108 protein-coding genes, 1 tRNA gene and 2 pseudogenes (1 of these 111 only partly in view) are annotated in these 112,917 nt (G+C 72.5%); 45 read left to right on the forward strand and 66 right to left on the reverse strand.

Features of this window, described 5'->3' with window-relative positions; all coding sequences use genetic code 11:
• Window positions 1–51: 51 nt before the first annotated feature.
• From GA0070215_RS17160 to GA0070215_RS17170, 3 genes are read left to right on the forward strand one after another with little or no spacing between them, the layout of a single operon-like run.
• Window positions 52–864: an SGNH/GDSL hydrolase family protein gene (locus GA0070215_RS17160; protein ID WP_091047341.1), complete on the forward strand. Its 813-nt coding sequence runs from the start codon at window positions 52–54 to the stop codon at window positions 862–864.
• A gap of 57 nt (window positions 865–921) precedes the next feature.
• Complete coding sequence (locus GA0070215_RS17165; RefSeq protein WP_091047345.1) at window positions 922–2,184, forward strand: acetyl-CoA C-acetyltransferase; 1,263 nt, start codon at window positions 922–924, stop codon at window positions 2,182–2,184.
• A 40-nt stretch (window positions 2,185–2,224) separates the two neighbouring features.
• Complete coding sequence (locus tag GA0070215_RS17170) at window positions 2,225–3,709, forward strand: CYTH and CHAD domain-containing protein (RefSeq protein ID WP_091047348.1); 1,485 nt, start codon at window positions 2,225–2,227, stop codon at window positions 3,707–3,709.
• 96 nt (window positions 3,710–3,805) lie between these two features.
• On the opposite strand, the gene GA0070215_RS17175 is transcribed toward GA0070215_RS17170, so the two are convergent.
• From GA0070215_RS17175 to GA0070215_RS17190, 4 genes are all read right to left on the reverse strand, one after another.
• Window positions 3,806–4,126, reverse strand: coding sequence for a hypothetical protein (locus GA0070215_RS17175; RefSeq protein WP_018786193.1), 321 nt, complete (start codon window positions 4,124–4,126; stop codon window positions 3,806–3,808).
• A 60-nt stretch (window positions 4,127–4,186) separates the two neighbouring features.
• Window positions 4,187–4,945, reverse strand: a complete 759-nt coding sequence (locus GA0070215_RS17180) for a Bax inhibitor-1/YccA family protein (RefSeq protein ID WP_091047641.1) — start codon at window positions 4,943–4,945, stop codon at window positions 4,187–4,189.
• A gap of 125 nt (window positions 4,946–5,070) precedes the next feature.
• The gene (locus GA0070215_RS17185; RefSeq protein WP_091047352.1) at window positions 5,071–5,919 is read right to left on the reverse strand and encodes a Bax inhibitor-1/YccA family protein; all 849 of its coding nucleotides are present in this window, start codon (window positions 5,917–5,919) and stop codon (window positions 5,071–5,073) included.
• 111 nt (window positions 5,920–6,030) lie between these two features.
• Window positions 6,031–6,111: transfer RNA gene (locus tag GA0070215_RS17190), tRNA-Leu, on the reverse strand.
• 90 nt (window positions 6,112–6,201) lie between these two features.
• Between GA0070215_RS17190 and GA0070215_RS17195 the strand changes: the two genes are divergently transcribed.
• Complete coding sequence (locus tag GA0070215_RS17195) at window positions 6,202–8,031, forward strand: DUF6311 domain-containing protein (RefSeq protein WP_091047355.1); 1,830 nt, start codon at window positions 6,202–6,204, stop codon at window positions 8,029–8,031.
• 76 nt (window positions 8,032–8,107) lie between these two features.
• On the opposite strand, the gene GA0070215_RS17200 is transcribed toward GA0070215_RS17195, so the two are convergent.
• From GA0070215_RS17200 to GA0070215_RS17235, 8 genes are all read right to left on the reverse strand, one after another.
• Window positions 8,108–9,439: an NAD(P)/FAD-dependent oxidoreductase gene (locus tag GA0070215_RS17200; protein WP_018786189.1), complete on the reverse strand. Its 1,332-nt coding sequence runs from the start codon at window positions 9,437–9,439 to the stop codon at window positions 8,108–8,110.
• Window positions 9,440–9,542: 103 nt separating this feature from the next.
• Window positions 9,543–10,106, reverse strand: coding sequence for a hypothetical protein (locus GA0070215_RS17205; RefSeq protein WP_018786188.1), 564 nt, complete (start codon window positions 10,104–10,106; stop codon window positions 9,543–9,545).
• A gap of 114 nt (window positions 10,107–10,220) precedes the next feature.
• The gene (locus tag GA0070215_RS17210; protein WP_091047360.1) at window positions 10,221–11,582 is read right to left on the reverse strand and encodes a DUF58 domain-containing protein; all 1,362 of its coding nucleotides are present in this window, start codon (window positions 11,580–11,582) and stop codon (window positions 10,221–10,223) included.
• Window positions 11,582–12,580, reverse strand: coding sequence for an AAA family ATPase (locus GA0070215_RS17215; RefSeq protein ID WP_018786186.1), 999 nt, complete (start codon window positions 12,578–12,580; stop codon window positions 11,582–11,584). The genes GA0070215_RS17210 and GA0070215_RS17215 overlap by 1 nt, the downstream gene beginning before the upstream one ends.
• Window positions 12,580–13,164: a hypothetical protein gene (locus GA0070215_RS17220; RefSeq protein WP_018786185.1), complete on the reverse strand. Its 585-nt coding sequence runs from the start codon at window positions 13,162–13,164 to the stop codon at window positions 12,580–12,582. Before GA0070215_RS17220 ends, GA0070215_RS17215 begins: the two co-directional genes overlap by 1 nt.
• On the reverse strand, window positions 13,161–13,892 hold the full coding sequence (locus GA0070215_RS17225) for a DUF4129 domain-containing protein (RefSeq protein WP_018786184.1): 732 nt from the start codon (window positions 13,890–13,892) through the stop codon (window positions 13,161–13,163). The genes GA0070215_RS17220 and GA0070215_RS17225 overlap by 4 nt, the downstream gene beginning before the upstream one ends.
• A gap of 20 nt (window positions 13,893–13,912) precedes the next feature.
• Window positions 13,913–14,626, reverse strand: coding sequence for a uracil-DNA glycosylase (locus GA0070215_RS17230; RefSeq protein WP_091047363.1), 714 nt, complete (start codon window positions 14,624–14,626; stop codon window positions 13,913–13,915).
• 19 nt (window positions 14,627–14,645) lie between these two features.
• The gene (locus GA0070215_RS17235) at window positions 14,646–15,350 is read right to left on the reverse strand and encodes a dienelactone hydrolase family protein (RefSeq protein WP_018786182.1); all 705 of its coding nucleotides are present in this window, start codon (window positions 15,348–15,350) and stop codon (window positions 14,646–14,648) included.
• A gap of 177 nt (window positions 15,351–15,527) precedes the next feature.
• Between GA0070215_RS17235 and GA0070215_RS29715 the strand changes: the two are divergent.
• Together GA0070215_RS29715 and GA0070215_RS29150 are read left to right on the forward strand one after the other, a co-directional pair.
• Window positions 15,528–15,828, forward strand: a pseudogene (locus GA0070215_RS29715) (type II toxin-antitoxin system RelE/ParE family toxin).
• A complete protein-coding gene (locus tag GA0070215_RS29150; RefSeq protein ID WP_244167034.1) occupies window positions 15,825–16,142 on the forward strand; it encodes a helix-turn-helix domain-containing protein in 318 nt (105 codons plus the stop codon). The pseudogene GA0070215_RS29715 and the gene GA0070215_RS29150 overlap by 4 nt, the downstream one beginning before the upstream one ends.
• 81 nt (window positions 16,143–16,223) lie before the next feature.
• On the opposite strand, the gene GA0070215_RS17245 is transcribed toward GA0070215_RS29150, so the two are convergent.
• From GA0070215_RS17245 to eno, 10 genes are all read right to left on the reverse strand, one after another.
• The gene (locus GA0070215_RS17245) at window positions 16,224–17,189 is read right to left on the reverse strand and encodes an HAAS signaling domain-containing protein (RefSeq protein WP_091047371.1); all 966 of its coding nucleotides are present in this window, start codon (window positions 17,187–17,189) and stop codon (window positions 16,224–16,226) included.
• On the reverse strand, window positions 17,186–17,518 hold the full coding sequence (locus GA0070215_RS17250) for a PadR family transcriptional regulator (protein WP_030271259.1): 333 nt from the start codon (window positions 17,516–17,518) through the stop codon (window positions 17,186–17,188). Before GA0070215_RS17250 ends, GA0070215_RS17245 begins: the two co-directional genes overlap by 4 nt.
• Window positions 17,519–17,566: 48 nt before the next feature.
• Window positions 17,567–17,782, reverse strand: coding sequence for a hypothetical protein (locus tag GA0070215_RS17255; RefSeq protein WP_091047375.1), 216 nt, complete (start codon window positions 17,780–17,782; stop codon window positions 17,567–17,569).
• A 311-nt stretch (window positions 17,783–18,093) separates the two neighbouring features.
• Window positions 18,094–18,471: a type II toxin-antitoxin system death-on-curing family toxin gene (locus GA0070215_RS17265; RefSeq protein WP_091047378.1), complete on the reverse strand. Its 378-nt coding sequence runs from the start codon at window positions 18,469–18,471 to the stop codon at window positions 18,094–18,096.
• Window positions 18,468–18,671, reverse strand: a complete 204-nt coding sequence (locus GA0070215_RS17270; protein WP_013731632.1) for a ribbon-helix-helix domain-containing protein — start codon at window positions 18,669–18,671, stop codon at window positions 18,468–18,470. The genes GA0070215_RS17265 and GA0070215_RS17270 overlap by 4 nt, the downstream gene beginning before the upstream one ends.
• 35 nt (window positions 18,672–18,706) lie before the next feature.
• Window positions 18,707–19,648, reverse strand: a complete 942-nt coding sequence (locus GA0070215_RS17275) for a Ppx/GppA phosphatase family protein (RefSeq protein WP_091047645.1) — start codon at window positions 19,646–19,648, stop codon at window positions 18,707–18,709.
• A gap of 42 nt (window positions 19,649–19,690) precedes the next feature.
• Window positions 19,691–20,200, reverse strand: a complete 510-nt coding sequence (locus tag GA0070215_RS17280; RefSeq protein WP_018786175.1) for an amino-acid N-acetyltransferase — start codon at window positions 20,198–20,200, stop codon at window positions 19,691–19,693.
• 1 nt (window position 20,201) lies between these two features.
• The gene (locus tag GA0070215_RS17285) at window positions 20,202–20,759 is read right to left on the reverse strand and encodes a DUF501 domain-containing protein (RefSeq protein WP_018786174.1); all 558 of its coding nucleotides are present in this window, start codon (window positions 20,757–20,759) and stop codon (window positions 20,202–20,204) included.
• A gap of 23 nt (window positions 20,760–20,782) precedes the next feature.
• Window positions 20,783–21,418, reverse strand: a complete 636-nt coding sequence (locus GA0070215_RS17290; protein WP_036345723.1) for an FtsB family cell division protein — start codon at window positions 21,416–21,418, stop codon at window positions 20,783–20,785.
• 28 nt (window positions 21,419–21,446) lie between these two features.
• Complete coding sequence (gene eno / locus GA0070215_RS17295) at window positions 21,447–22,730, reverse strand: phosphopyruvate hydratase (RefSeq protein ID WP_091047381.1); 1,284 nt, start codon at window positions 22,728–22,730, stop codon at window positions 21,447–21,449.
• Window positions 22,731–22,943: 213 nt separating this feature from the next.
• Between eno and GA0070215_RS17300 the strand changes: the two genes are divergently transcribed.
• Window positions 22,944–23,636 carry a hypothetical protein gene (locus GA0070215_RS17300; protein WP_091047385.1) on the forward strand — a complete coding sequence of 231 codons (693 nt, stop codon included), beginning with the start codon at window positions 22,944–22,946 and terminating at the stop codon, window positions 23,634–23,636.
• Window positions 23,633–23,869 carry a hypothetical protein gene (locus GA0070215_RS28475; RefSeq protein WP_091047389.1) on the forward strand — a complete coding sequence of 79 codons (237 nt, stop codon included), beginning with the start codon at window positions 23,633–23,635 and terminating at the stop codon, window positions 23,867–23,869. The genes GA0070215_RS17300 and GA0070215_RS28475 overlap by 4 nt, the downstream gene beginning before the upstream one ends.
• A 33-nt stretch (window positions 23,870–23,902) precedes the next feature.
• On the opposite strand, the gene GA0070215_RS17310 is transcribed toward GA0070215_RS28475, so the two are convergent.
• From GA0070215_RS17310 to mfd, 4 genes are all read right to left on the reverse strand, one after another.
• The gene (locus GA0070215_RS17310) at window positions 23,903–25,522 is read right to left on the reverse strand and encodes a DUF885 domain-containing protein (protein WP_091047393.1); all 1,620 of its coding nucleotides are present in this window, start codon (window positions 25,520–25,522) and stop codon (window positions 23,903–23,905) included.
• A 442-nt stretch (window positions 25,523–25,964) separates the two neighbouring features.
• Entirely contained in the window at window positions 25,965–26,954 is a 990-nt protein-coding gene (locus GA0070215_RS17315; protein ID WP_091047396.1) for a nucleoside triphosphate pyrophosphohydrolase, read from the reverse strand.
• Window positions 26,951–27,721 carry a SurA N-terminal domain-containing protein gene (locus tag GA0070215_RS17320; protein WP_018786168.1) on the reverse strand — a complete coding sequence of 257 codons (771 nt, stop codon included), beginning with the start codon at window positions 27,719–27,721 and terminating at the stop codon, window positions 26,951–26,953. Before GA0070215_RS17320 ends, GA0070215_RS17315 begins: the two co-directional genes overlap by 4 nt.
• Before the next feature lie 164 nt (window positions 27,722–27,885).
• Window positions 27,886–31,551, reverse strand: coding sequence for a transcription-repair coupling factor (mfd, locus tag GA0070215_RS17325; protein ID WP_091047399.1), 3,666 nt, complete (start codon window positions 31,549–31,551; stop codon window positions 27,886–27,888).
• A 155-nt stretch (window positions 31,552–31,706) separates the two neighbouring features.
• Between mfd and GA0070215_RS17330 the strand changes: the two genes are divergently transcribed.
• Entirely contained in the window at window positions 31,707–32,615 is a 909-nt protein-coding gene (locus GA0070215_RS17330) for a cyclase family protein (protein ID WP_091047403.1), read from the forward strand.
• A gap of 190 nt (window positions 32,616–32,805) precedes the next feature.
• Here the strand turns inward: GA0070215_RS17330 and GA0070215_RS17335 are convergent, their stop codons facing one another.
• Window positions 32,806–33,846: a S66 family peptidase gene (locus tag GA0070215_RS17335; RefSeq protein WP_091047406.1), complete on the reverse strand. Its 1,041-nt coding sequence runs from the start codon at window positions 33,844–33,846 to the stop codon at window positions 32,806–32,808.
• Between the two features lie 84 nt (window positions 33,847–33,930).
• Between GA0070215_RS17335 and GA0070215_RS17340 the strand changes: the two genes are divergently transcribed.
• A complete protein-coding gene (locus tag GA0070215_RS17340) occupies window positions 33,931–34,959 on the forward strand; it encodes a hypothetical protein (protein ID WP_091047409.1) in 1,029 nt (342 codons plus the stop codon).
• A 123-nt stretch (window positions 34,960–35,082) separates the two neighbouring features.
• Window positions 35,083–37,869 carry a phosphoenolpyruvate carboxylase gene (gene ppc / locus GA0070215_RS17345; protein ID WP_091047413.1) on the forward strand — a complete coding sequence of 929 codons (2,787 nt, stop codon included), beginning with the start codon at window positions 35,083–35,085 and terminating at the stop codon, window positions 37,867–37,869.
• Window positions 37,870–37,951: 82 nt separating this feature from the next.
• Here the strand turns inward: ppc and GA0070215_RS17350 are convergent, their stop codons facing one another.
• On the reverse strand, window positions 37,952–38,743 hold the full coding sequence (locus GA0070215_RS17350) for a hypothetical protein (protein WP_091047416.1): 792 nt from the start codon (window positions 38,741–38,743) through the stop codon (window positions 37,952–37,954).
• Window positions 38,744–38,797: 54 nt separating this feature from the next.
• On the opposite strand from GA0070215_RS17350, the gene GA0070215_RS17355 reads away from it, so the two are divergent.
• Window positions 38,798–39,976: a DNA recombination protein RmuC gene (locus GA0070215_RS17355; protein WP_091047420.1), complete on the forward strand. Its 1,179-nt coding sequence runs from the start codon at window positions 38,798–38,800 to the stop codon at window positions 39,974–39,976.
• A gap of 148 nt (window positions 39,977–40,124) precedes the next feature.
• Window positions 40,125–43,415: a S8 family serine peptidase gene (locus GA0070215_RS17360; protein WP_091047424.1), complete on the forward strand. Its 3,291-nt coding sequence runs from the start codon at window positions 40,125–40,127 to the stop codon at window positions 43,413–43,415.
• Between the two features lie 59 nt (window positions 43,416–43,474).
• Here GA0070215_RS17360 and GA0070215_RS17365 read toward each other — a convergent pair whose 3' ends face one another.
• Both GA0070215_RS17365 and GA0070215_RS17370 read right to left on the reverse strand, forming a co-directional pair.
• On the reverse strand, window positions 43,475–43,891 hold the full coding sequence (locus GA0070215_RS17365; RefSeq protein ID WP_091047428.1) for a hypothetical protein: 417 nt from the start codon (window positions 43,889–43,891) through the stop codon (window positions 43,475–43,477).
• 38 nt (window positions 43,892–43,929) lie between these two features.
• Window positions 43,930–44,919, reverse strand: coding sequence for a 4-hydroxy-3-methylbut-2-enyl diphosphate reductase (locus GA0070215_RS17370; RefSeq protein ID WP_026268074.1), 990 nt, complete (start codon window positions 44,917–44,919; stop codon window positions 43,930–43,932).
• Window positions 44,920–45,115: 196 nt separating this feature from the next.
• Between GA0070215_RS17370 and xseA the strand changes: the two genes are divergently transcribed.
• Together xseA and GA0070215_RS17380 are read left to right on the forward strand one after the other, a co-directional pair.
• A complete protein-coding gene (gene xseA, locus GA0070215_RS17375) occupies window positions 45,116–46,282 on the forward strand; it encodes an exodeoxyribonuclease VII large subunit (RefSeq protein ID WP_051090486.1) in 1,167 nt (388 codons plus the stop codon).
• An 11-nt stretch (window positions 46,283–46,293) separates the two neighbouring features.
• Window positions 46,294–46,506 carry an exodeoxyribonuclease VII small subunit gene (locus GA0070215_RS17380; protein WP_018786156.1) on the forward strand — a complete coding sequence of 71 codons (213 nt, stop codon included), beginning with the start codon at window positions 46,294–46,296 and terminating at the stop codon, window positions 46,504–46,506.
• 40 nt (window positions 46,507–46,546) lie between these two features.
• Here the strand turns inward: GA0070215_RS17380 and GA0070215_RS17385 are convergent, their stop codons facing one another.
• Together GA0070215_RS17385 and GA0070215_RS17390 are read right to left on the reverse strand one after the other, a co-directional pair.
• Complete coding sequence (locus GA0070215_RS17385) at window positions 46,547–47,386, reverse strand: hypothetical protein (RefSeq protein ID WP_018786155.1); 840 nt, start codon at window positions 47,384–47,386, stop codon at window positions 46,547–46,549.
• 93 nt (window positions 47,387–47,479) lie between these two features.
• Complete coding sequence (locus GA0070215_RS17390) at window positions 47,480–48,169, reverse strand: DUF4245 domain-containing protein (protein WP_091047433.1); 690 nt, start codon at window positions 48,167–48,169, stop codon at window positions 47,480–47,482.
• Window positions 48,170–48,316: 147 nt separating this feature from the next.
• Here GA0070215_RS17390 and glpX point away from each other — a divergent pair, with 147 nt between their 5' ends.
• A complete protein-coding gene (glpX, locus tag GA0070215_RS17395; RefSeq protein WP_026268073.1) occupies window positions 48,317–49,348 on the forward strand; it encodes a class II fructose-bisphosphatase in 1,032 nt (343 codons plus the stop codon).
• Window positions 49,349–49,440: 92 nt separating this feature from the next.
• Complete coding sequence (locus GA0070215_RS17400) at window positions 49,441–50,325, forward strand: DMT family transporter (RefSeq protein WP_231394782.1); 885 nt, start codon at window positions 49,441–49,443, stop codon at window positions 50,323–50,325.
• Here the strand turns inward: GA0070215_RS17400 and GA0070215_RS17405 are convergent.
• Window positions 50,322–51,260, reverse strand: a complete 939-nt coding sequence (locus tag GA0070215_RS17405) for an NAD-dependent epimerase/dehydratase family protein (RefSeq protein ID WP_091047439.1) — start codon at window positions 51,258–51,260, stop codon at window positions 50,322–50,324. The two genes, GA0070215_RS17400 and GA0070215_RS17405, sit on opposite strands and share 4 nt — an antisense overlap.
• A 140-nt stretch (window positions 51,261–51,400) precedes the next feature.
• On the opposite strand from GA0070215_RS17405, the gene GA0070215_RS17410 reads away from it, so the two are divergent.
• The gene (locus tag GA0070215_RS17410) at window positions 51,401–52,087 is read left to right on the forward strand and encodes a TetR/AcrR family transcriptional regulator (protein WP_091047443.1); all 687 of its coding nucleotides are present in this window, start codon (window positions 51,401–51,403) and stop codon (window positions 52,085–52,087) included.
• A gap of 12 nt (window positions 52,088–52,099) precedes the next feature.
• On the opposite strand, the gene GA0070215_RS17415 is transcribed toward GA0070215_RS17410, so the two are convergent.
• The 6 genes from GA0070215_RS17415 to GA0070215_RS17440 form a co-directional block, all read right to left on the reverse strand.
• The gene (locus GA0070215_RS17415; RefSeq protein ID WP_018786149.1) at window positions 52,100–53,068 is read right to left on the reverse strand and encodes an NAD(P)/FAD-dependent oxidoreductase; all 969 of its coding nucleotides are present in this window, start codon (window positions 53,066–53,068) and stop codon (window positions 52,100–52,102) included.
• 106 nt (window positions 53,069–53,174) lie between these two features.
• Window positions 53,175–53,828 (reverse strand): rhomboid family intramembrane serine protease, encoded by a 654-nt coding sequence (locus tag GA0070215_RS17420; RefSeq protein ID WP_018786148.1) that lies wholly within the window; start codon window positions 53,826–53,828, stop codon window positions 53,175–53,177.
• A gap of 103 nt (window positions 53,829–53,931) precedes the next feature.
• Window positions 53,932–54,621, reverse strand: a complete 690-nt coding sequence (locus tag GA0070215_RS17425) for an aggregation-promoting factor C-terminal-like domain-containing protein (protein ID WP_208600367.1) — start codon at window positions 54,619–54,621, stop codon at window positions 53,932–53,934.
• A 233-nt stretch (window positions 54,622–54,854) separates the two neighbouring features.
• The gene (locus GA0070215_RS17430; RefSeq protein WP_091047451.1) at window positions 54,855–56,261 is read right to left on the reverse strand and encodes an RNA 5'-3' helicase PhoH2; all 1,407 of its coding nucleotides are present in this window, start codon (window positions 56,259–56,261) and stop codon (window positions 54,855–54,857) included.
• Between the two features lie 298 nt (window positions 56,262–56,559).
• Complete coding sequence (locus GA0070215_RS17435) at window positions 56,560–56,985, reverse strand: hypothetical protein (RefSeq protein ID WP_026268072.1); 426 nt, start codon at window positions 56,983–56,985, stop codon at window positions 56,560–56,562.
• On the reverse strand, window positions 56,982–57,323 hold the full coding sequence (locus tag GA0070215_RS17440; RefSeq protein WP_018786144.1) for a hypothetical protein: 342 nt from the start codon (window positions 57,321–57,323) through the stop codon (window positions 56,982–56,984). The genes GA0070215_RS17435 and GA0070215_RS17440 overlap by 4 nt, the downstream gene beginning before the upstream one ends.
• A 264-nt stretch (window positions 57,324–57,587) precedes the next feature.
• On the opposite strand from GA0070215_RS17440, the gene GA0070215_RS17445 reads away from it, so the two are divergent.
• The 3 genes from GA0070215_RS17445 to otsB all read left to right on the forward strand — a co-directional run bounded on the left by GA0070215_RS17445 (window position 57,588) and on the right by otsB (window position 59,440).
• Window positions 57,588–58,028 carry an XRE family transcriptional regulator gene (locus tag GA0070215_RS17445; RefSeq protein WP_091047648.1) on the forward strand — a complete coding sequence of 147 codons (441 nt, stop codon included), beginning with the start codon at window positions 57,588–57,590 and terminating at the stop codon, window positions 58,026–58,028.
• 163 nt (window positions 58,029–58,191) lie between these two features.
• Window positions 58,192–58,545: a hypothetical protein gene (locus tag GA0070215_RS17450; RefSeq protein ID WP_026268070.1), complete on the forward strand. Its 354-nt coding sequence runs from the start codon at window positions 58,192–58,194 to the stop codon at window positions 58,543–58,545.
• Between the two features lie 70 nt (window positions 58,546–58,615).
• Window positions 58,616–59,440 (forward strand): trehalose-phosphatase, encoded by an 825-nt coding sequence (otsB, locus tag GA0070215_RS17455; RefSeq protein ID WP_091047454.1) that lies wholly within the window; start codon window positions 58,616–58,618, stop codon window positions 59,438–59,440.
• A gap of 16 nt (window positions 59,441–59,456) precedes the next feature.
• On the opposite strand, the gene GA0070215_RS17460 is transcribed toward otsB, so the two are convergent.
• The 4 genes from GA0070215_RS17460 to GA0070215_RS17475 are packed head-to-tail and all read right to left on the reverse strand — an operon-like array spanning window position 59,457 to window position 64,250.
• Complete coding sequence (locus GA0070215_RS17460; protein WP_026268069.1) at window positions 59,457–60,227, reverse strand: isoprenyl transferase; 771 nt, start codon at window positions 60,225–60,227, stop codon at window positions 59,457–59,459.
• 31 nt (window positions 60,228–60,258) lie between these two features.
• Complete coding sequence (locus GA0070215_RS17465) at window positions 60,259–61,464, reverse strand: geranylgeranyl reductase family protein (RefSeq protein WP_051090484.1); 1,206 nt, start codon at window positions 61,462–61,464, stop codon at window positions 60,259–60,261.
• Window positions 61,465–61,477: 13 nt separating this feature from the next.
• Window positions 61,478–62,368, reverse strand: coding sequence for a hypothetical protein (locus GA0070215_RS17470; protein ID WP_091047457.1), 891 nt, complete (start codon window positions 62,366–62,368; stop codon window positions 61,478–61,480).
• 40 nt (window positions 62,369–62,408) lie between these two features.
• Window positions 62,409–64,250, reverse strand: a complete 1,842-nt coding sequence (locus tag GA0070215_RS17475; RefSeq protein WP_091047461.1) for a phosphoenolpyruvate carboxykinase (GTP) — start codon at window positions 64,248–64,250, stop codon at window positions 62,409–62,411.
• A 493-nt stretch (window positions 64,251–64,743) separates the two neighbouring features.
• Between GA0070215_RS17475 and GA0070215_RS17480 the strand changes: the two genes are divergently transcribed.
• Together GA0070215_RS17480 and GA0070215_RS17485 are read left to right on the forward strand one after the other, a co-directional pair.
• Entirely contained in the window at window positions 64,744–65,280 is a 537-nt protein-coding gene (locus GA0070215_RS17480; RefSeq protein ID WP_036345717.1) for a GtrA family protein, read from the forward strand.
• 62 nt (window positions 65,281–65,342) lie between these two features.
• Window positions 65,343–66,038, forward strand: a complete 696-nt coding sequence (locus GA0070215_RS17485) for a GtrA family protein (RefSeq protein WP_091047651.1) — start codon at window positions 65,343–65,345, stop codon at window positions 66,036–66,038.
• Between the two features lie 51 nt (window positions 66,039–66,089).
• Here the strand turns inward: GA0070215_RS17485 and GA0070215_RS17490 are convergent, their stop codons facing one another.
• Both GA0070215_RS17490 and GA0070215_RS17495 read right to left on the reverse strand, forming a co-directional pair.
• Complete coding sequence (locus GA0070215_RS17490) at window positions 66,090–66,659, reverse strand: PH domain-containing protein (RefSeq protein WP_091047466.1); 570 nt, start codon at window positions 66,657–66,659, stop codon at window positions 66,090–66,092.
• Window positions 66,660–66,825: 166 nt separating this feature from the next.
• On the reverse strand, window positions 66,826–67,698 hold the full coding sequence (locus GA0070215_RS17495; RefSeq protein WP_091047469.1) for a biotin--[acetyl-CoA-carboxylase] ligase: 873 nt from the start codon (window positions 67,696–67,698) through the stop codon (window positions 66,826–66,828).
• A 72-nt stretch (window positions 67,699–67,770) separates the two neighbouring features.
• Between GA0070215_RS17495 and GA0070215_RS17500 the strand changes: the two genes are divergently transcribed.
• A complete protein-coding gene (locus GA0070215_RS17500) occupies window positions 67,771–69,354 on the forward strand; it encodes an acyl-CoA carboxylase subunit beta (RefSeq protein ID WP_091047473.1) in 1,584 nt (527 codons plus the stop codon).
• 42 nt (window positions 69,355–69,396) lie between these two features.
• Here the strand turns inward: GA0070215_RS17500 and GA0070215_RS17505 are convergent, their stop codons facing one another.
• From GA0070215_RS17505 to GA0070215_RS17520, 4 genes are all read right to left on the reverse strand, one after another.
• A complete protein-coding gene (locus GA0070215_RS17505; protein WP_091047475.1) occupies window positions 69,397–70,269 on the reverse strand; it encodes a hypothetical protein in 873 nt (290 codons plus the stop codon).
• Entirely contained in the window at window positions 70,262–70,762 is a 501-nt protein-coding gene (locus GA0070215_RS17510; protein ID WP_091047479.1) for a SigE family RNA polymerase sigma factor, read from the reverse strand. The genes GA0070215_RS17505 and GA0070215_RS17510 overlap by 8 nt, the downstream gene beginning before the upstream one ends.
• Window positions 70,763–70,821: 59 nt before the next feature.
• Window positions 70,822–71,805 carry a ketopantoate reductase family protein gene (locus GA0070215_RS17515; RefSeq protein ID WP_091047484.1) on the reverse strand — a complete coding sequence of 328 codons (984 nt, stop codon included), beginning with the start codon at window positions 71,803–71,805 and terminating at the stop codon, window positions 70,822–70,824.
• A 107-nt stretch (window positions 71,806–71,912) separates the two neighbouring features.
• Window positions 71,913–72,656 (reverse strand): M50 family metallopeptidase, encoded by a 744-nt coding sequence (locus tag GA0070215_RS17520; protein WP_091047489.1) that lies wholly within the window; start codon window positions 72,654–72,656, stop codon window positions 71,913–71,915.
• A 99-nt stretch (window positions 72,657–72,755) separates the two neighbouring features.
• Here GA0070215_RS17520 and GA0070215_RS17525 point away from each other — a divergent pair, with 99 nt between their 5' ends.
• Both GA0070215_RS17525 and GA0070215_RS17530 read left to right on the forward strand, forming a co-directional pair.
• Window positions 72,756–73,316 carry a Uma2 family endonuclease gene (locus tag GA0070215_RS17525; protein ID WP_244167030.1) on the forward strand — a complete coding sequence of 187 codons (561 nt, stop codon included), beginning with the start codon at window positions 72,756–72,758 and terminating at the stop codon, window positions 73,314–73,316.
• A 128-nt stretch (window positions 73,317–73,444) separates the two neighbouring features.
• Window positions 73,445–74,197: a GH25 family lysozyme gene (locus tag GA0070215_RS17530; protein WP_026268066.1), complete on the forward strand. Its 753-nt coding sequence runs from the start codon at window positions 73,445–73,447 to the stop codon at window positions 74,195–74,197.
• 64 nt (window positions 74,198–74,261) lie between these two features.
• On the opposite strand, the gene GA0070215_RS17535 is transcribed toward GA0070215_RS17530, so the two are convergent.
• Window positions 74,262–74,474, reverse strand: coding sequence for a hypothetical protein (locus GA0070215_RS17535; protein ID WP_091047495.1), 213 nt, complete (start codon window positions 74,472–74,474; stop codon window positions 74,262–74,264).
• Between the two features lie 88 nt (window positions 74,475–74,562).
• Complete coding sequence (locus tag GA0070215_RS17540) at window positions 74,563–76,539, reverse strand: serine/threonine-protein kinase (protein WP_091047498.1); 1,977 nt, start codon at window positions 76,537–76,539, stop codon at window positions 74,563–74,565.
• 92 nt (window positions 76,540–76,631) lie between these two features.
• Here GA0070215_RS17540 and GA0070215_RS17545 point away from each other — a divergent pair, with 92 nt between their 5' ends.
• From GA0070215_RS17545 to GA0070215_RS17570, 5 genes are all read left to right on the forward strand, one after another.
• The gene (locus tag GA0070215_RS17545; protein WP_018786123.1) at window positions 76,632–76,844 is read left to right on the forward strand and encodes an acyl-CoA carboxylase subunit epsilon; all 213 of its coding nucleotides are present in this window, start codon (window positions 76,632–76,634) and stop codon (window positions 76,842–76,844) included.
• A 100-nt stretch (window positions 76,845–76,944) separates the two neighbouring features.
• Window positions 76,945–77,397: a hypothetical protein gene (locus GA0070215_RS17550; RefSeq protein WP_018786122.1), complete on the forward strand. Its 453-nt coding sequence runs from the start codon at window positions 76,945–76,947 to the stop codon at window positions 77,395–77,397.
• A 1,360-nt stretch (window positions 77,398–78,757) separates the two neighbouring features.
• The gene (locus GA0070215_RS17560; protein ID WP_377468676.1) at window positions 78,758–79,891 is read left to right on the forward strand and encodes a S8 family serine peptidase; all 1,134 of its coding nucleotides are present in this window, start codon (window positions 78,758–78,760) and stop codon (window positions 79,889–79,891) included.
• Between the two features lie 10 nt (window positions 79,892–79,901).
• A complete protein-coding gene (locus tag GA0070215_RS17565; protein WP_018786117.1) occupies window positions 79,902–80,558 on the forward strand; it encodes a Maf family protein in 657 nt (218 codons plus the stop codon).
• Between the two features lie 9 nt (window positions 80,559–80,567).
• The gene (locus tag GA0070215_RS17570; RefSeq protein WP_091047505.1) at window positions 80,568–81,221 is read left to right on the forward strand and encodes an O-methyltransferase; all 654 of its coding nucleotides are present in this window, start codon (window positions 80,568–80,570) and stop codon (window positions 81,219–81,221) included.
• 77 nt (window positions 81,222–81,298) lie between these two features.
• On the opposite strand, the gene GA0070215_RS17575 is transcribed toward GA0070215_RS17570, so the two are convergent.
• The 4 genes from GA0070215_RS17575 to GA0070215_RS17590 all read right to left on the reverse strand — a co-directional run bounded on the left by GA0070215_RS17575 (window position 81,299) and on the right by GA0070215_RS17590 (window position 85,292).
• On the reverse strand, window positions 81,299–82,726 hold the full coding sequence (locus GA0070215_RS17575) for an MFS transporter (RefSeq protein WP_091047508.1): 1,428 nt from the start codon (window positions 82,724–82,726) through the stop codon (window positions 81,299–81,301).
• Between the two features lie 115 nt (window positions 82,727–82,841).
• Window positions 82,842–83,597, reverse strand: coding sequence for an ABC transporter permease (locus GA0070215_RS17580; protein ID WP_013284036.1), 756 nt, complete (start codon window positions 83,595–83,597; stop codon window positions 82,842–82,844).
• Between the two features lie 17 nt (window positions 83,598–83,614).
• Window positions 83,615–84,574, reverse strand: a complete 960-nt coding sequence (locus tag GA0070215_RS17585; protein WP_091047512.1) for an ATP-binding cassette domain-containing protein — start codon at window positions 84,572–84,574, stop codon at window positions 83,615–83,617.
• Between the two features lie 127 nt (window positions 84,575–84,701).
• Window positions 84,702–85,292 (reverse strand): PadR family transcriptional regulator, encoded by a 591-nt coding sequence (locus GA0070215_RS17590; protein ID WP_091047517.1) that lies wholly within the window; start codon window positions 85,290–85,292, stop codon window positions 84,702–84,704.
• 132 nt (window positions 85,293–85,424) lie between these two features.
• Here GA0070215_RS17590 and GA0070215_RS17595 point away from each other — a divergent pair, with 132 nt between their 5' ends.
• Both GA0070215_RS17595 and GA0070215_RS17600 read left to right on the forward strand, forming a co-directional pair.
• Complete coding sequence (locus GA0070215_RS17595; protein ID WP_091047521.1) at window positions 85,425–87,176, forward strand: acetyl/propionyl/methylcrotonyl-CoA carboxylase subunit alpha; 1,752 nt, start codon at window positions 85,425–85,427, stop codon at window positions 87,174–87,176.
• A 126-nt stretch (window positions 87,177–87,302) separates the two neighbouring features.
• Window positions 87,303–88,742, forward strand: coding sequence for a GuaB1 family IMP dehydrogenase-related protein (locus tag GA0070215_RS17600; RefSeq protein WP_018786112.1), 1,440 nt, complete (start codon window positions 87,303–87,305; stop codon window positions 88,740–88,742).
• Between the two features lie 16 nt (window positions 88,743–88,758).
• On the opposite strand, the gene GA0070215_RS17605 is transcribed toward GA0070215_RS17600, so the two are convergent.
• Window positions 88,759–89,298: a TetR/AcrR family transcriptional regulator gene (locus tag GA0070215_RS17605; RefSeq protein WP_091047524.1), complete on the reverse strand. Its 540-nt coding sequence runs from the start codon at window positions 89,296–89,298 to the stop codon at window positions 88,759–88,761.
• A gap of 85 nt (window positions 89,299–89,383) precedes the next feature.
• Between GA0070215_RS17605 and GA0070215_RS17610 the strand changes: the two genes are divergently transcribed.
• From GA0070215_RS17610 to GA0070215_RS17625, 4 genes are all read left to right on the forward strand, one after another.
• On the forward strand, window positions 89,384–89,827 hold the full coding sequence (locus GA0070215_RS17610) for a DoxX family protein (RefSeq protein WP_091047528.1): 444 nt from the start codon (window positions 89,384–89,386) through the stop codon (window positions 89,825–89,827).
• Between the two features lie 103 nt (window positions 89,828–89,930).
• Entirely contained in the window at window positions 89,931–90,452 is a 522-nt protein-coding gene (locus GA0070215_RS17615) for a MarR family winged helix-turn-helix transcriptional regulator (RefSeq protein ID WP_091047658.1), read from the forward strand.
• Window positions 90,446–92,179 carry an ABC transporter ATP-binding protein gene (locus GA0070215_RS17620; protein WP_091047532.1) on the forward strand — a complete coding sequence of 578 codons (1,734 nt, stop codon included), beginning with the start codon at window positions 90,446–90,448 and terminating at the stop codon, window positions 92,177–92,179. Before GA0070215_RS17615 ends, GA0070215_RS17620 begins: the two co-directional genes overlap by 7 nt.
• Entirely contained in the window at window positions 92,179–94,224 is a 2,046-nt protein-coding gene (locus GA0070215_RS17625) for an ABC transporter ATP-binding protein (protein ID WP_091047535.1), read from the forward strand. Before GA0070215_RS17620 ends, GA0070215_RS17625 begins: the two co-directional genes overlap by 1 nt.
• A 70-nt stretch (window positions 94,225–94,294) precedes the next feature.
• Here GA0070215_RS17625 and thrS read toward each other — a convergent pair whose 3' ends face one another.
• Entirely contained in the window at window positions 94,295–95,551 is a 1,257-nt protein-coding gene (thrS, locus tag GA0070215_RS17630; protein ID WP_341844997.1) for a threonine--tRNA ligase, read from the reverse strand.
• Window positions 95,552–96,014: 463 nt separating this feature from the next.
• On the opposite strand from thrS, the gene GA0070215_RS17635 reads away from it, so the two are divergent.
• The 3 genes from GA0070215_RS17635 to GA0070215_RS17645 all read left to right on the forward strand — a co-directional run bounded on the left by GA0070215_RS17635 (window position 96,015) and on the right by GA0070215_RS17645 (window position 97,608).
• Window positions 96,015–96,638, forward strand: coding sequence for a DedA family protein (locus GA0070215_RS17635; protein ID WP_091047661.1), 624 nt, complete (start codon window positions 96,015–96,017; stop codon window positions 96,636–96,638).
• A gap of 37 nt (window positions 96,639–96,675) precedes the next feature.
• Window positions 96,676–96,858, forward strand: coding sequence for a hypothetical protein (locus GA0070215_RS17640; RefSeq protein WP_051090483.1), 183 nt, complete (start codon window positions 96,676–96,678; stop codon window positions 96,856–96,858).
• A 96-nt stretch (window positions 96,859–96,954) separates the two neighbouring features.
• A complete protein-coding gene (locus GA0070215_RS17645; protein WP_091047543.1) occupies window positions 96,955–97,608 on the forward strand; it encodes a DUF998 domain-containing protein in 654 nt (217 codons plus the stop codon).
• A gap of 25 nt (window positions 97,609–97,633) precedes the next feature.
• Here GA0070215_RS17645 and GA0070215_RS17650 read toward each other — a convergent pair whose 3' ends face one another.
• Entirely contained in the window at window positions 97,634–99,037 is a 1,404-nt protein-coding gene (locus GA0070215_RS17650; RefSeq protein ID WP_018786102.1) for an NAD(P)H-quinone dehydrogenase, read from the reverse strand.
• A 164-nt stretch (window positions 99,038–99,201) separates the two neighbouring features.
• On the opposite strand from GA0070215_RS17650, the gene GA0070215_RS17655 reads away from it, so the two are divergent.
• Window positions 99,202–99,657 carry a gamma-glutamylcyclotransferase family protein gene (locus GA0070215_RS17655; RefSeq protein ID WP_036345689.1) on the forward strand — a complete coding sequence of 152 codons (456 nt, stop codon included), beginning with the start codon at window positions 99,202–99,204 and terminating at the stop codon, window positions 99,655–99,657.
• 74 nt (window positions 99,658–99,731) lie between these two features.
• Here the strand turns inward: GA0070215_RS17655 and GA0070215_RS17660 are convergent, their stop codons facing one another.
• From GA0070215_RS17660 to GA0070215_RS17675, 4 genes are read right to left on the reverse strand one after another with little or no spacing between them, the layout of a single operon-like run.
• A complete protein-coding gene (locus GA0070215_RS17660) occupies window positions 99,732–100,694 on the reverse strand; it encodes a GNAT family N-acetyltransferase (protein ID WP_091047545.1) in 963 nt (320 codons plus the stop codon).
• 42 nt (window positions 100,695–100,736) lie between these two features.
• Window positions 100,737–101,477: an SCO6745 family protein gene (locus GA0070215_RS17665; protein WP_091047549.1), complete on the reverse strand. Its 741-nt coding sequence runs from the start codon at window positions 101,475–101,477 to the stop codon at window positions 100,737–100,739.
• Between the two features lie 43 nt (window positions 101,478–101,520).
• The gene (locus tag GA0070215_RS17670) at window positions 101,521–102,447 is read right to left on the reverse strand and encodes a hypothetical protein (protein WP_091047554.1); all 927 of its coding nucleotides are present in this window, start codon (window positions 102,445–102,447) and stop codon (window positions 101,521–101,523) included.
• A gap of 2 nt (window positions 102,448–102,449) precedes the next feature.
• A complete protein-coding gene (locus GA0070215_RS17675; protein ID WP_091047558.1) occupies window positions 102,450–103,079 on the reverse strand; it encodes an MBL fold metallo-hydrolase in 630 nt (209 codons plus the stop codon).
• Between the two features lies 1 nt (window position 103,080).
• On the opposite strand from GA0070215_RS17675, the pseudogene GA0070215_RS29725 reads away from it, so the two are divergent.
• A pseudogene (locus tag GA0070215_RS29725) lies at window positions 103,081–103,287 on the forward strand (hypothetical protein); the annotation flags it as partial.
• A 153-nt stretch (window positions 103,288–103,440) separates the two neighbouring features.
• Here the strand turns inward: GA0070215_RS29725 and GA0070215_RS17685 are convergent.
• Window positions 103,441–104,700 carry an amidohydrolase gene (locus GA0070215_RS17685; RefSeq protein ID WP_091047561.1) on the reverse strand — a complete coding sequence of 420 codons (1,260 nt, stop codon included), beginning with the start codon at window positions 104,698–104,700 and terminating at the stop codon, window positions 103,441–103,443.
• Window positions 104,701–105,171: 471 nt separating this feature from the next.
• A complete protein-coding gene (locus GA0070215_RS17690) occupies window positions 105,172–106,755 on the reverse strand; it encodes an acyl-CoA mutase large subunit family protein (protein WP_018786095.1) in 1,584 nt (527 codons plus the stop codon).
• A 203-nt stretch (window positions 106,756–106,958) separates the two neighbouring features.
• Here GA0070215_RS17690 and GA0070215_RS17695 point away from each other — a divergent pair, with 203 nt between their 5' ends.
• Window positions 106,959–108,974 (forward strand): serine/threonine-protein kinase, encoded by a 2,016-nt coding sequence (locus GA0070215_RS17695; protein WP_036345685.1) that lies wholly within the window; start codon window positions 106,959–106,961, stop codon window positions 108,972–108,974.
• A 49-nt stretch (window positions 108,975–109,023) separates the two neighbouring features.
• A complete protein-coding gene (locus GA0070215_RS17700) occupies window positions 109,024–110,688 on the forward strand; it encodes a phospho-sugar mutase (RefSeq protein WP_091047565.1) in 1,665 nt (554 codons plus the stop codon).
• Window positions 110,689–110,777: 89 nt separating this feature from the next.
• Here GA0070215_RS17700 and GA0070215_RS17705 read toward each other — a convergent pair whose 3' ends face one another.
• Together GA0070215_RS17705 and upp are read right to left on the reverse strand one after the other, a co-directional pair.
• Window positions 110,778–111,452, reverse strand: a complete 675-nt coding sequence (locus GA0070215_RS17705) for a GOLPH3/VPS74 family protein (protein ID WP_091047568.1) — start codon at window positions 111,450–111,452, stop codon at window positions 110,778–110,780.
• A 164-nt stretch (window positions 111,453–111,616) separates the two neighbouring features.
• Window positions 111,617–112,249, reverse strand: a complete 633-nt coding sequence (gene upp / locus GA0070215_RS17710) for a uracil phosphoribosyltransferase (protein WP_018786091.1) — start codon at window positions 112,247–112,249, stop codon at window positions 111,617–111,619.
• 126 nt (window positions 112,250–112,375) lie between these two features.
• Between upp and deoC the strand changes: the two genes are divergently transcribed.
• On the forward strand, window positions 112,376–112,917 hold the 5' portion of the coding sequence (gene deoC, locus GA0070215_RS17715; RefSeq protein WP_018786090.1) for a deoxyribose-phosphate aldolase. Its footprint extends 448 nt past the window's final position; the window shows 542 of its 990 coding nt (coding positions 1–542); the start codon lies at window positions 112,376–112,378; the stop codon falls past the right edge of the window.

Below are 112,917 nucleotides of genomic sequence, written 5' to 3' on the forward strand. Positions count from 1 at the left end.
GCTCAGCGCAAAGGTGCCTCATGACGGCACGGAGCGAAGCGGAGTGACGGCATGAGCGAGCGGACCGAGGTGGGCCGCTGGGGCCGGGCCGCGGCCCTGTCGCTGCTGGCCGGCACGGTGGGCGGCGCGGCGGTCCTCGCCGGCCAGGCCATCGTCGCCCGTAGCCGCGAGTACGCCCAGCCCGAGCTGGGTCTGGTGCTGCGCGCGACGGTCGGCCGTGCGGACGCGCCTCCGCTGCGGCTGGTGCTGCTGGGCGACTCGTCGGCGCTCGGTGTGGGTGTCGACCGGTTCGAGGACACGATCGGCGGTCAGCTGGCCAACCTGCTCGCCGAGGGGCCGGCCGGCCGCCGGGTGCAGCTGTCCAGCGTGGGTGTCTCCGGCTCGCGCGCCACCGACCTGGCGACCCAGGTGGCCCGGGCGCTGCTCGGCGAGCCGCCGGACGTGGCGGTGGTGCTGATCGGGGCGAACGACGCCACCGCGATGGTCCGGCCCGGTGACGCGGCGGCCTATCTCGGCTCGGCGGTACGCCGGCTGCGGGAGGCGCACGTCGAGGTGGTCGTGGGCACGTGTCCCGACCTGGGCGCGGTACGCGCGGTCGCCGCGCCGCTGCGTCAGGTGCTCGGCTGGTCCGGGCGGCGGATGGCGCGGGCCCAGACGGCGGCCGTGCTGGACGCCGGGGGCACCGTTGTCGACCTGGGCACCGAGACCGGCCCGGTCTTCCGCGCGGATGCGGGCACGCTGTGCCGCGACGGCTTCCACCCGTCGGCGGACGGCTACCGGGTGTGGGCGCACGCCCTGCTCCCGGCGGTCGAGGCGGCGGCTGCTGTCGCGTTCCGGCACCGCCGGCAGCCGCCCACGGGGTGACATTTCCCGCCCGCCTCGCGACTTCCCGGCATGTTACTCGCGCGTTAACGTTGGTTCATGCCGATTGAGTCGCCCCGCGACGCCGTCATCGTCGCCACCGCCCGGTCCCCCATCGGCCGCGCGTTCAAGGGTTCCCTCCGCGAGGTCCGCCCGGACGACCTCGCCGCCACCATCGTCCAGGCTGCTCTCGACAAGGTCCCGGCGCTCGATCCCGCCACCATCGACGACCTCTATCTGGGGTGCGGTCTGCCCGGCGGCGAGCAGGGCTTCAACATGGCCCGGGTGGTCGCCACCCTGATGGGCCTCGACGGCCTGCCCGGCGCCACGCTGACCCGCTACTGCGCGTCCTCGCTCCAGACCACCCGGATGGCGATGCACGCGATCCGCGCCGGTGAGGGTGACGTGTTCGTCTCCGCCGGTGTGGAGATGGTCTCCCGGTACGCCCGGGGCAACTCGGACACGCTGCCGCCGGAGGCGCAGGCGCTCGTCGGCGGCGGCTGGGAGAATCCCCGCTTCGCCGAGGCGCGGGAGCGTTCCGCGGCCCGCGCCCAGGGGGGTGCCGGGGTGTGGACCGACCCGCGCGAGACCGGGCAGCTCCCCGACATCTACCTCGCCATGGGGCAGACGGCGGAGAACCTGGCCCAGGTGTACGACGTGACCCGTGCGGACATGGACGCGTTCGGCGTCCGCAGCCAGAACCTCGCCGAGAAGGCGATCGCGGACGGTTTCTGGGCCCGCGAGATCACCCCTGTCACCACGCCGGACGGCACCGTGGTCAGCACCGACGACGGCCCGCGTGCCGGGGTGACGCTGGAGGCGGTGGCCGGTCTGAAGCCGGTGTTCCGCCCGGACGGCCGGATCACCGCGGGTAACTGCTGCCCGCTCAACGACGGCGCCGCCGCCGTGGTGATCATGAGCGCCGGGCGCGCGTCCGAGCTGGGTCTCACCCCGCTGGCCCGGATCGTGTCGACCGGCGTCACAGCGCTCTCCCCCGAGATCATGGGTCTGGGCCCGGTCGAGGCGTCGAAGCAGGCGCTGAAGCGGGCCGGCATGACCATCGACGACGTCGACCTGGTCGAGATCAACGAGGCGTTCGCCGCCCAGGTGATCCCGTCGTACCGGCAGCTCGGCATCCCGGAGGAGAAGCTGAACGTCTCCGGCGGCGCGATCGCTGTCGGCCACCCGTTCGGCATGACCGGCGCCCGGATCACCGGCACGCTGCTCAACGCGCTGGAGTGGCACGACAAGACCATCGGTCTGGAGACCATGTGCGTCGGCGGTGGCCAGGGCATGGCGATGGTGCTCGAACGACTGAGCTGAGACCGGTTCGCCGGAGCGCGGGCCGGGTACGGGAGACCGCATGGCGACCGTCGTGGAACGTGAGCGCAAGTACTCCGGCGACGAGGGTTTCCGGATGCCCGACCTGACCGGGTGCGGTGGCGTCGTGACCATGTCCGACGCCACCGTCTCGGATCTGGACGCCGTCTACTGGGACACCGGCGACCTTCTCCTGCTGCGCAGCGGACACGCGCTGCGCCGGCGTACCGGCGGGCACGACGCGGGCTGGCATCTCAAGGTGGGCGCGGTCGGTGGCACCCGGGTCGAGCACCAGTTCCCGGCCGGGGCGTCCGACGACGGTCCGCCGCCCGAGCTGGTCGCGCTGATCCGGGGCGCGTCGCGCGGCCACCCTGTCGCACCGGCGGCCCGGGTGGTCAACCGCCGCCGCGAACACCGGCTGTTGGGCGCGGACGGCCGGGTGCTGGCCGAGCTGGCCGAGGACGACGTCCGGTCCGAGGACCTGGTGGACGGTGCCGCGCGGACCTGGCACGAGATCGAGATCGAGCTGGTCGAGGGCGACGAGGCGTTGCTCGACGCGCTCGGTGGGCGGCTGCGCGCGGCAGGTGCCCGCGAGGTGGCGGTCAGCAAGTCGCACCGGGCCGTGGCCGGCCGGATCGAGCGCTTCGACGACCGGGAACCGGACGGTCCGGCGGCACCGGTCCTCGCGTACGTAAGGGCGCAGCGGGACGCGATCGTCGGCAACCATGCGGCCGCATACCAGGGGGACGAGGACGCCGTCCACGACATGCGCGTGGCGACCCGCCGGTTGCGGGCGACGCTGCGTACCTTCCGGGGTCTGTGGGACCGCCGGGAGAGCGAGGCGGTGCGGGCCGAGCTGCGCCGCCTCGGCGGGGAGCTGGGCCGGGTCCGCGACAGCCAGGTGATGGCCGCGCGGCTCACCGAGGCGGTGCACGAGCTGCCGGACGAGCTGGTGCTCGGTCCGGTCGCGGCGCGGATCGGCGAACGGTTCGCCGCCGATCTTGCCGAGGCGACCACCGCGCTGCGGTCCGCGCTGGACTCCGACCGCTACCCCGAACTGCTGGCCCGTCTGGACCGGCTGGCCGGCGCCCCTGCGGCCGATGTCGGCCGGCGCTGGGTCGACCGCCGGATCCGCCGGTCGGTGCGCCGCGCCGACGAGCGGCTGGACTGTTCGCTCGCCGTCACCGGGCCGGACGGGGACGCCGCGCTGCACGAGGCACGCAAGAAACTCAAGGCCGCCCGCTACGCGGTGGAGGTGCGCGAACCGGCCGCCGGCAAGCGGACCACCCGCCTGGTGAAGCAGTTCAAGGCGCTCCAGGATCTGCTCGGTACCCATCAGGACTCGGTAGTCACCCGGGAGGTGCTGCGGCGGCAGGCCCTTCAGGCGTACGCAGACGGCGAGAACACGTTCACCTACGGCCTGCTGCACGCGGGGCAGGCCGAGGCCGCCGGCCACGACCGCCCCGCGGTCCTGCGGGCGCGCGACCGCTCAAGACGCCGCAAGGTACGCCGCTGGCTCGAGCCCTGACCGTCCCCGCTCGTGTTGATCATAGAGTTGACGCGGATTCGCGTCCGTTTTGTCGCCGCCAACCTCATGATCAATGCGACGAAGGGCGGGGCGGAGTCAGAGGGCGGCGCGGGTTCGAGCTACCTGCGCGGTGGCCTCGGCCAGGACCTGCTCCGGGGGCGCGGCGAGCATCAGGTCCGCGGCCACCACGCGGAGCTGGTCGGGCAGGGCCAGGTCGCTGGGCAGGCGGGGCACCTCGCGGCGCGGCTCACCGGCCGCGTCGGCGGCCAGATTGGCGATCTCCTGGACCAGCTTGTGCACCAGGTCGGCCCGGGACACGTTGCCGCCGTCGGCCTTGGCCGACCAGCGCGGCTGCTGCCAGTGCCCGACCTGTCGGACCAGCAGGGTCACCGCCCGGTCCAGTTCCGCTGCGCTCATCGCCGCCGAGTCTACGGCGGCTCCGGGCCACGACGCGGCGACAGGCGCCCGAAGCCGCCGTCAGCGGCGTACGTAGCTGAGCAGGCGGAGGATCTGCCAGTACAGGAAGATCAGCCCGACCAGCAGACCGAACGCGCAGTACCAGGCGTAGCGTCGGGGCAGCCGGTTCGCGGCCGACCGCTCGACCAGATCGAAGTCGAGGACGAAACTGAGTGCGCCCGCGATGATCGCCACCACCGAGAACAGGTACGGCAACCAGCCCACCCGGTCACTCAGGCTGTAGACGACCGCCCCCTGCCGCCCGGTGAACAGGTACACGAACAGGTTGACCAGGCCGATCGCGACGATCCCGACGAGCGTGCCGATGACCAGCCGGGCCAGGCGCGGGGTCGCGCGCACCAGCCGGGCCCGGTAGAGCACCGCCATGCCGAGGAAGACGCCGAACGTGCCGACCACCGCCTGCGCCACGATCCCCGGATACACCATCTCGAAGGCGCGGCTGGCCACGCCGAGCAGCAACCCCTGGAGCACCGCGTAGCCGACGATCACCGGCGGGCTGGTGATCTGCTTCAGCGAGATGACGAGCACCAGGGCCAGGCTGGCCAGAGCACTTCCGGCGAGCGCGGCGGAGATCCACGCGGCCTGCGGCACCACCACCCAGGACACCGCCGCCGTGACGCCGGTGACCAGCAGCAGTCCCACGGTCCGGCTGACCACGTCGGCCACAGTCATCGCGTCGGCGGGCCCGACCCCTAGCACCTGCCGCTCGGCGCGGCCGACGTCGTCCAGCCGGTCCAGCACCGGGTTGGCACTGCGCACCGTGACCACCTCCCGCCCACGTACCCGGATCCCACTCTGCCCCGGGCGGCGCGGCGGGGACGGGAAAACGGCGACGCCCGCCGCCGCGGATGCGGCAGGCGGGCGTCGTCGGGGAGGGCGTGATGTCAGTCGTCGCCCTGGAAGTAGCTGAGCAGCCGCAGGATCTCGATGTAGAGCCAGACCAGGCCGACCACGATGCCGAAGGCGGCAGTCCAGGAGTAGCGCTGCGGGAGGCCCATCCGGACCCCCTCCTCGATGTCGGCGAAGTTGAGCACGAAGCTCAGCGACGCCACCACGATGCAGACCAGGCTGAAGCCGATCGCGAGCGGGCTGCCGTCGCGCAGGCCGGTGTTCACGCCGAACAGCGCCAGCACCAGGTTGACCAGCATCACGCCGAACAGGCCGGCCATGATCGCCACCATGATCCGGGCGAACTTCGGCGTGGCCCGGATGATCCGGGCCTTGTAGATCATCGCCATCAGGAAGAAGACGCCGAACGTGGCCACGACCGCCTGGAGCACGATGCCGTCGTAGAGCGACTCGAACGCCTTGCTGACCATGCCGACGAAGACGCCCTCGACGATCGAGTACGCCACGACGAGCGCCGGGTTGGCCATCCGCGAGAACGAGATGATCAGGCCGAGCACGAGGCCGACCACAGCGGCGCCGATCCAGGCCGGGCCGGCGAGCGCGTCCGGTACGAGCACCCAGGCCGCCGCGGCGGAGGCACCGAGGATGGCGAGCATGAGGACCGTCTTGACGACCACGTCGTCGAGGGTCATCGGGGTCACGGTGGGCGGGGCCACCGGCTGGCCGTAGCCGCCCGGGTAGGGCTGGGCATAAGGCTGCTGGGGGAACTGCTGCTGCTGGGGGTATCCGGGCTGACCGTACGGCCCGGGCTGGGCGTACCCGGCCGCCCGCTCACGCTCTGCCGCCTGGCCGAGCCGGGCGAGCACCGGGTTCGAGGTCTTCACTTCTCAGGCCTCCCTCAGGGGGTCGATCGCACGAAAGACGTGCTACTCCAGGGTAGACGTGGGCGCAATCGCGCGCGCTACGGCTAGCTGTGGGAAACCTGAGAGTTCACGTGCCCGGGGCGGGGGTCGAACCCGCACGCCTTGCGGCAGCCGCTTTTAAGGCGGCCGTGTCTGCCGTTCCACCACCCGGGCGGGTGACACCGGCGCGTCGACACGCGCGGGTGCAGATCTCACCGTAGCGGCTCGGCCGCGACGCGGCGTACCCCGACAGGTGGGGCCGTTATGGTCGAGGCCGTGACCAGCGCCGCCCGCACGGCCCCCGGGTCCGATCGCGCAGGGGCGGCCCGCCCGGCGGCGGTCACGCGCCGGGTGACGGCCGCCGTCCGGCGGCACCGCGCGGACCTGCTCGTGGGGTTGGCCTTCGTCGCGCTCGCCGGGTGGCTCACCCACGGCCTCTGGCCGGCGCCGGGCACACGGGTGCTCTCGCTGAACCCGGCCGACCAGACGCTGTACGAGTGGTTCCTGGCGCTGGACGCCCGTGCCCTGCGCGGTGAGCTGAGCCTGGTCAGCGACCGCCTGAACGCGCCGGACGGGGTCAACCTGATGGCGAACACCTCGGTCGTCGCGCTCGGCGTGCTGCTCGCCCCGGTCACGCTGGCGTTCGGCGCGCCGGTCACGTTCGCGCTGCTGGTCGCGCTCAACCTGGCCGGCACCGCGCTGGCCTGGTACCTGCTGTTCACCCGCGTCCTGCGGGCCCGCCCGCTCGCCGCCGGGCTGGGCGCGGCACTCTGCGGCTTCGGGCCGGGGATGGTCTCGCAGAGCAACGGGCACCTGCACATGACCGCGCAGTGGCTGGTCCCGGTGCTGGTCTGGCTCGTGGTCCGGCTGCTGCGCGCCGCCGACCCGGCCGGTCGCCCGGACGGCCCGGACCGCCGCCGGATGGCGTCCTCGGCGGTCGGGCTCGCCGCAGTCGTCGCCGCGCAGGTCTTCGTCGGCGAGGAGGTGCTGTTCCTCGCCGCACTCACCCTGGCGGTGACCGCTGTCGCGTACGGGCTGGCCGACCGGGACCTGCTGCGCCGGGCCGGTGCCGGGCTCGCCGGAGGGCTGCTCGCCGCCGCCGGGCTGGCGCTGCCGGTGCTGGCGTACCCGCTGTGGGTGCAGTTCGCCGGCCCGCAGGGCGTCGCGGACGGGATCTTCCCGCCCGCCTACTTCTCCGCCGACCTGGTCGGCTGGACCCGTCTGTCCGCGCTGACGGTGTTCGGCGACCCGGAGGCGGTACGGCTCACCACCGGCCCGGCCGAGTTCACCACGTTCCTGGGTTGGCCGCTGCTGCTGGTCGCCGTCGGCTGCGCGGTCTGGCTGGGCCGGCGCGCCCCGGTGGTGGCGCTCGTGGCCGGCGCGCTGGCGATGGCCGCGCTCGCGCTGGGGCCGGAGGTCATGGCCGGCGGGGAGCGGACCGGGATCCCCGGCCCGTACGCGCTGCTGGCAGGGCTGCCGGTGGTGGACGGCGCACTGCCGACGCGTTTCGCGCTGGCGGTGCTGCCGCTCGCCGGCACCGTGCTCACCCTCGCCGTGCACCGGGCGCTCGGCGAATCCGGCCGGGCCCGCCGGATCGTCCCGGTCGCGGCCGGCGCGGCGCTGCTCAGCGTCTTTCCCACCCCGCTGCCCACGATGGACCGGCCGCCGCTGCCCGAGTTCGTCACCGGCGGACACTGGCGGCAGTGCGTACGCCCCGGCGGGGTGCTGGTGCCGGTGCCCGCCGCCACGCCGCAGGACCCCTGGCCGATGCGCTGGGCCACCGCCACCGGTGTCGCCTTCGCCATGCCGGAGGGCTTCTTCATCGGCCCGTACGGCCCGGACGGCTCGGCCACCATGGGCACCTGGCAGCGACCCACCTCGGCGCTGCTCGCCGACGTGGCCCGCCGCGGCGTGGCACCGGCGGTCGGTGACCGGCAACGCCGCCAGGCCGCCCGGGACGTCGAGTTCTGGCACGCCTCGTGCGTGGTGGTGACCGACGACACACCGCACGCGGAGCTGCTGCGCCGCACCCTGGAGCAGCTCTACGGGCGGCCGGGAGTGCGGCTCGCCGACGCGTGGACCTGGCGGTTCTGAGGCCGGGCGGCGGTTCCGGGCCCCGGACACGGCGAAGGGCCCCTCCCGTACGGAAAGGGCCCTGTCGCGAAGGGCGTCAGACGCGCGCGGCGACCGGCGGGGCGGACGCCTCGGCGAACTCCTCGCGCGGGTCGTGCAGCTGGCCCAGCGCGACCACCTCACGCTTGAGGACGAACGCCAACGTCCAGTCGACCACCACGCGCACCTTGCGGTTGAACGAGGGGATCCGCGACATGTGGTACGTCCGGTGCATGAACCAGGCCGGCCAGCCGGTCATCTTGATGCCGTAGACCTGCGCCACGCCCTTGTACAGGCCGAGGCTCGCCACGCTGCCGGCGTGCTTGTGCTTGTAGTCGACCGGCTCGCGCCCGCGGATCACGTTCGCGATGTTGTCGGCCATCCGCGCCGCCTGCCGCACCGCGTGCTGCGCGCTCGGGGAGCAGAAGTTACCAGGCTCCTTGGTCAGGTCCGGTACGGCGGCGCAGTCACCGGCGCTCCACGCGCCCTCGACCACCCGGTCGCCGTCCACGATCTGCAGCGTCGGCCGGCAGGTGACCCGGCGGCGCTCGTCACGCGGGAAGTCCGTCGCGTCGAGCATCGGCGACGGCTTCACACCCGCCGTCCAGACGATCGTGTCGGACGGGAAGCTGTCGCCGTCGGAGAGCGTCACCACACCGTCGACGCAGGACTCCAGCCGGGTGTCCAGCCGGATGTCCATGTCCCGCTTCATCAGCTGCTGCACCGTGTAGGCACCCATGTCCCGGTCGACCTCGGGCAGCACCCGCTGGGTCGCCTCGACGAGCACCCAGCGCATGTCCTCCGGCTTCAGCTCCGGGTAGTAACGCAGCGCGTCCCGGGCCATGTCCTCCATCTCGGCGAGCGCCTCGATGCCGGCGTAGCCGCCGCCCACGAAGACGAACGTCAGCGCGCGGCTGCGGACCGCCGGGTCGGTGGTGGAGGCCGCCACGTCGAGCCGGTCCAACACGTGGTTGCGCAGGAAGATGGCCTCGCCGATGGTCTTGAACCCGATGCCGTTCTCGTGCAGGCCGGGGATCGGCAGGGTGCGGGAGACCGAGCCGGGCGCGACGACCACGTGGTCGTACCGGATCTCCCGGGCCGGGCCGCTGATCGGCTGCACCACGGCAGTCATGCGGTCGTGGTCGATCCGGGTGACGGTGCCCGCCACCACGGTGCACTTACGCAACTCCCGCCGCAGCGGCACCACAGCGTGCCGAGGGGAGATGTTGCCCGCCGATGCCTCCGGGAGGAACGGCTGGTACGTCATGTGCGGCTGCGGGTCGACGACGATGACCTCGGCCTCACGCCTGCTCAGCTTCTTGGACAGGCGCAGAGCGGCGTACAGGCCCACGTGACCGGCACCCACGACAAGGATCCGCTTCGGGTTCACGTCATCTATCTTTCCCCGGGTGCTTCGGGTAATCCCGCCCGAGACCCCCATCTGTGACGGAGCACAACCGGTGTGACCTGCGCAACGTCCCCGGAGCGCTGCGTCATCTGCGCCGGAGCAGCCAGCCCAGCAGCGCGCTCAGCCCCACCGCCACCAGCAGCCCCACCACTGTCGCCGCCTGTGAGCCGTCGGTCCCGCCCACTCCCCCGAGCCACGCCAGCACCACGCCGAGCACGGCACTGGCGAGCACCACGCCACCCGCGCGGCCCAGCCACCGCAACACCACGTCCGGGTCGATCAGCCCGTCGTACGGCAGTAGCGCGGCCAGCGCGCAGAGCGAGTGCGCCAGGTAGAGCAGCGTCGCCACGGCGAGCAGCCGCCACAGCGCCGGCGGCCGGTCGAAGCCGAACGTGGCCAGCAGCCAGCCGCCGACGGTCACCAGCGCGGTGAACGTCGGCCAGATCCGGCGCGGCCCGACCGCCGGCAGCACCGCGGCCACCGTCAGGGCCAGCAGCGAACGCGCGGTGAAAGCCTGCACCGGGTACGCGAGCAGGAAGCCCGCGAGCACGGTGAGCAAGATGCCGCCGCGTACCAGCAGCGGCAGCGGGCTGACCCGGGCGGCGGCGAACCGCAGCGCCCGTACCCGCTCCACCAGGGCATCCGTCACTGGGCCGGCCTTTCGTTCGCGACTGCGGGACTCCGCTCCGCTGCGTTCCTCGCGCTCACCGGGCTGCCTCTTCGTTCGCGACTGCGGGACTCCGCTCCGCTGCGTTCCTCGCGCTCACCGCAACCCTGCCTTCGGGGCGGTCGCCAGCCGGGCCACGTCGCGCAGCACCTCGTCCAGGCTGCCGGCGCCGGCCCAGCGCACCACCGGCACCCCGTGCTCGCGGAGCTGGCCGATCATCGTGTCCCGGTCCAGCCGCCACAGCCGGTACGCGACCTCGGCCCAGCCCCGCTCCTTCGGCACCGGCAGCTCGGCCGGCAACGTGTCCACCGCCACCACGAACCGCCCACCGCGGGCCAGCCGGGCCAGCATCTGCGCGGACCGCTCGTCGAGCAGCGGGGTGAGCACCACCACGAGCGCGTCCGAGGAGAGCACCTGCGGGCCGAAGACCTGGTCGTACGGCTCGTGCGGGGACGACTCGGCCTGCACGTCGAGCAGCCACTCCAGGACGGTCAGGTACTGCCGCCGCCCGGTGGCCGGACGCAGGCGGCGCGCGGCCGGGCCGTACTCAAGCATCGACACCCGGTCGCCGCGGTGCAGGTAGTGCTCGGCGATCGCGGCGCCGGCCCGGACCGTGGTGTCCAGCACCGACGCCGTCCCGTTCACGCCACCGGAGCGGCCCGCCTCGGCCAGCACGTCCAGCAGCACCACCACCTCGGCGTCCCGGTCCGACAGCGTCGCCGCGACGTGCAGTTGCCGGGCCCGCAGCGACACCCGCCAGTCGATCCGGCGCAGCCGGTCGCCGGGCGCGAACACGCGCACCCCGGCGAGTTCGCCGCCCTCGCCCGGCCGCCGCGAGCGGTGTGCGCCGACCAGCCCGGCGGCCCGGGGCATCGCCTCGACCGCGTCGAACGGTTCGGTACGCGGATAGACCCGGGCCCGGATCGGGTCGGTGACCATCGCGCGGGACACCAGCAGACCGTCGGCGGCGGCGACCCGCACCCCGGCCGGGCCGATCGGGTGCCGTCCCCACCGCAGGGCGGTGCCGGTCAGTTCCAGGTCGACGGCGCTGCCCCGGGGTACCGAGGTGACGAACGGGCGGTCCGCGCCCCCGGAGCGGCTCACGTCCACCCCGGCGCCGCCGAAGCCGACCTGCTCCACCCGCAGCCAGCGCGACATCCGGGTCCGGACCACCGCCAGGTCGTACCCGACCAGGTCGGGGTTGGCCACCGCGACGGTGGCGGCCAGCGGCGCGCCCTCGACCAGGTGGGTGTCCCCGACACCGAGTTCCAGCTCGGGCAGCGCGGCGGGACGGCGGCGCAACGCGTACGCGGTGCCGAGCGCGAACGGCGTGGCGAGCACCACCAGGTCGATGCGGCCGAGCAGCACCGCCGCGACGAGCAGCACGCCGGTGAGCAGCACGGCCCGGCCGAGCGCCCAGGTGGGCGCCCAGCCGCTCGCCGCGTCGGCCCGGTCCATCAGCGGCCGGCGGCGTAGCTGGGCAGCGCGCCGCTGGCCGGCGCGGGCGTGGAGTCCAGCACCTCGCCGACCACGAACGACGGGTCGACGCGGCGCAGCCACATCTCCGGCCGCAGCGTGATCCGGTGCGCGAGCGCGGGCGCCGCCACCGCCTTGACGTCCTCCGGCACCACGTAGTCGCGGTTGGCGAGCACCGCCCGCACCCGGGACAGCAGCAGCAGCGCCAGCGAGCCGCGCGGGGACGCGCCGACGAGCACCGAGGGGTGCTCGCGGGTCGCCGCGGTGAGCGCCACGATGTACCGGCCGACCGAGTCCTCGACCACCACGTCCTCCAGCGCGGCCTGCATGGCGCGCAGCGTGGCGGCGTCCACCACCGGCTTGATCTCCGCCTCCTCGCGGCGGCGGGCGATCCGGCGGCGCAGCACGTCCCACTCCTCGTCGTGGCTCGGGTAGCCGAACGACACCCGCAGCAGGAACCGGTCGAGTTGCGCCTCCGGCAGCGGGTACGTGCCCTCGTACTCGATGGGGTTGGCGGTGGCCAGCACGTGGAACGGCTCGTCCAGCCGATAGGTCACGCCCTCGACCGAGACCTGCTTCTCCTGCATCGCCTCCAGCAGCGCCGACTGGGTCTTCGGCGGCGTCCGGTTGATCTCGTCGGCGAGCAGCAGGTTGGTGAACACCGGGCCGGCCCGGAACGCGAAGTCGCCGCTGCTCTGGTCGTAGAGGAACGAGCCGGTCACGTCGGCGGGCAGCAGGTCCGGGGTGAACTGGAGCCGCCGGAAGTCCAGCCCGAGCGCCTGCGCGAAGGAACGCGCGGTGAGCGTCTTGCCCAGGCCGGGCAGATCCTCCAGCAGCACGTGACCACCGGCGAGGATGCCGGCCAGCACCAGCTCCAGCGCGTCCCGCTTGCCGACCACGACGGTGCCGACCGCGTCCAGGACGGTCCGGGCGAGCCGGCCCACCTCGGCGGGAGGCATGCTCCGGTCCACGTCGTTCATCAGATCTTCTCCAGTTCGGCGACGATCGCCGCGAGGTCGCGCGGCGACGGAGGGCGGCGGACGGGGATGGCGAGGAACGTCCACAGTGGCTCGCCGAGCACCGCCCGGGCGCGGGCCGGGTCGGACTCACGGGTGACCCCGTGGCGCTGGCGCAGCCGTTCGTCGGCCAGCTCGCCGAGGCGGGGCAGGACGCGCTCGGTGAACCGCTCCTGGTTGCCGGCGCACCAGTCCAGCGGACGCTCCCAGCCGTTGATCGCGGTACGCAGCGCGTCCCGCGCGGACCAGTTCCAGGTGCCGGGCTCCTCACCGGCGGGTACCCGGGCACCCGTGCGGGACGGCGGCGGTGGTGACAGCGCGGTGGTGACCCGGCGTACGGCGAGCACGGCGAGCACCCCCGCCACGACGATCCAGATCGGCACCTTCAGGCCGACCGCGCGCAGCCCGACCACGACCACCACGACGACGGCGGCGGTGGCCGCGACGGTCCGCAGCAGCAGGCGCGCCCGGCCGCCGCCCGAGGGCCGGACGTCCTGTCCGGCGGGCTCCTCGCCGAACGAGAGCAGCTCGTCGATGCTGGTGCTCACGACGCCTCACCCGCCAGGCTGGTCAGCTCGCCGCGCAGCCGCCGCAACGCGGCGCGGGCCTGGTCCCGGGTGTGCTCGTCGACCGGGTGCGTGGCATACCGGGCCTCCCGGTAGACGCGCGCGAAACCGTCGAGCACGTCGGCGCTGGCGATCGCCGGGATGCCGGCCGCCGGATCGCCGCGCAGCAGCCGACCGACCAGGTCGGTCGGGGTGTCGCCGGTGCGCCGGGGCACGCCCGCGTCCTCGGCGGCCTCCTCCAGGCGCACCCAGCAGGCGATCACGGCGGTCCGCGGGTCGGTGGAGCGGTCGTCCAGTTCGACGAGCCCGGCGTCGAGCGCGGCCACCACCTCACGGGCGGTCCCCTCCGCGGTACGCCTGGTGCGTCGCACCGGCACCGCGCGGGTGGTGCGACGCAGCGCGCCCCGGAGCACGTTCCACAGGACGTACCCGACAGCGACCAGCACCGCCGCTGACGACAACACCAGGGCGGCGGTCGCCAGCCAGCCCGGCACACCGCCCGAGGTGGGCTCACCGGCGTCGCGGGGTTCGACGGGGATCGACGGCACCGCCTCGGGCGACGGGTAGTCCGGAACGTACGGGATGGTGTCGGCGACGGGCGGGATCCGGCTGGCCCCGATGGCGGAGTGACCGGCGGCGAACGCGGCGAGCGCGAGCAGCACCGTCACCGCGGCGACCGGCCACCACCTACGCAGTACGCCGAAATCCATCCCACCGCCTCAGGTGTTCTTCAGTCCACCCCGGCCAGGTCCTTCGCCCGGGTGAACACGTCGTCCAGCATCGCCGGTGTGAGCCGGCCGGTGAACGTGTTCTGCTGGCTGACGTGATAGCAGCCCAGCAACGCCGGCACCGACTCGCCGGACCAGTGTGCCCCATGACCGAACACCGGTCGCGGTGTGGGCGGTCGCCACCCGTAGACCTGCCGTAACACCGGCCACCACGCGGCCCACGCGAACGCGCCCAGCGCGACCACGACGCGCAGTGTGGGCCGGATCAGTTCGACCTCGCGGTGCAGCCACGGCGCGCAGGCGTCCCGCTCGGCCGGGGTGGGCTTGTTGTCCGGCGGCGCGCACCGCACGGCGGCGAAGATCCGGGTGTCCCGCAACGTCAGGCCGTCGTCGGCGGCCACGCTCGTCGGCTGGTTGGCCAGCCCGGCGCGGTGCAGCGCGGCGAACAGCACGTCACCGGACCGGTCCCCGGTGAAGATCCGGCCGGTGCGGTTGCCGCCGTGCGCCGCGGGTGCCAGGCCGAGGATGGCGATGCGTGCGTCCGGCGGGCCGAGGCCGGGCACCGGCCGCCCCCAGTAGTCCTGGTCGCGGAACGCGGCCCGCCTGACCCGGGCCACCTCCTCCCGCCAGGCCACCAGGCGCGGGCAGGCGAAGCAGTCGCTGACCGCGCCGTCGAGGTCGGCCAGGTCGGCCGCCCGGTCGGCGCGGGCGACCACGTCCTGCGGGGTACGCGACTCAGCCAAGTTTCGCCCGGAACAGTTCCAGCGTGCGGGCCCAGGAGGTGGCGGCGGCCCGCTGGTCGAAGTGCTCGGGCCGGTCCTCGTTGAAGAACGCGTGCGCGGTGCCCGGGTAGTCGAACGTCTGGCAGGTGCCGCCGGCGGACTCGATGGACCGGCGTACGCTCTGCACCCCGTCGGCGGCGGAGAGGCCGTCCGCCTCGGAGCAGTGGATGAGCGCCGCCTTCCCGGCGTAGCCGGCCCAGCCGCCTTCGTCCGCCGACCCGACGGCCATGCCCTCCCAGGGCAGGCGCGGGTAGAACCCGGCGGTGGCCACGATGCGCTCGGAGAACGTGGCGGACCACAGGGCCAGGCTGGCGCCCGCGCTGAACCCGGCGCAGCCCACCTTGCCGGCGACCTCGGACCGCCCGGCCAGGTATTCGGCGGCGGCGGCGATGTCGCTGGCCGCCTCGTCCATCTGGGAGCTGTTCAGCATCAGCCGCGGCTCGGTCGGCTTCACGGCCGGGCCGCCGTGCCGGAAGTCGGGCGCGAGGGCGACGAAACCGGCCTCGGCGAAGCGGTCCACCACGGCCCGGACGTGGGGCACCAGTCCCCACCAGTCCTGGATGACGATGACCGCCGGGCTGGCCGCACCGCCGGTGGGTATCGCGAGATACCCCTCGCTCGTCCCTCCGTTGCCGGTGAAGCTCACCATCTCGCCCATGGGCCCGTCCTCCTTGCGGTCAGTCAACGTTGGCTGGTCGCACAGTTGGCTGTTACGTGCCGGTAGCGTGCCACGCGGTGAGCGGCCCGGGGAAGACGGAACAACAGTGGCATTCACCTCCTGTCGAAGCGCCGGACGGGCACACATGCCGGGTATAGCGATTGCTAAACTATCCGCGTGGTGGCTGGAGACTGGGACGTCTACCTGGTCGACGAGGCGCGGCAGTGGCTCGACACTCTCGACGCGTCCACCCATGCGCGGGTGGTGCAGGCAATCGACCTCCTGGCCGAGCACGGACCAGGACTCGGACGGCCCCTTGTCGACACCATTCACGGTTCGTCGATGGCGAACTTGAAGGAGCTCCGGCCGGCGCACCGTGCGTATCCTTTTCGCGTGGTATCAGGAGGCCATTCCCGTCGCCGAGCACCGCTACGAGCTCTACCTCAAGGACCGGGCACGAGAGGAAGGGAAGGCATGAGCGACTACTCCCGGTGGCAGGACATCCGCGCCGACCACGTCGCCCGGGCCGGCGGGGAAGAGGCAGTCGATGCGGGTAAGCAGGAACTCCTCGCCGAGTTTATCGGCCACCGCCTCGCGGAGGTACGGCGAGCGCGCGGCTTGACCCAGCAACAGGTCGCCGACCGGATGGGCGTCACCAAGGGACGGGTCTCCCAGATCGAGCAGGGAAAGATCTCCGGCCAGGAGGTAATGGCCCGATTCGCCGCAGCGCTGGGCGGCCGGCTCCACCAGGCGATCTACTTCGACGACGGTGACATCGCCACCATCGCCTGACAGCGGATCCCGCGAGATCTTGGAGGAACCCGGCCCCCATGAGGGCCCTTTCCTTCCAAAATCTCGCCGGGTTCGAGTGCGTCAGGGGGTCGACGTGGGTGCCGGGGAAGCGCTGATGGTGGGCGCGGTCGGGGTGGATGCGGTCGGGGTGGGGCTGTCCGTGGGCGTGGATACGGGCGGGGCGGTCGACGGCGGGGCCGGCGGGCCGAACGGGGCCCGCTCCGGGCAGTACGGGTAGGTGTTGCGCATCTCCGGCACCACACCCGAACCGTCCATGCAGCTCGGCCAGCCGAGCCGGATCGGCACGCCGTTCTGGTCGAACAGCCGCGCGTCGCGGATCAGCCGCCCCTGCTGGTCGTAGACGAAGACGTCCTCGATCCGGTCGTACCGCCTATCCACGGACGTCTGCTCGTAGCCGCTGTAGACGTCGGAGCCGGCGCGTTCGTCCACCTGGGCCAGCACGGCGAACGAGAACAACAGCAGCGCGGCGGTGACGATCTGATGCAGTTGTCGCTGCCACCCCGTGATCCCGGCCGAGCGGCGACCCCACCACAGCGAAACGGCCACCGCGCCGACGAGCAGCAGCAGGCCGGCCGACGCGTTGTTGTTCGGCCGTGGCAGCAGGCCCGGCCGGTCACCGTCCACCAGCACGCTGATCAGCAGGGCGGCCAGCCAGCCGCGGAGCAGCCACCAGGCCGGACGCAGCGGACGCAGGAAGTCGCTCACCGTCACGTGCCCGAGCACCGGGCCGAGCTGGCGGTCCAGCAGTCGCACCTGAACGGCCGCCTGCTCCCACGCCTCGGCCAGGCGGTGGAAGCGCGCCGGTCGCCGCCCCTCCCCGGCGCCGGCGGCGGCACGCAGCTCGGCCGCGTACGCCTCGGGGGTGCCCAGCCGGTCCACGAGCGCGCCCTCGCCCTCGGCGGCCACCTCGGCGAGGTGTTCCGGCAGTTCCTCGGTCAGCTCGTCGCGGACTCTCGGCGGCAGGTCGGCGAGCGCCGCGCGTACCCGGTCGACGTAGTCCGTGATCTCCTGCCCAGTGACGGTCATGCCGCCATCCCCCGATCGTCGAGCAGTGCGTCCATGGTGGTGGCGAACGAGCGCCACGTCTTGCCAGAGCGGGTGAGCTGGTCACGCCCGGCGGCGTTCAGCGAGTAGTACTTGCGGTGCGGCCCGGATTCGCTGGGCACCACGTACGTGGTGAGCAGACCGGCCGCGAACAGCCGGCGCAGCGTGCCGTAGACCGAGGCGTCGCCGACCTCGGTGAGGCCGGCCTCGCGTAGCCGCCGCAGGATGTCGTAGCCGTATCCGTCCTCGTCCTTGAGCACGGCGAGCACCGCCAGGTCGAGCACGCCCTTGAGGAGCTGCGTGGTATCCACGCTCAGCACACTAGTGCGCATTGCGCACTACCGTCAACGACACAACACCTAAAGGCGGGCGGTCCACCCGATGAAACGGTCGAACAGGTCGGCCGGGTTCGGGTTGGCGGCCAACAGGTCGCCGGTGGCGTCGAACAGGCAGCCGGCCATGTGGATCGACAGGGCGACGCGGTCGCGCCGGTAGTCCAGCAGCAGCAACAGGCGGGCCGACCGGCACGGCCAGGGCGCCGCGATCGCGAGACAGTCGCTGTTACCTACCGTCACGAGACGGTCGAGTTCGTGGGAATCGCTGAGATCCGAGACATGCTCGGCGGCGTCTCGCGTGCCCGCGCGTCAGTGGTCGCTTCGCGACGCGACTTCCCCGCGCCCTATCAGGTGCTCCGGATGGGCCAGATCTGGCGGAAGTCCGACGTCGAGAAGTGGATCAGGGGAACACCGCCCCGACCTGGCGGCGGACCAACCCCGCCCGTCCCGTTGACCAAGGAGTTCGGGTTCTCACCGGCGCCCCGACCAGACACAAACTCCTTGATCACCGCCACGGAAACGCGGACGAGGGCTAGGCGAGACTTGATGGCTCAGACATAGAGCTTGCGGAGTTCGCGGGCGATGTCCGAGACCTCGGTCAGGGTGCCGCTGGCCACCGACATCACGAGAGCCTCGGCCTGATCGACATCGACGTCCTGGATCGGCACCTCGTTGAGGGCCAGAAACACACGCGCCGCCGCCCAGGCGAGACGCTTGTTCCCATCGGTCAGCGCATGGTTCATGCAGACCGAGTGCGGCAGCGCGGCGGCCTTGGTCCAGAGATCGGGGTAAGCCTCCTGGCCGAACGCCACGGTGGCCGGGCGGACCACCGCCGAAGAGAGCAGACCGAAATCACGGACCTGCGGCGTCTCACCCAGCACGATCGAGGCGATCTCCACGAGGTCGTCGACCTCGAGGTAGTTGATCACTCCGCCAACCGCCGCAGCAACTCGGCGTCACGCTCGGCAACCTCCCGCGCAAGATCCCGCACGCGGGCACGATGATTGCGCGCCGAGACGTACTCCTCGACGGCCACGACGATGGTGGCGTTCATCGATCGGTGCTCCTGCTCGGCAAGCTGCTTGAGCCGCTCGTGCAGTCCGTCAGGAAGATTGACTGTGGTGACCATATGGAAATCATACCGGCCACACGCAGGGAGACCCCCTATCTCGAGGCCGCCACCAGGCTCCAGGCGATGCCGTCGAGGATGTCGTGCTCGGAGGCGACCACCGACGGCATCCCGGCCCGTTCCATGATCACTCGCAGCACCAGCGCGCCCGCGCCGATCACGTCCGCCCGCCCCGGATGCATCACCGGGTACGCCAGCCGCTGCTCGCTGCTCCTGCCGAGCAGATCCGCGGTCACCGCGGCCACCTGCTCGTACGAGACCCGGGCGTGGTGGATGCGGCTGGGGTCGTACTCCTGGAGCCCCTGCGCCAGGGCGACCACCGTGGTGACCGAACCGGCGAGCCCGACCAGCGTGGCGGCCTCCCGGCCGGGCACGTCGGCGAGCGCGCGGTCGACGGCGGCGGCGATGTCGGCCTCGGCGGCGGCGACCTGCGCCGCGGTCGGCGGGTCGCCGTGCAGGTGCCGTTCGGTCATCCGGACGCAGCCGATGTCCACCGAGATCGCGCCGCGCACACCGTCGGCGCGGGTGCCGACGACGAACTCGGTGGAGCCGCCGCCGATGTCGACCACCAGGTAGGGCGGCTCGGCGTCGGCGGGCAGGCCGCGCACCGCGCCGGTGAACGACAGCCGCGCCTCCTCGTCGCCGGTCACGACCTCGGGCGGCACGCCGAGCGTGCGCTCGACCATGGCACGGAAGTCGGCGGCGTTGGAGGCGTCGCGGGAGGCAGAGGTGGCGCACATGCGTACCCGCTCGGCGCCGGACTTCTCGATCTCGGCCGCGTAGTCGGCGAGCGCGACGCGGGTCCGCTCGATGGCCTCCGGGGCGAGCCTGCCGGTCCGGTCGACGCCCTGCCCCAGCCGGACGATCTCCATCCGCCGCGAGACGTCCACCAGTGGTGCCGTCTCGCCGGCCGAAGCCTCCGGCAGGTCGGCGATCAGCAGTCGGATCGAGTTGGTCCCGCAGTCGATGGCTGCCACACGCGCGCTCACGGCGCCCACCCTACGGCAGCCCGCCCAAGCTCAGAGGCGCAGCAGCATCCGGGTGTTGCCGAGGGTGTTGGGCTTGACCCGTTCCAGGTTCAGGAACTCGGCGACGCCCTCGTCGTACGAGCGCAGGAGCTGCTCGTAGACGGGCTGCGGAACGGGCGCGCCGTCGATCTCGCGGAAGCCGAACGAGCCGAAGAACCCGGTCTCGAACGTGAGCACGAAGATCCGGGCGACGCCCAGCTCCCGCGCCACGCCGATCAGCTCACCGACGATCCGGTGCCCGATCCGGTGACCCCGGCAGGACGGGTCGACCGCGACCGTCCGGATCTCGGCCAGGTCCTCCCACATGACGTGCAGCGCGCCGCACCCGACCACCGCGCCGTCCGGCGTCACCGCGACCCGGAACTCCTGCACGTCCTCGTACAGCGTCACCGTCGCCTTGCTGAGCAGCCGCCGGTCGTCGGTGTAGGTGTCCACCAGCCGCCGGATCCCGCGTACGTCGGTGGTGCGGGCCCGGCGCACAGTGATCTCGTCGGCGCTCATCTCACCGGGCCGGTGGCACGGCCACGCAAGGGCCGGCCACCCACCACTTCTCCACCAGCGCCAGCGTCTCGTCACCGAACGGGTTGACCCCCGGCCCGGCCGCGAGCGCGTGCCCGAGGTGCACGTGCAGGCACTTCACCCGCCCCGGCATGCCGCCGGCCGAGATGCCGGCGATCTCCGGTACCTCGCCGATCACCTCCCGGCGGGCCAGGTAGTCCTCGTGCGCCGCCCGGTACCGCGCGGCCAGCTCCGGGTCCTCGGCCAGCCGTTCGGCCATCTCCTTCATCAGCCCGGCCGACTCCAGCCGGCTGCACGCCGCCGTGGCACGCGGGCAGGTCAGGTAGAACAGCGTCGGGAACGGCGTGCCGTCGGCCAGCCGGGGCGTCGTCTCCACCACGTCGGGCAGGCCGCAGGGACACCTGTGGGCCACCGCGCGGGTGCCGCGAGGCGGGCGTCCGAGCTGCGCGGCCACCGCGGCCAGGTCGGCCTCGGTGGCCGGCTGGCGTTCCGGCGGGGGTACGGAGTCCGCCGCCGGCTCCTGCGGTGGTACGACGCTCAAGGAAGTGCCTCTCGGATCGAAGCTCACTTGTCGGGGCGCTCGGCGTTGGCCGCCCGCACGCTTCCCCACAGGGTGTCGTACCAGGGCTCGGGCGGCTTCGGCGCCCCCGGCCCCGCGTCCTTGCCGGCGTCCTTCGCGGCGCCCTCCGGGTCGGAGAGCACCACGAGCAGCGTCTCGCCCGGCTTGCCCATGAAGAACCGCTCCCGGGCCTGCGTCTTGACGTACTCCGGATCCTGCCACTTGGCCGCCTCGGCGGTGAGCCGGTCGATCTCGGCCCGCTGGGCGGCCTGCGCGGCCTCCATCCGCTCGATGTCGGCCTGCTGGTCCAGGTAGACGCGGACCGGATAGGTGTACGCCAGGGCGAGCGCGATCAGCACCGCGAACAGCACAGTGGCGCGCCCGGTGAAGCGCCGGGGTTGGGGTGCGGTGAGCCGCTTCACCGGGCCACCGGCGGCGGTACGCCGGGCCGCGGCGGGGCGGCTCGCGGGGCGTACACCGTCGGCGGCACGGGACGCGCCGGGTGACCGGCCGGCGGCGCGCGCCTCCGCGCGGACGCCGTTGTCGCGGGCCGTGGACCGGACCCGGGGACCGCCCGTCCGGCCGGGCTGACCCGGCCGACGGGCGGGCCGCTGGCCACCCGGTGTGCGGCGCTGCTGCATCGTCACACCCCTCCCCCGGAACGCTCGCTCAGGCCGAACGGTAGCGCGGGAAGGCGCCCGCACCGGCGTACCGCGCCGCGTCGGCCAGTTCCTCCTCGATCCGCAGGAGCTGGTTGTACTTGGCCACCCGGTCCGAGCGGGCCGGCGCGCCGGTCTTGATCTGCCCGCAGCCGGTGGCGACGGCCAGGTCGGCGATGGTGGTGTCCTCGGTTTCGCCGGAGCGGTGGCTCATCATGCACTTGAAGCCGGCCCGGTGGGCCAGGTCGACGGCGTCGAGCGTCTCGGTGAGCGAGCCGATCTGGTTGACCTTGACCAGCACCGCGTTGGCGGCCCGCTCGGCGATGCCCCGGGCGATGCGCTGCGGGTTGGTCACGAACAGGTCGTCGCCGACGATCTGGACGCGGTCGCCGAGTGCGGCGGTGAGGGTGGCCCAGCCGCTCCAGTCGTCCTCGGCCAGCGGGTCCTCGATCGACACGATCGGGTAGTCGCCGGCGAGCTTGGTGTAGTAGTTGCTCATCTCCTCGGCGCTCTTGGCGCTGCCCTCGAACGTGTAGGTGCCGTTGTCGAAGAACTCGGTGGCGGCCACGTCGAGCGCGAAGACGATGTCGGTGCCGAGCCGGTAGCCGGCCTTCTCCACGGCCTCGGCGATCAGGTCCAGCGCGGCGGCGTTCGTGGGCAGGTTCGGGGCGAAGCCGCCCTCGTCGCCCAGGCCGGTCGACAGGTCCTTCTTCTTCAGCACCGACTTCAGCGCGTGGTAGACCTCGGCGCCGGAGCGCAGCGCGTCCCGGAACGTCGGCGCGCCGATCGGCGCGATCATGAACTCCTGGATGTCGACGTTCGAGTCGGCGTGCGCGCCACCGTTGAGGATGTTCATCATCGGCACCGGGAGCAGGTGCGCGTTCGGGCCGCCCAGGTAGCGGAACAGGCTCAGCTCGGCGCTGCCGGCGGCGGCCTTGGCCACGGCCAGGGAGACGCCGAGGATGGCGTTCGCGCCCAGCTCGCCCTTGTTGTCCGAGCCGTCGATGTCGATCATCTTCTGGTCGATCAGCCGCTGCTCGCTGGCCTCGTAGCCGATGAGCTGGTCGACGATCCGGTCCTCGATGTTCGCGACCGCCTTCTCGACACCCTTGCCCAGGTAGCGATCCTTGTCACCGTCGCGCAGCTCGACCGCCTCGAAGGCGCCGGTGGAGGCGCCGGACGGCACCGCGGCGCGGGCGATCGTGCCGTCGTCGAGCCCGACCTCGACCTCGACCGTCGGGTTGCCCCGCGAGTCCAGGATCTCCCGGGCGACGATTCCCTCGATGGTTGCCACTGAGTCGCTCCTCGTTTGTGTGGTTCCGGTCCGGTATGGGCCGCGACGGTGCGGCTGAGGCAGGTGTTGAACGCAGCGTATCGGTCCCCGCCCTCCCGCACCCCGCTCGGGGCGGCCCCCGAGGCGCCTGCTGAGACGGACATTCCCGGATTACCGGGCGTCAACCGGCAACCGGTTTGCGAGACGTTGCGTCGATCGACAAGGCTGGGCATCATGCCTGCCGCCTCGACGACTCTCCGCGTGCTCGCCGCCTCGGTCATCGCGTCGCTCTCGGTCACCGGCTGTCAGGCCCTGGACGACGCCAACGTCACGCTCGGCCGGTCCGACCTGGTCAACGACCTCGCCGCGCGGATGGACCGGGCGCTGGAGCAGACCTGGGCCGCCGACTACCAGCTCGACGGGGGCCGGACCGCCTCGATCGCGCAGACCAAGAAGCCGCTGCGGTCCACGTACACCTGGCCCGGCGGCAAGATCACGGTGACCCAGGAGTCGGTGACCCGGTGCGCCAGCACCGCCGCCCGCACCTCCTGCACCGTCTCGCCCCCCGTGCTCACCGCCGGGAAGCCGTCGGTGATCGTCTACGACGAGGCGCGCAAGCAGGGCCTGGTCACGCCGCCCGCGGTGATCCGGCTGCTCACCGACGCGGCGCTGGCGCCGGAGGCGGTCATCGAGCAGAGCGACACCACGCTCGCCGGACGCCACGCCACCTGCGTCGACGTCACCCACGACGGGGAGCGCTTCGCCGCCTGCGTGACGAACGAGGGTGTGCTGGGCAGCTTCGCCGGCACGCTCGACGGCAAGCCCGCCGAGGTGACGCTGAGCCGCTACACCGAGAGCGTCGAGGCCGGCGCGTTCGCCGTGCCGGCCGGCGCCGGTGTGGTGGACCGCCGCCCCGCCACGTCGTGACCCCGCCCGGCGGTGCCGCGTCCGGCGCCGGGGCGTCGGCCGCCGGCGATTTCAGCCGGCGCCGACGCTCGATCCGCCGACGCCCGCCGGCCGGGCGCCGGCCTCCGGCCCGCCGCCGATCACGGACGGGCTCCGCGGCCGGACTCACCGTGTTCGTGCCGCTGTCCGTCGCGGTACTGACCGCGTACTCGCTGTCGCGCTGGCTGATCGACGCGGTCGCCGCCGGGCGCTGACGACGGGCCGGGGTCGCCGCCGGCCGGTGAGCCTCACACCCCCAGCAGCGTCCGCAGGTGACGCGGCGGCGGGCAGTCGTGCGCCAGCATGGCGTCGTGCCAGTCGCGCACCGGCACGCCGTCCGGCCGGGCGGCGGCGATGCCGGCCATCTCGCTGTAGCCGACGAAGTACGTGGACAGCTGCGTCGAGGTGAGCAGCGCCCGCCGCCACTTGCCGGCCGCCTCGCCCTCCTCCTGGAAGCCGCGCCCGGTCATCAGCGCCATCGCCTCGGACTCGGGCAGGTCGTCGCAGTGCACGAGCTGGTCCAGCAGCGCGTTGATGGTCATCCGGAGCTGCATCTTGAGCTGCTGCAACCGCACCGGCAGCCCGCCGAAGCCGAGCCCGGCCATCAGCTCCTCCGCGTAGACCGCCCACCCCTCGACGAACACACCCGACTCGGTGAGCGCGCGCACCCGGGTCGGGCCGTCGTACCTGCGGGCGTGGGCGAGCTGGAGGAAATGGCCGGGCATCGCCTCGTGCACGGTCAGGTTGCGGATCATGTGGTCGTTGTACTCGCGGTAGAACGACTCGACCCGCTGCGCCGGCCAGTCCGCCGGGGTGGGCGAGATGCAGTAGAACGTCGGCACGTCGGCCGTCTCCAGCGGGCCCGGCGAGTCGCAGTAGGCCACCGCCACGCCCCGCGCGAACTCCGGCATCTCCTGGATCACGCACGGATCGCCGACCATGCCGACCAGGTCGTGGTGGCGGACGAAGTCACTTGCCTCGTCCAGCGTGATCGAGGCGAGGTCGACGATCGTGGCGTCGTCCGGGTGCTCGGCGGCGAGCAGGTCCAGCGCCCGGCGTACCGTCTCGTCGTCGGCCGGACCACCGACCAGCTCGACCGACGCCGCGCGGATCTCCTCGGTGACCCGGTCGAGGTTGGCCCAGGCGCGGCGCTGCACCTCGGCGGCGCTCAGCTCGGTGTCGAGCGTGTGCCACAGCCGCGCCTCCCACCGCCGCCGGCCCAGCCGCGGGTCACGCCCCGGGCCGGCATCGGCGGCCAGGCCCTGCCGCAGCCAGGCGACGAACTCCTCCAGCGCGGTGATCGCGTCGGTGGCCACCGGGCCGACCCGGTCGCGCAGCGCCGGCGCCTCGGCCAGCAGGCCGGGCACCTCGTCGCGGATCAGCGCCGCCGTGCCGGTGAACTGCCCGACCGCCGTCTCCGCGTGGACCCGCGGCATGTCCCGCAGCGTCGCGCGCGCCGTCGACAGCGCATCGGGTACGGCCGACAGACGCCCGGCCAGGCTGGTCAGGCGCTCCTCGGCCGGGGCGAAGGGGCGGGCCAGCAGAGCGTGCAGCAGCGGACCCGGATTGTGGCGCAGCGGATCCCACTCGTGGCCGCGGATCTCGGTGGCCTCGAACAGGCCCCGGTCGACGAGGCTGGTGAGCAGCGCGTGGTCGACGCTCTCCGCCACGTCGAGCGCGTCCGGGTCGATCTCCGCGAGCGCGTCGGCCGCGTCCTTGAGCATCGCCTGATCGGCGGCGAGGGCACCGGCGGAGAGATCGGGCAGCCGGTCGTCGTAGCGGTGGTCCCCGGCGGAGGTCGCCAGCCCGGGCCGACTCTCCAGCAACGCCTCCACGATCCGCTCCGCCAGCGGCCCGAACGCTTCCATCCCCCGACCCTACCGACCCTACCGACCCTACCCACCCTTCCCGCCCCTCCCGCCCCTTCCCACCCCTCCCCGCCCACTCTCCCGCCTCGCCGCCCCTCCCCCCCTCCGCGTTGATCAAGGAGTTTGTGTCCTCGTCAGCGTCCAATCCCGACACAAACTCCTTGATCACCGCTCGGAGTCGCCTGGAGGCGCGTGTCTCGACCGGGCCACCCCGTCCAGCACGGCGGGCGAGCGCCACGGCCCGGGCAGGCCGGAATGTGGACTGCATGTCTCGCGTGGCGGGAGACGGGCGGCCATCTGCGGCGATCTTGCACTTTGCGCCCGGGCGGATGGGCCATTCGCGACATCCACGGGGCAGCAAGTGCAAGATCGCGGGCCGGGGTGGGCGCAGGCGGGCCTGGGGCGGGGTGCGGGGCGGCGTCGCGGGCGGGGGCGGCTTGGGTCAGGCGGGGTGGTCCGGGGTGGCGCGTTCGGCGGCTCGGACCGCTTCGGCGTACGCCAACGTGGCCCGCCGCAGCGCGGCCTCCGGATCGATACCGGCCTGCCGGGCGGCGGCGACAGTGGCCAACAGGCTCGCGCCGAGCCGGGCCTCCGGATCCACCTGCGACTCGGCCAGCGGGGGCGGCACGGCGAGGCCGACCCGGCCGGCCCGATCCAGGATCTTCGCGGCCAGCGAGAGCGCGGGCTGGCTCAGCGCGATGCCGTCGAGCACCGAGTCGCGGGTCTTCTCGGCCCGCTTGATCCGCTCCCAGTTCGCCTCGATCTCCTCGATCGAGCCGGCCGGCGCACCGGAGAACACGTGCGGGTTGCGCCGGACCATCTTGTCGACCAGGGTGCCCGCGACGTCGTCGACGGTCCAGCTCTCGCCCTCCGGCAGGTTCTCCGCCAGCCGGGCGTGCAGCAGCACCTGGAGCAGCACGTCGCCCAGTTCCTCGCGGAGCGCGTCGGTGTCGTCGGCGCTGATCGCGTCGTACGCCTCGTAGCACTCCTCCAGCAGGAAACCCGCCAGGGTGCGGTGGGTCTGCGCCCGCTTCCACGGATCGCCGCCCGGGGAGGCCAGCCGGTCCATCACCTCGACCGCGTCGAGCAGCCGGGCACCGGGCGGATCCCACGAGCCGTACATCAGCTCCAGCTCGGCCAGGCCGGGCTCCCGGGCCAGCCGCAGCCCCAGCTCACGGGCCAGCGTCTCGTCGCCGGCCGGACCGGCCAGCCACACCGCCCCGCCGTGCGCCGACGCGGCGTCGAGCAGGGCCTGGGTCGCCCCCTCGGCCACCACGCCCACGTCGGCGCCGGCCGCCCGGACCGCCCGGGTCAGCTCGCTCTCCGCACCGGCGAGGACCGGCGCGGAGCGTACGGCGTCCCAGGCGGCCGAGGTCAGCAGGCCGGCGGGGAGCCGGGGTGAGGTGACGAGCAGGACGATGCGCGCGGTCATGCGGCTCCGGGAGCCGGCGAGTCACCGGCCGGCGCCTCCGGCGTCGAGATGTCGGTGACCGGGCCGTCCTGGTCGACGTACGGCAGGGAGTAGAAAACGAGCGACTGGCCGGTGTTGACCAGCGACGGCACACCGGTGACCCCGAAGCGCGGGTTGACGCGGACGTCCGACTTCTCGGCCTGCTCCTGAAGCGCGTTACTGAGGGCCGTGGCGCTACGCACGAAACCGGCCTCGCCGAACGCCTGCCGCACCTCGGCGACGCTCAGGCCCGGCTGGATCGCCCCGGTCTTCTCGATGGCACGGTAGACGGCCATCAGGGACTCGTCGCTGAGGTCGGCCGGAGGCAGGCTCTGCTGGAGCGTGGCGGAGAGGTCGACCCACTCACCCCACAGCTTCGTGTACTCGGTGGTCGCCGGCATGCGGAGCTGCTGCTGGAGCTGCTCCGGGGCGACCTCGTCGGTGACCTGGAGGCCCTTGTCGGCCGCCACACGCTTGCCCAGGTCGAGCGCGACCAGCAGGTTCAGCACGTCCTGCCGGGTCACCGGGGACCGCAGTTCCTCCGGCGACGGCGTCTGCGGGGCCTGGGTACGGACCGCGTCCGCGTACTGCCGCTGCGCGTCCTCGTAGATCGCGTCGACCCGGTCGACGGAGTACCGGGTGTCGCCGACGTAGGCGGCGACGTCCGGGGCGGATCGGCCACAGGCGGCGAGAGAGAGCGCGGCGAGGGCCGCGACGCTGACGGCGACGAGGGAACGGCGAGCACGCATGAGGGTCACTCTCTCACGCCGAGTACCAGCCTGTGACTCCGCCCACCTCATCGCGCACTCACCGCTCGGCTGGCAACACCGGCCAGCTCCTCGGGCTCGCCGGGTCACCTTCCGCTCGCCACTGCGGGGCTGGCAACACCGGCCAGCTCCTCGGGCTCGCCGGGTCACCTTCCGCTCGCCACTGCGGGGCTGGCAACACCGGCCAACTCCTCGGGCTTGCCGAGAACGTCGGCCAGGAGTTGCCCGCACCACTCCAGCAACGCCTGGTCGCGCAGCGGCTCGCCGCCGATCCGCCGGGTGCTCGGCCGGGGCACGCTGACCTGGTCGAGCGCCTGCTTGTAGACCGAGTCCGGGTGGTACCGCTTGAGCCGCATCTGCTTCGAGTCGGGCAGCGGCAGCGGGCCGAACCGGATGTGCTTGCCCTGCATCGACACGTCGGTCAGCCCGTAGCGGCGGGCCAGCAGCCGGAACCGCGCCACCGCGACCAGGTTCTGCACCGGCGCGGGCGGCTCGCCGTACCGGTCGGTCATCTCGGCGACCACCTCGCGCAGGCGTTCGGAGTCGCGGGCCTCGGCGAGCTTGCGGTACATCTCCAGACGCAGCCGCTCCACCGACACGTAGTCGTGCGGCAGGTGCGCGTCGATCGGCAGATCAATACGGACCTCCGCCGCCATATCGCCAGACTCCGCGCTCTCCCCCTTGAAGGCGGACACCGCCTCGCCGACCATCCGCACGTACAGGTCGAAGCCGACGCCCTCGATGTGGCCGGACTGCTCGCCGCCGAGCAGGTTGCCGGCGCCGCGGATCTCCAGGTCCTTCATCGCCACGTACATGCCCGCGCCGAGTTCGGTGTGCTGGGCGATGGTGGCGAGCCGCTCGTGCGCGTTCTCGGTGAGCGGCTTCTCCGGCGGGTAGAGGAAGTACGCGTACGCCCGCTCCCGGCCCCGGCCGACCCGGCCGCGGATCTGGTGCAGCTGGGCCAGGCCGAGCAGGTCGGCCCGCTCCACGATGAGCGTGTTGGCGTTCGGGATGTCGATGCCTGATTCGACGATCGTGGTGCAGACCAGGACGTCGAACTCCTTCTCCCAGAAGCCGACCATCACCTTCTCCAGCGCCTCCTCGCCCATCTGGCCGTGCGCCACCGCGACCCGGGCCTCCGGCACCAGCTCCCGCAGCCTGCGGGCCGTCTTCTCGATCGACTCGACCCGGTTGTGCAGGTAGAAGACCTGGCCGTCGCGCAGCAGCTCACGGTGGATGGAGGCGGCCACCTGCCGGTCGTCGTACGCGCCGACGAACGTGAGCACCGGGTGCCGCTCCTCCGGCGGGGTGGCGATGGTGGACATCTCCCGGATGCCGGTGATCGCCATCTCCAGCGTGCGCGGGATCGGGGTGGCCGACATGGCGAGCACGTCGACCGAGGCGCGCAGCGTCTTCAGGTGCTCCTTGTGCTCGACGCCGAACCGCTGCTCCTCGTCGATGATCACCAGCCCGAGGGACTTGAACCGGGTGGACGCCTGGAGCAGCCGGTGGGTGCCGATGACGATGTCGACGGTGCCGGCGGCGGCCATCTCCAGCGTCTGCTCGGTCTCCTTCGGCGTCTGGAACCGGGACAGCTGCCGGATCGACACCGGGAACTGGCTCATCCGCTCGGCGAACGTGTTGTAGTGCTGCTGCACCAGCAGCGTGGTCGGCACCAGCACGGCCACCTGCTTGCCGTCCTGCACCGCCTTGAACGCCGCCCGGACCGCGATCTCGGTCTTGCCGTAGCCCACGTCGCCGCAGATCAGCCGGTCCATCGGGACGGTCTGCTCCATGTCCCGCTTGACCTCCTCGATGGCGGCCAGCTGGTCGGGCGTCTCCTGCCAGGGGAACGCGTCCTCCAGCTCCCGCTGCCACGGGGTGTCGGGGCCGAAGTTGTGCCCCTTCGACGCCTTGCGCGCGGCGTAGAGCTGGATGAGCTGCGCGGCGATCTCACGGACCGCCTTGCGGGCCCGGGCCTTGGACTTCTGCCAGTCCGAGCCGCCCATCTTGTGCAGCGTGGGCTGCTCGCCGCCGACGTAGCGGGAGAGCTGGTCGAGCTGGTCGGTGGGGACGAACAGGCGGTCGCCGGGCTGGCCGCGCTTGCTCGGCGCGTACTCGATGACCAGGTATTCGCGGCTCGCACCGTTGACCGTGCGCTGCACCAGCTCGACGTACCGGCCGATGCCGTGCTGCTCGTGCACCACGTGGTCGCCGGCCTTCAGCTCCAGCGGGTCGATGGTGTTGCGCCGCCGGCTGGGCATCTTGCGCATGTCGCGGGTGGAGGTGCCCCGGCCACCGGTGACGTCGTTGCCGGTGAGCAGCACGAACTTCGACGCCTCGTCGACGAAACCGGCGGTCAGGCAGCCGCACGACACGAGCAGTTCGCCAGGTGCGGGCGCGGTGGGCACCTCCTCGGTGAGCCGCGCACCGAGCCCGGCGTCGCGGAGCACCTCGACGGCCCGCTGGGCGGGGCCGTGCCCCTCGAACACGAGCGCGATCGACCAGCCCTCACCGGCCCAGCGCAACAGGTCGTCGACCACCCGGGCGGTCTCGCCGTGGTAGAGCGGAGCCGGCTGGGCGGCAAGGCTCACCGCGATGGCGTCGTCGGGGGTGACGTCGACAGCGGCCGGCTCGTCCTCCCAGGGCTGCCGGGCCGGTGCCGCGTCCGCCTCGACCAGGCCGAACGGCGCGAGCGTCCACCAGGGCTGGCGCAGGGCGCGGGCCGCCGTGCGTACCTCGGCCAGGGTCTTGAAGGCGGCGGCGCCGAGGTCGACCGGGGCCTGGCCGCCGACGGCGGCCGCGGCCCAGCTGGCCTGGAGGAACTCCTCCGAGGTACGGACCAGGTCGTGCGCGCGGGTGCGGATGCGCTCGGGGTCGCAGAGGAGTACGTGGGTGCCGGCCGGCATGCAGTCGATGAGCAGTTCCAGCGCGTCGGCACCGATCAGGGCGGGGGCCAGTGACTCCATGCCCTCGACCGGGATGCCCTCGGCCAGCTTGTCCAGGATCTCGGCCAGCTCGGGGTGCTCGGCGGCGAGCGCGGCGGCCCGCTCCCGCACCGCCGGGGTCAGCAGCAACTCCCGGCACGGCGGCGCCCAGAGCTGCGCTACGCCCTCGATGGTGCGCTGGTCCGCTACCGCGAACGTGCGGATCTCCTCCACCTCGTCGCCCCAGAACTCGACCCGGGACGGGTGCTCGTCGGTGGGCGGGAAGACGTCCAGGATGCCGCCGCGTACCGCGAACTCGCCGCGCTTGGTGACCAGGTCGACCCGGGCGTACGCCATGTCGGTGAGCCGGCGGGCGACGTCCTCCAGGTCGGCCTCGTCCCCGGCGGCGAGCTGCACCGGTTCCAGGTCGCCGAGGCCCTTGAGCTGCGGCTGGAGCAGTGACCGGACCGGCGCGACGACGACCCGCAGCGGCCCGGTGCGGCCGTGCGCGTCGGCGGCGTCCGGGTGGGCGAGCCGGCGCAGCACGGCGAGGCGCCGCCCGACCGTGTCGGAGCGGGGCGACAGGCGCTCGTGCGGCAGCGTCTCCCAGGACGGGAAGACCGCCACCTGCTCCGGCGGCAGCAGGCTGCCCAGCGCGGAGGCCAGGTCGTCGGCCTCGCGGGTGGTGGCGGTGACCGCGAGCACCGGGCGGCCCGCGCCGCCGGCCGGCTCGTCGGCGGCGACGGCTGCGACCGCGAACGGGCGCAGCGCGGCCGGGGCGGTCAGGTCGAGCCCGTCGACCTGTGCGGCACCGGAGCGCGCCAGGTCACGCGCCCGGGCCAGCCCCGGGTCGGCCAGGGCGGCGGAGAAGAGGCCGGTGAGCATCAGTGATCACTTCCAGCGGATCGACACACGACGACGACCCCGCGTCCAGCCGGACGGGGGGTGCACCGTTCGAGCCTATCCCCCTCCACCGACGAACCGGGCCCACCCGATCTTCGATCTTGACCGGCCGCGACCGGACGTGGTGCGGTGGACGGATGGTCGAGTATCGGACGGTCTTCGACGCGGAGGTGGTTTTTACCAACGGCGGCGGTCTGCGCACTGACGGGTTCCGGCTGGACGTGCCGCACCCGGACGTCACCGACGACGAGGTGGCCGCACTGCTGGTCCGGCACCTCGGGCTGCTCATGGTCGGCGAGGTACGGATCACCAACCGGACCGTCGTCGAGGAGCCGCACAAGGGCGGGCGCGGCGTCGAGCCCCCGGCCTCCGGCGGCCGGCGGCTGGTCGAGCTGAGTCACGTGATCACCGACGGGATGGTCACGCTGCCCGGCTGGCCCGCTCCGAAGGTCACCGAGTGGCTGACCCGGGAGGCGTCCCGGGGGCGGTACGCGCCGGGTGTCGAGTTCCACGTCGCGCGGATCGACATGATCGCCAACACCGGCACGTACGTGGACACGCCGTCGCACCGCTTCGCCGACGGCCCGGACCTGACCGGGGTGCCGCTGGACCGCCTCGCCGACCTGCCCGGCCTGGTGGTACGCGTGCCGGCCGGCACCCGGGCGGTGGACCGGCTGATGCTCGCCCCGTACGACGTGGCCGGGTGCGCGGTGCTGCTGCACACCGGCTGGGACGCGCGTTTCGGCACCGACGCGTACGCCGCTGCGGAGGCGCCCTACCTGACCGGTGACGGCGCGCAGTGGCTGGTCGAGTCGGGCGCGGCGCTCGTCGGCATCGACTCGATCAACATCGACGACATGACTCCGGCCGCAGCGGGTCAGCGCCCGGCGCACACCGGTCTGCTGGCCGCCGGGGTGCCGATCGTGGAGCACCTGACCGGCCTGGACGCGCTGCCCCCGACCGGCTTCCGGTTCACCGCCGCCCCGCCGCGGGTCGCCGGAATGGGCACGTTCCCGGTCCGCGCCTTCGCGATCGTCGACGCCTGAGCCGCGCCGCCGCCAACCGCCGCCCGCCAAGCGCCGGCTGGAACGCCACGGGTGCCAAAAGGGCGCTGAGACACCCATAGCGTTCCACTGACCGGCACTTTGACGCGTGAGTGGAACGGCATGGGTGGCAAACGGGGACGTAGACACCCAAGGCGTTCCACCGAGCGGCGGGGTGAGGGGTGGGGGCGGGTCAGTAGCGGACGGCGATGCGGCGCTCTACCGCGTCCACCCGGATCTCGCCGCCGTACGGGATGATCAGCTGGGGGTCGGTGTGGCCCAGGTCGACGTCGAAGACCACCACCGGGTCGTCGGTGTACGGCCCGATCGCCCGCAGGATCGCCTCCCGCTGGTCGGCGGCCCAGGTCAGCCGCTGCGCGACCGAGTGCGGCCGGTCGAAGTCCCACGCCTTCGGGCGGCCCACCACGATCGCGGGGAAGCCGGCGAGCAGCCCGCGCTCGCCCAGGTTGCGCATGATCCGGAAGACCTCCCCGGCCGGCGGCATCTCCTGCGAGGTCTCGACGACCAGCACCGAGCCGGCCAGCTCGGCGGCGGACGGCACCCGGTCGACCGCCGCCAGCCAGTGCAGGATCTCCAGGTTGCCGCCCCAGGTTCGGCCCTGCACCACCCGGGCCGGGCCGTGCCAGCGCCAGCCCTCGGACGGGTACATCGGCGGCTCCTCGACCAGCGTGGCCGGGTCACGCCAGTCGCACGGCTCGTCGCCCCACTCGGGGGCGGCGGTCAGCTCGTACCAGCCGGTGGTGAACAGCGCGGCGCGCAGCGAGTCGAGCGTGAGCGGGTGCGGTCTGCCGGAGCGCCCGAGGTGCACCAGCACGGACCCGCCGTGGTAGCCGACGACGCCCAGCCGGTAGAGGTGGTTGAGCACGTTCGTGTTGTCCGAGTAGCCGAAGTACGGCTTCGGGTTGGCCCGCAGCACGTCGTCGTCCAGGTGCGGGGTGACGGTGATCAGGTCGTCCCCGCCGACGGTGGCCAGCACCGCGGTGATCGTCGGGTCGGCGAACGCGGCGGTCAGGTCACGCGCCCGGTCGCGCGGGTCGGCGCCCATGACCCGGGTGGTCGGATACTCCACCGGTTCCAGCCCCAGCTCGTCGCGGAGCCGGCGCAGCCCCAGCTCGTACACGTGGGGGAAGAGACCCGGCAGGCCGGCGGAGGGCGAGACAACCGCGACCCGGTCGCCCGGCTGCGGTTTGGCGGGATAGACAGGCACCGTCATGGCCCGACGCTATCGGCCCGGGCCAGCGGTTTTCGCCCGACGAAACCACACGAGCCGGGCATATGCCCGCAATAGGCTGAGCCCGTGGACGACGAGCCGGAGCTGCGGACCCGGGACTGGCTGCCGCGAACGGCGGCGCTGGTCCTCGGCACCCTGGCGCTGGCGAGCGCGTTCATCGCCGCCTACGTCGGCGCGCTGCACAAGCCCGACCCGCGCGACGTACCGGTCGCCGTCGTCACCAGCGACCAGCAGGCCCAGGCCGTGATGTCAGCCGTCCGGGCCCGCACCGACACGATCGAACCGATCGGGTACGACAGCCGCGACGCCGCCTCCGACGGGCTCAACGACAGATCGGTGTACGCGGTGCTCAGCTCCGCCCCCGACGGCGGCCTGACGCTCGCCACCGCCAGCGCGGGCGCGCCCGCCGCCACCGAACTCGTCACCGACGTGTTCACCGAGGCGGCCCGGCAGGCCGGAGTGCCGCTGGAGGTCACCGACGACGTGCCCGTCTCCGCCGACGACCCGCGCGGCCTGGTCCCGTTCTACCTGGCCGTCGGCGTGGTACTCGGCGGCTACCTGGCGTCCACGGCGCTCGGCATCTCGCTCGGCACCAGCCCGCGCGACCTGCGCCGGGCCGGGCTGCGGATCGCCACGCTCGCGGTGCACGCGATCCTGCTCGGCGTCATCGGGGCGATCCTGGTCGGACCGGTGCTCGGCGTGTTCCCCGATCAGGTGGCGACGGTGGCGGTGGTCGGCGCGCTCGCCGCGTTCGCGGCCGGGATGGTCGCCGCCGCCGTGCAGGGCTGGCTCGGACTGCTCGGCACCGGCATCGTGATTCTGCTGCTCGTGGTGCTCGGCAACCCCGGCTCCGGCGGCATCTACGCGCCCGAGTTCCTGCCGCCGTTCCTGCGCGGGATGCACCGCTGGAACGTGCCCGGCCTGGCCACCGACCTGTTCAAGTCGGCGATCTATTTCGACTGGCGCGGCGGTGGCTGGGCGCTGACCGGACTGCTGGTCTGGGTGGTCGCCGGGCTGGCGGGTCTGTTCACCGCGACGCTGTTCCGCGCCCGCCGCCGAATCCAGCCGGATCGGCACGCCGTCGAGCAGGGCTGACCTCCGGGTCGTCCCAGAGTGCAGATCATCACGCCGTCCCCCTCCTGTCCGCCGGGGCCGCGCGGATACCATCCAGAGGAGTCGGACAGCGCTGTCCTTCGTCCTCGCGTAAGGAGCGCAACCGTGACCGACCAGCACGACCACGACGGCCCCGACGCCGCTCTCCGGGCCGACATCCGCCGCCTCGGCACGCTGCTCGGGCAGACCCTCGCCCGTCAGGAGGGCCGCCCGCTGCTCGACCTGGTCGAGGAGATCCGCGCCCAGGTCCGCTCCGACGCGCCGGCCGCCGCCCAGCGCCTCGCCGGGCTCGACGTCACCACCGGCACGAAGCTGGCCCGCGCCTTCTCCACCTACTTCCACCTGGCGAACATCACCGAGCAGGTGCACCGCGCCCGGGACCTGCGCCGCCGCCGCGCCACCCACGGCGGCTGGCTGGACCAGGCGGCCAAGATGATCGCCGAGCGGGGCGTACCGGCCGAGGAGATCGCCGCCGCGGCCCGGCGGCTGGCCGTACGCCCGGTCTTCACCGCCCACCCCACCGAGGCGGCCCGCCGGTCCATCCTGTCCAAGCTGCGCGCGGTGGCCGACGAACTGGACACCGAGACCGCGAACGCGATCCTCTACGGCGCCAGCGACGAGGGCCCGGCGAACCGCCGCCTGGCCGAGCTGCTCGATCTCATGTGGCAGACCGACGAGTTGCGGCTGGACCGGCCGGACCCGACCGACGAGGCGCGCAACGCGATCTACTACCTGCGGGACCTGTACGCCGAGGCCGCGCCGCAGGTCCTCGACGACCTCGCCGACACGCTGCGCACGCTCGGCGTGGAGACGTCGCCGACGTCCCGCCCGCTGAGCTTCGGCACCTGGATCGGCGGCGACCGCGACGGCAACCCGTTCGTCACGCCGGTGGTCACCCGCGAGGTGCTGCGCATCCAGCACGAGCACGGCATCGCCGCCACCGAGAAGGCGATGGACGAGCTGATCACCGAGGTCAGCGTCTCCCGGCGGCTGCGCGCGGTGTCGCTCGACCTGTCCGCCAGCCTCGCCAAGGACCTGGACGCGCTGCCCGAGGTGGCGCCCCGGTTCCGCCGGGTCAACGCGGAGGAGCCGTACCGGCTCAAGGCGCGGTGCGTGAAGGCGAAGCTCGCCAACACCCGGGAGCGGCTGCGCGCCGGCACCCCGCACGTGCCGGGGCGGGACTACCGGGGCTCGACCGAGCTGATCGCCGACCTGGAGCTGCTGCGCGCGTCGCTGGCCCGCAACTCCGGCCAGCTCACCGCCGTGGGTCGGCTCGCCTCGGCCATCCGTACGGTGTCCGCGTTCGGCCTGCACCTGGCCACCATGGACATCCGCGAGCACGCGGAGAAGCACCACGAGGTGCTGGCCCAGCTCTACGAGGCGGTCGGTGAGGTCTCCGACTACCCGGCGCTGTCCCGGCTGGAGCGCACCAAGCTGCTCGCCGACGAGCTGACCGGCCGCCGCCCGCTCTCCACCCAGGACAGCCCGCTCACCGAGTCGGCCCGCAAGACGTTCGACGTGTTCGCTGCCGTCCGCGAGGCGCAGGACCGGTTCGGCCCCGAGGTCATCGAGTCGTACATCATCTCGATGACGCTCGGCGTGGACGACGTGCTCGCCGCCGTGGTGCTGGCCCGTGAGGCCGGCCTGGTGGACGTGCACTCGGGGCGCGCCCGCATCGGCATCGTGCCGCTGCTGGAAACCCCTGCCGAGCTGAACTCCGGTGGCGAGCTGCTGGACGAGCTGCTGTCGCTGCCCGCGTACCGGGCGCTGGTGGCGGCGCGGGGCGACGTGCAGGAGGTGATGCTCGGGTACTCCGACTCCAACAAGGAGGCGGGCATCACCACCAGCCAGTGGTCCATCCACCGGGCGCAGCGCGCGCTACGGGACGTGGCCGCGCGGCACGGCGTACACCTGCGGTTGTTCCACGGCCGGGGCGGCACCGTCGGCCGTGGTGGCGGGCCCACGCACGACGCGATCCTGGCCCAGCCGTACGGCACGCTCGACGGCGCGATCAAGGTGACCGAGCAGGGCGAGGTCATCTCCGACAAGTACACGCTGCCGGCGCTGGCCCGGGAGAACCTGGAGCTGACGGTGGCCGCCGTGCTCCAGGCCACGCTGCTGCACACCGCGCCGCGGCAGCCGGCCGAGATGCTGGAGCGCTGGGACGCGACGATGGACGTCGTCTCGGAGTCGGCGTTCCGGTCGTACCGGTCGCTGGTCGAGGACCCGGACCTGCCCGCGTACTTCTGGGCCTCCACCCCGACCGAGCTGCTCGGCGCGCTGAACATCGGCTCCCGGCCGGCGAAGCGCCCGAACACCGGCGCCGGCCTGTCCGGCCTGCGCGCCATCCCGTGGGTGTTCGGCTGGACGCAGACCCGGCAGATCGTGCCGGGCTGGTTCGGCGTGGGCTCGGGTCTGGCCGCCGCGCGGGCGGCCGGGCTGGCCGACGTGCTCGCCGAGATGAACCGGAACTGGCACTTCTTCCGCACGTTCCTGTCGAACGTCGAGATGATGCTGACCAAGACCGACCTGACCATCGCCCGGCGGTACGTGGAGACGCTGGTGCCGAAGAAGCTGCACCCGATCTTCGACAAGATCGAGCAGGAGTACGAGCTGACCAAGCAGGAGGTGCTGGCGATCACCGCCGCACCGGCGCTGCTGGACAACTCGCCGGTGCTGCAGCGCACGCTCGCCGTGCGGGACACCTACCTGGAGCCGCTGCACCACCTCCAGGTGGCGTTGCTGCGGCAGTACCGCGAATCCGGCGCGGCCGGGCGGGCGGTGGTGACCGCGCCGGGCGGGCGGCGGGCCCCGAACGACGGGACCGCGCTGGAGCGGGCGCTGCTGACCACTGTCAACGGCATCGCCGCCGGCATGCGCAACACCGGCTGAGGTGTAAGGAAGGGCCCCCTCTTAACGCCTCGTGCATAGGAGGGGGCCCTTTTTAACGCGTGCGCCCGGCGCACGGCGCGGGCTAGAAGTCGCCGCCGCCGAAGTCACCACCGAAGTCCCCGCCACCGAAGCCACCGAAGTCGCCCCCGCCACCGAAGTCGCCGCCGCCGAAGTCGCCGCCCTGGTCGCCGCCACCCATGTCGCCGCCCTGGTCACCGAAGTCCTGACCGTCGCCGAACCCCTCCTGGTAGCCGGCGCCGTACCCGGGGTCGGCGAACGCGGGTGAGAACAGCGCATCAGCGATCAGAAGACCACCGACCACGCCGACGCCCGCGCCGAGTGCGGTCTTCCACCACGGCGTGGAGTACCAGCCGGCCGGCACCGGCCGCCCCTGGAACCGGCCACCCGGGTAGTAGTAGGGCGTCGCGTTCCCCGGCTGCGGGCCGGCCCGGAACGTCTGCCCCTGCACGTCGACCTCGCGCTCCTTGGTGAGCGCGCCCGCGCCCTGCGCGGCGGCCAGCGGCGGCAGCTCCGGGCCCGGGTCGATGCCCATCGCGGTCCGCGCCGCCCGGATGTACGCCAGCCCCTCCAGCGCGGTCTCCCGGGCCAGCCCGAACTGGCGCGGCGTGGTCGCCTGTTCCAGCTGCGAACCGGCGGCGTTGTACCGCTCACCGGCGTCGGCGAGCGCCTGCCGGACCGCCGGGGCCTCGCCGTGCAGGTTCATCAGCTGGCCGCCGAGCCGCTCGTACCAGCGCTGCGCCTCGGCGCGGGCGTCGGCCAGCTCGTTGGCCTGACGGGATCTGTTCCCCCGGCGCCAGAGCACGAAGGCACCCCCGAGCAGCAGAATCAGGACCAGCCACAACGCGAATTCCATGACTCGAACGTACCCACCGGGCGCCCGTCGTACCCGTTTGGCAAGCTCTTGGCCATGAGCTTTGCGACGCTGGCCGTGGTGGTGCTCTGCCTCGCCGCGGGCGGCGCGGTGGGCTGGCTGGCCGCCCGGGCGCGGGCCGCGGCGGACATCGCCCGCCTGGAGGCGACGCTGGCCGCCACCCAGGCCGGCGAGGGCCGGCTGGAGCAGTCCATGCGGGCGCTCAGCTACGAGGCCACCGCACAGTCCCAGGAGGCGGTGGCCCGCGCGGTCGCGCCGCTGCACGACACGCTGCGCCGCTACGAGCAGCGGGTGGCCGAACTGGAGCGGGACCGGGTCGACGCGTACGCCGAGCTGCGCGAGCAGGTGCGGTCCATGAGCGCCGTCTCCGGCGAGCTGCGCACCGAGACCAAGCAGCTGGTCGCCGCGCTGCGCGCGCCGCAGGTGCGGGGCCGCTGGGGTGAGCACCAGCTCCGCCGGATCGTCGAGGCCGCCGGCATGCTCGAACACTGCGACTTCAGCGAGCAGGTCACCGCCGCGACCGACCACCAGGGGGTACGCCCCGACCTGGTGGTACGCCTGCACGGCGGCCGGACGGTCGTGGTGGACGCGAAGGCGCCGTTCGACGCGTACCTGACCGCGATGGAGGCGCGCGACGAGCGGGGCCGCGACACCCACCTGGACGCGCACGCCCGGCACCTGCGCGCGCACGTGGACGGCCTGGCCGCCAAGTCCTACTGGTCGGCGTTCGACCAGACACCCGAGTTCGTGGTGCTGTTCGTGCCGGCGGACCCGTTCCTCGACGTGGCACTGCAACGCGACCCGTCCCTGCTGGAGCACGCGTTCGCCCGCAACGTGGTGCTGGCCACGCCGGCCACGCTGGTGGCGCTTCTGCGCACGGTGGCCTACTCGTGGCGGCAGGAGGCGCTGGCCCGCAACGCCGCCACGGTCCACTCGCTGGCCCGCGAGCTGTACGGGCGGCTGTCCACTCTGGGTGACCACGTCGGCAAGCTCGGCAGTTCGCTGAGCGGGGCGGTGACGGCCTACAACCGGGCGGTGGGCTCGCTGGAGGCGCGGGTGCTCGTCAGCGCCCGCAAACTGGCCGAGCTGGGGGTCTCCGACGACGAGCTGGCCGCGCCGGCGCAGGTCGAGCTGGCGCCGAGGCAGCCGCAGGCACCGGAGCTGCTCGGCTCGCCGTCCACATCGGCCGAAAGGTCGACGGACGTCGACGCCTAACACGGCACACGTGACGATGTAGACCGATCCGTGTCACGGACTGGTCACAAACCCGATCCGGGTAGTGACACATGGCGTCGTGACACGCAGGATCACCGTCACACGTGCCCTGCCCCTCAAGGGCCCTGTTCTCTGGAGGAAGAGAACGTTGAGTAAACCCCGCACGCGCAGCCGGCGACCGTCCGCCGCGCTCCTGGCCTCGGTTCTCGCGGCCGGTGCCCTGACCGTGGGAGGTGGCGCCGGCACCGCGAGCGCCGCCCCCGCCACCCAACCCTCGCAGCCGACCGCCGCGAAGGCACTGGGCGCACACGACGCCAAGCTGCTCGACGAGGCCGAGGCGAAGAACGCGCCGACCGTCACGATGATCATCGCGGCGAAGAAGGGCTCGGCCAAGAAGGTCGTCGACGGCCTGACCGGCCTGGGCGCCACCGTCAGCCAGCGGTACGACCAGATCGGCTACGTGCTGGCCAAGGTCCCCACCGCGAAGGCGCTCAAGGCCGCTACGCTGCCGGGTGTCTCCGCCGTCGACCTGGACGAGACGATCAAGCTCCCCGACCCGGCGCCGGAGGCGGCTCCGAAGGGCGCGAAGACCGCCGCCCAGGCCCAGGCGACGGCCGGGCCGGGTGGTGACACCGGTGCGGTGAACCCGTACATGCCGACCAGCGAGACCGGCGCGGAGGCGTTCAAGGCCGCGAACCCGGCGTGGGACGGCCGCGGGGTCACCATCGGCATCATGGACTCCGGTGTGGACCTCGACCACCCGGCGCTCCAGCAGACCACCACCGGCGAGCGCAAGATCGTCGACTGGGTCACCGCCACCGACCCGCTGGAGGACGCCTCCTGGCGGCCGATGCTCACCGAGGTCAGCGGCCCGACGTTCACCACCTCGCTCGGCACGTGGACCGCGCCGGCCGGCAACTACCGCTTCAACGTCTTCCGCGAGAACATCACCGCGAACAGCGACGCGCGGGGTGACCTCAACCGCGACGGCGACACCACCGACTTCTGGGGCGTGCTCTACAACCCCGCCACCGGTGACGTGCGCGTCGACGCGAACCAGAACAACGACTTCACCGACGACGAGGTGATGCGGCCGTACAAGGAGCGGTTCCAGGTCGGCCGCTTCGGCACCGACAACCCGGCCACCGCCGTGCGGGAGCAGATCCCGTTCGTGGTCGAGTACCGGCGCAACGTCAACACGGCGCCGGTCGGCGGCCCCGGTCTGGTCGACTACGTCAACATCGGCATCGTCGAGAGCACCCACGGCACCCACGTCGCCGGCATCACCGCCGCCAACGACATGCTGGGTAACAGCGCCTTCGACGGCGCCGCCCCGGGCGCCAAGCTGGTCTCCGCCCGCGCCTGCTCGTGGGGTGGCGGCTGCACCGCGGCGGCGCTCACCACCGGCATGGCCGACCTGGTGATCAACCGTAGGGTCGACGTGGTGAACATGTCGATCGGCGGTCTTCCCGCGCTGAACGACGGCTCGAACGCCCGCGCGGTCCTCTACAACGACCTGATCAACATTTACGGCGTGCAGCTGTTCATCTCGGCCGGCAACTCCGGTCCGGGCGTGAACACGGTCGGTGACCCGTCGGTCGCCACCGACGTGGTCAGCGTCGCGGCGAGCATCAGCAAGGACACCTGGCTGGCCAACTACGGCTCGGTGGTCCGCAAGGGCAACGCGCTGTTCAACTTCTCCTCGCGCGGCCCGCGTGAGGACGGCGGCTTCAAGCCGAACATCGCCGCCCCCGGCTCGGCCATCTCCACCGCGCCGACCTGGCAGCCGGGCAACGCGGTGCCGGAGGCGGGCTACCCGCTGCCCCCGGGCTACCAGATGCTCAACGGCACCTCGATGGCCGCGCCGCAGGCCGCCGGCGCCGCCGCGCTGCTGCTGTCGGCAGCCAAGGCGACCGGCAAGGGCGTGACCCCGGCCGCGCTGCGCCGGGCCGTCTTCACCTCGGCCAAGCCGATCACCGGCGTCCCGACGTACGCGCAGGGCTACGGCATGTTCAACGTGCCGGGCGCGTGGAAACTGCTCGCCAAGGGCGTGCCGACCCGCACCTACACCTCGGAGGCGGCGGTCTGCACCGAGCTGTCGCCGAACCTGACCCGCTACGACCGGGCCTCCGGCACGTTCGTGCCGACCCCGAACGTCGGCAGCGGCCTCTACAACCGCTGCGCCGCCGACCGCGGCGGCCAGAAGGTCAAGGAGAGCCGTCACTACGAGGTCAAGCTGACCCGGACCAGCGGCCCGAACAAGGGCATCAAGCACGAGGTCGCCTTCCGGGGCAACGACGGCACCTACAGCGCCCCGAAGGTGGTCTGGCTGCCGCTGAACAAGACCGTCACGGTCAAGGTGAAGGCCAAGCCGATGACGGCCGGCGCGCACGGCGCCATCATGACCGTCGACGACCCGGCCACCAACGTGGTCGACTTCGAGGTCGCCACCGTCGTGATCGCGTCGAACCCGGTGCCCGCTCCGGCGTACTCCTTCTCGGCCGAGGGCTCGGTCGAGCGGAACAGCTTCACCTCGTACTTCGTGACGGTGCCGCCGGGTGCGGGCGCGTTGCAGGTCAACCTGTCCGGCATCGCAACCGGCTCGCAGACCCGCTTCATCGCCATCAACCCGTACGGCGTGCCGGTCGAGAGCACCGCCAGCACCGCCTGCTACACCAACTTCTCCGACGCCGCGGTCTGCAAGCCGCAGGAGCGGGACTACCAGAACCCGCTGCCGGGTGTGTGGGAGATCGAGGTGGAGTCGCGTCGCACCTCGCCGGCGCTGGACAACCCGTTCCAGCTCCAGGCCCGCGTGCAGGGCGTCACTGTGGAGCCGGCCGTGGTCCAGCTCCCGTCGGTCACCGCGGGCACCCCGGCCCCGGTGAGCTGGAAGCTGACCAACACCTTCGGCCCGGTCCAGGTGACCGGTGTCGGCGGTCCGCTGGCCAGCGTCCGTGCCGAGCGGCCGAGCATCGCCGAGGGCGACAGCCAGGAGTACGTGGTGGAGGTGCCCGAGGGCGCCACCTCGTTCACCGCCCGGATCGGCAACCCGTCCGACCTGAGCGCCGACCTGGACCTGACCGTCTTCCGCGGCACCACCCAGGTGGGGCAGGCCGCCGACGGTGACTCGGAGGAGGCCGTCACGCTGACGAACCCGATCCCGGGCACCTACCGGGTCGTGGTCGACGGTTACTCGGTGAGTGACCCGAGCACCGCGTACGACTACCGGGACTCGTTCGCGTCCCCGGCGCTGGGCACGCTCTCCGCGCCGTCCACGCCGCTGTCCCTGGCCAACGGCGCCACCGCCACCCTCACCGGTGCGGTGACCGCCCTGTCCACCCCGGCCGCCGGCCGGGAGCTGTACGGCGACATGGCCGTGACCACCACCGAGGGCGCTGTCGTCGGCCGCGGTTCGGTCGAGGTCCTCGCGGTCAACTGATCCGCTGACACGACGGAGCCCCGTCCCCTCTCGTAGGGGGGCGGGGCTCCTTCGTGTCGTCAGACGGGGCGGGCGGACTCGACCACGAACGGGGTGCCCTGCTGGCAGGTGGTCATCATGCCCGGCTCGGGGCGGCCGGTGACCTCGACCCGGGCGCCGGCCTTGAGCACGTCGCGCGGACCGCCGACCAGCAGGTGGTCGTCGAGCAGGAGGCAGTTCGGCTCCACACCCGCCCGGATCGTGCCGGTGATGGTGGTGCCGCCGACGCCCGGCGGGGTCGACGGGCCGCCCTTCCAGGTGGGGTTCGGCCGGCTGGGCGTCACGCTGGGCACGGGATCGGGCTGGCTGGTCACCGGGGCGGCTCCCGTCGTGCTGGGGCTGGGGCTGGGATCGGCGGACCCGTCGCCGGGTGCGGCGCAGGCGGTCAGCGCGAGGCCGGCGAGCAGTGCGACGAGCACCGTACGAGGAGTCTTCATGGTTGGTTGGACGCAGCGGCCGGCCGATTCGTTCCCGGTCAGCCGCGGGCCGCCGCGGCGGCCTTCATGTCGCGCTTGAGTTCCTGCGGCAGCGAGAAGGTCAGCCGCTCGTCGGCGGTGGTGATCTCCTCGACGTCGCCGAAGCCCCGCTCGGCCAGGTGGGCGAGCACCTGCTGGACCAGTTCGTCGGGCACGCTCGCGCCGGAGGTCACACCCACGGTCCGGGCGCCGGTCAGCCAGGCGTCCTCGATCTCGTGCGCGAAGTCGACCAGGTAGCCGGCGCGGGCCCCGGCGTCGAGGGCCACCTCGACCAGCCGGACCGAGTTCGATGAGTTGCGCGAGCCGACGACGATCACCACGTCGCACTCGGAGGCGATCTCCTTGACCACGTGCTGGCGGTTGGAGGTCGCGTAGCAGATGTCGTCGCTGGGCGGCGACTGGAGCAGCGGCAGCCGCTTCTTGAGCCGGGCCACGGTCTCCAGCGTCTCGTCCACCGACAGCGTGGTCTGGGAGAGCCAGACGACCTTCTCCGGGTCGCGCACGGTGACCTTGTCGACCCCGTCCGGGCCGTCGACGAGCTGGATGTGGGCCGGCGCCTCACCGGCGGTGCCGATGACCTCCTCGTGCCCCTCGTGGCCGATGAGCAGGATGTCGTAGTCCTGCGCGGCGAACCGGCGGGCCTCGTGGTGCACCTTCGTGACCAGCGGGCAGGTGGCGTCGATCGCCCGCAGCGAGCGCTGCTTGGCCTGCTCGTAGACCTCGGGGGCGACACCGTGGGCGGAGAAGATGACTGTGGCGCCCTCCGGCACCTCCTCGTTCTCCTCCACGAAGATCGCGCCCTGGGCCTCCAGCGTGCGCACCACGTGCTTGTTGTGCACGATCTGCTTGCGGACGTAGATCGGTGCGCCGTAGAGCTTCAGCGCCTCCTCGACGGTCTGCACCGCCCGGTCCACGCCCGCGCAGTAGCCGCGGGGGTTCGCCAGGAGCACGCGCTTGCCGGTCCGGGGAGTCGTCTCAGCGTCAGTCACCCGCCCATCGTACGTGCCGCGTTCCCGCACGGCAGCGGCCGCGAGGCGCACGGGGGCGCTGTCGGTCCCGGGCCGTAGGGTGGGCGGGGTGAGCGCGGGAGAGGACGGGCGGAGCACCCCGGACGGGCGGAGCACCCCGGACGAGCGGAGCACCCCGGACGGGCGGAGCACGGCCGAGGAGCCGTGGCCGGTCCGGGTGGTCAGCCAGAAGGTCGGTGCCTGGATCGCCCGCCTGGGCTGGGTCTGGGTCGACGGCCAGGTGGCGCAGATCAGCCGCCGACCGGGTGCGAGCACGGTCTTCCTCACGCTGCGCGACCCCTCGGCCGACCTCAGCCTGACCGTCACCACCAACCGCGACGTGCTGGACGCGGGCGCGCCGGAGCTGCGCGAGGGCGCGCGGGTGGTGCTGCACGCCAAGCCCGAGTTCTACGCCGCGCGGGGCACGCTCAGTCTGCGGGCCGACGAGATCCGCCAGGTCGGCCTCGGTGAGCTGCTGGCCCGGCTGGAGAAGCTCAAGAAGCTGCTCGCGGCCGAGGGCCTGTTCGACCGGTCCCGCAAGCGGCGGCTGCCGTTCCTGCCGGGCCGGGTCGGCCTGATCACCGGCCGCGCCTCGGCGGCCGAGCGCGACGTGCTGACGAACGCCCGCCGCCGCTGGCCCGCCGTCGACTTCCGCACGATCAACGTGGCGGTGCAGGGCCCGGGCGCGGTTCCCGACATCGTGGGAGCGCTCAAGGTGCTCGACGCCGACCCGGCCGTCGACGTGATCGTCATCGCCCGGGGCGGCGGCGGCATCGAGGATCTGCTGCCCTTCTCCGACGAGGCGCTGTGCCGGGCGGTCTTCGCCTGCCGCACACCGGTGGTCAGCGCGATCGGTCACGAGACGGACGCGCCGCTGCTCGACTACGTGGCCGACGTGCGCGCCTCCACTCCCACCGACGCGGCCAAGCGCATCGTGCCGGACCTGACCGAGGAGGTCCGGCTGATCGGCCAGGCCCGGTCCCGGCTGGAGCGGGCGGTGCGCCACCTGGTCGACCGGGAGCAGCACCGGATCGACCTGCTGCGGTCCCGCCCGGTGCTGGCCCGGCCGCAGGTGATGGTCGAGCAGCGGACCGTGGAGGTGGCCGCGCTGCGCGACCGCGCCGGCCGGTCTCTGGAGCACCGGCTGCGGGGCGCCACCGACGACCTGCGGCACACGCTGGCCCGGCTGCGCGCGCTGTCCCCGGCGGCCACGCTGGAGCGCGGCTACGCGATCGTGCAGCGCGCCGACGGCCACGTCGTCCGCGCGGCCGCCGACGTCGCCAAGGGCGATCCACTGCGGGTACGCCTCGCCGAGGGCGAGCTGACCGCCACCGTCGACGGCTGAGGAGAGAGACGATGACCGGGACGAAGCAGGACGAACAGCTCAGCTACGAGCAGGCCCGCGCCGAGCTGGCCTCGGTGGTGGAGAAGCTGGAGGCGGGCGGCACCTCGCTGGAGGAGTCCCTGGCGCTCTGGGAGCGCGGCGAGCAGCTCGCCGGGGTGTGCCAGCGCTGGTTGGACGGCGCCCGCGCCCGCATCGACGCCGCCCGCCAGCGCTCCGAGGACTGACGGTGGGGCTCGGCGTGATCGCCGGCCCCCACCGCAGACCTCAGTTGAACAGGTTGTACAGCTCGGCGGGCGCCTCGACGACCTGGTCGGCCGAGGGCTTCTGGACCGCCGACGCGTTGCCGTAATCCGTGTAGGTGATCTTCAGGTCCTGTGCGGCGCTCTGGCCGGCCGCCGGGATCTTGAGCACCATCTCGCTGAGCCGGCCCTGCGTGTCGACCTTGGCCGTGAACGGCACCGACTCGGCCTGCGCGCCGAGCGCGGTGATCACGGCCGGGTCGAGCGAGCCCGCCTCGGCGGCCTTCGACACGTCGACGGTGCCCTCGTACGCGCCCTCGCCGGTCTGCCGTACCTCGGTGATGCCCTGGGTGAGCACGGCGCTGCCGGCCGGGTCGAGCTTCTCGAAGTCGAAGCCCAGCGCCCGGTTGCCCTTGATCCGGTTCTGGTCGAGGTGGTGGTACTTGCCGGTGTTGAGGTTCTTCACGCCGGGGATCTGCGTGGCCGCCGTGCCACCGAGTTCCAGCTTGACCCAGCTGTCCGGCTTGGCGTGGATCAGGTCCAGCTTCATCATCAGATCCGACGACGGGTCGCCGATGGTCATCCGCATGTCGGCGCTCTGGCTCGGCTCGTGCACCTGCCCTTCCGCGGTGGAGCCCGCGCCGGTCATGGAGAACTTGAAGTTCCCCTCGCGGATCGCGTTCGTGGAGTCGAGCAGCGCCTGCTTGGCCGCACTGCTGGACGCCGTGGCGCTCGGTGCGACGCTGCCGGAGGCGCTCGGGGTCGCGGAGGCGTCGGACGTCGACCCGTTGCCGTTGCAGGCCGCCAGGCCGGGAATGAGCAGCGCCGCGGCGAACGCGGTGGCGCTGAAGCGTCGTATCTTCACGTCAACCTCTCCAGGTGGGTCGTCCGGGCTCGATGTCCCTTCTGTTCCCGCAAGCGGGGTTGCGCAATCCCGCGTCACCCGGAGGAAGGACGGTCAGCGCAGCGACATGGCGAGCTTGCGCAGCTCCGTCTCGCCCGCGTCACCGACCACGATCACCGTGCGGTCCGGTTCCAGCAGGACGAGCGCCTGCTCGTTGCCGCGGGCCGTGTAGCGCTGCCAGCTCAACCCGCCGGGCAGGTCGGCCTGGCCCTGCGGCTGTCCCTCGGCCAGTTCGGCCGGCAGCAGCTTCTCCGCCGGGACGTTGCTCTCCACGAGCTGCGCGCCCCGGCCCTCCGGGGTCACGTACCCGATCCGCAGCGTCGAGCCGTCCGCCTCGGTCCGGAAGCGGGCGTTCACCGTACGCCAGTCGTCGCCCAGCCCGGCCGGCTCGCTCACCGGGAAGGCGTTCGCTGAGCGGGCCTGCTCCAGCGCGGGCGCCGGGTCGACGGTGACCGGCGAGTCGCCGCCGAGGAAGCCCCGGTAGAAGGCGAGCAGCAGGGCGATCGGGACCAGCAGGATGAGCAGGGACAGCGCCATGTCCTTCGGGGACCGCTCGGACCGGGCCTTCTCCTTGCCCGCGGGCGGCGCGGGGGTGTCCACCGCGGCGGCCGGCTCGTCCCGGTCCGCGACGAGCGCGGGCTGACCCTCGGACGGGGCCGGGCCGTCGTCCGGCCGGACCGGCGGCTGACCCTCCGGCGGGGTGGCGTCGGTCGGTGTGCGGTCGGCAGGCTGCGCGGCTTCCACCGGGCCATTGTCGCAGCCGACCGGACGACGTGATCCTGGCCTCCTCCGCCCCGCCGGGACGGCGAACCTGAGATCGTGTGAGGATCAGCGACAAGACCGGCGGCGGTGACCGCCGGTCCCACCCCGCACCGTCGCGAGGAGGCCGCCATGACAACCATCAGGACGCGGACGCCCCAGGATCTCGACCGCAACCTCGCCCTCGATCTGGTCCGGGTCACCGAGGCCGCGGCGATGGCCGCCGGCCGCTGGGTCGGCCGCGGCGACAAGGAAGGCGGCGACGGCGCAGCGGTCGACGCCATGCGAAAGCTGATCAACTCGATCCCGATGCGCGGCGTCGTGGTGATCGGCGAGGGCGAGAAGGACAACGCCCCGATGCTGTTCAACGGCGAGGAGGTGGGCGACGGGACCGGCCCCGAGGTGGACGTGGCGGTCGACCCGATCGACGGCACCACGCTGATGAGCAAGGGCATGCCGAACGCGCTGGCGGTGCTCGCGGTGGCCGAGCGCGGCGCGATGTTCGACCCGAGCGCGGTCTTCTACATGGAGAAGCTGGCGGTCGGCCCGATGTACGCCGACGTGGTGGACATCAACGCCGGGGTGGCCGAGAACATCAACCGGATCGCCGAGGTCAAGGGCACCGACGCCGCCGAGGTGACCGTGTGCGTGCTGGACCGCTCGCGCCACGACGACCTGGTCAAGCAGATCCGGCGTACCGGCGCCGGGATCCGGTTCATCTCCGACGGCGACATCGCGGGCGCCATCGCGGCGGCCCGGGGCGAGTCGGACGTGGACGTGCTGATGGGCATCGGCGGCACCCCGGAGGGCATCACCGCTGCCTGCGCACTCAAGTGCATGGGCGGCATGATGCAGGCCAAGCTCTGGCCCAAGGACGAGCAGGAGCGCCGCCGCGCGCTGGACGCCGGGCACGACCTGGACCGGGTGCTTTTCACCGACGACCTGGTCACCGGTGACAACTGCTTCTTCGTGGCCACCGGCGTCACCTCCGGCGACCTGCTGCGTGGCGTGCGCTACCGCGCCGGCGGCGCGTACACCCAGTCGATCGTGATGCGCTCCAAGAGCGGCACGATCCGGGTGATCGACTCGTACCACCGCCTGGAGAAGCTCGCCCTCTACTCGGCTGTCGACTTCGACGGACGCCCGCTGGCCGAGCAGGAGTGATCAGGACCGGGACGGCGGCACCAGCGGCACCGCCGACGCTGTCGGCCGGGCGACGTTTCGCCGGTGTCGGGTTGGCCACCGCCTCGGGCGTGATGGTCGCCGTCCAGTCCCGGATCAACGGCGAGCTGGGCGTACGCCTGGCCGACGGGATCGCCGCCGCGGTGGTCTCGTTCGGCGTGGGCCTGCTGATCCTGCTGGTGCTGGTCCCCGCCACCCCCGGTGGCCGGCGGGGACTGGCCGCCCTGCGTGGCGCGCTGCGCACCGGCACGCTGCGGCCCTGGCAGTGCCTGGGTGGCGTCTGCGGCGCGTTCCTGGTGGCGACGCAGGGATTGACCATCGGCGCGCTCGGCGTCGCGGTCTTCACCGTCGCGGTGGTGGCCGGGCAGTCCGGCAGCAGCCTGCTCGTCGACCGGGCCGGCATCGGCCCGACCGGCCGGCAGCCGGTCACCCCGAACCGGCTGATCGGCGCGGTGCTCACCGTGCTCGCGGTCCTGCTGGCGGTGGGCGACCGGCTCGGCGACCCGGACGCGCTGGCGCTGGCCCTGCTGCCGCTGGCGGCCGGGGTGGGCATCGCCTGGCAGCAGGCGGTCAACGGGCGGGTCCGGGCGGCCTCGGGCAGCGCCATGACCGCCACGCTCGTGAACTTCACGGTCGGCACGGCGGCGCTGCTCGTGACCTTCGCGGTGGACCTGGCGGTTCGCGGCCGGCCGGCCGGCGCGTTTCCGGACGAGCCGTGGCTCTATCTCGGCGGCCCGCTCGGCATCGTGTTCATCGCGCTGGCCGCCGCCCTGGTCCGGTTCACCGGGGTGCTGCTGCTCGGCCTGGCCACGATCGCCGGGCAGATCGTCGGCGCGGTGCTGCTGGACCTGGTGCTGCCGACGGCCGCCTCGCACCCCGGGCTGGACACGCTGCTCGGTGCGGCGCTGACCATGGTCGCCGTGCTGGTGGCCGCCTTCGGCCCGACCCGCCGCCCCTAACGGGCGGCGGCGGGCGTCGAGGCGCGCAGGCCGGTGACCATCTCGTCGACCACCCGGTCGAGCGGCGTCGGCTCGATCCCGAACGTCTCGCCGGCGGCGCTGGAGTCCATCACGAACGGCCCGGTGAACTGGTGCGCGGTCTCCCGCATCTCCCGGGCGAACGGGTCGGCCAGGCCACCGAGCCAGAGCACCGGGTAGGGCATCCGGGTCAGTCGCGGCGCCGGCGCCCCGGCCCGTTTCGCCGCCCGCTCGGCGACCACCCGCATGGACACCGGGGGCGCGCTCGGCACGTGCCACGCCCGTCCCCAGGCCCGCGGGTCGGTGGCGGCGGCCACGAGGGTTCGGGCGACGTCCCCCACGTACGTCCAGGTGTGCGGCGCGTCCCAGGCCACGGGCAGGAACACCCGCTGCCCGGCGAGCACCTTGGGCAGCACCATCATGGGCAGCGACGTGCCGCCGAGCCCGATGTAGTCGGAGCCGCGTACCTCGGTGATCCGGGCCCGGCCGGCGCGGTGGGCGGCCAGGGCGTCGGCCCACATCCGGTTGCGGACGCGGCCCTTGACGCCGGTGGCGGCGAGCGCTGTCGTCTCGGTCATCGGTGCGTCGACCGGGCCGTACCCGTAGAGGTTGCCGACGGTGGCGAGCACGGCGCCGCTGCGCTCGGCGGCGGTGAGCAGGGCGGCTGCGAGCGGCGGCCAGTCCGTCGCCCACGTGTGGTACTCCGGGTTGGCGCAGTTGTAGAGCGCGTCCGCGCCGTCGGTGAGCGCGGCGAGCCGGTCCGCGTCGGCGGCGTCGGCGGCCACCCGCTCGATCGCCTGGTGTTCGGGGCCGGTGCCACGCCGGGTGACCACCCGCACCCGCTCGCCGCGTTCGGCGAGGAGGCGGGCGGTTGCGGTGCCGACGGGGCCGGCTCCGACGATCACGTGCAGTGCCATGACGGGTCCACCTTCTCTGAAGCAGTAATCCAAATCGAGAGCATCGCTCTCGCAAAGGAGCATGACCCACGCCGAGGCACTGCGTCAAGAGCGGCGCTCTCGCTTTTGATTGCCGCTCTCATCCGTGGCAGAGTGAGGGCATGGTCGCTCCCTCGCTCCGCGCCCGGGTCCGCGCCGGGATGATCGAAGAGATCAAGACCGTCGCCCGCCGCCACCTGGACACCGACGGCGCGAACCTGTCCCTGCGCGCGGTGGCCCGGGACCTCGGCATGGTGTCCTCGGCGATCTACCGCTACTTCCCCAGCCGCGACGACCTGCTCACCGCGCTGATCCTGGAGGCGTACGACGCGCTCGGCGACGCGGTGGAGGCCGCCGACGCCGCCGCCGACCAGGCCGACCTGCGCGGACGCTGGCTCGCCGCCTGCCGGGCCGCCCGCGCGTGGGCACTCGCCCACCCCGCCGAGTACGCACTGCTCTACGGCAGCCCGGTGCCCGGGTACGCGGCACCCGACGACACGGTCGCGCCCGCCCAGCGTCCCCCGGTGACCCTGGTCGGCATCCTGCGCGACGGGCTGGCCACCGGCCGGCTCGCCCCGCCCGGCGAGGACCTGTCCGAGCCGCTGCGCGGCGACGTGGCCGAACTGGTCGGGCTGCTCGGCATGGACGTGCCACCCGCGCTGCTGGCCCGCGGCATGGCCGGCTGGACCCAGTTGTTCGGGTTGATCAGCTTCGAGCTGTTCGGCCGGATCAACCGGGCGCTGCCGCACCGCGACGAGTACTTCGACCACCAGATCGGCCTGATGGCGGATCTGGTCGGCCTGCCCTGACGCCGATCGGCGTCAGGTGCCGTCGGACGAGTGACCGGGGAACAGGTGGGCGGTCGGGTCGATGACGACAGCCGCGTTGTTGACGGCGGTGGCGGCCTCGCCGAATCCGGTGGCGATCAGGCGGACCTTGCCCGGGTACTCGGTGATGTCACCGGCCGCGAACACCCGGGGCAGGTTGGTGGCCATGGCGCTGTCCACCACGATGTGCCGCCGGTCGAGGTTCAGCCCCCACTCGCCGAGCGGGCCGAGGTCGGCGGTGAAGCCGAGCGCGGCGACGACGGTGTCCACCGGCAGTGTCTCCACCTCGCCGCCGCGTACGGTCAGCTCGGCGCCGGTGACCGTCTCCTCGCCGTACAGCCGGCTCACCTCGGCGTTCACCACGATCCGCACCGGCAGCGCGCGGACCCGCTCGATGGTGGCCGCGTGCGCCCGGAAGCGGTCCCGCCGGTGCACCAGCGTCACCGAGCGGGCCAGCGGCGCGAGCGTGGCCGCCCAGTCGAACGCCGAGTCGCCGCCGCCGACGATGAGCACGTGTCGGTCGGTCAGCTCGGCCGGCTGCGGCACGAAGTAGACGATCCCGCCGCCGGTGAAGCTCTCCGCGACCGGCAGCGGCCGGGGCGTGAAGCTGCCGAGCCCGCCGGTGACCACCACCGCGCCGCAGCTGAGCTGCTCGCCGCCGGCCAGACCGAGCACGGGCCGGCCGTCGAGGTAGGACAGCTTCTCGGCGCGTACGCCGAGGCGGTAGTCGGGGTGGAACGGCGCGGCCTGGGCGACCAGGTTGGCGACCAGCTCGCGGCCCTTGATCGCGGGAAAGCCGGCGACGTCGAGGATCAGCTTCTCCGGGTACATCGCGGTGACCTGACCGCCCGGCTCGGGCAGCGCGTCGATCACCGAGACGGAGAGTCCACGGAAACCGGCGTAGTAGGCGGCGAAGAGCCCGGCGGGACCGGCCCCGATCACGGCGACATCGACCTCGCGCATGGCGTACCGTCACTTTCCGCTTCGGGATCGCCCGGTGCTGATGCGGAAACGGTAGGCGGGCGGATGACCGCGGGCAAGCTCGTCCCGCGGTTTGATCAACGCGCCGTCAGGGCAGCGTCATCCTCGGTGAGCCCAGGTGGCCCGCGTCGCCGGTGTCGTTGCGGCGGCGGAACAGGATCGCCGCGACCACGCCGCCGAGCAGCCCGAACAGGTGGCCCTGCCAGGAGATGCGCTCGTCGGTAGGCAGGATGCCGAGCAGTTGCCAGCCGTAGAGCAACCCGACCAGCAGACCGACGGCGAAGTTCCACCAGCTCCGCTCCACCACGCCCCGGGTGAGCAGGATGCCCAGGTAGCCGAAGATCACGCCGCTGGCGCCGACCACCACCGAGTCGGATGAGCCGGTGAACCAGACGCCCAGGCCGCTGACCAGGATGATGACCGCGGTGGACCAGAGGAACCGGCGGGTGCCCGCGGCGAGCACGAACGTGCCGAGCAGGATCAGCGGGATGCTGTTGCTGTAGAGGTGGTTCCAGCCGGCGTGCAGGAACGGCGAGAAGAAGACGCCGTCGAGGCCCTGGATCCGCTGCGGGATGATGCCGGCGGTGTAGTCCAGGCCGAGCCGCAGGCCGACGTCGAGCGCCTCGATGAGGAACAGCACCGGCACGACCGCGCACATGGCGACGAAGGCCCGGCCGAGCGCCGCGTAGAACGCGTCGGTGCCGAACCGGTGGGGGTCGCCACTAGGGCCGTACCAGGTCACCTACCAAGAGCTATCAGCAAATTCGGCGGGCCGCCACTCGGGTGCCGGTACGACGACGGCGGGACACGCGGGTCCGTCCGCGTGTCCCGCCGTCGTGGTGATGTCAGTACCAGCCCGAACTCTGCAACTTCTGCCAGGCGCCGCAGGGGGTGTCGTACCGGCCCTCGATGTAACCGAGACCCCACTTGATCTGGGTCGCCGGGTTGGTCTTCCAGTCGTCGGCCACCGAGCCCATCTTGCTGCCCGGAAGGGCCTGCGGGATCCCGTAGGCCCCGGAGGAGCGGTTCTCCGCCTTCGGGTTCCAGCCGCTCTCCTTGGTCCAGAGCTTGTCCAGACAGGGGAACTGGTCGATGCCGAAACCCTCGTCGAGCATGACGGCGCAACCGATCTTCCGGTTGCCGCTGTACTCCGCGCACGAGGACGGGATCGGGCCGTCGTACGGCTTGACCTTCGCCTCGGCCTCGGCTTCCTCCTTCTCCCGCTCCTTCTTGCGGGTGGCGGCGGCCGCCTCGGCCCGCTTGGCCCGCTCGGCGGCCTCCTTCGCCGCCGCGGCGGCGCGCAGCTTCGCCTGGTACTCGGCGGCGCGCTGCCGGGACGAGTCCACGCGGTGGTCGGACAGCCGGTCGCGCTGGTACGCGTACTCCGCCTGGTCGACCTCCAGGCCGACCTGTGCGGTCAGGCCCTGCTGCTGGGTCTGTCGATCCTCACCCAGATAGAAGCCGCCGGCGACGCCCACGGAGAGCAGCGCGACAGCGGCCGTACGGGCGCCGAACCGGCTCCACAGCCGACTCACGAAGTGTCCCTTCGTCGGGGGCAGGGTCACGGCACGCGCATGGCCGGGTCGGGTCACGCCGGGTGCCGTGAGCGCACCGGTACCGGTGTGACTACGGGCCGTGTCCGGCTCCCGAGTGGTAGGTGACGCTCGATGGACACCATCGCGCACAGTGAGGCCCGTGGGAAATGGCCGGGCACAAAAGTGATCTGCGTCACCCTAAAAATAGGGACAAAGTAGGGCGAAAACGGCGTTCAGCCGGACGTGTCCTCCAGCAGATCGGTGACCATCGCGGCGATCGGGGAACGCTCCGATCGGCTGAGCGTGACGTGCGCGAAGAGGGGATGCCCCTTCAACGCCTCGATCACCGCCGTCACCCCGTCGTGCCGGCCGACCCGCAGATTGTCCCGCTGGGCCACGTCGTGGGTGAGCACCACCCGCGACCCCTGGCCGATGCGCGACAGCACGGTGAGCAGTACGCCACGCTCCAGCGACTGCGCCTCGTCCACGATGACGAACGCGTCGTGCAGGCTGCGGCCACGGATGTGGGTCAGCGGCAGCACCTCCAGCAGCCCGCGCGAGGTGACCTCCTCCAGCACGTTCTCGTGCACCACCGCGCCGAGCGTGTCGAAGACGGCCTGCGCCCAGGGCGACATCTTCTCCGACTCCGACCCGGGCAGGTAGCCGAGTTCCTGACCGCCGACCGCGTACAGGGGACGGAACACGATCACCTTCTTGTGCCGGCGCCGCTCCATCACCGCCTCCAGGCCGGCGCAGAGCGCCAGCGCGGACTTGCCGGTGCCGGCCCGCCCACCGAGCGACACGATGCCGATCGACTCGTCCAGCAGCAGGTCGAGCGCGACCCGCTGCTCCGCCGAGCGCCCGTGCACGCCGAACGCCTCCCGGTCGCCCCGGACCAGCCGGATCGTCTTGTCCGGCAGCACCCGGCCCAGCGCCGAGCCCCGCCCGGAGTGCAGCACCAGGCCGGTGTGGCAGGGCAGACCCGCCGCGGCGTCGACGTCGAGCGTCTCGCCCGCGTACAGCCGCCCGATCTCCTCCTCGGCCAGGTCCAGCTCGGCCATCCCGGTCCAGGTCGGGTCGCTGGCCTGGCCGTGCCGGTACTCGTCGGCGCGCAGACCCACCGAGGCCGCCTTCACCCGCAGCGGCATGTCCTTGCTGACGAGCGTGACCTCGCGCCCCTCGGCGGCCAGGTTGAGCGCCACGGACAGGATGCGGGCGTCGTTCGACTCGTTGCGGAAGCCGGGCGGCAGCACCCCGTCGTCGGTGTGGTTCAGCTCCACCCGCAGCGTGCCGCCCTGGTCGTTGGCGGGCACCGGGCGGTCCAGCCGGCCGTGGCGCACCCGCAACTCGTCCAGCACGCGCAGCGACTGGCGGGCGAACCAGCCCAGCTCGGGGTGGTGCCGCTTGCCCTCCAGCTCGGAGATCACCACAAGCGGCAGCACCACCTCGTGCTCGGCGAAGCGATGGAACGCCGCCGGGTCGGACAGCAGCACCGAGGTGTCCAGGACGAAGGCCGGTCCGGCTGGTCGGGGCTCCTCGGCCTTCGCGGCGGCGCCGCGGCGGCTGCGGGTGGTCCGGCGGGTCGGGGCGGTCGAAGCCGGGGTCTGCTCGGCTCCGGCGGGGGTACGGCGAGTGGTCACAGGCCTGCTCCGCGGATGGGCACCCGGCCACCCGAGTTCCGCCTCTTCCGGTGCCCGGAGGACACGGGGTCGGATGCGGGCCCCGTGCGCGAGGACGCAGGTCCGGGCTGTCCGGCTGGCCCGGGAAAACCCCGCGCCATGCCTAGACGCTAATCGCACCGGGCCCGCGGGGCTAGAGGTGCGCGTGGATCATCGCGCGGTCTTCGCCGGGCGTACACCCGTTCGAGTGACCGGCGGACCGGAACCGGCCGGGATGCATGCCCCCTGCGCGCACCCCGGCCGGTCGTCGGTGGCGGCCTCAGCCCTGCCGGCGCACCAGCGTGCCGGCCCGCGGACCGGCGCCGGCCGCGCCGAACGACGATCCGGTGTACGTGGTCCCCACCCGGCCGACGGCACCGAGCCGGCCGGTCGCGGTGACGCGGACGGCCGGGGCCGAGCCGGGCCGGGCGGCGACCGCCGCGGGTACGGAGGTGCCGGCGAACGGCACCGCCGAGCGCCCGGCCGAGGTCACCACCGTCGGGCCGGGACCGGACAGCGCGGACGCGATCGCCGCCTGGGCGTCGCGCCGGCGGCGGTTCCAGGCGCCCCGGTCGCCGTCGAAGTAGCCCTGGCGGTAGCCGAACCGGTAGCCGATGCGGTAGCTGAGCTGGCCGTGCAGACGGCCGGCCGCGTAGCAGGTGGAGCCGAACACGAGAACGAGCACCACGGCGAGAAAGGGGGTCATCGCTCGTCCGTCCCGGGTAGCGGGTCGACCACGAGCAGCCGCTCCAGGTCGTCGGTGCTGACCTCCTCGACCAGCTCGACGCTGATCCGGCATCCGTCGAGGATCACCTCGGCCACCGACGCCCGGCGGATCTCCCCGCCGGAGTCGTACACCCGCACGCTCAGCTCGGGGCAGCCGAGGTGGGTCCGCCAGGCGTCCCACTCCCCCCGGTCGCCGACGCTGAGTGAGAGGTACCGGCACCCGCGGGCCAGATAGAGACGCCAGGGGGCGCTCAGCCCGGCGGACACCCCGTCCGCGATCAGCCCGAAGGCCTGGGCACGGGTCGAGAGCTCGGTCACGAGACCCCCTCGGCACCCGCGGAGTGACGCATGTGAGCACTCATCGTCTCAGGCACGTGACACACCGTAAGTTGTCTCATGAGCGTGACAGTATCAGCTTTTCAGACCTTTGCCGCCGTACTCGCGTCGATCTAATCTGCCCTTGTGACACCCCTCAGGAGCAGCACCGGATCGTTTACCGGAAATCCCGGATCAACGTCACGTCAGCGTGACAGCAGCGTGCCGAGCCAGCCTCTCGGGACCGACTGGCCGTACCGTCACGGGGTGACCGAGACGACCAACGCACGGAAGATCGCGTTCGCCACCTTCGTCCGGCGCGCGCTCGACGACGCCCGCGCGCTGCGGGCCTGGAGCGGCACCGAGGTCTCCCGGCGTACCGGCGTCTCCCGGCAGACCATCAACCGATGGGTACGCGGCGACTGGGCCAGCGACCCGGAGGCCGAGCGGGTGGTCGCCTTCTGTGAAGGGCTGGGCCTCGAACCTGCCGCCGCGTTCACCGCGCTCGGCTGGGACCGGGCCGCCGGATTGCGGACCACGCCGACCCCGCCCGCGATGGACCCGGACGTGGAGGCGCTGCTGCGCCGGCTGGTCGACCCGAACGTGTCCGACGCGGAGAAGTTCCACATTCGAGAAACCATCCGCTACCTCGCATATCGCCCGACCCTGCCGGACGTTGCCCGAAATAGGGGCAAACAGGCGGGCTAGTTCCTCAGATGGCGAAAGAACGGAAAGTCGGACCCGATCGTTTCGCCGCGGGGACGGAACGGACCCGCTAGCGTCCACGTTTGTACTGCTAGGGGCTCGTCATCGGCGGGGGGACGGGACACAGCCGAACCCAGCCCTGCGGGACAGAAGGAGGGGTCTGTCCATGACCCTGAAATGGTTGGCAGTAGTGGTCGCGGTGGTGTCGCTGACATCGTGCGTGACCGGCAACGTGGTGGTCGGCGTACTGGACGGCGGGCAGCTTCCCCTGGTCGTCAACCTGTTCGCGCTCACCACAGCCGGCACCGCGGTGATCCTCGCCGTCGTCGCCGAGCTGCACGATCGGCTCAACGACCGGGTCAGCGCGCTCACCGAGTTCCTGGTGGCGCGACTCAACGAGATCGAGGCGCACACCGGCGACCGCAACACCGGCTTCGTGGAGGGCTACCTGCTCAGCCACGGCCAGGACGCGGCAGTGGTGCCGTTCGGTCGCCGGGGACGAGGAGCCGCCGAACGCTGATTCCCCACGTCGTTCCGACGTCACATCTCGGCCACGAATACGCCGCCCGGCGCGGGGTACGCTGACGCGCGTGCCGCCGTTGAATCTGGGCAACCAGCAGCCGAAGACCCCGTTGAACGCGGAGCACGCCTGGCGTGCGACCGCCGCCCGCGCGGGTGACGTCGTCCTCTTCTTCGACTTCGACGGCACACTGGCGCCCGTCGACGACGACCCCACGGCCGTACGGCCCGCGCCAAACGTGCTCACCGCGCTGGAGGCGCTCGCCCCGCACGTCCGCCGGATCGCCATCGTCTCGGCCCGCCCGGTGGACTTCCTCCGCGACCACCTCGGCGGCCTCGCCGGCATCGACCTGTACGGCCTCTACGGCCTGGAGCACAGCCACTCCGGCGGCGACACGGTCACCGAGCCGGCCGCCCTGCCGTGGGTGCCGACCATGTCCGAGCTGGCCGAGCAGGCGCGCGCCGAGCTGCCGCCCGGAACGCTCGTCGAGTTCAAGCGGCTGTCCGTGGCGCTGCACTGGCGTACCGCCCCGCATCTCGGCGACCTCGTGCAGGAGTGGGGCCGGGCCCAGGCCGAGCGGCTGGGCCTGCGCGCCCAGCCGGGCCGGATGGTGCTGGAACTCAAGCCCCCGGTCGACCGGGACAAGGGCATGGTGATCGGCGAGACGGTCCGGGACGCCGGTGGCGCCTGGTACTTCGGCGACGACGTCTCCGACATCAAGGCGTTCGCCGCGCTGCGCGCCCGCGCCGCCGCCGATCCCGACTTCCTCGGCATCTGCGTCGCCGTCGCCAACCCGGAGACCGGTCACGAGGTGGCCGACGCCGCCGACCTGACCCTGGACTCCCCGGCGGCCCTGGCCGACTTCCTCACCGCCGCCCTGCCCCACCTCCGCTGACGGTGGCGGGGCGGGGTCAGCTGCCGAAGCGGCGTTGCCGGGTGGCGTAGGAGCGCAGGGCCCGCAGGAAGTCGACCTTGCGGAAGTCGGGCCAGTTCAGCTCGCAGAAGTAGAACTCCGAGTGCGCGCTCTGCCAGAGCATGAAACCGGAGAGCCGCTGCTCGCCACTGGTCCGGATGATCAGATCCGGGTCCGGCAGCCCCTTCGTGTACAGGTGCTCGGAGATGTGGTCGACGTCGATCGACGTGGCCAGCTCCTCGATCGTGCCGCCGTTCGCCGCGTGCTCCAGCAGCAGCGACCGGACCGCGTCGGCGATCTCGCGCCGCCCGCCGTACCCGACCGCGATGTTGACCTGAGCCCCGCCGTCGCGGTCGCGGGTGCGTTCCTCGGCGGCCTTGAGCGCGGCGGCGTGCTGCGCCGGCAGCACGTCGAGCGCGCCGACCATCCGTAGCCGCCAGGGGTTGCCCTCCTCGGCCAGCTCGGTGGTGAGGTCCTCGATGATCTGGAGCAGCGGATCCAGTTCGGCGGCCGGACGGGAGAGGTTGTCGGTGGAGAGCAGCCAGAGGGTGACGTGCCCGACGCCGGCCGCGTCGCACCACCGGAGCAGCTCCTTGATCCGCTCGGCGCCCATCCGGTGGCCGTCGTTCGGGTCGACGAAGCCCATCTCCCGGGCCCATCTGCGGTTGCCGTCGCACATCACGCCGACGTGCGCGGGTACGGGCTTGCCCGCGAGCTTCGCCGTCAGCCGGCGCTCGTACACGGAGTAGAGGAGTTTCCGCAGAGTCATCACCTTGCAGGGTAGCGACCCACGGGAGAGATCAGTGTCTCGGTGGCATATCACCTGACGGTGAGCCGGTCCGGCGCGGTCGCGGCAGGTCCGCCCCGATCGCCATCAGGGTGCGGGCGTCCAGCCGGCCGTCGCCGAGTCCCAGCTCCACCACCGTGCGGTAGACGCGCTCGTCCCGCCGGGCCGCGCCGACCACCGCGTCGACCACCCGGCGCCGCCGGGCCAGCCACGCCGCGACCGAGCTGTGCCGCAGGTGGGTGCCGAGCCGGGCGCGCAGCGCGGCGGCGTACACCCGGGCGGCCTCGGCGGGCGAGCCGGCCGCCGCCGCGCCGGCGAGCGCCCCGGAGCGCAGCGCGTAGAAGATGCCCTCACCGGTGAACGGGTTGATCAGCGACAGCGCGTCCCCGGCCAGCAGCACCCTCCCCCGGCCGGGCGCCGGTCGGTGGGTGGACAGCGGCAGGTGGTGCGCCCGCAGGCCGGTCACCGTGGCCGGGTCGACGCCGGGCAGCAGCGCGGCCATCCGGTCCAGCAGGTGCGCCCGGGTCAGCGGCTCGCCGCGCAGCACCTCTCCGTACCCGACGTTCGCGCGACCGTCGCCGATCGGAAAGGCCCAGGTGTACGCGGGCCAGCGCGCCGCCGAGGTGACGATGAGTTGTTCGGGCGGCCCGGCCGGCGCGGGCGCGTAGCCCCGGATCGCGAGGGCCAGGTGCCGGTCCGGGTTGACCGGGTGGCCGAGCGCGCGCCGTACCACCGATCCGGCGCCGTCCGCACCCACCACCGCCCGCGCCGACAGTTCGCCGTCGAGCACCACCCGGTCGGCGGCGATCTCCATCCGCCGTACGGTGTGCCGCCGCAACTCCGCGCCCGCGGCCACCGCCGCCGCGACCAGGCGTGCGTCGAACACCTGGCGGGGCACCGTGTACGCGGGCCGGGGCAGCGTCCGGGCGACCGTGCCGCCACCGGGGCCGACGAGGCGCAGCGCGGGCAGTGGCGGGTAGCCGTCGACCGCGCCGGTTACGCCCAGCTCGGCGAGGACGTCCAGCGCGTGCGCGGCGATGCCGTCTCCGCAGGCCTTGTCCCGGGGGAAGTCGGACCGGTCGAGCAGCAGCACCCGCGTCGCGCCCGCACGCCGCGCACCGATCGCCGCGGCTGCTCCGGCCGGCCCCGCCCCCACCACCACGACGTCCCACACCCCCTCATCCTGCCCCGCCGCGCCCCGCCCCGGGGCGTCGATCATGAGGTTGACGGCATCAACGGAGTTCGAATTCGCCGCCACCTTCATCATCAACGGGGTGCGGGCGGGTTCGGGTGGCTCGGTGGAGGGAGTAGAGGGTGAGGGCGGCGGCGGTGACGATCGGGGCGCCGTCGCGGATCAGGCCGTCGGTGCCCAGCAGCCACCAGCACAGCGGCAGGTCGATCGCCAGGACGCCGAGCGTGACGGCCACCAGGCCCTTCCGCGCCCAGGCCTTGTCGCGCAACAGGAAGGCGGTGCAGAACAGCACGGCGTAGCTGACCGCGATGCCCGCGCCGAACCAGAGGATCACCGCCGGTACGGCGGCCAGCCGCCCGTCCAGCACGGCACCCGTCGCGACGAGTGCCGGCACCAGCATCAGCGGGCTGTAGGTGAACGCCGCGACCCGGGCGGTGAGCAGCCAGCCGTTCGCCTGCGGGCGCTTCGGCGTCATCTCCCGCCAGGCGATCGTCCCGCCCTCGACGACCAGGCCCTTGCGGTGCCGGACCAGGTGCGCGCGGATCGTCTCGGAGCGGTAGAGCAGCACCACCACGGCGACGCAGAGCGCGGTGAGGACGGCGAACCCGATCAGGCCGGGCAGCGCGGGCACCCCCTGCCGGGGCACGATCAACCGCCCGACCGCGAAGATCGTGGTCACGGCCAGAATCAGCCCGAACGGCCGGGCGCCCACCCGGCCCTTGTTCACCTGACCGATCAGCAGCAGGAAGCCGAGGGACCGGAGCATCGCCCAGCCGGTGCGTACGGCCAGACCGAACTCCTGCTCCGGGGCGTACCAGTAGTTGAGCAGCTCGACCACGACGGTGGCCGCCGCGGTCACGGCGAGCAGCGTGGTGAGCGCCCGGACGGCGGACGGCCGCCGGACCTCGACAGGTTCAGCGGCCGTCCTCATGGCATCCGATGTTGCCCGGTGGGGGCAACAGGCACACCTGTCAGCTCTGCGGCTCCGCGTCCAGCCGGGCGCGCAGCGCGTCCAGCTCGGCCCAGAGCACGCCGGGGAGCTTGTCCCCGAACTTCTCGAACCACTCGGTGACCAGCGGCAGCTCGTTGCGCCACTCGTCCGCGTCGACCTTCAGCGCGATCCGGACGTCCTCGGGGGTCATGTCCAGACCCTCGACGTCGAGCGCGTCCTGCGCCGGGACCATGCCGATCGGCGTCTCGACGGCCTCGGCCCGGCCCTCCAGCCGCTCGATGACCCACTTGAGCACACGGGAGTTCTCGCCGAAGCCCGGCCAGAGGAAGTTGCCCTCGGCGTCCTTGCGGAACCAGTTCACGTAGTAGATCTTGGGCAGCTTGGCCTCGTCGCCGTCCGCGCCCTTGCCCATCTCGATCCAGTGCCGGAAATAGTCGCCGGCGTGGTAACCGATGAACGGCAGCATGGCCATCGGGTCGCGGCGGACCACGCCGACCGCGCCGGAGGCGGCGGCGGTCGTCTCCGAGGAGAGCGTGGCGCCCATGTAGACGCCGTGCACCCAGTCGCGGGCCTCGGTCACCAGCGGGATGGTGTCCCGCCGTCGGCCACCGAACAGGATCGCGTCGATCGGCACGCCGTTCGGGTCGTAGTAGTCGTCGGCCAGGATCGGGCACTGCGTGATCGGGGTGCAGAAACGGCTGTTCGCGTGCGAGGAGAGATTCTCGCTCTCCGGCGTCCAGTCGTTGCCCTTCCAGTCGATCAGGTGCGCCGGCGGCTCACCCATGCCCTCCCACCAGATGTCGCCGTCGTCGGTGAGCGCCACGTTGGTGAAGACGGAGTTGCCGCGGTCCAGCGTCCGCATGGCGTTGGCGTTCGTCTTCCAGTCCGTACCGGGGGCTACGCCGAACAGGCCGTACTCGGGGTTGATCGCGTAGAGGCGGCCGTCCGCGCCGAACCGCATCCAGGCGATGTCGTCGCCGATGGTCTCGACCTTCCAGCCCGGGATGGTCGGCTCCAGCATGGCGAGGTTGGTCTTGCCGCAGGCCGACGGGAAGGCGCCCGCGATGTGGTAGACCTTGCCCTCCGGCGAGGTGATCTTGAGGATCAGCATGTGCTCGGCCAGCCAGCCCTCGTCGCGCCCCATCACGCTGGCGATACGCAGCGAGTAGCACTTCTTGCCGAGCAGCGAGTTGCCGCCGTAGCCGGAGCCGTACGACCAGATCTCCCGGGTCTCCGGGAAGTGCGAGATGTACTTGGTCTCGTTGCACGGCCACGCCACGTCCTGCTCGCCCGGCGCGAGCGGGGCGCCGATGGAGTGCAGCGCGTGCACGAAGTCGGCGTCGTCGCCCATGGCCGAAAGGATCGACGACCCCATCCGGGTCATGATCCGCATCGAGGCGACGACGTACGGGCTGTCGGTGATCTCCACGCCGAACATGGGGTTCTCGGCCTCGACCGGGCCCATGCAGAACGGGATGACGTACATGGTGCGCCCGCGCATGCTGCCGCGGTACAGCTCCGTCATGGTCCGCTTCATCTCGGCCGGCGCCATCCAGTTGTTGGTGGGGCCGGCGTCCGCCTCGTCGACGGAGCAGATGAAGGTGCGCTCCTCCACCCGGGCGACGTCCGTGGGGTCGGTACGCGCGTAGAACGAGTTGGGCTTCTTCTCGGGATTCAGGCGGATCAGGGTGCCGCTTTCGACGAGTTCGTCGGTGAGGCGGCGCCACTCCTCATCAGACCCGTCCACCCAGACCACGCGGTCCGGGGTGGTCAGTTCCGCGACCTCACGGACCCAGGCGAGCAGCTTGGGGTGGGACGTCGGGGCCTGATCGATACCCCGAACAGCAGCCGGAGCAACCATGTCACTTCTCCTTGTGGTCGACGCTGACCGATCTATGGGGTGCACGAGTTCCGGCGGGCTGGTACGCCGCCTCGTGGAAACCTGGGATTGGGCTCAGCGTAAACCGGACTGCCCTGTCAGTCAGTGGGACTGGTTGTGAAGAACTGCACAAGGTACGGCCACGCTGCGGCATCACGATCTGATACCCGCTTTCGCGCGCAGTTTCACGCAAATCCTGCGGTGAACCTCCGACGGCCGGGTCCGGCACCGGAGTGATCACGACGTCCGATCGCGGGGAAGCGTACGAACCTGTCGCGGAAGACGATTCGGTGATGCGCTCCACAGATTCGCACAGCGCGTTACGCTCTGGTCACGGACATCGAGAACGGGCCGCGCCCCTGGTGACCCCGGCGGGCCCGAGCGCGACGGCCGCGGCGAAGCCGTCGTGGCCGACTCGCCGTTGCAGTCCGCCCGGTTACCGCGCAACCGGTACTCTCGGCGGGTGGCCGCGACGATGACCGGAGACCAACCGGGCGCTCCGCAGACCCGCCGGGGTCCGATCGGAGCACTGCTCGACCGTTTCGGCCACCTGATCCATGAACTGAGCAAGTTCGCCACCGTCGGCGGCTTCGCCTTCGTCGTGGACTTCATCCTCTTCAACTACCTGTCCAGCGGCCGGGACATGGCTCCACTGGCCGCGAAGACCGTCTCCACGGTGATCGCCGCGACAGTCGCCTTCCTCGGCAACCGGTTCTGGACCTGGCGGCACCGGCAGCGGTCGAACCCGGCCCGCGAGTACGCGCTGTTCTTCTTCTTCAACGCGGTCGGCCTCGGCATCGCGGTGGCCTGCCTGGCGATCAGCCACTACGGTCTGGGCGCGATCTGGCCCGCGGTGTTCCAGACCCCCCTGGCCGACAACATCGCCAGCTTCGTGGTCGGCACCGGCCTGGGCACGCTCTTCCGGTTCTGGTCGTACCGACGGTTCGTCTTCGTCGAGGCGGGAACACCTCCCGTTCCGGCAACGAGCCACGACCGAGAGTCCGGGGCGTGACGAACCGCCCATCCCGACCCGCCGGGCCCAGCCGGCCCAGCCAACTGCCTAAGGTGTTCCGCATGCCTGGAGTCCGTCTGCTGCCCGAGCGCTGGCAGAAGTTCATCCACGAGGCGCTCAAATTCGGCATCGTCGGCGGCATCAACACCGTCATCAATTACGCGGTGTTCAATGCTCTGGCACTCACGGTTTTCCGCGACGGCCAACTGAAGGCGACAGTGATCGCGACCATCGTCGCCACGATCACGTCGTATCTGATGAATCGTCACTGGACGTACCGCGATCGACCGAAATCGGCACTGCGGCGCGAATACGCCCTGTTTTTCCTCTTCAACGGCGCGGGTCTGGTCATCGAGCTGGGCGTCCTGGCCCTGGCCAAGTACGGCCTCGGCGTACACGGCCTGCTCGCGCTGAACGTCGCCAAGACCGTCGGTGTCCTGCTGGCCACGCTCTTCCGCTTCTGGTCCTACCGGACGTTCGTCTTCCAGCCGGTCCCCAAGCACGCCGAGGAGACGTGGCATTCGGTGCCGCGTGACGAGTGGGACAACGTCGCCGAGATGGACCCGGTGGCCGAGCTGGCCGAGTCGGTCAGCGAGCTGGAGGAGGAGGAACCGCGTCCGGGTGCCGGCCGGGCGGCCGGCTTCCCGCCACCGCGGGGCCGCCCCGCACCGGTGGACGCCGGACTCGGTGGCGCGCTCGGCACCGACCTGGACGCCGAACTCGCCGCGGAACTCCAGCCCCGCCGCGCCCGCCGCTGAACGACGAGAGGCCGGCACCCGTCAGGGGTGCCGGCCTTCTCCGTCGGCGGGTCAGGGCTGGTCGCGCGTGGACTTGCCCTCGGCCATGTCGGCCAGGATCTCGCGCATCTCACCGTCGCCCAGGCTGTGCTTGTCGTGGTGCGCCTCGACCAGCTCGTAGAGCTTCGTCTGCACCTTGTCCACGCCCGGCACGTCGTGCAGCACCGACTGGCCGCGCTCACCCGCCGACTCGATGGTCAGCGTGCCGCAGCCGAGCAGCCGCTCCACGAAACGCTGGTGCATGGCGTGGTCGTTGATCCGGGTCAGCGGCAGATCCCGCCGGTTGCGCGACAGCACCCCCTGCTGGAGCAGCACCCGCTCGTTCGTGAACAGGTAGTGCGTGGTGCGCCAGACCAGGAACGGCCACAGCCCCAGCCACAACACCAGCACCAGACCGGCCACCGCGATCGCGTAGAGCGCGATCGTGCCGCCGCTGCCGTCGGGCAGCAGGAGCCACCCGGCGACGACCGCCGCGACGGCGAGCACCAGCACCAGGACCGGCCGGATCAGGGCCTTCCAGTGCGGGTGCAGGTGCAACACGACGTGCTCGTCCTCGGTGAGCACGTCTTCGGGGAACGCCACGGCGGAACCTCCTCGCAGAACCGGACGCGCTGACCGTAACCGGTCGCCGCACCCGGCCGGCATCGGCCGCGCGGGCGGCCGCCCGTGGATTGTGCGGGCGGCTGCCCGCGCTTCGTTAACAGGGGGCCCTTCCTCTACCGGAGGCGTTAAGAAGGTGCCCCTTCTTTCACCGCAGGTGCAGCACGTCGCCCGCCGCGAGCCGCAGCGTCTCGGCGTCCGTCTCGACCAGGAGCTGCCCGTCGGCGTCCACGCCGGTGGCGGTGCCGTGCGTCTCGCGGCCGTCGGGCAGCAGCACCCGCACCCGGCGGCCGACGGTGGCGCACCCCGCCAGGTACGCCTCGCGCAGCCCACTGGCCTCCGCGTCGCCACCGGCGTCACGCCAGCGCTCGTACCAGTCGGCGAGCGAGCGCAGCAGCGCCCGCAGCAGCGGATCCCGGTCGGTGGCGGTCGCGCCGGCGAGCTGGAGCGAAGTGGCGGGCAGGCCGCTCGGGTTCTCCGGCAGCTCGTCGGCGCGCAGCGTCACGTTCAGCCCGACACCGACCACGATCGCGGGCGGCCGGTCGCTCTCCCCCGGCACCGCCTCAGCCAGCACCCCGGCGCACTTCGCGCCGTCCACCAGCAGGTCGTTGGGCCATTTCAGCCGCGCGTCCAGCTCGGCCAGCAGGCGTACCGCCTCGGCCAGCGCGACACCGGCGAGCAGCGGCAGCCAGCCGTACCCGGTGGCGGGCACCGGCGACCAGCCACGCTCCGCGACCGCCTCACCGGGCCGCAGCAGCACGCTCGTCGCGAGACCCGCGCGCGGCGGCGACTGCCAGACGCGGCCCCGCCGGCCGCGGCCCGCGGTCTGCCGCTCGGCGACCACCACCAGGCCCTCCGGCTCGCCGGCCCGGGCCGCGGCCACCGCATCCGCGTTCGTCGAGCCGGTCTCGGACAGCAGCTCCAACCGGCGCCAGGGCCCGTGCGGCGCGACGAGCGCGCGCCGCAGCCGGGCCGCCGACAGCGGCGGTCGGTCCAGATCGGTGTACGGCGAGCCGGGCATCCCGCCAGCCTACGGCCCGAGTGAGGCGCACTGCACAGCCTCTTCGACCTGAACCATCGTTATATTCCCCTGGTGACTACCGAGACCGGGTTCAACATCCACACGACCGCCGGCAAGCTGGCGGACCTGGAGCGACGGCTCGACGAGGCGGTGCACGCCGGGTCGGCACGCGCGGTCGAGAAGCAGCACGCGCGGGGCAAGAAGACCGCCCGCGAGCGGATCGAGATGCTCCTCGACGAGGGCTCGTTCATCGAGCTGGACGAGTTCGCCCGGCACCGCTCGACCAACTTCGGGCTGGAGAGGACCCGCCCGTACGGCGACGGCGTGGTGACCGGCTACGGCACCGTGGACGGCCGGCAGGTCTGCGTCTTCGCTCAGGACTTCACCGTCTTCGGCGGCTCCCTCGGCGAGGTCTTCGGCGAGAAGATCGTCAAGCTGATGGACCTGGCCATGAAGACCGGCTGCCCGGTCGTCGGCATCAACGACTCCGGCGGCGCGCGGATCCAGGAGGGCGTGGCGTCGCTCGGCCTCTACGGCGAGATCTTCTTCCGCAACGTCCGGGCCAGCGGCGTCATCCCGCAGATCTCGCTCATCATGGGCCCGTGCGCGGGCGGGGCCGTCTACTCCCCGGCGGTCACCGACTTCACCGTCATGGTCGACCAGACCTCGCACATGTTCATCACCGGCCCCGACGTGATCAAGACGGTGACCGGCGAGGACGTCGGCATGGAGGAGCTGGGCGGCGCCCGGACCCACAACGCCCGCAGCGGCAACGCGCACTACCTCGGCACCGACGAGGAGGACGCGATCGAGTACGTCAAGGCGCTGCTGTCGTACCTGCCGTCGAACAACCTGGACGAGCCGCCGGTCTTCGACGCCCCCGCGATCCTCGAGGTCACCGACTCCGACCGGGAACTGGACACGCTGATCCCGGACTCGGCCAACCAGCCGTACGACATGCACCGGGTCATCGAGCACGTGCTCGACGACGGCGAGTTCCTCGAGGTGCAGCCGCTGTACGCGCAGAACATGGTGGTCGGCTTCGGCCGCGTCGAGGGGCGCCCGGTCGGCGTGGTGGCGAACCAGCCGATGCACTTCGCCGGCACGCTCGACATCGCCGCGTCGGAGAAGGCGGCCCGGTTCGTGCGCACCTGCGACGCGTTCAACATCCCGGTGCTCACCTTCGTGGACGTGCCCGGCTTCCTGCCCGGCACCGGCCAGGAGTGGGACGGCATCATCCGGCGCGGCGCGAAGCTCATCTACGCGTACGCCGAGGCCACCGTCCCGAAGGTCACAGTCATCACCCGCAAGGCGTACGGCGGCGCGTACGACGTGATGGGCTCCAAGCACCTCGGCGCGGACCTGAACTTCGCCTGGCCGACCGCGCAGATCGCGGTGATGGGCGCGCAGGGTGCGGTGAACATCCTCTACCGCTCGGAGCTGGCGAACGCCGAGGACCCGGCCGCCGTCCGCGCCGAGAAGATCGCCGAGTACGAGGACACGCTCGCCAACCCGTACATCGCCGCGGAGCGCGGCTACGTCGACGGGGTGATCCCGCCGCACGAGACGCGTACCCAGATCGTGCGGGCGCTGCGGGTGCTGCGCACCAAGCGCGAGACGCTGCCGCCGAAGAAGCACGGCAACATCCCGCTGTGACGCGCCGGGTGCCCCCGCCGGTTCAGCGGCGGGGCACCGGCGTCAGCAGCCCGGGTTCGCGGCCACGCACAGTCGCTCGGCCGCGACCCGGGCCAGATCCCGCAGTGCCACCTCGTCACCGCCCGGTCCGGTGCGCAGCACCGTGACGAGATCCCCGACCCGCACCACCGCCTGATCGCTCGGCGGGCTCGCGGCGCCGAGCGACGCTCCAGTGTCCAGCCGCCGGCCCTGCCCGACGGTGTGCCGCACGAGCACCGATTCGTCTCCCGCGAAGCCGCTGTCGACCGTCTGCCAGGAGTGGACGACCTCCGCCTGGATCCGCTTGCCCTTCCACTCCACCGGGCCGGCGGATCGCCACGCGCGGCAGGGCGCCAGCAGCGCGGGCAGACCGTCGAACAGCCGCTCGCCGTCCTGCGCCGCGAGCCGGTAGACATCCTGAAGGGCCACCGCCTGCCATTCCGACGGGTCGGTGGTGCCCGGCCGCTGCCGCAGGAGGGTCGTCGACCGCGAGTAGCGGGACTTCACCCACTCCGTCCGCAGACCCTGATCCTGCCGGCAGAACTCCAGCATCTGGTCCAGCCGGATCTCCTCCTCGAGACCGGCGTCGCTCCACGGGGTGATGCCGGCCGGCCGCAGGTCGACCGGTTGCAGCAGCACCTCGGCGGGCACGTCGGTGGCGCTCCACGGGGTCGCCGACGGGATGGCGGCGACCGGTGCCGGTGCCGGTGGGGCGGCATGGCCGGACACCACGAACGCGGCCCCGGAGGTGAGCGCGAGCACCGCCACCGCCGCGGCGGCCACCGCGCGGCGGCTGCGACGCCTGGCGCGTGCCCGCAGCTCGGCCGGTTCCGCCCAGCGGACGTTGCGCAGGTCCCGCTGCATCGAGTCGATGAATGCCAGGTCGTCGTCACGCATCGGCGGGCTCCTCCAGATCCACAACCGTGAGCAGTTCGGCCAGGGCGGCTCGGCCCCGGGACAGCCGCGCCTTCACCGTGCCGACCGGCGCGTCGGTCTCCCGGGCGACCTCGGCGACCGGCATGCCGAGCAGGTAGTACAGCGCGAGAGCGACACGTTGCTCTTCGGGCAGCCGCCGCAACGCGGTCACCACCTCCACCGTGTCGGTGCTCGGCGCCGGCATGCTCTCCTCGGCGCCGTGCCGAAGGTAGGCGCGCGCCCGGCTGCGCAGGCTGCGCCAGCGGCTCACCGCGATCCGGCTCGCCACCACCCGTGTCCACGCCTCCGGGTCGTCGTACCCGCGCACCGTGGACCACCGCTGCCAGGCCCGGATGTACGCCTCCTGCACGGCGTCCTGCGCCTCGGCGAGGTCACCGGTGAGCACGTAGACGAAGCCGAGCAGCCGTTGCCGGCTGCCCCGGTAGAACTCGTCGAAGCCGTCGCTGTCGGGCACCTGCCACCTCCCCGTGTTCGTGAGGGGACACGCCTGGCGGCGCGGTGCGGGTTGCCCGCTCAGCCGACCAGTTTCTCCAGTTCGCCGAGCGGGAAGCCACCGGCCGGGATCCGGTCGCGGACCGCCCGGCGTACCGCGGTCTGCACCGCCGCGTTGGCCGGGGTGGGCACGCCGTGCAGGCGCCCGAGCAACACGATCTCTCCGTTGAGGTGGTCGGTCTCGACCGAGCCCGCGCCCCGGGCCAGGCTCTGCCAGGTGGAGCCGCCGGAGCGCTCCGCGCCGCCCACCGGCCGGTGCGACACCCGATCGCCGCGTTCGGCGGCCTCCTCCTCGACGGTGGTGTGGGCGATGCCCGCCGCGGCGAGCGCCGCCTGACCCTCGGCGCGTACCCGCTTCGACAGCGACTCGGGGACGTCCCGGCCGAGCAGCGCCTGGAGGCCGTTGCCGAGGTTGGCGAGCAACTTGCCGTACTTCCAGCGCATCACGTCGTCGCGCACCGGCGCGACGAACCCGGCGGTGGTCAGGTCCGCGGCGACCGCGCGGCTGGTGTCGTCGGCGCCGCTCGGGTAGCGGCCGATGTGCAGCATGCCCGGATGTGGGTGGCCGTTGGCGACCACCACGCCCGGCTCCAGGTGGGTGGCGGGCAGCCACACGCACACCGGGTGTACGCGGGCGAAGCGCCGCAGCGCGGCCGGCTCGTTGGCCACGCCGTTCTGGGCCAGCACGACCGGCAGCCGTTCGCCCGCCGTGCCGCCGCCCTCGACCGGGGCGTCCGCCCAGGTGTCGAGTGCGGCCACCGTGTCCTGCGACTTCACGGTGAGGACCAGTGCGGTGTCGGCGGGCAGCGGCGGCCCGGCCGGCCCGGCCACCGCCGGGAGCCGGCCGGTCACGTCACGGTCCGGCGTGCGCAGCGTCAGACCCCGCTCCCGCAGCGCGTCCAGATGCGCGCCGCGGGCCACGAGCGTCACCTCGTGGCCGGCGTCGGCCAGGAGTACGCCGATGGTGCCGCCGACCGCGCCCGCTCCGATGATCACGTATCGCACGGATCCGATTCTGCCCTGCCGGGAGGCGGCACGCTGAGCGACGCGGTGCGGCTCGGCTGCGGGCGCCGCTGCGCGGCTCGCTGCGGCGCGACGCCGGGCGGCGGTGGTCAGGCGGTGAGGCCCGCGCCGGCCAGGATCGGGCCGGCCAGCAGCAGCGCGCCGGCGGCCAGCGCGCCGAGGCAGACCACCAGGAACAGGCCCACCCAGAACAGCGCCGGGAACGGCGTGATCCGGCCGAGCTGGTCGGCGTCGGACTGCGGCATCCGCCCCCGGGCACGCTGGCGGTGCAGCTCGAACACCGGCCGTACGCCGCCGAGCAGCAGGAACCAGACCGACGTCCAGGCGAACGCGGCCTGCACCTCGGGCGAGGTGTACCAGGAGACGGCGAGCACCACCCCGCCGGTGATCAGCAGCGACAGCACGCCGAACAGGTTGCGGATCAGCACCAGCATGGCCAGCAGCAGTGCCACCGCCAGCCAGAGCAGCAGCGTGATCCGGTTCCCGGCCAGCAGCCACGCGCCGCCCAGGCCGAGCAGCGACGGCGCGACGTACCCGGCGAGCAGCGTGAGGATCATGCCGGGCCCGGTGGGGCGGCCGGCGGAGAGCGTCAGCCCGGAGGTGTCGGAGTGCAGCCGGATGCCGTGCAGCCGGCGGCCGGTGAGCAACGCGACGAGCGCGTGGCCGCCCTCGTGCGCGATGGTCACCGCGTTACGGGCGATCCGCCAGGGCAGCCGGGCCACGACCACCGCGAGCGCGACCGCGGCGGTGAGCACCACGAGCAGCGGCGGCGGGTCCGGCTGGGCGCTCATGAGCGTGTCCCAGAGCGTGGTGAGACCGTCGATCAGGGGCATGGGCGGGGAGCCTACCGGCCCGAGCCGTGTCGCTCGACCGGCCGAGTCTCATAGAGTGTGAGACTGATCGGACGAGGTGCCGAAGCGGAGGTGAGGTCGGTGAGCGCAGCTCCCTTGGAGCCCTACAGCTCGCACGTCGAGCCGTGGACCGAGGCCGACTACCTCGCGCTGGGTGACAGCCACGACCGTATCGAACTGCTCGACGGGAGCCTGATCGTGAGCCCTGCCCCGAGCAAGAGGCACCAACTGGTGTCGTGGAACCTCGTGGACAGCCTGCGTCGGGCAGCCCGACCGCTCGGGCTGCTGGTGTTCGAGGCGGTGAACGTCCGGCTCGGCATCGACCGCATGGTCATCCCGGACGTCGTCATCGCGGACACAGACGACGAGGGCATCGTGATCGAAGCGGGCGAGGTACGACTGATCTGCGAGATCGTCTCGCCTGGCAATGCCGCTGCCGACCGGGTGTTGAAGATGCAGCTCTACGCCATCGCCCGAATCCCGTGGTACCTGCTGGTCGAGCAGGACGGCGACAGCCACTCGCTGCGGCTGCACCGGCTCGACGGCGGGCACTACGTCGAGGATGCCGTCGCCAAGGCCGGCGAGACGCTCAGTGTCACCGAGCCGTTCCGCTGGGCGATCGACCCGAGCGCGCTCCGCTGATCCGCCATCGCCACGCCACCTGGGCGAACGACGCCGGTCGATGAAAGTTTCCTTTCCTCCTGTTGCGATCTAGGGCACTTAGCTCCAAAGATAGGCGTCAATAGACGGACGTCCCTCTGGAGGCAACCATGGCCCGTACCAGACTCTCCGTACGCCGGCTTCTCGCTGCCGGCCTGGCCGCCGCCGCCACCGCGGCCGCGGCCCTCGTGGCGACCGCCGGACCGGCCGCCGCCGCGACCACGCCCGGGATCGACGTCTCCCGCTACCAGGGCAGCATCAACTGGACCAGCGTGCGCAACTCCGGCATCCAGTTCGCGTTCATCAAGGCGACCGAGGGCACGAGCTACAAGGACCCGAACTTCAACGCGAACTACGTCAACGCCTACAACGCCGGGGTGATCCGCGGGGCGTACCACTTCGCCCGGCCGAACATCTCCGCCGGCTCCACCCAGGCCAACTACCTGGCCAGCAACGGTGGCGCCTGGTCGGCGGACAGCCGTACGCTTCCCGCCGCGCTGGACATCGAGGGCAATCCGTACAGCGGCGGCTACTGCTACGGCCTGAGCACCACCGGCATGCGCAACTGGATCCAGGACTTCCTGAACACCTACCGCTCCCGCACCGGCCGGTACGCGGTCATCTACACCACGACGAGTTGGTGGAACCAGTGCACGGGAAGCTGGACCGGTCCGTGGGCCAACCACCCGCTGTGGCTCGCCCGCTGGGCCAGCTCGCCCGGCACTCTGCCGGCCGGCGCGCCGTTCTGGAGCTTCTGGCAGTACACCGACTCGGGTACCGTCTCCGGGATCAGCGGCAACGTCGACCGCAACTACTGGAACGGTGATCGCAGCCGGCTGATCGCCCTGGCCAACAACACCTGACGTACGGCGGACACGGGTGGGACCGCCTCCTCGCGAGGCGGTCCCACTGTCGTCGTACCCGAGGTCAGGCTCTGCGGCGCGCGGTGGCCGGAACGGGCACCGGCGTCCGGCGCGTCAGACGCCACGCCGCCACACCGGCGACCGTGAGCGTCAGCACGCCGAGGACCGCGACCGGCGCGGACAGGCCGGCGCTGATCAGGAGCAGTACGACGTCGCCGAGCGCAACGAGCATCCACAGTGCCAGCCGCGGGCCGGTGTACCTCCGTCGGTAACCCATGTCGCGCCTCCTTCCGTCGCCGGAGGGGTTCATACCCACGAGGACGGAAAGCCATGCGAGCGGGTTTCGTGACCGGCGGAATTCCCGGTCAGTTCTTGCGGTCCGGCACGAAGCCCTTGGTGATGATCTCCCAGTTCGCCAGGTTGGCGTCCCAGTCCTTCGCCGGCACCTCCCAGCGCAAGGCGAAGCCCCGGTTGCTGGCGGTCGCCACACCACGGTTGCGCACGTGGAAGCGGGTGTCGCCGTTGCGCGTCTCCAGCCAGTCCCAGTCGGCGCAGGTGCGGAAGTAGGGGTCGCACTTGGTGATGTCGACCAGCTCGTAGTCCCGGACGCGGGAAGCGCGGTACGGCTCCTGGCCCTTCCAGTCGGCGTACGCATCGGGCTTCGGGTCCGACGTCCACTGGACGAACAGCACCCGGCGGCTGCCGCCGACCTCGTAGAGCACGACGTTGTCGCCGCCGACCCGGGCCTGGAAGTTCTCCGGGATCGGCACCTTGAAGCCGTTCGGGCCGGTGTAGAGGCGCCATCCGGCCGGCAGCGTGAACCCCGAGGCCGACGGGCTGGCCGACGGGCTGGCCGACGGCGTGGGGCTGGCCGAGGCACTGGTCGCCGGGGCGCTCGGCGACGCGCTCTCGCTCGGCGCGGGCGGCGCCGCCGGCGCCGAGGTGCCTGCAGTCGGCTCACCGCCGTCGCCGTCGTCACCGTTGTTCAGCAGCGGCACGGCCACCACCAGGCCGACGAGCAGCAGCACGACGAGCGCGCCGATCAGCAGGTTGCGCCGGTTGGAGGCGGACTTCTCGACCGGCAGCACCGTCGCCCGACCGGTCGACGGCGTCTCCTGCACCGGAGCCGGGCTGACCGGCGCCGAGCCGGACACGGCCGGGCTCACCGGCGCGGCGGTGTCGGCGACCGGCTCACCGTCGAGCCGCGTCTCGTCCAGCGCCGGGTCGACGCCGTTCTCGTCCACCCGCGTGTCGTCGACCGGCGGCGCGGGGTCGAGCTTCGCCGTCGGGTCCGCGGGCGGCGGGGTCACCTTCGCGGTGGGCCCGGCGTCCGAGGTGGGCGCCGGCACCTGCGCCGCCGGGTCGGCGGCTGCCGCCGTACCCCCGGTTACGGCGACCCCGGACGCGGCGCGTTCGGCCTGGTCGGCCGGGCGCGGCGCGGGCACCAGCGGTGGGCGCGGCACACGCGGGCCGTTCGGCCCGGGCCGGCGTACGCCGTCCAGCAGCGAGATGCTCTTGGCCCGGCGACCGGCGGCCTTACGCAGCATGCGCTCCGCCACCTCGGCGGTGATCCGCTCGTCCGGGTCCTTGCGCAGCAGGCCCTGGAGCACCGGCTTGAGCGGCCCGGCGTTGCGCGGCGGCGGCATCGGCTCGGTGGCGAGCGCGGCGAGCGTGGCGATGGCCGACGGGCGCGCGTACGGCGACTTGCCCTCGACCGCCGCGTAGAGCGTGGCGCCGAGCGACCAGAGGTCCGCCTCCGGACCGGCCGTGCCGTCGCGGGCCCGCTCCGGGGAGATGTACGCGGGCGAGCCCAGCACCATGCCGGTGCGCGTCACGTTGGGGTCGCCGGGGATGGTGGCCAGGCCGAAGTCGGTGAGCACCACACGGCCGTCCTCGCCGAGCAGCACGTTGCCCGGCTTGACGTCACGGTGCATGATGCCGGCCTTGTGCGCGGCCTTCAACGCGTTGAGCACGCCGAGGCCGACCTCGACCGCCTTGGCGGGGGTGACCGGGCCGTCCTCGGCGATGGTGTCCTGCAACGACTTCGACGCCACGTACTCCATGACGATCCACGGATCGCCGTCGGTGCGCAGCACGTCGAAGATGCGGACCACGTTGACGTTGTTGAGCCGGGCGATCGCCCGCGCCTCACGCAGCGAGCGCTCCCGCATCTCGCGGCGCTCCTCCGGGGTGAGGCCGGGGGGCGGAACCAGTTCCTTGATGGCCACGTCCCGGTGCAGCACCTCGTCCCGCGCCTTCCAGACGCGGCCCATGCCGCCCTGACCGAGCGGCGTGAGAAGCCGGTACCGGTCGGCGACGAGTTGGGGGAGCGCGTTCGACATCGCAGAGAACCGTACCCGGCCGCTGCGACGCCCACACCGTCGGCACGCCACTGTACGGCGAAGGTCGAATTCACGACGCGTACCCTTGGGTCATGTCTGCCGAGGAGCCGCTGTTGCGGATCGTCCGTGGCGTGCCCACCGCCGAGGAGCTGGCCGCTCTGGTCGGCGCGATCGTGGCGCGCACCCGCCCGGCCCAGGCCGCCGCGCCGGCCCCCGTGTCGCAGTGGGCGCGCAGCGCCCGCCCCGCCCTGGCCGGACCGGTCGCCGGCCCCGGCGCGTGGCGGGCCTCCGGCCTGCCCCGCTGACGTCTCCTCCCGATCGCGGCGCCGGGCGGGGCTGCCGGGATCCCGGTTGAGCCATTAACCTCACTCAGGGAAACCGTGTGGTGACGGGCAGGAGGCTCCGATGATCCCGGAGGACAACCAGCCAGCCGGCTGGCTGCGCGGCTACGGCGGCATCGAGGCCGACATCCGGCAGATGCGGGAGTTCGCCGACCGCCTCCAGGACGAGGTGACACGCAACTACGCGCCGCACCTGTCCTACATCGCCGACGACATGAAGGCCCCGGTGCCCAACCCGGCCGACGCCTTCATCGAGCTGGTCCACTTCCTCCAGGCCCACCACGACACCCAGACCGCGGCGGTGAGCGCGGTGTGGGATCTCGCACCCGCGACCGGCCGTCTCGCCGACGCCGCCGGACGGATCGCCGCCCGCTACGGCGACGCCGACGCGTTCTCCTCCGCCCGCGTGGCCGACGTGGAACGGGCGCTCGCCGGGCCGTCGAGCACCGTCGCCCGTCCGATGCCGCCACTGGCCGACCCCACCGCCGGTGAGCAGAGCCGGGTGGTCCTGCCGTGATCGAACGGGGCAGCGGACGCACCTCCGGGCTGACCGACTGGCGGCTGATGGACGTCCTCAGCATGTGGGCGTGCGTGCAGGACCAGGACACCGCCGGCCAGTGGAAGCAGGTCGCCGGCTGGCGCAAGGTCTGCGACCTCGCCCTGGCCCACCTGAGCCGCCTGCGTGAATACCGGCGCGGCCTGGCCGAGGCGTGGCCGCCGGAGACCAACACCGCCGCGCGGGCGTACATCGCCGAACTCGACCAGCTCATCGACCGCGTACAACGCACCCACGACGCCGCCGCCGCGAACTACGACGCGCTGGCAGCCGCCGCACGCGCCATCGGCAGCGCGCGGGCCGAGCTGCAACCACTGCACGAGGAGTACGCGAAGAAGCTGCGGCAGAAGCAGGCGTACGAGGCGACGATCGCCGACCCGAAGGCGGTAGCCGGCAGCCGGTTGCCGGAACGGCCTCCGGTGACGGACGACGACCTGGAGCAGTTGAACATACGGGCGCGCGGGTTGATGACGGGGTTGAGCGGGGAACTCCAGCACGCCCAGGTCATGCTCCAGCGCCCGCCCACACCAATTCGCCCAGGCCGTCAGATCAACGATCCTGACGCCTACGGCGAAGCCCCACCAATCATCCCACCGGTTGTACCAGTCCAGGTTCCGACCTCAGCGCGACGCTCACTTGCCAAGCCATCAACGATGTCATCATCCGCGGCCAAGCCAGCGACAACCCCTTCCAGCAACGTTGGACCGATATTGGGAGGGGCTGGCCCCGGGCCGGCGCCCGCCACACCCCTGGCGCCATCGCCACCGATCAACCAAGCCCCCCAGCACACGCCTGGAGTTGGAGGGCAGATCGGCATTCCATCAACGGCAAACCTCGGGCGACACCCATTTAACCGCTCGACAATAGCCGCACAGCCGCACCTTCCCACAAATGACGTGGGGACGTCTCGTCCACCGTTGGGCGGCACTGGACGTCAAGCTTTGCCCAATGGATTTGTAGGAGTACCCCCGAGTCAAGGAATCAGCCAACCACCACCAAGCGCTCCACGGCGGGTCAACCCGGTGGGTGGAGTGATTGGCGGCGGCGGAGCAGGCACAGCCCCCAGCGGCGCCGCAGGATCTAGGCCAGGAAGTGGGCGGACAATACAGCCCGGAATCGGCCACAGCCCTTTCCCGATTGGTGGCTCTCCCTCAGCGTCAGCGACTTCTCACTCTAGGAGCCGACGGGATCCCGATAGCGAGTGCGGGCCGGTCTGGGACGCCGATCATCCTTGGGAGACGAACCAAGGCGTCGATCCAGTTATGCGTCCGCCCGACGATGGTGGGCCGATAGACCCAGGTCCAGCAATCGGCTTCAACCGGTGAGCGTGACGCGATCAATCGCGGCGGCTCTCTTGATACTGGCTGTCGTGGCGCCAGGGCGTCCGGTCCTATCGCGATCGACTCTTGAACCTGGGAATCGCATAAGAGCGGACCAGTGGCACCTTCGTTACTTGCAGTCAGACGTCGCCAACTCAATAGCTCAAGGCGAAGGAGTACTTGTCGCGGTCCCCGACACAGGGGTTTCCCCTCATCCAGACCTACGTAAAAACCTGCGACCCGGCACTACCACGCTCCCGGGTGTGACCGGGGATGGTCGCGAAGACAAGAACAGCCATGGCACGGGCATGGCTGGCCTTATTGCCGCCCACGGCCAGAGCGATGGGACCGGAGCAGTTGGGATTGCTCCCAGCGCAAAAATTCTCCCGATCCAATCGTCTGCAGCAAACAACACTGGACAGCCGGATGACCTGGCAGCGGGAATTTACTTTGCTATCGCACAGAACGCGACCGTAATTAGCATTTCCAGCAGCGGCGGATCGAGCCCAGCGCTAGTTCGATCAATCCACGCCGCATTATTGGCCGACATTGTCGTCGTTGCGGCGGTCGGAAATAGGCCAGAAGACGGATACGCCGGATACCCGGCCAGCGAATCAGGGGTGATCGCAGTCGGAGGCGTCGACCGCACCGGCGAGCATGCTCCCGTTTCGGTGGACGGCCCCGAGGTTGATGTAGTTGCCCCTGCTGTCGATATCTACAGCACGAGCTACGACGGCAAGTACTCGAAGGGTACGGGGACGTCCAGCGCGACGGCGATCGTTGCCGGGGCTGCTGCTCTCATCCGCTCCAAGTACCCCGACCTCCCCGCCCAGGAAGTCGCCCACCGGCTGACCGCCACCGCCGTCGACAAGGGACCGCCCGGCCGCGACGACCAGTACGGCTACGGCGTGATCGACCTCGTCGCCGCGCTCACCGCCGACGTACCGCCGCTCGGCTTCGAATCCTCGAACGTCACGCCACCGGCGTCGGCGGAGGCAGCCCCGGAAAAGGGGGACAGCGCCCGCACCGCACGCGGCCTCGCCACCCTCGGTGTGCTGGTGGCGGCGGGCGGCGGCTACCTGTTCTGGCGGCGTCGCCGACGTGCCGACGACCCGCCGCCGAAGGTCAGCCGGTAGCGTCGGCGGGGTGTCGACCTCCGTACCGGTGCGCCTCGTGCTCGCCTCGCAGTCCCCCGCCCGCCGCAAGTTGCTCCAGGCCGCCGGGGTCGAGCCCGACGTGCTGGTAAGCGGTGTGGACGAGTCGCAGGTGGTGACCGATCGGGCCGAGGACCTGTGCCTGGAGCTGGCCCGGCTGAAGGCACAGGCCGTACGCGATCGGCTGCGGCCCTCGCCGGACGAGCGGACGCTGGTGCTGGGCTGCGACTCGGTGCTCGCGTTCGACGGCGAGATCTTCGGCAAGCCCGATGACGCGGTGGACGCCACCCGGCGGTGGCAGCGGATGCGCGGGCGCAGCGGCGTCCTGCACACCGGGCACTGCCTGATCGACGTCACCCACGAGTCGCAGGCCGAGGCGGTCGCCTCGACCACTGTGCACTTCGCCGACATCAGCGACGAGGAGATCGCCGCGTACGTGGCGACGGGCGAGCCGCTGGCGGTGGCCGGCGCGTTCACCATCGACGGGCTGGGCGGGGCGTTCCTGACCGGGATCGAGGGCGACCCGGGCACGGTGGTGGGGTTGTCCCTGCCGCTGCTGCGCCGGCTGCTCGCCGAGGTGGACCTGAGCATCGTCGACCTGTGGACGAAGGTCGCGCCCGGGGGCCAGGAGATCGAACATCTCGGCTAACGTCCGGACATGACCACGAAGCCGCTGCCGCTCACCCCGGAACTGCACGCCTACCTGGTGGCCCACGGATCCACCCCGGACGAGGTCGTCCGGGATCTGGCCGAGGAGACCCTTGCGGCCCTGCCCGGCGAGGCGGTCATGCAGGTCGCGCCGGAGCAGGCCGCGTTCCTGACGTTCCTGACCCGGCTGCTCGGCGTACGGCAGGCGGTCGAGGTGGGCACGTTCACCGGCCTCTCGTCGCTGGCGATCGCCCGAGGGCTGGCCGAGGGTGGCAGGTTGACCTGCTTCGACATCTCCGAGGAGTACACGGGCGTGGCCCGGCGCTACTGGGAGCGCGCCGGTGTGCAGGACCGGATCGAGCTGCGCATCGGCCCGGCCGCCGAGACGCTGCGCGAACTACCCCGCGAGCGATACCTGGACTTCGCGTTCATCGACGCGGACAAGGTCGGCTACCCGATCTACTGGGACGAGCTGGTGCCCCGCATGCGTCCCGGCGCGGTGATCGCCGTCGACAACACGTTGCGCGACGGCCGGGTGCTGGCTCCGCGTAACGCCGACGACCGGGCGATCGCCGCCTTCAACGACGCGGTGATCGCTGATGTCCGCGTCGAGGCGGTCATGCTGCCGATCGCCGACGGCGTCACGCTCGCCCGGGTGCTCTGAGCCGGCCGAACACAACCTCGCCGTGGTGGCGGTATCCCTGGTCGCCGGAAGCCGCCACTTCGCCGTAGTGGAGTCGATCAAGCCGCGCGGCCCGGCGCACGCAGGGCGCGGCCCAGCCGCACCGTGAGCAGCACCGCGACCGCGATGAACGCGGGCAGCAGCAGGAACGCCGGGTGCGGGCCGACGCCGTCGGCCACCCACCCGAGCGCCACCGGCGCGATCCCGAAACCCACACCCATCGAGTACGCAGACCAGCCCGCCGCCTTGTCCGCGGCCGGACCGGCGACGGCGAGCGCGATCGAGATCGCCAGCGGGTAGTGCAGCGCGTTGCCGAGCCCGAGCACGACCAGCCCGGTGACCGCGAGCCAGCCGACCGTACTGCCCCAGAACAGCGCGAACCCGGCCCCCGAGACGGTGAGCGCGCCGAGCAGCAGCGGTACCGGCGCCCAGCGCAGCGCGGCCCGGCCACCGGCGATCCGCCCGGCGAACATGCCGCAGACGATCGCGGCGACCGCCGCCGACGCCCCGCCCGCGCTCAACCCGGCGTGGGTCCGCAGCACGTCGGCGGTCCACAACGACAGGCACACCTCGATCGAGCCGGTGACGGACATCAGGACCCAGGCGATCCAGTACGCACGCGGCAGCCGCCCCGCCGCACCCGAGTCGGAGGAAACGGGCACGCCGGAGGCGGGAACTGCCGAAGCCGGGACGGACTGAGCGGGCACGGCGGCTTCGGCGGCACCGGAGGCCGGAACGACCGAAGCGGGGACGGCAGAAGCAGGCACGGCAGGAGCGGGCACGGCAGGAGCGGGCACGGCGGGAGCGGGCACGGCGGGAGCGGGCACGGCGGGCACGGCGACCTCGGAAGCGGGGACGGCGGGAACCCGGGTGGAGGCGGCGACGGGGATAGGCGCACCGGCAGCCGCGCCAGCGGGGCCGCGTCGCGACACGCGTACCCGGAAGGTCAGCGCCGCGAGGGCGACGAGCGTGATCAGGCCGACCTCGACGGCCATCAGCGGTCGCCAGCCGAGACCCGCGTCGACGGTGGCGCCGATGGTCAGCGGCGCCAGGATGCCCATGCCGGCGCAGGCCGCGTTGGCCTCGGTGAGCGCGGCGGGGGCGGCGGGTCCGTGCCGGGCGGTGAGCACCACGCTGACGCCGCTGACGACCATCATGCCGAAGGTGGCGACGACAGCGACGGCGGCGAGCGTGGCCGGCAGCGGGCGGAGCAGGCCGAGCGTTGAGACACCGGCGGCGACGCCGGCTAGGCCGAGCCAGATGGCCGGGCCGCGGCCGAGGCGGCGGGCGACCGGGGCGAACAGCGCGCCGCCGGCGAGCGCGCCCACAGCGATGCCGGTGCTGTGCAGGCCGGCGACGGCGGCGCTGGTGCCCTGCTCGTCGCGGAGCAGGGGCACGACCGGGCCGAACCCGTAGAGGAAGAAGCCCCACAGGCCGAGCTGGGCGTAGGTCAGCCAGGTGATCCGGTCACGGGTGAGGCGGGGCACGGGCCTTACGCTACGCGCGCCCGGGCGGTGCCCCGCCGTGAGTGAGAGCCAGCTCTCGTGGGGTGTTAAGCGGGGCCCCCTCCTCTACCGGAGGCGTTAAAAGGGGGCCCCTCCTTCAACGAACGCTGCGGGCGAACTGGCGGGCGGCCCAGAACACGCCCGCGGCGGCGAGCACCGCGATGATGCCGAGGCCCTGCCAGACGCGGTCGTTGCCGAGGTCGCCGTTGAACAGCGCGCGGGTGCCCTCGACCGCCCAGGAGAACGGGTTCCACTTGGCCACGCCCTGGAGCCAGCCCGGGGCGAAGGTGAGCGGCAGCAGGATGCCGGAGAGCAGCAGTACCGGCTGCGCGACGGTGTTCATCAGCGGGGCGAGCGCGTCCTCGCTCTTGACCTTGAGTGCGATGCCGTAGGAGACGGCCGAGGTCATCAGCGCGATGAGGGCGAGCATCAGGTACGCCAGGAGCAGGTTGCCGATGAACACGCGCAGGTCGAACGCGAGCGCCAGCAGGGTGATGATGATCGCCTGCGCGATCAGCGAGACGACGTCGCGCAGCGAGCGGCCGAGCAGCAGGGCGAGCCGGCTGACCGGGGTGACCCGGGAGCGTTCGATCACGCCGGCGCGCAGTTCGGCGATCAGGCCGAAGCCCTGGAACAGGCCGCCGAAGATGGCCAGCAGCACGAGCAGGCCGGGCACGAAGATCTTGTATGCGGCGGCCTGCGTGGGCGCGTTCAGCGCCGGCTTGAGCAGCGGGGCGAACAGGAGCAGGTACATCACCGGCTGGAAGACGCCGACGAAGATCCATACCGGGTTGCGCAGCAGCAGTTGCGTCTGACGCTGGAAGATCAGCCAGGTGTCGCGGGCGAGTTTCATGACAGCTTCTCCGGGGGTCAGGACTCGCGCAGCGAGCGGCCGGTCTTGGTGAGGAAGACGTCGTCGAGGCTGGGGCGGTGCAGCTCGATCGAGCGCAGGTCCAGCCCGGCGTGGTCGAGGCGGCGCAGCACCTGCGGGATGGCGGTGGCGCCCTCGTCGACGTAGAGGCGCAGGCCGCCCTCGTCGACGGTCTCCAGCTTGCTCACGTACGCCTCGGTGTCGAACAGCTCGGCGGCGCGCGGGGTGGTGGCGGCGTCCAGGCCGACGATCACCACTTCGCCGGAGATCTCCCGCTTCAGCTCGGCCGGTGTGCCCTCGGCGACGACCTCGCCGTGGTCCATGATCGCGATGCGGTCGCAGAGCGCGTCCGCCTCGTCCAGGTAGTGCGTGGTGATGAAGACGGTCATCCCCTCGGTACGCAGCCGGCGGATCTCGTCCCACATGTGCGCGCGGCTCTGCGGGTCGAGGCCGGTGGTCGGCTCGTCCAGGAAGACGATCTTCGGCTCGTGGATGATGCCGAGGGCGATCTCGACGCGCCGGCGCTGCCCGCCGGAGTAGGTCTTGGTCTTGCGGTCGGCGTACTCGGCGAGCTGGAAGGCTTCGAGCGCGCGCTCGGCGCGGCGGTGCGCCTCGGCCTTGCCGATGCCGTAGAGGCGGGCCTGGAGCACCAACTCCTCGCGGGCGCTCGACTCGTCCCAGGTGCTGCCGCCCTGGGCCACGTAGCCGATCCGGCGGCGCACCTCGGCCGGGTTCTTGCGCAGGTCGGCACCGGCCACCGTGGCCTCGCCGCCGTCCGGCTCGATGAGGGTGGCCAGCATCCGCAGCGTGGTGGTCTTGCCGGCGCCGTTGGGCCCGAGGAAACCGAAGATCTCCCCCGCTGCGACGTCGAGGTTGACGCCGCGGACCGCGTCGACTGTCTTCGTCTCGCGACCCGCGCGGGAGCGGTACGACTTCCGCAACCCCCTGGTCTCGATCATTTCTGCTCCTGGTCGTCCGGGCGGACCTGAGCGGCCGCCGATCGTCCGCGAGGACGCACGAATCCCCCGCGATTCCCGCTGAGGCTAACGCGATATAGCGTTTTTGGTCAACTTTGATTATGTCGTGTCATCGGGTTCCGTCGGTCCAGCCCGACCAGCCCTCGGCACGCTCCATCCCATCGGACAGGTACGACACTCCCGACTCGATCCGCTCCGCGATCCGCTCGCACCAGGCCGTCTCCGCCTCGGCCCGGGCCAGCCACAGCTCGAACATCCACCCGACGTGCACCGGCTTGCGGGTGCCTACCCAGTCCGAGTCGAGCGAGGCACGCATCGACTCGACCCCGGCCCGGAGCAGGTTCGCCCGGTTGCGCAGCGCCGCCGCGGCCTCCTCGCGCGGCATCGCCGGCAGGAACGAGAACGCCGCGACGAACGGATCAGGCGGCTCCTGGACCTGCCACCACTGCGCCCGCAGCAACGTCTCGAACTCGTCCTCCCCCTTCGCCGTCACCTCGTACGTGGTGCGCGCCGGGCGGGCGCCCACCTGCTCGACCGAGACGGTCCGCAGCAGGCCCTCGTCGGTGAGCTTGCGCAACGCGTGGTAGATCGAGCCGGGCTGCACGTTCGCCCACTTGTCCGCGCTCCAACTGAGCAGTTCGCGGCGCACGTCGTAGCCGTGCACCGGCTGCATCCACCTGACCAGGCCGAGAATCATCATCCGCGTCGCCGACACGGGGCAAGCGTAATAACCAAGTTTGACTACAGTGCCGCATCCCACACTGAGCGATCGTTAGGCTCCGCAGCTCGGCCGCTAAACTCCCGGCAACGACCTCCCGGGAGGAGCCACAAGGTGCGCAAGGTTCTCATCGCCAACCGCGGCGAGATCGCCGTCCGCGTCATCCGCGCCTGCCGCGACGCCGGGCTGGCCAGCGTCGCCGTCTACGCGGACTCCGACCGGGACGCCCTGCACGCCACGCTCGCCGACGAGGCGTACGCGCTCGGCGGCGACACCGCCGCCGACAGCTACCTGCGCATCGACAAGCTGATCGACGTGGCGGCCCGCGCCGGCGCGGACGCGGTGCACCCCGGCTACGGCTTCCTCTCCGAGAACGCCGACTTCGCCCAGGCCGTCATCGACGCCGGGCTGACCTGGATCGGCCCCACCCCGCAGGCGATCCGCGACCTGGGCGACAAGGTGACCGCCCGGCACATCGCGCAGCGCGCCGGCGCGCCGCTGGTGCCCGGCACCCCGGACCCGGTGGGCAACGCGGACGAGGTGATGGCGTTCGCCGTCGACCACGGCCTGCCGGTCGCCATCAAGGCCGCCTTCGGCGGTGGCGGGCGCGGCCTGAAGGTCGCCCGCACCATGGAGGAGATCCCGCACCTGTTCGAGTCGGCCACCCGCGAGGCGGTCGCCGCGTTCGGCCGGGGCGAGTGCTTCGTCGAGCGCTACCTGGACAAGCCGCGCCACGTGGAGGCGCAGGTGCTGGCCGACCAGCACGGCAACGTGATCGTGGTGGGCACCCGGGACTGCTCGTTGCAGCGCCGCCACCAGAAGCTGGTCGAGGAGGCGCCCGCGCCGTTCCTCACCGACGCCCAGCGCGCCCAGATCCACGACAGCGCCAAGGCCATCTGCCGCGAGGCCGGCTATCACGGCGCCGGGACCGTCGAATACCTGGTCGGCGCGGACGGCACGATCTCGTTCCTGGAGGTCAACACCCGGCTCCAGGTCGAGCACCCGGTGACCGAGGAGACCGCCGGCATCGACCTGGTGCGCGAGCAGTTCCGCATCGCCGACGGGGAGAAGCTGCGCTTCACCGAGGACCCGACGCCGCGCGGGCACGCCATCGAGTTCCGGATCAACGGCGAGGATCCGGGCCGTAACTTCCTGCCCGCCCCGGGCGCCGTCACCGCCCTGCGCCTGCCCTCCGGGCCGGGCGTGCGGGTGGACACCGGCATCTCAGCCGGGGACGTGATCGGCGGCAACTTCGACTCGCTGCTGGCCAAGGTGATCATCGTCGGCGAGACGCGGACCGAGGCGCTGGAGCGGGCCCGCCGGGCGCTCGACGAGATGGTGGTCGACGGCATGGCCACCGCGCTGCCCTTCCACCGCCTGGTGATCCGCGACGAGGCGTTCACCGCCGAGCCGTTCACCGTGCACACCCGGTGGATCGAGACCGAGTGGGACAACACCGTCCCGGCCTTCACCGCCGCCGCCGGCCCCGCCGACGAACCGGCCGGGCGCGAGACGGTCGTGGTCGAGGTGGGCGGCAAGCGGCTGGAGGTCGTCCTCCCCGCCGGGCTCGGCGCGGGTACGGCGGCAGCCGCGCCCGCCGCGAAGAAGCCGGCCCGCCGGGGTGGCGGGGGCAAGGCGGGTGCCGCGGTCAGCGGTGACACGCTCACCTCGCCGATGCAGGGCACGATCGTGAAGATCGCCGTCGCCGACGGCGACCAGGTGGCCGAGGGCGACCTGGTCGTGGTGCTGGAGGCGATGAAGATGGAGCAGCCGCTGCACGCGCACAAGGCCGGCACGGTGAGCGGGCTCGCGGCCGAAGTCGGCGCGGTGATCACCGCCGGCGCGGCGATCTGCACCATCGCCTGAGGTGCAAAGGAAGGGCCCCTTGTTAACGCGTGCGGTAGAGAAGGGGCCCCTTCTTGACAGCGCGGGGCCGGGTGGTCTGAGCCACCACCGGGGGCGGGAGCGCCGCCGGGCGGGAATGATGGCCGGGTGCGGTTCCTTCACGGCGCGGTCCCCGCGCACGACCTGACCTACAACGACGTCTTCATGGCGCCCAACCGTTCCGAGGTGGGCTCCCGGCTCGACGTCGACCTGGCCACCACCGACGGGACCGGCACGACGATCCCGCTGGTGGTGGCGAACATGACGGCCGTCGCGGGCCGGCGGATGGCCGAGACCGTGGCCCGGCGCGGCGCGGTGGCGGTGATCCCGCAGGACATCCCGATCGAGGTCGTCGCCGACGTGGTCGGCTGGGTCAAGCGGCGGCACCTGGTGCACGACACGGCGATCACGCTCGGCCCGACCGACACCGTCGGCGACGCCATCCACCTGCTGCCGAAGCGCTCGCACGGCGCGGTGGTCGTGGTCGACGCGGACAGCCGGCCGATGGGCGTGGTGACCGAGGCGGACACCGTCGGCGTGGACCGGTTCGCCCAGCTCCGGCACGTGATGTCGACCGAGTTGCACACCGTCGGGGCGGACGCGGACCCGCGTACCGGATTCGACCGGCTGTCGGCGGGCCGGCGGCGGATCGCGCCGGTGGTCGACGGCGACGGCCGCCTGGTCGGGGTGCTGACCCGGCAGGGCGCGCTGCGCGCCACGCTCTACAAGCCCGCTGTGGACGACCGGGGCCGGCTGCGGATCGCCGCCGCGGTGGGCATCAACGGCGACGTCACCGGCAAGGCCGCCGCGCTGCTGGAGGCCGGGGTGGACACGCTCGTCGTGGACACCGCGCACGGGCACCAGGAGCGGATGCTCCAGGCGCTGCGGGCGGTCCGCCGGCTGGACCCGCCGGTGCCGGTGGCGGCCGGGAACGTGGTGACCGCCGAAGGCGTACGCGACCTGGTCGACGCGGGCGCGGACATCGTGAAGGTGGGCGTCGGTCCGGGTGCGATGTGCACCACCCGGATGATGACCGGCGTGGGGCGTCCGCAGTTCTCCGCGGTGCTCGACTGCGCGGCGGCGGCCCGTTCGCTGGGGCGGCACGTGTGGGCCGACGGCGGCGTACGGCATCCGCGGGACGTGGCGCTGGCGCTCGCGGCGGGCGCCTCGAACGTGATGATCGGCTCCTGGTTCGCCGGTACCTACGAGTCCCCGGGCGACCTCTACACGGACGCCGACGGGCGGCGCTACAAGGAGAGCTTCGGCATGGCGTCGTCGCGTGCGGTGAGCGCCCGCACAGCCGAGGACAGCGCGTTCGACAGGGCCCGGAAGGCGATCTTCGAGGAGGGCATCTCCTCGGCCCGGATGTATCTGGACCCGAACCGGCCCGGCGTCGAGGACCTGATCGACGAGATCATCTCGGGGGTGCGCAGCGCGTTCACGTACGGGGGCGCGCGCAGCCTGGAGGAGTTCCACGAGCGGGCGCTCGTCGGCGTGCAGAGCGCCGCCGGGTACACCGAGGGGATGCCGCTGCCGACGAGCTGGTGACGCCGGGCCCACCGGCTCAGTCGAACAACCGCCTGATCACGGTACGGGCGGCGGCCTCCGGGTCGTCGCCCACGCGGGGCGGCAGCGCGCCGGAGAGCCAGAGCGTGGCGAAGCCGTGCACGATCGACCAGGCCGCGAGCGCGTCGGCGTCCGGCTCCCGCCCGGTGTGCCGGGCCACGCCGCCGCGCAGCAGTTCGCCGGACCGGGCGCGGGCGGCGGCCAGCTCGGGGTCGCCGGCCCGGTACAGCTCGGGCCGGAACATGACGTCGAAGTGTGCCCGGTGCCGCACCGCGAACCCGACGTAGGCCACGCCCGTGTCCAGCAGGTCGTCCCCGGCCTGCCGCAACGCGTCGGCGAGCAGGTCGAAGCCCTGGGTGGCGAACGCGGTGAGCAGCCCGGCCTTGTCGCCGAAGTGGTGCGCGGGCGCGGCGTGCGAGACCCCGGCCCGCCGGGCCAGTTCACGCAGGCTCAGCGCGGCCGGCCCGGACTCGGCGATCGCGTCGGCCGCGGTGCCGAGCAGGACGCGACGGAGGTCGCCGTGGTGATACGAGGCCATGCCGCCACCCTAACTTGCCATTGACAAGATGGTACGCGCCGCGCAATCTTGTCATCGACAAGATGACAGTCGGAGGGATCGGCACATGGCACCCCTGATCGCACTCCTCGCCGGTGCCGCGCTGGCCCGGACCGCCGGCCTGCTCGGCGTGGACGCCCTGGACGGGTGGCACCCCGCGCTGCGGGTCGGACTGGCGCTGATGTTCGCACTGACCGGCGTGGCCCACTTCGCGTCCCGCCGGGGCGACCTGATCGCGATGGTCCCGCCGTCGCTGCCCCGGCCCGGCCTGCTGGTCACCGTGACCGGAGTGCTGGAACTCGCCGGCGCGCTCGCCCTGCTGTTCCCGGCCACCGCGCGCTGGGCCGCAGCCGGGCTGGCACTGCTGACGCTCGCCATGTTCCCGGCGAACGTGTCAGCCGAGCGGCGTCGCCTCACGCTCGCCGGGCGCCCGGTGACGCCGCTCGGCGCGCGTACGGTGCTCCAGGTCGTGTTCGTGGCAGCGGCGCTGGCGGTGACCCTCGGCGGATGAGCTGCCGCGGCCCGGCGGCGCGTCCGCGCCGAGGGTGGCTGAGGAGATTCTCAGAAATAGTTTGGGCCCTGATGATTCGGGGGCTAACCTGACGCCCGTGAACATGGGCCCGCTCGTCCGCTTCCCCGACGCGTTGCACCACGCACCACTCGGCCGGCTGATCTCGATCGCCGGTCACGTCGTCGAGCAGCACTGGGGGCGATACCTGGCCGAACACCACGGGCTCACGTCCGCCGGCATGCGGGTCCTGATGATCCTCCTCCGCTCCGGCGACGTGAGCCACCGGGAAATGGCCGAGCTGTGCTTCGTCCGGCCCGCCACGCTCACCGGCATCGTGGACACGCTCGAACGCGACGGCTTCGTCAGCCGCCGTCGCGCCCCGGAGGACCGCCGCACGGTCCGGCTCACCCTGACCGACAAGGGCGGCGACCACGCCCGCGCCATCATCGACATGATCCACAGCGGCCGGCCGTTGACGTCGGTCGACGCCGACCCGGCCAACCGGGCGGTGATCCGCGAGTTCCTGATCGAAATCATCACCGGCATGTCCGACGGGGACCTCCGTCGGTTGAACCGGGACAGCGAGTCCGACACCGAGCCGCCGACGGGGAGCCATCCGTGTTGATCCGCCTGCTCCGCACACATCTGCACCCGTACCGACGATGGCTGGCCGCCGTGGTGGCGTTCCAGTTCGTCGGCACCATCGCCTCGCTCTACCTGCCCAGCCTCAACGCCGACATCATCGACCGGGGCGTCGCGGTCGGCGACACCGACCAGATCATCCGTACGGGCGGGTGGATGCTGCTGGTCAGCCTGCTCCAGATCGCCTGCTCGATCGCCGCCGTGTACTTCGGCGCGAAAACCGCGATGGCATTCGGCCGCGACGTACGCGGCTCGATCTTCCGGCGCGTCAACACCTTCTCCGCCCGCGAGGTCGCCCGGTTCGGGGCGCCGTCCCTGATCACCCGCAACACCAACGACGTCCAGCAGGTGCAGATGCTGGTGCTGCTGAGCTGCACCATGCTCGTGGCCGCGCCGATCATGAGCGTCGGCGGCGTGGTGATGGCGCTGCGCGAGGACGTCGGGCTTTCCTGGCTCGTGGTGGTCTGCGTACCGGTGCTCGCCGTCGCGCTGGGCCTGATCATCCGCCGGATGGTGCCGGGCTTCCGGCTCATGCAGACCCGGATAGACACCGTCAACCGGGTGCTGCGCGAACAGATCACCGGCATCCGCGTGGTCCGGGCGTTCGTCCGTGAGCCGTACGAGACCGACCGGTTCCGGGTCGCGAACACCGACCTGACCACCACCGCGCTGCGGATCGGGCGGCTCCAGGCGCTGATCTTCCCGATCGTGATGCTGGTGCTGAACGTCTCCAGCGTCGCGGTGCTCTGGTTCGGCGCCGCGCGGGTCGACTCCGGTCAGATCCAGGTCGGCGCGCTCACCGCGTTCCTGCAGTACCTGATGCAGATCCTGATGGCGGTCATGATGGCCACCTTCATGCTGATGATGGTGCCCCGGGCCGCGGTCTGCGCCGAGCGCATCGAGGAGGTGCTGGACACCGACTCGTCGGTGGTGCCGTCGCCCGACCCGGTCACCGAGGTCACCGGCCGGGGTGAGCTGGAACTACGCGGCGCCGGGTTCCAGTACCCGGGCGCGAGCGCCCCGGTGCTGCACGACATCTCGTTCCGCGCCGGGCCGGGCCGGACCACGGCGATCATCGGATCCACCGGCGCCGGCAAGACCACGCTGCTGACGCTCATCCCCCGGCTGGTCGACCCGACCGCCGGCACCGTCCTGGTCGACGGCGTGGACGTACGGGACCTGGCTCCGGACGAGTTGTGGCGGCGGATCGGGCTGGTGCCCCAGCGGCCGTACCTGTTCACCGGCACCGTCGCCAGCAACCTGCGCTACGGCAACCCGGACGCCACCGACGCGGACCTGTGGGCAGCGCTGGAGATCGCCCAGGCACGCGACTTCGTCGCCGAGATGCCGGGCGGGCTGGAGGCGCCGATCGCGCAGGGCGGCACGAACGTCTCCGGCGGCCAGCGGCAACGCCTGGCCATCGCCCGCGCGCTCGTCCGCAAGCCGGAGATCTACCTGTTCGACGACTCCTTCTCCGCGCTCGACCTCGGCACGGACGCCCGGCTGCGGGCCGCCCTCAAGCCGGTCACCGCGGACGCGGCGGTGGTGATCGTGGCCCAACGGGTCTCCACGATCGTCGACGCCGACCAGATCATCGTGCTCGAGGACGGGGGTGTCGTCGGCATGGGACGACACGAGGAACTGCTGGAGAGCTGCCCCACGTACGCCGAGATCGTGGCGTCGCAGCAGACGGCGGAGGTGGCGGCCTGATGACGTCGTCGGTACCGCAGCAGAAGAACGAGCCGACGCGGCTGCCACCGGCCGGGCGGCGTCCCGGCGGCGGCCCGCCGCTCATGAGCATGGGCATGCCGGCCGAGAAGGCGATGAACTTCGGGCCGTCGGCACGCCGGCTGCTGGGGCGGCTGCGGCCGTACCGGCTCCAGCTCACCGGCGTGCTCGCGCTGGCCCTGGCCAGCGTCGGGCTCAGCGTCATCGGTCCGAAGGTGCTCGGCCACGCCACCGACATCATCTTCAGCGGGGTGATCGGGCGGCAGCTGCCGCCGGGCACCACCACCGAGGCGGCGGCGGAGGCGGCCCGCGCCGAGGGCAACGGCAACTTCGCCGACATGCTGGCACGGATGGACGTGATCCCGGGCACCGGCATCGACTTCGACGCGCTGGGCCGGGTGCTGGCATTCGCTGTCGTGCTCTACGTCGGCGCGAGCATGCTCCAGTGGGCGCAGGGCTGGGTGCTCAACGGGGTGGTGCAGCGCACCGTGCTGACGCTGCGCGCCGACGTGGAGGACAAGCTCAACCGGCTGCCGCTGCCCTACTTCGACAAGCAGCCCCGCGGTGAGCTGCTCAGCCGCGTCACGAACGACATCGACAACGTGTCGCAGACGCTCCAGCAGACGCTGAGCCAGCTGCTCACGTCGCTGCTCACCGTCGTCGGCGTACTCGGGATGATGTTCTGGATCTCGCCGCTGCTGGCGGTCGTCGCGCTCGTCGCGGTGCCGCTGTCGGTGGTGGTCACCGGCCAGGTCGCCAAGCGGTCGCAGGGCAAGTTCATCGCCCAGTGGAAGCACACCGGTGAGCTGAACGGCCAGATCGAGGAGGCGTACACCGGGCACGAGCTGGTCAAGGTCTTCGGCCGGCAGAAGGAGGTCGAGGCCGCCTTCCACGCCAAGAACGAGGAGCTGTTCCGGGCCGGCTTCGGCGCGCAGTTCGTCTCCGGGCTGATCATGCCGGCGATGTTCTTCATCGGGAACCTCAGCTACGTCGCGATCGCCGTGGTCGGCGGCCTGCGGGTCGCGTCGGGGTCGATGAGCCTCGGTGACGTGCAGGCGTTCATCCAGTACTCGCGGCAGTTCACCCAGCCGCTCACCCAGGTCGCGTCGATGGCCAACCTGCTGCAGTCCGGGGTCGCCTCGGCCGAGCGGGTCTTCGCCGTGCTCGACGCGGACGAGCAGAGCCCCGACCCGGCCGAGCCGGCCCGGGTCGCCGACCCGCACGGGCGGGTCGAGTTCGAGCACGTGTCGTTCCGGTACGACCCGGAGAAGCCGCTCATCGACGACCTGTCGCTGGTCGCCGAGCCGGGCCACACGGTCGCCATCGTCGGTCCCACCGGCGCCGGCAAGACGACACTGGTCAACCTGGTCATGCGGTTCTACGAGCTGGACGCCGGGCGGATCACACTGGACGGGGTGGACATCTCCACGATGCGCCGCGACGACCTGCGCGGCCGGATCGGCATGGTGCTCCAGGACACCTGGCTGTTCGGCGGGACCATCCGGGACAACATCGCCTACGGCCGGCCGGACGCCACCGAGGAGGAGATCGTCGCCGCCGCCCGGGCGACGTTCGTGGACCGGTTCGTCCGCAGCCTGCCGGACGGCTACGACACGGTGATCGACGAGGAGGGCAGCAACGTCAGCGCCGGGGAGAAGCAGCTCATCACCATCGCCCGCGCGTTCCTGGCCGAGCCGTCGCTGCTGATCCTGGACGAGGCGACCAGCTCGGTGGACACCCGGACCGAGGTGCTGCTCCAGCGGGCCATGGCGGCGTTGCGCTCGGACCGGACGAGTTTCGTCATCGCGCACCGGCTGTCCACCATCCGCGACGCCGACCTGATCCTGATGATGGAGCAGGGCAGGATCGTCGAGCAGGGCACCCACGATCAGCTCGTCGCCGCCGGAGGCGCGTACGCCCGGCTCTACCGGGCGCAGTTCAGCGGCGCGGTGATCTCCGACGAGGTGCCGGCGCCCGCCCCGGCCGGCCCGCCGGGAACGCGCGCCGGCACGCCGGTCGGGAACTGACGTGGACCCGGCCACAGGTCCGGCACCGGTCCCCGTCCGGGTGCCCTCCCGGCACCCGGACGGGCCGGGGTCAGGCCGGCGGGAGCAGCCCCGCCGACCGGCTCGCGACCACCGCCCCGATCAGGCCCAGCGCCTGCGCGGCGGGCATCGGGTCGAGCACCCGGCCGTCGCGCAGGCGCAGCGAGAGCGACCCGCCGGCCGCCTCCCGGGCGCCGAGAACCCCGGTGTACGGGACGCGGCGGCGGGACGCGTCCCGGATCCGCGCACCCAGCGAACCGGCCTGGTCCACCTCGACCCGCAGCCCGGCCGCCTCGGCCCGGCGGGCCAGCCCGGCGGCCGCGTCGGCCTGCGCCGCGTCGACCGGGAGCAGCAGCAACTGCACCGGGGCGTACCAGGCGGGGAAGGCGCCCTCGTGCACCTCGATCAGGTACGCGAACAGCCGCTCCATGCTGCCGACCAGACTCCGGTGCACCATCACCGGCCGTTTCCGGCGGCCGTCCGAGCCGGTGTACGACAGGTCGAACCGCTCCGGCTTGTCGAAGTCGAGCTGGACGGTGGAGATGGTCGACTCCCGGCCGGCCGCGTCCACGATCTGAATGTCGATCTTCGGGCCGTAGAATGCGGCCTCGCCGGGCACCTCGACGACGTCCACCCCGTCGAGCGCGGCGCGGAGCATTTCCTCGGCCCGCGCCCAGCTCGCGTCGTCGCCCACGTACCGCTGGTCCGGCCCGCGCAGCGACAACCGGAACCCGGCCGGACGGACGCCGAGCACGGCGTGCGCCTCGCCGATCAGCCGCAGGATCTCGCGGACCTCGTCGCCGACCTGCTCCAGGGCGCAGAAGTTGTGCGCGTCGTTCAGCGAGATGGCCCGCACCCGGGACAGCCCGCCGAGCACCCCGGAGCGTTCCGCCCGGTACATCCCGCCCAGCTCGGCGACCCGCAGCGGCAGTTCCCGGTAGGACCGGCCGCGGGCGCGGAACACGAGGGCGTGGTGCGGGCAGAGCGCCGGGCGCAGCACGAACTCGTCGTCGGCGCTCAGCCGCATCGGCGGGAACATGTCGTCGGCGAAGTAGCCCAGGTGCCCGGACAGCTCGAACAGCTCCCGCTTGCCGAGCGGCGGCGAGTAGACGTGCCGGTAGCCGGCCCGGCGCTCCAACTCCCGGACGTACTCCTCGACGGCGTGCCGGGCGGCGGCGCCGGCCGGCAGCCAGATCGGCAGCCCGGCGCCCGCGAGCGGATCGGAGACGAACAGCTCCAGCTCCCGGCCGAGCCTGCGGTGGTCGATCATGTCGCTCTCCTTGTTCGGGTACGACCCGGAGGCGAGCAGGCCGGGAACGCCGCGAGGCCCCGGAGCGGATCGCCCCGGGGCCTCGTCGACGGAAACGTCAGTGCGGCGCGCCGGGAACACCCGGCGTCGTGGTCACTACCGCGCTGCGCATGCCCGGACGATAGGCGCGCGGATGTCGACGGTGCACCTGGATTTCGGAGGACGGGTGCGGGTCGCCGGCACGGGACCTGCCGGCGACCCGCGGCGGCCCGGGCATCGGAAACGGCGGACCCGACGGCTCCGGTGCCGCGTGCGATAAACGGTACGCCGGGAATCGACGATGTGCCGCCCTGCCCCGGGTGGTACGCCCCGATGACCCGTCACCCGCAGGCGGGCCGCCTCGTTTCCCATCTACGGCCTGCCGGAGCCGGCTGTCATCGTGCGGTGGGGCCGGTGATGGTGACGACGGACACGGCGTCCGGCTCGATCCGGTCGAACGGAGAACCCCGGCGAGGTGGCGGTCGTGGCCGAACTCATCTCTGACGTCGCGTCGCCCATGTGGGCGTACGCGCTGCTGCTGATCCTGCTGATCGCCGACGCCTTCGTCCCGGTGGTGCCGACCCAGCTCCTCATGATCACCAGTGGGGCGCTGACCGTGTACGGCGGGCTCAGCCTGCCGCTGACCATCGCGGTCGGCGCGGCCGGCGTGTTCATCGGTGACCTCGCCTGCTACCTGATCGGCCGCAGTACGCCGACCCGCCGCGCGGCACGCGCCACCACACCCGGCAGGGCACGCCGGGCGGTCACCCGGGTCACCCGGGGGCTGCGGGAACCGGGGCCGCTGGTGATCCTGCTCTGCCGTTTCGTACCGGGCGGCCGGATGGCGGCCTGCTTCTCGGCCGGGCGCAGCCGCTACCCGTACCGCCTGTTCCTGCCGTACGAGGCGGCGGCGGCCCTGGCCTGGTCCAGCTACGGCACGCTCGTCGGTCACCTGGGCGGTACGGCGCTGACCCACTCCGCGTGGCGGCTGCTGCTGATCGGTGGGGTGGCCGCTGCGGGGTTCGCGCTGGCCGGGTGGGCGATGACCTGGATCAGCAACAACCGGCAGACCCGCGCCGAGGCCACCGCCGACTCCGCCGGCAGCTGACCCCGAGCACCTGATCGACGTGAAGGAAGCACAGGCCATGAACGACGCGGCGAGGTGGCACGACGCCAAGGCCAGGGCCCGGCGGATCGATCCTTCGTGGGACGACGCCGAGCGCGCGGCGCAGCGCAGACATCTCAGGGAGCAGATGCTGGCATCGATCGCCGCCGCGCAACCGACGGGAGACCGGGCGGACGATCCACCTCGATCCGAACTCACCTGACGCGGTTCTCGGGGGTCCGGTAGGGGACGACCCGGGTAGTGGAGTGGGTGGTGGTCCCGGATCCGTCTGGGGCGGTCGCGGCGACAGGCTGGCCGTATGCCTGGAACGCGGAGAAGTGGCCTGCTGGCCCTCGGCGGGATCGTCCTGGCGGCGGTGCTCGCGACGGTCGGTCACCTCGAGGTGAACGACGATCTGGATCCCTGGTCGCTGACCGTCAGCGACTTCGCCGTCTCCGATCGCGGCGGCGTCATCGACACGGCGATGGCGGTGCTCGCGGCGGCCAGTCTGGTGCTGCTGCCGTCGCTGCGCCGGGCGGGTGCGGGCCGGGTGCCGCTCGCGCTGCTGACCGCCTGGTCGGCCGGGCTGCTGGCCGCCGCCGTGGTGCCCACGAACGAGCCGGGTACGCCGATGGACACCGCCGCGTACGTGCACCGGTACGCCTCGGTGCTGTCGTTCCTGGCCCTGCCGGTGGCCGGCTGGCTGCTCGCCCGCCATCCGGTCGCCGGGGCCGCCGCCTGGCTGCGCGGGCTGACCGTGGCCAGCCTGGTGCTGGCGGCCGCGATGATCTGGTCCGCCTACCCCGGCGACCGTGCCCTGCTCGGCCTGATCGAGCGCGCGCTGATCCTGACGGAGACGGCCCTCCTGACCACCCTGGCCGTGCACCTCACCCTGACCAAAGCCGTCGATCATGCAGTCGTGGCCCCGCACGGACCGGGCATACCGGTCGGACCGGGGGCCGCAACTCCATGATCGACGAGCAGCGGGGGCGGGAGGGCTACTCCAGCTCGTGGAGCATGAGCTGGCGGGCGGCCTCGGTGATGGAGCCGGACAGGCTCGGGTAGATGGTGATCGTGTGGGCCAGCTCGTTGACGGTGAGGTTGTTCTCCACCGCCATCGTGATCGGCAGGATCAGCTCGCTGGCCTTCGGCGCCACCACCACGCCGCCGATCACCTGGCCGCTCGCCGGCCGGCAGAACAGCTTGACGAAGCCGTCGGCCAGGTCGTCCATCTTCGCCCGGGCGTTGCCGGACAGCGGCAGCATCACCTGACGGGCCGGAGTCTTACCCGCGTCCACCTCGTCCTGGGAGACGCCGACGGTGGCCAGCTCCGGATCGGTGAAGACGTTCGCGGCGACGGTACGCAACCGCAGCGGCCGGACCGCCTCGCCCAGCGCGTGCCACATGGCGATGCGGCCCTGCATGGCCGCGACGCTCGCCAGCGGCAGCACGCCGGTGCAGTCACCCGCCGCGTAGATGCCCGGCACATTGGTACGGGAGACCCGGTCGACAGTCACGTAGCCGCCCCGGGCCAGCTCCACGCCGTACTCGGCCAGGCCCAGGTCGGCGGTGTTCGGGATCGAGCCGACAGCGATCAGCGCGTGCGAGCCGGTGACCTGGCGGCCGTCGGACAGCACCACCTCCACCCCGTCGCCGACGCGGCGGACCGCCTCGGCGCGGGAGTTGTTCAGGATGCTCATGCCCCGGTTGCGGAACACCCGCTCGATCGCCGACGCGGCGTCGGCGTCCTCGTGCGGCATGACCCGGTCCCGGCTGGACACGAGCGTGACCTTCACGCCCATGGCGAGGTACGCGCTGGCGAACTCGGCACCGGTCACGCCGGAGCCGACCACGATCAGGTGCTCGGGCAGCTCCGGCAGGTCGTACACCTGGCGCCAGGTCAGGATGCGCTCGCCGTCCGGTACGGCGGTGGGCAACTGGCGGGGGGTCGCGCCGGTCGCGACGAGCACCGTCGACGCGGCGATGGAGTATTCCGCGCCCCCGCCGGCCGGGGTGACGATCACCCGGTGGGTGTGGCCGAGCGTGTCCTCGCCGAGGCGGGCCGTGCCGGCGACGAACTCGACCCCGGCCTTGACCAGCTTGGTGTGGATGTCGGCGGACTGTGCCAGCGCGAGCCGCTTGACCCGCTCGTGCACCGCCGGGGCGTCGACGGTGACCGCCTCCAGGCCGTCGGAGTGCACCCCGAACTCCTCGGTGTCCCGGTAGCCGGTGACCACCTCGGAGCTGGCGATGAACGTCTTGGAGGGCACGCAGTCGGACAGCACGCAGGCACCACCGGCGCCCTCCGCCTCGACCACTGTGACATCGGCGTCCAACTGCGCGGCGACCAGAGCCGCCTCGTACCCGGCCGGCCCGCCGCCGATGATCACGATCTGGCTCACAGAGCCATCCCTTCGTTCGCGACTGCGGGGCTCCGCTCCGCTGCACTCCTCGCGCTCACAGCAGTCGCCCCTCGTCTGTGCTCACAGTGACTTTTTCTCCCCGTCCCGTCCGACACGCACTGTCGTATTCTCCCCCACCCGCCAGCCGGGCTATCGTCGTCGCCGTGGGTCTCTACGCTGCTTACGGCTCGAACCTCGATCCCGCCCGCATGCGCGCCTACTGCCCGCATTCGCCGATGGTGGGCACCGGCTGGCTTGAGGGGTGGCGGCTCACCTTCGCCGGCGAGGACGTCATCGGGTGGGAGGGCTCGGTCAGCACCGTCGTCGAGTCCCCCGGTGACCGGGTGTTCGTGGCGCTCTACGACATCCACCCGTACGACGCCGCGCAGCTCGACGAGCTCGAGGGCGTGACCGCCGGGACGTACCGCAAGCTGACCGTCCGCGTCTCGACGCTCGACGGCGACGTGACCGCGTGGGTCTACGTGTTCGACGGGTACGAGGGCGGGCTGCCCACCGCGTGGTACCTCTCGGAGCTGGCGAACGCCGCGGAGAAGGCGGGCGCGCCGGACGACTACGTCACCGAGCTGCGGTCCCGTCCCACCGGCACCGCGTCCGCGTAGCGCGTCTCCCACCCCGACAGTGTGCGCCGGAGCGCCGCCCGGCCGCTCGGCGACCCCGGTACGGGCGTGCCGGGTCACACCCGCGAGGCGGGCACACTCCGCTCGTACATGTCGGTCCAGCGCTCGTCCACCAGCCCGACGGAACGGTAGAGCGTGACCGGCGCGGTCGGGTTGGCCAGGTCGACGCCGAGCCCGGCGCCGGTGCGGCCCTTAGCCGCGTAGGTCGCGAAGGCCCGACGCAGCAGCGCCGCACCCACCCCCCGGCGCCGGTACGCGGGCAGCACCGACAGCGTCCGCACCCACCCCAGGTCCTGGTCGAGTGCCTGGTCGGAGGACTGGAGCGCGCCGGCCGGCTCGCCGTCGACCTCGGCCAGGAGCCACTCGTCCCAGACCTTGCCGTACGACGGCAGCAGGTCCCGCCACTGCTCGAAGTCGAGCGGGTCGTGGTCCGGGGTGTCCTGGAACGCGGTGTCGTAGATCCGGTGGAACAGCCGCAGGTCGTTCTCGTCGTCGGCGCGCAGCGGCCGCACCGTCACCCCGGGCGGGAGCGCCGGCTCGGCGGTCAGGTCGTGGAACGAGCGGCTCATCCGGATGTAGCGCTTGATCCGGGTGAACCCGGCCTCGGCCAGCTCACCGGCCCAGCGGGTCTCCGGCGCGTACACCCCGGTGCGCGCGGTCAGCGCGGGCAGGCCGCGTTCGGCGGCCCGTTCGGCGACCCGCTCCAGCAGCCGGTCCAGCAGCGGGGCGCGCAGGTCGGCGCCGCGGTCGGGGTCGACGAGGACGTCCACCCACTCCCGGCCTACGCCACTCGGGTTGGCCAGGATCGACCAGGCCACCGCCGTGCCGTCCGGGTCGGTGACCAGCCAGGAGTCCCGGTCCGGGTCGACGAACGGCGCGGTCAGCGCGGACCGAACGTCCTCGTCGTCGAAGTCGGGGTAGCCCACGGCGAAGGTGTCGGAAGCGTGCACCACCGCCAGGATCGCGGGCACGTCGTCGAGGGTCGGGCGGCGGGCCGACCAGCCGGCAGGGAGCGTCACGGGCCAGATCCTGGCAGTCGGACCGGGCGGGTCGCCTCCCATTTATCCGCCGCGGGCGCGCTGCCGCGCCGCGCCGAGCAGTCCCAGCAGCTCAGTACCCTCGGCGGCGTCCAGCGCGCGGAACGCCGCCGACGCCAGCCGGTCGGTCACCGCCTCGGCCCACAGCCGGCGTCGCACCAGCGGCCCGACCGGCGGGTACGGCGGCACCCACCCGCACGCGGCCGCCCCGGCCTCGCCCTCCGGCCCGGCCAGCACCCCCTCCAGCGGCGTCAGCCCGGCGGCCCGCACCGCCAGCAGGTACGCCCCGGCGAAGTGCTCGCGCAGCAGGAGCATGCCCACCGCCGCCCGCGCCCCCGGGGACGGATCGGGCACCCGCATGGCCCGCCAGGCGGCGAACAGCGGCATGCCGCTGGCGTCCGCCGCGTCGACCGCCCGGCCCAGCAGCGCGGCGAGCCGGGACGACTCCGCGCCGTCGCCCAGCCGGGCGGTGCCCCACCGGCAGCATTCGGCCAGGTTGGCGGTGGCCACCTCCAGCGGCGGGACGGTCCGTGCGGCGGCGTCCCAGCCGTCCGTGACCGCCTCCGGCGCGATGAAGCCGAGCGCCGCGGCGACCGTCTCGGCGCGGACGTCACCGAGCGCACCGGCCCGCCCGGTGATGTAGAAGGCCCACCCGGAGATGCCCAGCAGCCGCGCCCGGCGCAGCGTGGACGGGCAGCGGGCGAACGCCTCCCCGAGTTCGAGCACGAGCGGTTTGCAGGCGGCGGCGAGCTGTTCCGGGGTCATCGGCCGCCCGTCGCCGTCACTCTACCGAAGCCATTCATCACGCTCAGTCTGCCGGGTGATCACCGCTGTCGGCATCCCCCTCTTCGGCGTCGAGCGCCTCCAACACGGCCTCCACCTCACCGGCCCGGCGCCGGGCCGCGGTGACCGCCCGTTCCGCGCCCCGGCGGGCCAGCCGGGCCCGGCTCAGCTCCTGCTCGGCCACGGCCCGGCGACGCTCCAGCTCGGCCAGTTCGGTCTCGATCCGGTCCAGCGTGGCGGCGCCGTCCCGCTCGGCCGCGTCGGCCGTCGCCAGTTCCTTCTCGGCCCGGTCGAGGTCCGCGCGGGCCCGGGTCAGCTCCCGGGTCGCGGTCCGCCGCCGCCCGGCCCGTTCGGCCCGCGCCGCCCGCTCGTCGCGGGCCCGGCGCGCGTCGGCCCGCTCGGCCGCCCGATCCGGTACGACCGGCGCCTCCTCACCCCCTGTCACGAGCCGGAGCTGGGGGCGGGGCACCTCACCGAACCCGGCGTAGTGGCTGGCCCGCAGCAGGCGTCCGGCGCGTACCTGCTCGGCCACCTCGGTGTCCGACAGCGCGGCGTTGAGTGTCGCCTCCACCTCGCCCAGCGGCAGCTTGCCGGCCGGGGGCGCGGCGGGTTCGGCGGCGGCGAGCCGGCGTACCTCGGCCACCAGCGCGCCCACGACGGCGCGCCGCTGCGCGGACAGTTCCCGCAGTGTGCCGCCGCGCAGGTCGCGTTGCGCGGCGCGCAGCGACTCGGCCAGCTGGGTCAGATCGGCGACCAGCTCGGGACGGCGGATCGCCAGCAGGTTGACCAGCCAGGCCGCCACGGTGGGGCGGCGCAGCTTCCCGATCTCCCGGGCGGTACGCGGGTCGCCGGACTGCCGCGCCTGCGCGACGGCGGCGTCCCGGGCCGCGACGAACCGGTCCGGCGGCGTGGCGTAGAGCTGCCGGATCACCTCCACGGGCACCCCGGCCATGCTCAGGCGTCGATCCGGGTGCCCGGCTCCAGACGGCGGTAGGCGGTCTTGGACATCGCCGTGTACTGCCGGTCCAGCACACCGAAGCCGTTGTCGTTCAGTAGCCCGTCGTGCAGCGCGTACGCCCGGCGCGGAGCGACCGCGCGGATGAAGTCGACCACCTCGGAGAACTTCGACCAGGGCGCGTGTATCGGGGCGAACAGCGTGTCCACCTGCACGTCGTCGGGCACGAACAGCGCGTCGCCCGGGTGGTACACCACGTCGGCGAGGAGGTAGCCAATGTTCTGGATCACCGGGATGTCCGGGTGGATGACCGCGTGCTGCCCGCCGTACGCCCGCACCGGCACCCCGGCGACGGTGAACGACTGTCCGGGTTCGACCGTGACCAGCGCCTCGGCGGCGTCGCCGAGCACCCCGGCGAGCGAGGCCGGACCGTGCACCGGCACCGGGCGCCGCTCCAACGCCCGGGTGAGCGCGGCGACGTCCACATGGTCCGGGTGCTCGTGGGTGATCAGCACCGCGTCCGCGCCGTCCAGCGCCGCCGGGTCGCTGAAGACACCCGGGTCGACGACGAGCACCGCACCGTCGTGCTCCAGCCGGAGACAGGAGTGGGCGTACTTGGTCACCTGCATCGTGACTCCTCAGCTACCGAATCGTGCTGTCCTCAGCGCAGTCTGCCGGAACCGGCGCGATGACGCGTCACGTCCGAGGTATCGGCCCCGGCGGGCGGGGCCGTCGAGGCAGGACGCCAGTACCGCCGAGGAGGAGGCGGACCTCGGCTTCCTGGCCGGGCTGGGCGGCGGCTGGACGGCGTTCCTGGCCTCGGCCCGGGTTCTGCTCACCGTGCTCGACGCGGTGCTGCCCTTCGCGGTCGTGATCGGCGTACCACTGTGGCTGCTGCTCCTGTGGCGACGCCGGGTGCGGGCCGGCGGACGCCGCCGGCCGGCCCGAGCCCGGCGGTGCCGACGCCGCCGGGGCCGCCCGGTGGTCCGGTCAGCGCGCCGCCGCCAGTGCCCGCAGCGCGGTTTGGACCATGAGGCGTACCCCGGCCTCGATGGCACGCTCGTCCACGTCGAACGAGGCCCGGTGCAGGTCCACGTTGGGCCCGCTGCGGCCGACGCCGAGGCGGGCGAGCGCGCCCGGCACGTGCTCCAGATACCAGGAGAAGTCCTCGCCGCCCATGCTCTGCGGCGTCTCGGCGATGCCGTCCGGGCCGAGCGCGGCGGCGGTGGCCGCGGTGAACACGCCGATCGCGCCGGCGTCGTTGGTCACCGGAGGCCGGCCGCGCAGGTATTCCAGGTCGACTGTGGCACCGGTGGGCGCGAGCACGTCCCGCACCACCTGAGCCACGATCTTGGGCGCCTGGTCCCAGGTGTCACGGTCCATCACCCGCAGGGTGCCGGCCGCGCACGCCTCGGACGGGATGACGTTGTAACGGGTGCCGGCCGACGCGTGGCCGAACACCAGCAGCAGCCCGCTGTTGGCCGGCACCCGGCGGCTGATCAGCGTCGGCACCTCGGTGACCAGGCGGCCGAGCGCGTCCACCAGGTCGACGGTCAGGTGCGGGCGGGCGGTGTGCCCGCCGGGCCCGGTGAGCCGGACGGTGACGTTGTCGGCGGCGGCGGTGATCGGGCCGACCCGCAGGCCGACCTTGCCCACCGGCAGGTTCGGGTCGCAGTGCAGCGCGAAGATCTGCACCACGTCGTCCAGGCCGCCGGCCTCGATGACCTCCAGCGACCCGCAGGGCAGGATCTCCTCGGCCGGCTGGAAGATCAGCCGGACCCGGCCGTCGAGGCGGCCGGTGTCGGCGAGCTGGGCCAGCAGCATGCCGACGCCGAGCATCACCGACGTGTGCACGTCGTGGCCGCAGGCGTGGCAGACGCCCTCGACGGTCGAGCGGTACGGCACGTCCTTCGGGTCGCTCAGCGGCAGCGCGTCGATGTCGGCGCGGAGCGCGATCACCGGCCCGTCCGGGCGGCCGTCGATGTCGCAGATGACGCCGTTGCCCTTGGGCAGCAGACGCGGCTTCAGCCCGGCGAGGGACAGCTCGCGGTGCACCAGGGCGGCCGTTTCGAACTCCTCACCGGACAGCTCCGGGTGGGAGTGGATGTGACGGCGCGTTTCGATGAGGCCGGGTACGCGCAGCGCGAGCAGATGGTCGAGCTCGAAGGGCAGGGGCTGGTAGCTGGTCGGCGCCTCGGACCGGGACGACGCCAGCAGGCCGCCGGAAGGCAGCGTCAACGCACTCGTCACGTCGAATTCTCGATCACTAGAAGTGGATGGATCTTCGGGTCGGACAGCAGACAGCCTAGACCTCCGGCGGTGACGCTGCGCAACATCTTTCGCGTAGCGGTCGGACCGCGTAGCGTCACGAATGCCCTGGTGAGAGGGGTCGAATATCTGCGGGACAGCAGGTAGATCGCGGTCGAACGCCGTCATCCGCCCTCCACCTCCTACAACGCGTAACCGTTTCGACTACCACAATTACCGGCCCGTCGTTCCGAATTGTCGCATTAGTCGCGGCAATTAACTGCCGCTCCGACAATTGCCCGACAACAGTCGGCTGCCGGAAGACTCCCGACGGTGACACGAGCGCCCGACCCCCGACCGCACAGGCTGTCCGTCCCGTTCACCCGATCGGGTTACCCGAATCACCGATTCGCACACGCGAAGGCGGCCCGCGCCGCACATCGAGGGTGCACGGCGGGACCGCCTGCGGACGGTTCAGAACCGGTCGCTGGGCCGGTAGATCCCCCACACCTCGCGAAGCGTCCCGCAGACCTCGCCGACGGTGGCGCGGGCGCGCAGCGCCTCCTTCATCGGGTAGAGCACATTGGCGTCCCCCTCGGCGGCGGCGCGCAACTCCGTCAGGGCCCGCTCGACCGCGCCCGAGTCCCGCTCGGCGCGCAGCCGGGCCAACCGCTCCCCCTGGGCCGCCTCGATCGCCGGGTCCACCCGCAGCGGCTCGTACGGCTCCTCCTCGTCGATCTGGAACCGGTTGAGGCCGACCACCACCCGTTCACCCGAGTCGATCTCCTGGGCGATCCGGTACGCGGACTGCTCGATCTCCCGCTTCTGGAAGCCGGCCTCGATCGCGTCCACCGCCGACCCGTGGTCGAAGACCCGGTCCATCAGCTCGGTGGCCGCCGCCTCCACCTCGGCGGTCATCGCCTCCACCACGTACGACCCGGCGAACGGGTCGACGGTGGCGGTCAGGTCCGTCTCGTACGCCAGCACCTGCTGGGTCCGCAACGCCAGCCGGGCCGCCTTCTCGGTGGGCAGCGCGATGGCCTCGTCGAAGCTGTTGGTGTGCAGCGACTGGGTGCCGCCGAGCACCGCGCCGAGGCCCTGCACCGCCACCCGGACCAGGTTCACCTCCGGCTGCTGGGCGGTGAGCTGCACGCCCGCGGTCTGGGTGTGGAACCGAAGCATCATCGACTTCGGGTTCTTCGCGCCGAACTCGTCGCGCATCAGCCGGGCCCAGATCCGCCGGGCCGCGCGGAACTTGGCGACCTCCTCGAGCAGCGTGGTGCGGGCCACGAAGAAGAACGACAGCCGGGGCGCGAAGTCGTCCACGGCCAGCCCGGCGGCGAGCGCCGCGCGGACGTACTCCACGCCGTTGGCGAGCGTGAACGCGACCTCCTGCGCGGGCGACGCGCCGGCCTCGGCCATGTGGTAGCCGGAGATGGAGATGGTGTTCCACTTCGGCACCTCGGCCCGGCAGTAGGCGAAGGTGTCGGCGACCAGCCGCAGCGAGGGCTTCGGCGGGAAGATGTACGTCCCCCGGGCGATGTACTCCTTGAGGATGTCGTTCTGGATGGTGCCGTTGAGCGCCGCGCCGGGCACGCCGTTCTCCTCGGCCACCAGCTGGTAGAGCAGCAGCAGCACCGAGCCGGGCGCGTTGATGGTCATCGACGTGGAGACCTTGTCCAGCGGGATGCCCCCGAACAGCGTGCGCATGTCCTCGATGGAGTCGATGGCGACGCCGACCTTGCCCACCTCGCCGTGCGCGATCGGGTCGTCCGAGTCGTACCCCATCTGGGTCGGCAGGTCGAACGCGACGGACAGGCCCATGGTGCCGGCGCGCAGCAGCTGGTGGTAGCGCGCGTTGCTCTCGGTCGCGGTGCCGAACCCGGCGTACTGTCGCATGGTCCAGGGCCGGGACGTGTACATCGTCGGGTAGACGCCGCGGGTGTACGGGAACTCGCCCGGCTCGCCCAGCCGGGCGTCCAGCTCCGCCGGAAGGTCTGCCGCCGTGTAGACGCTCTGGATCGGGAAGCCCGACTCGCTTGACCGCGCATCGCTCATTACCGGATGGTAGGACGCGCGGACCGCCAGGTGGGTGAGGGATACCGCACACCTCACGGCGGCGACCCACCGGAGGTGAACGGGCGACCACATACCGTCGAGTAGGCAAACGCCCGCCGCGTCGGGTTTCGCATCGGGCGTCGGAACCAGCAAGATAGTGGGGTTGTGTCCCAGCCCCCTCGATATCCCCCGGTGGCTTTTCTGTGACTCAGATTCCGACGTGGAGCGGCGGACCGGCCAGTCCTCCCACTGGACGCGCAGCGCCCGGCACCACCATCGGTGGTCGCTACTCGCTGCGCTCCCCGGTGGGCAACGGAGGCATGGGCACGGTCTGGCGGGCCACAGACACGTTGCTGCGCCGTGATGTGGCGGTCAAGGAGGTCGTCCTCCCGCCGGGTCTCGCCCCGAGCGACCGCGACGCGCTCTACGAACGGACGCTGCGGGAGGCCCGCGCCGCCGCCGCGATCCAGCACCCGGCCGTGGTGCAGGTCTACGACGTGGTCACCGAGGGTGGCCGTCCGTGGATCGTGATGGAACTGCTGGACGCCCGCAGCCTGGCCGACATGGTGATCGAGGACGGGCCGGTCGCGCCGCGCGCCGTCGCCAAGATCGGGATCGCGCTGCTCGGCGCGCTGGAGGTGGCGCACGCGATCGGCGTGCTGCACCGCGACGTCAAGCCGGCGAACGTGCTGATCTGCACCGACGGCCGCTGCGTGCTCACCGACTTCGGCGTGGCCCGGATGCCCACCGACGTGCAGCTCACCACGCCCGGCATGGTGCTCGGCTCGCCGCACTTCATCTCGCCCGAGCGGGCCATGGGCCAGGAGTTCGGGCCGCCGAGCGACCTGTTCTCGCTCGGCGTGACGCTCTACACCGCGGTCGAGGGCCGGCCCCCGTTCGACAAGGGCGACCCGATCGAGACCATGCACGCCGTGGTCGAGGACCCGCCCGCCACGCCGCAACGCAGCGGCCCGCTCACCGGTGTGCTGATGGGGCTGCTGGAGAAGGACCCGGCCCGCCGGATGGACGTGCACCGGGCCCGGGCCAACCTGCGCGAGCTGCTCGCCGGCCCGCTGACCAGCACCGCCACCGCCGTCAACTCGGTCACCGACCCGTACGCGGTGGTGCCGGTGCCGCGCCCGACCACGCCGCCGGCGATCGCCGCGAAGCCGAACCCGAGCGGGCAGATCGGCGGCCGGGCGATGATCGGCCCGGACGAGTCGCTCACCGACCGGCTCGCCGCGCTGCGCCGCGGTGAACGGCCCACGGCCGAGAAGGGCGCGGCGGGTGCCGCCGCCCTCGACGAGACCAGCGCCGACGCGCTGGCCGGCCCGCTGCACACGCCGACCGGTGCGATGTCCGGGCCGGGCACGCCGGACGCCACCCGGCGCATCTCGCCGGACGCCACGGTCCGGCTCGGCCAGGGTGCCGCAGCGGACGCGACCCAGGCGGTGCCGACCGCCTACGGCCGCACCGTCGACGCCACCCAGCCGGTGTACGGCGGCGGCAACCAGTGGTCGGTACCCGGCACCGGCCAGCCGTGGACCACCCCGGCCACCGCGCCCGCGACCGGTGGTGGCGGCCCGGCCGGCGGTGCCAAGGGCCTGCTCGGCCGGGTGAAGGCGTGGCCGCGCAAGGTCCAGCTCGCCGCCGCCGGCGGCCTGGCCGTGGTGCTGCTGGTGAGCGTGATCGCGCTGACCAGCGGTGGTGACGACGCTCCCCCGCCGATCGTGGGCGCGCTGCCCTCGACCTCGGCGGCGGCCGCGCCCGAGATGCAGGAGCAGACCGTCAAGGGCGTGACCATCCAGGTGCCGAAGGGCTGGCAGCGGCAGACCGGCGGCCTCTACGTCGACTACGTCGACCCGGAGGACGAGGGCCGCAAGGTGCGGGTCATCGCCGAGCCGTGGGGCGGCACCTCGATCAGCTGGGCCGAGTTCGCCTCGCGGAACCTGAACAAGAACAGCACCAAGAGCAAGACCTGCCCGGCCCCCTACACCGAGGTGTCGGTCTCCGAGCAGCCGCTCGCCGGCCAGACCGCAGGCCAGCTCGAATACACCTGCGGCGAGGGTGAGTCCATGCGCCACGGCATCTGGCGGGGCGTGGTCAAGGACGGCAAGGTCTACTCGTTCTACCTCTCCTCGACCGACGCCCGGTTCGCCGAGAGCAAGCCGATCTTCGACGCGATGGTCGGCTCGTTCCAGCTCACGGCGGCCAACTGAGTCGAGGCCGACGGCCAGCGGTGATCCGCCGCCGTGCTTTCATGAGGCAATGGCGGCGGATACCACTGACCTTGACGACCTTCGCGGACGCGCCGAGCGCTGGCTCGCCGACGACCCGGACCCGGCCGACCGCGCCGAGCTGCGGGCGGTCCTCGACGGGCTGCCCGGGACGGCGGCCGACCTGGCCGACCGGTTCGCCGGTCCGCTGACCTTCGGCACCGCCGGGCTGCGCGGCCCGCTGCGCGCCGGGCCCAACGGCATGAACTTCGCCGTGGTCACCCAGGCCGCCGCCGGGCTCGTCGGCTGGCTCGCCGCCCAGGGCGGCGAGGGCCCGCTGGTGATCGGGTACGACGCCCGGCGCGGCTCCCGTGCGTTCGCCGAGCGCACCGCGCAGGTGGCCACCGGTGCGGGCCGCCCGGCGCTGCTGCTGCCCCGGCCGCTGCCCACGCCCGTGCTGGCGTTCGCGGTCCGGCAGCTCGGCGCGGTCGCCGGGGTGATGGTCACGGCCAGCCACAACCCGCCGCAGGACAACGGCTACAAGGTCTACCTGGGCGCGCAGCTCGGCGGTGAGCTGGGCGCGGGCGCGCAGATCGTGCCGCCCGCCGACGCCGGGATCGAGGCGGCCATCCGGGCGGTCGGCCCGCTCGCGGCGGTGCCGCTCGGCCCGGCCGAGCAGGTGCTCGGCGACGATCTGGTGGCCGCGTACGTCGAGCGGGCCGCCGCCGTCGTCGCCCCGGCCGGACCGCGGGACCTGAAGGTGGCGTACACGCCGCTGCACGGGGTGGGCGCCGCGGTGCTGACCGCCGCGTTCGCGCGCGCCGGATTCGGCGTGCCCGGCATGGTGCCCGAGCAGGCCGAGCCGGACCCCGCGTTCCCGACCGTGAGCTTCCCCAACCCCGAGGAGCCGGGCGCGGTGGACCTGCTGGTCGCGCTCGCCGACCGCACCGGCGCGGACCTGGCCGTCGCCAACGACCCGGACGCGGACCGCTGCGCGGTGGCGGTACGCGACGCCGGTTCCTGGCGGATGCTGCGCGGCGACGAGGTGGGCGCCCTGCTCGCCGACCACCTGATGCGGCGCGGCGTGACCGGCCTGTACGCGACCACCATCGTGTCGTCGGCGCTGCTGCGGGCCATGACGGCGGCCCGGGGCCTGCCCTACGACGAGACGCTCACCGGGTTCAAGTGGATCGTCCGGGCCGGCGGGGTCCGGGAGCCGCTGGTGTACGGCTACGAGGAGGCGCTCGGCTACTGCGTCGCGCCGGCTCACGTACGCGACAAGGACGGCATCACCGCCGCGCTGACGGTCGCCGAGCTGGCGGCCGGCCTCAAGGCGGAGGGCCGTACGCTCCTCGACCGGCTCGACGAACTGGCCGCCGAGTTCGGCGTGCACCACACCGAGCAGCTCTCGGTCCGGGTGGAGGACCTGCGGGTGATCGCGGACGCGATGGCACGGATCCGGGCGGCCACTCCGGCGGCGCTGCTCGGGCAGCCGGTGACCGAGGCGTCCGACCTGCTTCCCGACGCGGACGTGGTGATCCTGCGTACCGACGCGGCCCGGGTGGTGATCCGGCCGTCGGGCACCGAGCCGAAGCTGAAGGCGTACCTGGAGGTGGTGGAGCCGGTGCGCGGCGGCGACGTGCCGGCGGCCCGGCAGCGGGCTCGGGCCGCCGTCACCGAGCTGCGCAACGAGATCGCCGCCGCCCTGGGCCTCTGACCACTGGATGGAAGGAAGGGCCCCTTGTTAACGCCTGGCGTTAACAAGGGGCCCTTCCTCTACCGGAGGCGTTAAAAGGGGGCCCTTCCTTACCGCTTGCCCAGGGCGGCGTCGACGGCCTGACCCAGGGCGGCGATGACCAGGCTGATCGACGGGCGTACCACGCTGTCGTCCAGGCTCACCGTGCCGGAGAACCCGGCGCCGGCGGCGATCTCCTCCAGGCGCCGGCCGGCGTTCTCGGCGGCCGGGCCGGTCAGCCCCAGCGCCGGTTCCATCCGCAGCACCGCAACGAGCGTGGCCAGCGCGGCGGTCCGCTCGTCCGGGAGCTGCCCGCTGGTCAGCGCGTCGGCCAGCCGCCGCCGGATGTCCGCCTCGACCGAGGCGTCGGCCACCGGGTAGCGGTGCACGTGGATGAAGCCCAGCTCGGTCTCGTCCACGTCCCGCACCACGCCCCGGCCGCAGAGGTCGGACAGGATCCGGTCGCGCAGGCCGTGCCGCAGTCGCTGCACCCACGACGACGGACTGTGCGGCGTGTCCGCGGCCATCTTGGCGAGTACGGCGTCCGCGATCGGCTCGCCGGTCGGGGCCGGGTCGACCACCGCCAGGTTCCCGTCCGCGTACGCGACCCGTCCGGCCAGGGCCAGCTCGACCAGCACCGCCGCGGCCATGCCCAGGTCCAGGCTGATCCGCGGCATGGTGGCCTTGCCGGTTTCGTCGTCATACGCGAGGAGCAGCAGCTCCTCGGCGAGCGCAACACCAGTCATGGCCCGGAACGCTAGCGCCTCCCCGCATCCCCGCGCATCGACTCGCCGGGGTCGCCCGATTCACGGCGAGAGGGCCCTTCCCGGGGGGAATAGAGCCCTCTCCACCGAATCGCCGGAACGCCGGAGTGCCGAGTGCCGGAGTGCCGAATCGCCGGTGTGCCGGGTCAGAAGCGGGGCATGCCGCCGAACTGGCGGTCACCGGCGTCACCCAGGCCGGGGACGATGAACTTCGAGTCGTTCAGTCCTTCGTCGATCGAGGCGGTGACCAGGCGCAGCGGCAGCCCGGAGCGCTCCAGCCGCTCGATGCCGACCGGCGCGGCCAGCACGCAGAGCACTGTGATGTCGGTGCAGCCCCGGTCGGCGAGCAGCCGGCAGCAGTGCTCCAGCGAGCCGCCGGTGGCGAGCATCGGGTCGAGCACCAGCACCGGCAGGCCGGCGAGGTCGCGCGGCAGCGACTCCATGTACGCGCGGGGCTCGTACGTCTCCTCGTCGCGGGCCAGGCCGACGAAGCCCATCGACGACTCGGGCAGCAGGCCGAGCGCGGCGTCGGCCATGCCGAGACCGGCCCGCAGCACCGGCACCAGCAGCGGCGGGTTCGCCAGCCGGGTGCCCTCGGTGGCGGTGACCGGGGTCTGGATCGAGTACTTCTCGACCGGGAAGGAGCGCGCGGCCTCGTACACCAGCATGGTGGTGAGTTCGCGCAGCGCGGCCCGGAACGACGACGAGTCGGTCCGGGCGTCCCGCATGGCGGTCAGCCGCGTCTGGGCGAGCGGATGGTCAATGACGTGTACGTCCACGATCGCTCAACCTACCGTTTACCGGCCCGGCTCAGGGCGGGTGCGGTCCGACCAGCGACCCCGCTCACGTGCGGCACTTGCAAGTGACCAAGATCACTCGACTCGCGGGTGCGTACTATTCGGGGCATGACGGCGACAACGACGTCGGCCCGGTCGGACCTCACCGAGCTGGGACGATCCGAGACCGCTCTGCGGACCTTCCTGCACGGGCTGCCCGGCGTGGACCAGGTCGGCGCGGAGCAGCGGGCGGCGCAACTCGGCACCCGCTCCATCAAGACCACTGCGAAGGCCGAGGCGATCGACCTGGCGATCCGGATGGTCGACCTGACCACCCTCGAAGGGGCGGACACCCCGGGCAAGGTACGGGCGCTGGCGGCCAAGGCACTGCGCCCCGACCCGGCCGACCCGAGCTGCCCGCATGTCGGCGCCGTCTGCGTCTATCCGGCGATGGTCCCGCACGTGGCCGAGGTGTTGCGCGGCAGCGGGGTGCACCTGGCCAGCGTGGCGACCGCGTTCCCGTCCGGCCAGGCGCCACTGGAGATCAAGCTCGCCGACGTGCGCGCGGCGGTCGAGGCGGGCGCGGACGAGATCGACATGGTGATCAACCGGGGCGCGTTCCTGGCCGGGCGCTACTCCGAGGTCTACGACGAGATCAAGGCGGTCAAGGA

Origin of the sequence: Micromonospora marina, assembly GCF_900091565.1 — a bacterium.
GTDB lineage: Bacteria > Actinomycetota > Actinomycetes > Mycobacteriales > Micromonosporaceae > Micromonospora > Micromonospora marina.

Bases quoted from the DNA above. Each gene is read 5' to 3' on its own strand.
- GA0070215_RS17160 (WP_091047341.1), top strand. From the start codon at position 52: ATGAGCGAGCGGACCGAGGTGGGCCGCTGGGGCCGGGCCGCGGCCCTG.
- GA0070215_RS17165 (WP_091047345.1), top strand. From the start codon at position 922: ATGCCGATTGAGTCGCCCCGCGACGCCGTCATCGTCGCCACCGCCCGG.
- GA0070215_RS17170 (WP_091047348.1), top strand. From the start codon at position 2,225: ATGGCGACCGTCGTGGAACGTGAGCGCAAGTACTCCGGCGACGAGGGT.
- GA0070215_RS17175 (WP_018786193.1), bottom strand. From the start codon at position 4,126: ATGAGCGCAGCGGAACTGGACCGGGCGGTGACCCTGCTGGTCCGACAG.
- GA0070215_RS17195 (WP_091047355.1), top strand. From the start codon at position 6,202: ATGGTCGAGGCCGTGACCAGCGCCGCCCGCACGGCCCCCGGGTCCGAT.
- GA0070215_RS17210 (WP_091047360.1), bottom strand. From the start codon at position 11,582: ATGGACCGGGCCGACGCGGCGAGCGGCTGGGCGCCCACCTGGGCGCTC.
- GA0070215_RS17215 (WP_018786186.1), bottom strand. From the start codon at position 12,580: ATGAACGACGTGGACCGGAGCATGCCTCCCGCCGAGGTGGGCCGGCTC.
- GA0070215_RS17225 (WP_018786184.1), bottom strand. From the start codon at position 13,892: ATGGATTTCGGCGTACTGCGTAGGTGGTGGCCGGTCGCCGCGGTGACG.
- GA0070215_RS17235 (WP_018786182.1), bottom strand. From the start codon at position 15,350: ATGGGCGAGATGGTGAGCTTCACCGGCAACGGAGGGACGAGCGAGGGG.
- GA0070215_RS29150 (WP_244167034.1), top strand. From the start codon at position 15,825: ATGAGCGACTACTCCCGGTGGCAGGACATCCGCGCCGACCACGTCGCC.
- GA0070215_RS17245 (WP_091047371.1), bottom strand. From the start codon at position 17,189: ATGACCGTCACTGGGCAGGAGATCACGGACTACGTCGACCGGGTACGC.
- GA0070215_RS17270 (WP_013731632.1), bottom strand. From the start codon at position 18,671: ATGGTCACCACAGTCAATCTTCCTGACGGACTGCACGAGCGGCTCAAG.
- GA0070215_RS17280 (WP_018786175.1), bottom strand. From the start codon at position 20,200: ATGAGCGCCGACGAGATCACTGTGCGCCGGGCCCGCACCACCGACGTA.
- GA0070215_RS17290 (WP_036345723.1), bottom strand. From the start codon at position 21,418: ATGCAGCAGCGCCGCACACCGGGTGGCCAGCGGCCCGCCCGTCGGCCG.
- GA0070215_RS17300 (WP_091047385.1), top strand. From the start codon at position 22,944: ATGCCTGCCGCCTCGACGACTCTCCGCGTGCTCGCCGCCTCGGTCATC.
- GA0070215_RS17310 (WP_091047393.1), bottom strand. From the start codon at position 25,522: ATGGAAGCGTTCGGGCCGCTGGCGGAGCGGATCGTGGAGGCGTTGCTG.
- GA0070215_RS17315 (WP_091047396.1), bottom strand. From the start codon at position 26,954: ATGACCGCGCGCATCGTCCTGCTCGTCACCTCACCCCGGCTCCCCGCC.
- GA0070215_RS17320 (WP_018786168.1), bottom strand. From the start codon at position 27,721: ATGCGTGCTCGCCGTTCCCTCGTCGCCGTCAGCGTCGCGGCCCTCGCC.
- mfd (WP_091047399.1), bottom strand. From the start codon at position 31,551: ATGCTCACCGGCCTCTTCTCCGCCGCCCTGGCCGACCCGGGGCTGGCC.
- GA0070215_RS17330 (WP_091047403.1), top strand. From the start codon at position 31,707: ATGGTCGAGTATCGGACGGTCTTCGACGCGGAGGTGGTTTTTACCAAC.
- GA0070215_RS17335 (WP_091047406.1), bottom strand. From the start codon at position 33,846: ATGACGGTGCCTGTCTATCCCGCCAAACCGCAGCCGGGCGACCGGGTC.
- GA0070215_RS17350 (WP_091047416.1), bottom strand. From the start codon at position 38,743: ATGGAATTCGCGTTGTGGCTGGTCCTGATTCTGCTGCTCGGGGGTGCC.
- GA0070215_RS17355 (WP_091047420.1), top strand. From the start codon at position 38,798: ATGAGCTTTGCGACGCTGGCCGTGGTGGTGCTCTGCCTCGCCGCGGGC.
- GA0070215_RS17365 (WP_091047428.1), bottom strand. From the start codon at position 43,891: ATGAAGACTCCTCGTACGGTGCTCGTCGCACTGCTCGCCGGCCTCGCG.
- GA0070215_RS17380 (WP_018786156.1), top strand. From the start codon at position 46,294: ATGACCGGGACGAAGCAGGACGAACAGCTCAGCTACGAGCAGGCCCGC.
- glpX (WP_026268073.1), top strand. From the start codon at position 48,317: ATGACAACCATCAGGACGCGGACGCCCCAGGATCTCGACCGCAACCTC.
- GA0070215_RS17400 (WP_231394782.1), top strand. From the start codon at position 49,441: ATGGTCGCCGTCCAGTCCCGGATCAACGGCGAGCTGGGCGTACGCCTG.
- GA0070215_RS17405 (WP_091047439.1), bottom strand. From the start codon at position 51,260: ATGGCACTGCACGTGATCGTCGGAGCCGGCCCCGTCGGCACCGCAACC.
- GA0070215_RS17410 (WP_091047443.1), top strand. From the start codon at position 51,401: ATGGTCGCTCCCTCGCTCCGCGCCCGGGTCCGCGCCGGGATGATCGAA.
- GA0070215_RS17415 (WP_018786149.1), bottom strand. From the start codon at position 53,068: ATGCGCGAGGTCGATGTCGCCGTGATCGGGGCCGGTCCCGCCGGGCTC.
- GA0070215_RS17435 (WP_026268072.1), bottom strand. From the start codon at position 56,985: ATGACCCCCTTTCTCGCCGTGGTGCTCGTTCTCGTGTTCGGCTCCACC.
- GA0070215_RS17450 (WP_026268070.1), top strand. From the start codon at position 58,192: ATGACCCTGAAATGGTTGGCAGTAGTGGTCGCGGTGGTGTCGCTGACA.
- GA0070215_RS17460 (WP_026268069.1), bottom strand. From the start codon at position 60,227: ATGACTCTGCGGAAACTCCTCTACTCCGTGTACGAGCGCCGGCTGACG.
- GA0070215_RS17465 (WP_051090484.1), bottom strand. From the start codon at position 61,464: ATGATCGACGCCCCGGGGCGGGGCGCGGCGGGGCAGGATGAGGGGGTG.
- GA0070215_RS17470 (WP_091047457.1), bottom strand. From the start codon at position 62,368: ATGAGGACGGCCGCTGAACCTGTCGAGGTCCGGCGGCCGTCCGCCGTC.
- GA0070215_RS17475 (WP_091047461.1), bottom strand. From the start codon at position 64,250: ATGGTTGCTCCGGCTGCTGTTCGGGGTATCGATCAGGCCCCGACGTCC.
- GA0070215_RS17480 (WP_036345717.1), top strand. From the start codon at position 64,744: ATGACCGGAGACCAACCGGGCGCTCCGCAGACCCGCCGGGGTCCGATC.
- GA0070215_RS17485 (WP_091047651.1), top strand. From the start codon at position 65,343: ATGCCTGGAGTCCGTCTGCTGCCCGAGCGCTGGCAGAAGTTCATCCAC.
- GA0070215_RS17495 (WP_091047469.1), bottom strand. From the start codon at position 67,698: ATGCCCGGCTCGCCGTACACCGATCTGGACCGACCGCCGCTGTCGGCG.
- GA0070215_RS17505 (WP_091047475.1), bottom strand. From the start codon at position 70,269: ATGCGTGACGACGACCTGGCATTCATCGACTCGATGCAGCGGGACCTG.
- GA0070215_RS17520 (WP_091047489.1), bottom strand. From the start codon at position 72,656: ATGCCCCTGATCGACGGTCTCACCACGCTCTGGGACACGCTCATGAGC.
- GA0070215_RS17530 (WP_026268066.1), top strand. From the start codon at position 73,445: ATGGCCCGTACCAGACTCTCCGTACGCCGGCTTCTCGCTGCCGGCCTG.
- GA0070215_RS17535 (WP_091047495.1), bottom strand. From the start codon at position 74,474: ATGGGTTACCGACGGAGGTACACCGGCCCGCGGCTGGCACTGTGGATG.
- GA0070215_RS17540 (WP_091047498.1), bottom strand. From the start codon at position 76,539: ATGTCGAACGCGCTCCCCCAACTCGTCGCCGACCGGTACCGGCTTCTC.
- GA0070215_RS17545 (WP_018786123.1), top strand. From the start codon at position 76,632: ATGTCTGCCGAGGAGCCGCTGTTGCGGATCGTCCGTGGCGTGCCCACC.
- GA0070215_RS17550 (WP_018786122.1), top strand. From the start codon at position 76,945: ATGATCCCGGAGGACAACCAGCCAGCCGGCTGGCTGCGCGGCTACGGC.
- GA0070215_RS17570 (WP_091047505.1), top strand. From the start codon at position 80,568: ATGACCACGAAGCCGCTGCCGCTCACCCCGGAACTGCACGCCTACCTG.
- GA0070215_RS17580 (WP_013284036.1), bottom strand. From the start codon at position 83,597: ATGAAACTCGCCCGCGACACCTGGCTGATCTTCCAGCGTCAGACGCAA.
- GA0070215_RS17585 (WP_091047512.1), bottom strand. From the start codon at position 84,574: ATGATCGAGACCAGGGGGTTGCGGAAGTCGTACCGCTCCCGCGCGGGT.
- GA0070215_RS17590 (WP_091047517.1), bottom strand. From the start codon at position 85,292: ATGATGATTCTCGGCCTGGTCAGGTGGATGCAGCCGGTGCACGGCTAC.
- GA0070215_RS17605 (WP_091047524.1), bottom strand. From the start codon at position 89,298: ATGGCCTCGTATCACCACGGCGACCTCCGTCGCGTCCTGCTCGGCACC.
- GA0070215_RS17610 (WP_091047528.1), top strand. From the start codon at position 89,384: ATGGCACCCCTGATCGCACTCCTCGCCGGTGCCGCGCTGGCCCGGACC.
- GA0070215_RS17615 (WP_091047658.1), top strand. From the start codon at position 89,931: ATGGGCCCGCTCGTCCGCTTCCCCGACGCGTTGCACCACGCACCACTC.
- GA0070215_RS17625 (WP_091047535.1), top strand. From the start codon at position 92,179: ATGACGTCGTCGGTACCGCAGCAGAAGAACGAGCCGACGCGGCTGCCA.
- GA0070215_RS17640 (WP_051090483.1), top strand. From the start codon at position 96,676: ATGAACGACGCGGCGAGGTGGCACGACGCCAAGGCCAGGGCCCGGCGG.
- GA0070215_RS17645 (WP_091047543.1), top strand. From the start codon at position 96,955: ATGCCTGGAACGCGGAGAAGTGGCCTGCTGGCCCTCGGCGGGATCGTC.
- GA0070215_RS17665 (WP_091047549.1), bottom strand. From the start codon at position 101,477: ATGACCCCGGAACAGCTCGCCGCCGCCTGCAAACCGCTCGTGCTCGAA.
- GA0070215_RS17670 (WP_091047554.1), bottom strand. From the start codon at position 102,447: ATGGCCGGGGTGCCCGTGGAGGTGATCCGGCAGCTCTACGCCACGCCG.
- GA0070215_RS17675 (WP_091047558.1), bottom strand. From the start codon at position 103,079: ATGCAGGTGACCAAGTACGCCCACTCCTGTCTCCGGCTGGAGCACGAC.
- GA0070215_RS17690 (WP_018786095.1), bottom strand. From the start codon at position 106,755: ATGAGCGATGCGCGGTCAAGCGAGTCGGGCTTCCCGATCCAGAGCGTC.
- GA0070215_RS17700 (WP_091047565.1), top strand. From the start codon at position 109,024: ATGGCGGCGGATACCACTGACCTTGACGACCTTCGCGGACGCGCCGAG.
- GA0070215_RS17705 (WP_091047568.1), bottom strand. From the start codon at position 111,452: ATGACTGGTGTTGCGCTCGCCGAGGAGCTGCTGCTCCTCGCGTATGAC.